The organism is Pelagimonas phthalicica (genome assembly GCF_004364805.1).
Taxonomy (GTDB): Bacteria; Pseudomonadota; Alphaproteobacteria; order Rhodobacterales; family Rhodobacteraceae; genus Pelagimonas; species Pelagimonas phthalicica.
The window spans coordinates 1,475,128-1,589,363 of sequence record NZ_SOAP01000002.1 but is presented as its reverse complement, the minus strand read 5'-3'; the positions used below and the strand labels follow the sequence as shown (position 1 = coordinate 1,589,363).

Here is a 114,236-nt window from a genome sequence, read left to right as displayed (position 1 = left end):
GCGAATTGCGCGATCTGAAACCAGATGCGGTTCGGGCTCGGGTGGCCGAGCGGCACCCAGAGAAGCTCGCTGCCTTTGACAAGGACGTTGAGGCCCTTGTCAGCGCCAACCAGACCGCACTAGACGCCACGCTTGACCTACCGGTGCTGTCCATGGGGGCGGACCAAGGTGCGCGCGGCAGTCTGCGTGACCTCGAGCAGTTCATCGTCGCCGAGCCCGTACTTTCAGAGGACGCGCCCCCCGAACGGCAGGCAGAGCTGGCCGGTCTGCACGAAGAGATGAAGGAAGGGATTGGCCGGCGCCTGCGTGAGTTGAAGCGCGAGATGCGGTTCAAGGTTGTGACGCTGACAGGTGAGCGCGACGTCTCTGTCGACGCGGCAGAGCGGGACATTCGAGACGTAACCGCTAGCAAGTCGGTCCAGACACAGCGCCTGCGCGACCTCATGGCCGAAGCAGAGTTAGAGCGCTACAATTCGCTCGCCACAAGCCAGGTGCGGTCCGAACCAGAACTGTTCCGCGAATGGGTCACTGCACTTTTGTCGAGCGAGAAAGCCGTGCGCGGCGCCGGCTTTCTGGGCAAGCTAGCGCGGGTTGCGGTGATCGTCGTGTTGATCACGGGCCTTGTCGGTGTCAGCGCAAAGGTGAACGGGCCCAACGCGGTGGCGCAGCTGCGCAACATCGAGCTGACGATGGCGGGCAGATTGTCGGACGCAGAGTTCGCCAAAACCATGGCTGGTGCCGCGGATGACAGCGTCGACGACGAAGTGGAACTCGCCTCGGACGCCGACACAGAGATTCAGTTGGCCAATGCGATGCGAGAAAGCGTGGCCCTGGCAATTCAAGCCGGGCATCTGGGCGCTGCCACCCGCACCATCACGCACCGGCAGCGCTTTGAACTCGGCGCCGTCGGCGCGCGGCAAGAGATCCTGCGCAGCTCGGCCAGGGTGGCACCAACTCGGGCTGTCATGTCCGCCGCTGTCACGGCGACCTTCCGGGCCAGCACGCCCTCGGTTCCCAAAGCCGCCGCGCAATTCGAAGGCATGCTGCAGCAAAGCATTGACCGGCGGATCGAGCGAATGCGCGCGCATGAACCGACCTGGCGTAAAATGCGCGCCGCTGCGGTGCGCCCGGCGTCGCGTGACCTAGTTTCGAAGCAGTTCTTCAAGGCCGTTTTCCCCGGTGACCGCCTGCCAGCGCCTGGGGCGATGCAGTTATGGGTCGACCGGGCAACAGTTGATGTGGCGCGGAACGCGGTGCGCTCCGGAAGCATCCCCAGCGGCTACACCGCTGCCGCGCGGGTGGACGCCATGCCGGGGATCATTTCGGATCGGGACAGGCGCGTGGTCCGGGACGCGAGCAACAAGATGCCACATAACGTTTCCAGCCATATCGACCGGGTTAACACCGGCCGCGTGGATGCTGGCTCGCTGCATCGTTCGGCTCCAAGCCCGATACGCGGCACGCCGGTCACCAGCACCTATGCGAGGACGTTCCCTACCAACACCTCTGCACGGGGCGGGGGCGGCGTCAACGCGCGCTCTTACTCCAGTATCCGCTTCAACCGCCGCGTCGGCGGGGTGGTTATCGGGCGCAATCCCTTTGCCTCCGAGATCGAGCTGTCAATTGTCGAATTCCGAGCCGAATTCCGGCGGACCCTGCGCGGTGAGGTGATCGAGATAATGCTTGTGCCGGAGGTGGGCTCGCCCATTTACATAGGGGCCTTCCACCCAGCCATCGCCCACCACGCCTTGGCCTACGCCGCAGATGGGCGGGTCGTGGCGGCGACCCTGCCGCAGATCCAGCAGGAAAGCGACGGCGGCCACCAGGTTGAGGTCCCCACCCGGCCCGTGGTAGTACACCCAGCGTTTGAAGACACCACCTTCGCGTGCGCCGCGATTGAGATCGACCGCTTCGTGGATGACAACATGTATGGCGGCCTGCACGCCCAGGCCGAAGCGATGATCGCCGCCCGCGATGCGGTCACGCGCTTCGGACGGGCGCTGGAAGTCGCGCCGTCTGGTCAGTTCACCGCGGCTTCGATCGGGGACTACTTGCAGGACGTGCAGGCTTACGTCCAAAGCTGTGGCGCGACTGGGACTTGTTTCCCGGTTGAAGACTACGCGAAGGCGGGGCTCAATTTTTCTGGCGCCCAAGAGTTGCTGTCATGCATGGCTCGCAATTCGGATGTGGCAGCCAGTTGCAGGAGCAACATTATACTCTTGAACAACTCTATGGCCTACTCCGTCGACAGTGGCGTTCGAGAACAGCCCTACACTCTTGACGCAGAGCTGCGCTTCCTACGGCTGGATGCGCATCGAGGCGACCCGCTTTGGCCGATGGACTTTATCGTGCAGGCTGTGCCCGTCAGCCTACATGAAGGCGAGGGCGACCTGCCCGATGACCTAGACCCCTGGGTCTTCCCTGTCTGGGGCGACGACCTGCGCGCCATGGTCGAGCTCTACGTCAAAGTGGACGTAGAGGCCGGGCAGGTGCTGAACCACATGCAGCAGTTCACCGTTCTGCAGCGGATGTTCCGGTTGGCCCTCGACGGTACATTAGGGGTAAACTTCCCCATTGAAAAGCTGATCGAGATGCACGAGGCCACCAAGCCCTTCGTCAACGAGCGGCGGCACGAGCATTGGAACTTCCCTCACGCATCACCTCCGAGCCAAATCCTCGATTTCTTCGATAAAGAGGCGTGGGGGCTGCGCAGCGCCCTGTCAGAGTTGACGAGGTCCCGCAGCGAAACCCTGTGCGGCGAGAAAGCCAGCGCCCTGCTCGACTTGTCATCGGGGCAGAGCCTGCCGGAAGACGCGGACCTGTGGTCCGGCGTGCTTGAGGTCGCAGCCGTGTGCGAGCCCGAGGACAATAAGTTCGCACCCTCCAACCTGACCCAGCGGGTAGAGGCTCTGCATCGGCTGAACCTGATCGAAGAGGCGCTTTCCGTCCACGCCGCCCATGGGATACCCAGCCCTCTTGGCTGCCCGCCGCTTTAGGGGAGCGAAGAAGATGGCCCAAGACGCAAACGGGGCGCTGTACAACGAACTGACTAACGCGAAGCTAGAGAGCTATGCACGGACGAGCGATGTCAAAGCAACGCTTGAGGAAAAGCTGGAAAGCTACACAAGACAAGACGAACTAGGCTCAGGACCCATTGATTTTCGGTCTGCTGCGTGATTCACGGCTGCAAAACAAGTGGTGAACATGTCGGATCTTTTCTAGCTAAGCGACGAGCAGATGGCGCGTCTAGAGCCCTTCCTCCCGAAGTCCCACGGCAAGCGCCGCGTTGATGACAGGCGCGTCTTGAGTGGTATTGTCTTCATCAATCGAAATGGCTTGCGGTGGCGGGTGCGCCCAAGGAATATGGCCCGCACAAGACACTATATAACCGTTGGAAACGGTGGAGCAACGAAGGCATCTTTGCCCAGATGATGGTCGGTTTGGCTGCCGAGCATGGTGAAGAAAAGACAGTCATGATCTACGCCACCTATCTCAAGGCACACCGCACGGCGTCCAGTTTGGGCGTAAAAAAAGGGGGCGCGGTCGCCTGATTGGGCGCACCAAGGGTGGCATGTACACGAAACTACATGCTGTCTGCAACAGCCTGGGGCGACAGATCAGCTTTTTCGTGCCTGCCGGACAAGTCAGCGACTACATTGGAGCAAGGGCACTTCTCAGCAACCTGCCGAATGTCGAATGGCTGCTCGGGGATCGCGGCTATGATGCAGACTGGTTCAGAGAGGCTTTGAAAGACAAGGGGATACGCGCCTGTATTTCGGGGCGGCGGCAACGCAAGGCAACGGTCAAATGCGTCAAGCGCCGTTACAAATTGCGCAACCGCATCGAAATAACGTTCGGTAGGCTCAAGGATTGGCGGCGTGTGGCGACCAGATACGACCGGTGCCCCCAAGTCTTCCTCTCCGCAATCGCCCTCGCGGCCCTTGTCATCTATTGGCTATGAGTACTGAACCTAAATCTATGATTTCTATAGCAAGGCACGTCAATTATGCGCAAAGCGCGGGCACCGACATCGACCAGATGGACAGTACCGTAAGACGATCAAAACGCACAACACGTTCTCAGCATTGCAAGCTGAGGTGTCCGTCAGATCAAGTCTGACGTTTTAAACCTATGTATCGACCCCGTGAAATTCTGCTCGTGCTACAAGGAGTAAAATGTAGTCATGAGTGATACGATGACAGCAGTCAAAAGATGGACAGCCAAGCGGAAGTCAGCGTTGGTTGTTGAGATAATTCAAGGCGAGACAACCTTTACCGAAGCCAGCCGGACCTATGACCTGGCCCCGTCAGAGATCGAAACTTGAGACGAGGACGTAAAGCGAGGAATGGAGAACGCCCTGAAGGCGAACCCACTGGATGTCCGTCAAGAATATGAGAAGCAGCTCAAGGGCCTGCAAGAGGCTTATGGGGAGGCCATGTTGGAGCTCAGAGCGCGAAAAAAGTTGCAGGCCCTCATGGTGCGGGAGGACGATCGATGATCCGGACGCTTCATGAGGGCCTGCGGCCGGATGGAGACGTGATCTCGATCAGCAAACTCTGTGCCTGGTTCGGCGTGCCCCGGCGGACTGTGTACTTCAAGCCAAGCAAGGCTGCCCCAAAACTGAACAGCACGTTTGTCGATCCCATCAAAGCGGTGATTGAGGAAAACCCTTCGTTTGGCTACCGTATCGTCACTTACCTTTAGGGGGGCAATAAAAATACGGTGCAGCGGGTCTTTCAGTTGAAGGACTGGCAGGTTCGGAAACGCCCGACGGGTGCTCGTCCCCGCATCCAAGCCCTACCATCTGTCGCGCAGGAACCTAATGAACGTTGGGCCACTGACCTTGCACGCGTGTGGGGTGGCAAGGACGGCTGGTGTACGGTTGCCTTGGTTGTGGACTGCCACCGCCTCGAACTGCTTGGATGGCACCTGTCTCGATCCGGAAAGGCGATTACTGCTGCATTCGCCTTTGAGCATGCTCTCATCGCGCGCTTTAGTACGCTGGGCAAAGTAGAGATGCCCTTTCTTCTGCGAAGTGACAAAGGGCTGGTTTGTATATCTCGCAAGTACACGGCTTTGATCAAAAGTTTTGGCCTCTAGCAGGAGTTCATAAACCCACACTGCCCACAGCAGAACGACACGATGGAACGATTGATCCGGTCGCTGAAAGAGCAATGTGTGCTTCGACAGCGATTTTTGGGCCTTGCACATGCCAGCCGCGCAATTGGTGCATGGATACAGTTCTATAACAACCGCCGCCCTCATCAGGCCCTTGCAATGCGCACGCCCGTCGAGGCATTCAAATTTGCAGCTTAACCTGAGCAGATTACGCTGGGTCAGTACGCCTAACTCATGATCAATCGCGCTTGCACCACTTTGATCTGTACCTGGGTAATAGGCAAGCGCTGCGAACTTGGCAGGTCAAACAAATTCCTTGCTCTTCATAGTACACCTGTTTTCTAGACGTCGCTGTCTTCGTTAAGTTCGTAGAGTCTTTTGAACTCTTCTTCCCTCATTGCCCATCCATCGGTCCTGTCTTCGTCATTAAAAACAACAAAGTCGCCGGCATGATAGTTGGTAAATCCCGAGGTTGAGCGGACCTTTCCTGCTTTTTGAGCTCTCTCGGCCCAAACAAGCCCGGTCTTCTCATAGACCCCGTCGCTAACTTGACTATAAGTCTTCTCGAAAATTTCACGGTCAATCGTATATGCGTTGCCGTTGTTGTTGACGAGCCAGTCTCCGGCTCGTGCAACCTGAACATCGCCCCATTTCTTGTAAGAAAAGCCTTCCGTATCCAAAGCGATTTGAACCGCTATGACGGTCGTCATCTCACGCCTACGGTATCGCTTTAGGGTCGGCATATTTCGTTCCTTTGCAAGCTGAAACTAGGTGAGATCGAAAGCCTCAGGAAAGAGCTGATCCAACACCTTGTTTTGCGCGTCTAGGGTAGCCAATTCGTAGAGGATTGACATGTTCTTGGGTTCATCCATTACCGTCAGGTTTTCCAAGAGCTCGATGGAGATCCCGGGTTTGAGTTTGTCGACCTGCTCGCGCAATAGCTGCAAATCAAACCGAGCATACCTAAATTGCGGTGCGCCACCAATATTGTCGCTGGCTAGGTCTCCGAGTTCGCGATCAATCTTTCGATGAGTTTCACCCGTTGATAGCCATTGCGCCATCGTCTCTACGAGTGCCCCGGCATCGTCCATCAGTGAAAGCAACGACTGCACAGCGCCCTTTGCGGAAATCCATGTAGGCTCTTTGCTTGGATCGCCCCTTCCCGTTCCGATCGACACGACCAGCATACGATCCGCTCCCGCTTGCCAGTTGACCCTGTAACCACTCAGCGTCGCATACATAAAGGCTTGCAGTGTCGGATTGTTGAAAGGGCTTACGCCACCATCGACAAACTCGCCGACAACCTGTTCTGGCCCGATGGCTTCGCTAATTCTGATTTGCTCCGGCTTGAAGAAACTTGGTGCCGCAGTGGAGGCGCGAACAACCCTCCACAAAGGATAGTTCTTGTTCGATCCCCATTGGTCTTCTGGCTGTGCTTCATAGTATGCGCCTTTGGGATTGTTACCGAGAGCCCAAGTGCTGCCTGTGTCCATACGCTTTGTCACAACCAGAAGCCCGGTTTGAAGCTCTTCGCTTCCCAAAGTAGTCTCTTCACCAAGAACTGCTTTGAGATGAGAGGTGAGTTTTTTGTGGCTATAGCGAGCCCGCAAAACACCGTGTCGCCACATGCTCTTATAGAAAACCTCGCGACCGAGCTTCATGTAGATGTCGGTGATTTCGCCGACTGTCATTCCTCTTGCTAATCCAGCAGCGATGATTGCTCCCGTCGATGTCCCAGCGATTAAATCGAAGTAGTGCGCAAGTCGGAAATTGTCGTTGTTACCAACTCTGGCGCGAAGAATTTCTTCGACGCGTTTAAGATATCCTAGGGTCACGATGCCTCGAAGGCCACCGCCATCTAGTGTCAAGATGCGTTTGCCCCCCGGCTTTTGGAAGTGTTCATCTCTAGTCAGGATTTTATAGGTCAATGCTTCACCCCCATTAAATCAATATTCCAAGAAACCCTAAGCTGGTTGAGACCTTCAGAGTAATTCGCCCAATTTCTCCAACTGATTTACCGTTGTATCAATCATCCAGCTCTCTATCCCGTCGTAAGATCTAAGTCTGCCGAGCAAAGCCGAAGCTTCAGCTTCTTCGCCCAAACCAAACATAGCTTCGACCTTGGTCGCTTCGATCCAATATCTATTTTGCACACGGTTCAGCTCACTTTCTCCCGCAACCTGTTCGCTGAGGAGCTTATCGGTGATTTCCTTCACTCTAACCCGAAGTCGTCGAGCCTGTACGCGATCGGCAACAGCTTCGTGTGCGTCCACGTTAAAACGACTTGCACGAAGGTCTAAGAGGAACGCTGCATTTATCCCGTTGTAGTAATCATTTAGCAGGTAAAAACCTCGATAGAGTGCGTCAATCGCGACATCAAGCGCATTCGTTCGTTCGTTTTCATCTAGGCTATCTAAGCCAGCAAGGCGTTTGTGAACTGCGCCCCACAGCCCAATTGTCTCCGCATCTAGCGATTGTTCAGGTTTCAGGTCTGCCAGTACGTCTTTTGCCTTTTCTAACGCGGCGCGCTTGTTCGGATGTTCAGACTTGTAGTGTGCAAGTGCTAATTGCTGTAGGATATAAGGGTCCACATCTTCGCCTTGGGAGATACGAATTGCTTCAAGGACTGCAGACATTTCTGCGAACTTTCCTTGAGACCGTAGAGACTTTGCTTGTTCGATAAGAGGGAAGTAGGCAGCTTCATCCACTGCTTCAGAAACCGAATCCTTATTGAAGTCCACATCCTCAACATTTCCAAGAAACTGGAAAACAGGGCTGTCGTCTTGATCGGCCTCATCTACTGCCTTTATTAACTCCGTCAACTCTGCTCTGAAACTTTCGACAACCTCAAAGTCCAAAACTAACCCATCATGTTGGTAGCGGCGAACTACAATGTGGTTTGTATCAAATGGATTCGCGAAGCCGTTTTCTGCAATAACGATGGTCTTTCGCCGCTTTAATGCATAGCGGACACCAAGCTCGAAAAATGCGTTAGGATTCAACGTTGACAAGTCTGCGATAACCAAATCTGCATCCTGCAAGAATTGGTACATTGGCACATCGATTACGCCAGAATGCTGTATTTCGTCAGCGCGAACACATTCAAATCCTGCCGCTTCGGCCGCGGGCTTGATTATGCCCTTGTATGTCTTATCAAGATCCAAAACCCGCGCAGTAATCGGATCTGTTTTCTGGTTGAAACCCATGACAACAAAGCACTTTTTGGTCATACTTAACTCCACCTGACCAGCATTGAGGCGTTCACCTGGCAAGCCCATTTTCTATGCTTTTCTACGAAGTAATCGCCGCGTAGAGTGATCGGTAATTCGCGTCGATTGAACTGCCAACTCTCTGAATGAGCCCCGTCGGCACGCGCAAAGTAGATCTTGAGCGAAGGGCAATCACGCGGTAACGCTTCGCAATCGCATAATCGATTTCCTTCAAAACCCAATCGCTATGATTGACGAACATCCGGGCCGGAACCAGAACAACTGAACTTTGGTCGATCCTTGTCTGAATAGCCTTAGCGAGAAGGCGAGGACCAGTCAGCAGAGCCCCCTTGGTACTTAGTATAGGGTTGTGATCGGGGATACTGTAGTCCACGTAGTCAAAATCAGAATAGGTGGCCGTAGCTTTGTCGAGCATTGCTCGGATTGACCAGTATGTTTCTCGATACGCCCAAGCATGACTGATGAAAATTCGATAGCGCACGATTACTCCTTGAGACTGGTTGCCAGTATAGCGGCAGAGGCCATGAGCCGCTTTCTTTGTCTGCTTATATCTTAAGTTCGGAAAACTGGGAAACAGGGTTTTCAAGTCAAGTGATTTTCGGTTGATAACCTGGTCTGCTAGTCGGGTTTCTAGAAACGCCAGGCGCGCAGAGAAGCATTTGCAACTTGGCAGTTGGGCCGGGCTTTTGGATTGCCTCAGCGTGTGCCAGGCAAACCAGTTGCCCTATCCGAAAGCACAGGTGCTTCGAGAAAATGCTGATAACGTTCGATATCGAGCGTCACTGATGGGGCTTGACTGGGATTGCTTGCTGTGCCCGAAACGTAGAATTTTGCCGCATCTAAGAGCTCACTCATCGCCATCTCCTTTTTTGAAGGCCGTCAGCCATCAACCTTTGGGTGCCACCACTTGGCACCCGACAAGACAACGATGTTGGAGGGCGATTTTGGCTTTCCTGAGCACCCTGTGAACAAAAGATTGGCTAGTTTTCCGGAAACCAAAGTCCGACCTCGAACTTTTTTAGGTGTTATGTGGGAACTGAACGGGGGGAAGTGAATCTTCATTCATGGCACCTTCGAGAGGGCCGCTCCAAGCAAGCGCTGTAATTTGCCCATCAAGGCCAATTACGCGAACTTGGATACGGTTCCGCTGAAAGCGCGCCTCGCGCTATTCTTTCACTCCAGTGCTCGGCGCTGCAGCTCTTCGTTCGAGGAGCTTCCCTGACTTGCAGTCGACGATGCCAATCGCACTGGGGTTAGCAGCTGAAGTTCGACGCCGGAATAATCAAGTTTTCCGGCTCAGAATTCAACTCCCAGATTTTCAGCCTGCACATGATCCAGTTTTACTTGAGGTTGTGCTGCCAATCGGTAGGTTAAAAAAGTTGTTCTTTTTCCGAGGTAATTATGACCACCCCTGAAAAAATCGCGCGGAAAAAAATAGACGAAGCTTTGAGCCTTGCTGGTTGGGAAATCCAGGACAACCAGGACTGCAATCGCAACGCAGCCCTTGGCGTAGCTGTTCGGGAATTTCAATTGAAGTCAGGGCCTTGCGACTATTTACTGTTCATCGGTGGCAAGGCGGCTGGTGTGATCGAGGCGAAAAAAGCCGGCGTAACCTTGAGCGGAGTAGCGGAACAGTCGGAAAAATACATGGCTGCGCTTCCTGAGCACTTGGCCAAATGGGACAGCATTCTTGTCTTCGATTACGAAAGCACGAGTGACGAGACTTTTTTCCGATTTTTGAGGGATCCCAAGCCCCGTTCGCGCCGCGTTTTTTCCTTCCACAAACCCGAAACGCTTCTCGAATGGGTACAGGACGATGGCACTTTGAGGGGCCGTTTGCAGTCGCTACCGCCGCTTGATTCGTCCGGCCTTCGAGACTGCCAGACTGACGCGATCCAAGGTTTGGAAAAATCCCTCGCGGAAGACCGCCCTCGGTCACTGATCCAACTCGCCACCGGGGCGGGCAAGACCTTTACCGCATGTTCCTTCAGCTACCGTCTGATCAAGCATGCAAAAGCCAAGCGGATTCTGTTTCTAGTCGATCGAAACAATCTCGGTGACCAGACCCTCAAAGAGTTTCAAAACTACCAGCCACCAGGTGCAGCAAACAGGTTCACAGATACATACATTGTGCAGCACCTCCACTCTCATCGGATCGACCCCGATGCAAAGGTCGTCATCACGACCATCCAGCGTCTTTATTCGATGCTTCGGGGTGAGGAAATCGAAGGCGATCAGGAAGAAACATCCGCCTTCGAGACTTGGGAGCAAGAAGAGGGGGAAATCCCCCCGATCAAATACAACCCTCAGATCCCAATCGAGACGTTTGATTTTATCGTTACAGATGAGTGTCACCGCTCCATCTATGGCCTTTGGCGACAGGTTCTTGAGTATTTCGATGCCTCCATTATCGGCCTGACCGCTACCCCATCAAAGCATACGCTTGGGTTCTTCAATCAGAACCTCGTGGCGGATTACCCGTATGAGCGTTCCGTGGCGGACGGGGTGAATGTGGGTTACGAAATCTATTCGATCCGCACCAAGGTGACTGAAGAAGGCAGCAAGGTGGAGGTGCAGGATAGTGACTTTCAGGTGCCGGTGCGTGACAAGCGCACACGCGCAGTCAGGTATCGCGAGCTGGATGCCGATCTCGATTACACAGCCAAGGAACTCGACCGCTCTGTCGTGGCTCCAAACCAAATCCGCACTGTGCTACAGACCTACAAGGATCGTGTGTTCAACGAACTTTTCCCTGATCGCACTGGCGAATGGCTGCCAAAGACGCTGATCTTCGCCAAGGATGACAACCACGCTGAAGAAATCGTGCACATTGCACGTGAGGTCTTTGGCGAGGGTAACGACTTTGCCAAGAAGATTACTTACCGCAATACGGGCGAGGACCCCAAGGCGATGATCAAGGCGTTCCGTGTGGATCCATTCCCGCGCATTGCGGTTACCGTCGACATGATCGCTACCGGCACGGATATCAAACCTGTCGAGGTTTTGATCTTCATGCGAGACGTGAAGTCAGAGGGCTATTACGAGCAGATGAAGGGTCGTGGCGTGCGCACCATCCCGGATGCTGACCTGAAACAGGTCACGCCAGATGCCCAGACCAAAACCCGTTTCATCCTGATCGACGCCGTCGGCGTGACCGAGACCAAGAAAAACGCCAGCCAGCCGCTGGAGCGCAAGAAGTCCGTCAGTTTCGACAAGCTGATCGACCAGATTGCCCAAGGCCGGCGTGACGAGGATGCGCTTTCGTCCCTGGCTGGACGTCTTGCGGTGCTGGACCGCAAGCTGGAGGATGAGGATAGAAAACGTATCGCTGATATGACCGGTGGTAAGACACCACGAGACCTGTCCAACGCGCTTCTTGATGCCATCGACCCGGACAAGCAGGCAGAGATCATTCAGACCAAGCATGGCCATGCACCCACACCGGAGCAGGAAGCTCAGGTGATCGAAGACCTCACCGATGCCGCCTGCGCGCCCTTTGATGATCCCAAGGTTCGCAACCTGATCAAGGACATCAAGCAGAAGACGGAAATGATCATCGACGAGGTCACGACCGACGAACTGCGAACAGCTGAATTTGACGTCAAACATGCCGAGGAGCGGATCAACTCGTTCAAAACGTTCCTGGACGAGAACAAGGATGAAATCACCGCGCTGCAAATCCTCTACAATCAGCCTGCAGGCAAGCGCCGTCTGACCTATGCGCAGATCAAAGAACTGACGCAGAAGATGAAGGATCCGCCACGCTATCTACAGACCGCTGATGTCTGGCAGGCCTATAAACGGGTGAATGCCGCCGTGGTCAAAGGGGCACCGGTGGACAAACAGTTGACCGAGGTCGTGGCGCTTATCCGCTTTGCTCTGGGGTATGACAAGGAACTCACCCCATATGGCGACAGCGTCAAACAACGCTTCAATCTTTGGGTCGGACGTGAGAAAAAGGCCGGGAGAGACTATACGGCGGAACAGATGGACTGGCTGCGGCTGATCGCAGAATTCATCGCCGCCAATGCAGAAATCACGCCACGCGATTTCATGGAAGTGCCGAGCCTGTCGGACAAGGGCGGCATTCTGAAAGCACGGGCGTTGTTCGGGGACGGGTTAAATAACATGCTGGATGAGCTGCAAGGGGCACTGGTCGCGTGACGGAGGAACTGCCAGAAGGCTGGTCCCTTCAATCTCTCGGCGAGGTGCTAAATGGCATTGTGGGCGGTGGAACCCCATCAAAAGGCGTGCCTGAGTATTTTCAGGGCTCTATTCCGCTCATGACCGTTAAGGATATGAAGGTCGCTCGACCAACAGAGACGGGCTTCAATATCACGCAAGAAGCGCTCGACAATAGCAGCTCGAAAATGATTCCAGCTGACACGGTAGTCATCGCTACTCGAATGGGCTTGGGCAAAGTCGTCCGGCCCAGGATGGATACCGCAATCAACCAGGACTTGAAGGCGCTGTTTCCCTCAGCAGCGCTTGACAAATCGTTTCTTGAACTATGGCTGATTTCGATCGCCTCTCGGATCGAAGCGATGGGGACGGGGACAACGGTTAAGGGGGTGCGCCTCAACCAGATCAAAGATTTGGAGATTCCAGTAGCACCGACCAACGAGCAGCAGCGGATCGTAGAGAAGATCGAGACCTTGTTTGCCCAGCTGGACAAGGGGGAAGAGGCGGTGCGGGAGGTGCAGAATCTCCTGAAGCGCTGCCGCGAATCCATCCTCAAATCCGCCGTCACTGGTGAGCTGACCGATTCAGAGCGCTCTGACTGGGTGGAGTTGAAAGTGGGTGAGCTACTTACCGATATCCGCTATGGAACAGCAAAAAAATGCAGCCCTGAGCCGCATGGAACGGCTGTGCTGAGGATTCCCAACGTTGTCGGCGGAGAAGTTGATCTTGGTAAGCTGAAATACATTGATTTGAATGAGCGGGAAAAGACAAAGCTTTCGCTCGAGCGTGGAGATATTTTGATTGTTCGCTCCAATGGTAGTGCCAATCTGGTTGCTCGTGGTGCCGTCGTCGATGAAAGAGGCGAAGGCATGGCGTTCGCCGGATACTTGATACGACTCCGCGTCGATCAGGATCGCATCCTTCCAGTATTTTTGAACATGTCATTGAGTTCACCTCAGACACGGCAGGTAATTGAGCGGCAAGCACGTTCCACAAGCGGTGTGCACAATATCAATAGTGGAGAAGTTAAATCCATCCCTGTGGCCTTGCCCCCGAAAGACCAACAAGCAGAGATCATTGAGGCCGTAAATGAAGCTTTTGCAAAAATCATCAACTTAGAGAAGTGGTGTGAAACCGAGCTCAAACGTTCCGCGGCGCTCCGCCAATCGATCCTGAAAGATGCGTTCTCAGGTCGCCTTGTCCCGCAGGATCCAGATGACGAACCCGCTTCAGCACTGCTGGAACGCATTCAATATTCTAAGAAATTGAGAAAGTAACATGGGCGCTCGTGTATTCATTTCCTATTCCCACAAGGACGAAGATCTTCGAGATCAGCTCGAAGTGCAGCTTTCGATGCTCAAGCGTCAGGGCCTGATCGAAGTCTGGCATGACCGCAGGCTCCTGGCCGGCGATCATCTGGATTGGACCATCAGCAAGGAGCTGGATAAGGCAGACGTCATCCTGCTGCTTGTCAGCCCGGATTTCCTGGCCTCTGACTATTGCTACAAGATCGAAAAGGGGCGTGCCCTGGAACGGCACCGCGAAGGTACTGCACGGCTTGTCTCCGTCATTCTGCGCCCCTGCGAATGGCAGCGAACTGATCTGGGCCAGTATCTGGTAACGCCCACCGATGGCGTCCCAATCACACGTTGGCCGGACCTTGATGAGGCCTTCCTAAACGTCAGCCAATCCATCAGGCGCACTATCGAAGAGTTGGGCGTCGGCGCGGAGGCAAAAGAAAATCACGACTTCATTGAAGTGGCAGAGCCCGCAGCCGAGGTGGTATTGCCACGGTCTTCGAATATGCGGCTGCGGAAGGAATTCACCAAGGCCGATGAGGATGGCTTCCTGCTTGATGCTTTTGAGTTCATGGATCGGTTCTTCCAAGGCTCGTTGCAGGAGCTTGGGTCACGCAATGGAGGGATCCAGGTGCGTCATCGACGGATTGACGGAAACTGCTTTACTGCAACGATTTACCAGAATGGCGACAAGGCTGCGTCCTGCACAGTCCGGCTGAACGGCGGGTTTGGTAATGGGATTACCTATGCGGACGGTGACGACGCTGGCTCAGGTGCCTACAACGAAAGCATTTCCGTCGAAAAAGACGATCAGAAACTCTTCCTGCGCCCCATGGGGATGCCTTTCATGGCTCATGGTGACGGCGACAAGGCGTTGAGCCACGAAGGTGCGGCTGAGTATTTCTGGGCACTCTTGATCAACCCTCTACAGGGAGCCTGAGGGCCGAGCGCGAAAAGCAAAACAAGAACAATTATCTTTTATCCGCAGGACTTTGGAAAAATGAACGACTTATCTCAACTCCGCATCGAAGCAGCCCACAAGAAGATTTCAGAAGTATTTTCCAAAGACTACGCTTTTACAATACCGGCTTATCAGCGGCCCTATGCCTGGGAGACTACGCAGGTTGAGGAGCTTCTGACCGATCTAACAGAGGCTATGGGGCCAGCTTCAAAATCCGACGGTTTCTATTTTTTGGGAAGCATTGTTCTGGTGAAAAAGCACGGCAGTCCAAACGCACGTGTTGTAGATGGACAGCAGCGTCTGACCACACTGACCATCCTGTTTAGCGTGATCCGAGATTTGACCGAAGATACTGTTAAAAGAGTCAGTCGCGAAAAATACATCAAACAAGTTGCCAACGAAGACGAGGGAATTCCAGAGGCGCTACGTCTACTGCTGAGGCAGAAGGATCAGGCCTATTTTGAGAAACATGTTCAGATGATTGGCGCAACAAATGACCTTCCAGTCAAGGATGGGCTGTCGGGCGCGAAAGCGCGTATCATTGAGAACGCAAGAACCATCAGAAACAAGCTGGAAGAGATGGGTGAGGAGAAGCGCAGCGAACTTCTGAAGTTCCTTTTACAAAATTGCTATCTGGTGGTTGTAGAAGTTCCCACTCCAACTGCTGCTCGTCGGATTTTTACGGTCCTGAACGCACGAGGCATGGATCTGTCTGCAACGGATATATTGAAGGCAGACCTGTTGGAGCGCGCGGGCGAGCACAAGGAAGACAACCTTTCGCAACGTTGGGAAGATATCGAAATCAGCCTTGAGCGTGGTAAGTTCAGCGATCTCTTTACCCATGTTCGAATGATATTTGAGCGCGACAAACCACGGACCTCGCTTGAAAACGGTTTTCCCGTCCAAGTTCCGGTTTTTCGGGATGACCCACTCAGTTTTATGGACACTGTTCTTGAGCCCTTCGCAGACGTATTCTTGCTGTCGATGGACGATGTAGAGTTGAGAAACCGCTTCGGTCACAAAACTGCGGATCTTGTGCGTTCATTAAACCGGCTTGATAACAAAGACTGGCTGCCACCGCTTCTCCTATGTCTACAGCAGAGTAACAAAGGTGATAATGTAGATGTCGCTGAATTCGTTTTTCAACTTGAGCGACTGGCATATTATCTATTCATGGTTCGTGCTGACGTAAATGTACGTATGAATCGTTATGCGGATGTTCTGGACGTGCTCGAACCGCCAGTTGACCGGAAGCCGCGGGCCGGTGCAAAAGAACGATCGACTGGCTTGGAATTGACCGAAACCGAAGTGTTTGCATTGTTCAATGCACTTGATGGTGATGTTTACCTGGCTACGAGGGTGGTCAAACCTCTTCTTCTTCGTTTGGAGCAGGCATCTCATGACGGGTCAGCGAATTATGATTTTCCGACCATTTCAGTTGAACACGTCTGCCCTCAGACCTTGGAGGAAGGGTCGCAATGGGCAGAGTGGTATTCTGATGCGGAAGATCACAGCTATTGGCTTCACAGCATCGGCAATCTTGTTCTATTGAATTTTCGAAAGAACTCAGCCGCAAGAAACTACGACTTTGAAAAGAAGAAGACAAAGTATTTTGCGCCAGGCGATACAAGTCCATTTACCCTGACCAATGAAGTTCGAGAGTTTGAATCTTGGACGCCAGAGGATATCGAAGGACGCCGGAAAGAACTATTAAAGCGGTTGGCCAAAGCCTGGGGTCTAAAAGATGCCTTCAAGAAGTGGTGGAAAAGCGAATGACCAATGAACAGCTTGTCTCCAAGGTTTGGAACTATGCTCATGTCTTGAGGGACCAAGGTGTGTCCTATGGCGATTACATCGAGCAGATCACATATCTTTTGTTTCTGAAGATGGATCAGGAACGCGTGGACTTGCTTGGTGAGCCTTCAGCAATTCCAACTGACTGGCAATGGTCTCAGCTGTCCGGCAAGACTGGTGACGAGCTGGAACTACACTATCGTCATACGCTCGAAGCTTTGGCCAAAGAAGGTGGGTTGATCGGCACGATCTTCCGCAAGGCTCAGAACAAACTGTCAGACCCCGCAAAACTCACCCGCGTCGTCAGCCTGATCGACAAGGAAGGTCCCTGGATCGGCATCGGCGTCGATGTGAAAGGGCAAATCTATGAGGGCTTGCTTGAAAAGAACGCTTCAGAAGTGCGTTCCGGAGCCGGGCAATACTTCACACCGCGTCCAGTAATTGATGCAGTTGTCGAGTGCGTCGCCCCGAAAATTGGTGAAACCGTCTGTGATCCTGCCTGTGGAACGGGTGGTTTTTTGCTTTCTGCCTACGATCACATGAAGGGCCAAACGCAAGATCGCGATAGGTTGCGTGACCTGCGACATACGTCTTTCACCGGCGTCGACATCGTGGACGAAGTCGTTCGACTGTGCGCGATGAACCTGTATCTGCACGGGGTGGGCGACGGCGGGAGCCCCGTCTACCAGGGAGACGCTCTATCTGGTGACAACGGTAAACGCTTTGATGTGGTTTTGACCAACCCACCATTTGGGAAGAAATCCAGCTACAAGGTAGTGGGCGAAGACGGGCAGGTTTCGACAGAGCGCGAGAATTACGAGCGTGAAGATTTCAAGTTCACGACATCGAACAAGCAGTTCAACTTTCTGCAGCACATCATGACGGTGATGGAAGCCAACGGGCGTGCAGGAGTTGTGTTGCCCGACAACGTGCTTTTCGAAGCTGGTCGTGCTGGAGAAGGGATCCGGAAACGTCTACTCGAAGGATTCAATTTCCATACCCTGCTGCGGCTTCCCACCGGCATCTGGTATAGCCCTGGCGTCAAGGCGAACGTCCTATTCTTTGACAAGAGACCTGCCTCGAAGGAAGCGCAAACAAAAGAGCTTTGGGTCTACGATTACAGGACAAATATCCATAAGACACTCAAAACCAAGCTACTGGTTCGCTCAGACTTGGATGATTTCGTGCGTTGCTACAAAGAGCGGAAGGAAACTGAGCGTTTTAAGCGATTTACCTATGATGAGATGGTCGGAAGGGACAAGCTCAACTTGGACATCTTCTGGCTCAAAGATGACAGCCTCGAAGACATTGATGCCCTTCCAACTCCCGATGTCTTGGCAGCAGAAATCGTGGAAAACTTGGAGGCTGCCTTGGGGCACTTTCGGTCAGTAGCTGAAGAACTCGGCGTAGAGGAAGAGTGATATGTTAGTAATACCGCAATGTATGCCGTTCACCAGGAACTTACGCTAAAATTGAAATAGGCATCGACTTGGTCCTTTGGCTTTGAATTCTCTGCCGCTGGGAAACAGGTCAAGTTTTGGGCCTCAACCTAAGCTCATGTTCTATGTCGTAGTCGCGCTCCCAGAGCATGAAGATGTGTTCAAGCTCCCCCTCGGCAAGGATCTCGGTTCCAGTCGTCCGTTCGAGGTGAAACAAGCCCAAGAGAATTTCTTCTCGCGCGGCTATTGAGAAAGGCCCCGGCCTCTCAACTCCATTGCGTCGAATTGGCCAGCGACGTTTTTCATCATTCCGGACTTCGGCGAGCCAGTTTCGAAACTCCAAAAAAGGCTGCAGCTCATAGTGGCCCGCATCTATCATTTTCGTTGCTGAATGGTCTTTGCGCAACACTGTGCATGTCCAGCATCCAAAGCGCCCGCTGCCGCAGGGGGAGAGTTGGGGGACTTAATCACAGGGCATTCTCCTGAGGCATCTATATAGATTCCTTCGATTTCACGAGCGTCTATCGAAGTCTGCATTCCCAGGCCAAATACGGCATCCCAAACGTCCGAAATTGACAAGTCCAGTATCGGCAAATAGATCGTTGCTGAAGATCCACCTTGCTTCTGCCAATAATCGTCGCCATTTTTTGGATTGACCGCTTCCGTTGCTGGCTCTCGTCGCGCCGACTGCCAAGGACCATGATGGTGTCATCGGAACCGAAGGATCGCATATACTTAGAAACGGGATTTATTCGTAGAGCTTTCGTGCACCAGTGAAAACTGTTGGTAGGCGTAGGGTAACCACGGCCCACGACCTTGACAAAAAACGATCCTGAACGGCCGCGCTTAGAATGTCCGCACTCAGGGGACCTTCGCGTCTTCAGCCTCTCGGCGGATGTTTTCAGAGTGCGTTTTACATAAGAGTCTATAATTGGATTTTCTACGCCAGTATCGCAATAAATAAGGGAAATTCGTGATGGTTTTCTCTATGCTTTCTGAAACACTGCCAAGAACCCCTTCAGGGTAGCTGTGGAATCCTTGCCTCCTGAGTATGCAATGTCCCAGTTTTTGTCTGGGTATTCTTCTATGGCCGATTTCGTGTGTCGGATGGCGGGCAATATCTGCTCACTCATTTCTAAAGAACTCTTTGACTTCGCTTGAGTGGAAGGGACGAATGATCTCTAATTGCTCGCCGCCAATTCTCTTGTGCATTTCCGTCAATGCCCACGAAATCGGCTACGTCACGGCGGCGATTGCAGCAAATACAAACACTCCCTCTAGAGCCCCCTGTGAATCCAAAACGAAGTGGTATGCGACAGATATGATCGTAAATAAGATCGAGATTGCTCGCGCGTCGGCTGACGTTGTCCACAACAAGCCATTGAACATTGCTTTTCTGGGCTGGATGGTGAGGCTGTCATCTGCATTGAATAATCTGTAGAACAGCGGCTTGATTAGCTGCCAACTTGACTTTCCGGTGTTCCCACTTTCGCTTCCAATTATTATCAGCGCCTGTGTAATGTTTGAGTTAACGATAGCTTCCGCCCATCCTGGCCACTTTCCTGTGTCTGACGTAAGCGCTTTTATGTCCAAATTGGGCTGTTTGCTAAGAGAGAGTTTGTTGCTCATCGTAACCGCCGAGGAGTGGACGATGAGAAAGGCAACGAAGAGGTGCGGCGAGAAGATCATCCAAAACATCGAGCGCGCGGCAGGTCCAAAAAGGCACCCTCAAACCGGAGAAACTCCACTCTGACGGTGCCAGATCATAAATTCGACTGGCTTCGGCAATAGTTGTCTTGCCTTGAACTATCTCAACAACCAGTGCAAATTTCTGCTTGGCCGCCGAGCTTTTGACTGCTGTTGTCGTTTCACTCAGGGCTGCATTTTATTCCTTGTGGCATGAGCCGAATATCACTGGGTCGGCATATGGGCGCGGTCATGCTTCAGGTTCTCACATAGACCGCTGACACGGGGGGCTGGAGAGGGCCACGACCCGTTCCCGTTCGGAGAGTGGCGTCGAACCTCACCGGGACCGAATTGTTGGGCGCTTGACCACATTGCATATCGCCTACGCATCCGCTGCATCGATTTGGCCGCGTTTGACATGGCCCTTGACGTGGGGCGGCTGCATCAGTTGCATGTTATGCTCGAACTTGACCAGCTCATGCGCAGCGTGCGCGATTCGGCACAGGCTTCCTGAGCTTAAGCGGTCAGTTGTCCGTGGTTTGCGTCAGAGCACCTGATTTCGACAACGTGAAGGCGTTGACAGCGCATGCTTTGTCAATTCATTGTAAGTCGAAAATTTTGACAGAAGAGCGAGCCTGATTAGGGAAATCAATAGAGTTTTACAGGACTGCCAAAATTGGGGGTGAAAAACCAAATCTGGTGGAGTTTGATGCGTAACACTTTGTAAGTGCTTTAAGTAAAATTGAGATTTGCAAATACATCAAGATATCCGTGGGGTGTGTAACTTGAATCACTGTATTAAAATGCGAAACGTTGGAACCGTTTTTGCGGCCGGCGGAAACGAAGATGAAAGACAGCTAAAAGGCATTTTCGTCGACAAGTTGGATATCCAAGGATCCGGCGTCGTTGCGATAATGGGGCCGTCAGGTTCAGGAAAGTCGACGTTATTTAGTCTGATGAGTGGGTTGAAGGGCATTAACCTCGTCTCTTCAAACCCCGAAGACTCTTGCTTGGAACTGTTTCGTGGCACGGATTCCGCCTGCGATCTTCTGGCTGGGCAAACGATACAACCAGGCACGCTCGGTTTTGTCTTTCAGGACGCGCATTTGATGAAGACGCTTTCGGTCTCTTTGAATGTGGATATGGCACGCGCGTTGACAAAACCTCGGCTGGATGAGGCGCGTTTTCAGGACCTGATGAACAGCTTTGGCTTGGGTTTCTCTGACACAAACAAAACCGATCAAAACCTGTCTCGGACCCGCCTGAGCAACCTGTCCGGTGGCCAGCAACAAAGGGTCGCAGTAGCCCGCGCGATTGCCGCCGAACCACAAGTCATTTTCTGTGATGAGCCGACGAGCAATCTTGATCCTGTGAATGCCAGACGTATCATGAAGCATCTGAGCGATTGGGCGGAGGCCAACGGAGCCCTTGTGCTCTGGGTGACGCATGATGAGACTTTGGCGCTCGAGATTGCCTCGTCGATTTTATACGTGAACAATGGTCAACTTGTCTCCGAAGACGGGCGGCCGCTTGTTCTTGAGCCGCTTGAGCCGGGTGACGACAGCAATCTTGAACCGCGACGTGCTCAGCTGGCGGCCTTGAAATTGCAGAATTCCGATGCGCCTCTTAGCGAAGATCATTGCAAGGCGCAAAACCTGATCATTGATCCCAACAAGACCGAAAGACGCAGATCCAATTCCAACAGGCTGAATAAACAGTCAAAGCCGCACATCACAAATTTCATGGGAACACTTGCCTTCCTTTGGCAATTTGTTCTGGCCGAATTGTTTCAGGGTAAGCCCGTATCTGGTGTCAGACGAGGACGTGCCGGGCGATTGGCGCATCGTTTCTGGCGCGGCCCGCTTGTGTTTACGCGTCCGACCTTTGCATTGATCGTCATGTTGGGGATCATGGCGTCATATGCGATGATCGTCGGCTTGAACGTTCTGTCTGCCAAGTTTGAACGCGATTTGCGCAAGCCAGAAGTGTCTCATTACACGCTGAACCTGTTTGGGGACGTAGACAGCGCTGCGGATGATCTGCTTTCAGACAAAAGCCTGCGCCGGATGCAGGCAGAATTGGGCAAGACCTTTGTCAGCGTGGAGGGCGTGCGAGAGCTGCAGATTTTTGGCCGCCGCCTTGAATTGAGCACGCGTGTCGCAGCTCTTGAGGCGGGCTGTGATGGTGCGCGGCAGCGCGCGCGCAGCGCCGTTCTGGTGGTTTTTGATCACAAAGAGCCACTCTTTCAAGAGACGGCAACAATATCGGGGCAACCCATTGGAAACTGGAAAAGAAAAGACTTGCGAGGCCAGGTATTTGTCACGCGCGACTTCCTGAACCGCGCTCTGGGCGTGGCCCCTGAAGATCCAACCCCGGAAGCCTTTTGTCTGGGCACCGAAAAGGCGCTTGCCCGGGTCGACGTTGCCGGGATCTTGCCTGATATTCCGGGATCAAAGGTCCTTTCCGGCGAGGTCGCAATGACAAATGAAGCCTATTTGCGGCTTTTGAATACCAAAGAAATGCGTCCGGCAAACTGGGGCAAAAACTGGCCACCTTATGAAAGCGCGGCCATGTATTTTGATGCGAATTATGCAGCAGACCTGTTTTGTATGATCGACGAATGCGAAGAGAAGCCCGAACTTTTTCATGCGAAATATGGGCCCAGCTTCAAATTGAACGACGACGCGCTTGGTCAGGTGAAAAGCCTGTTGGGAATCGCGTTGAACAGCAAGCTGCTTGTGGTCTCGGCGGTAGTTGCCATGGCCCTATCGATTGTGATTTCGGAAATCCTGTCCGTTCAGGCCTTTATCGTGTCGCATGAGCGATTTCTTTCCATTATGCGCGCGGTTGGCTATCGTTTTTTCCATGTCTCGTTTTTGGTCTTTCTGGAACTACTTGTCATTACGCTGGTGGCCGCTGTTGCCACGCTTTTCCTGCTTTATGCGTTCCATGTGCTTTGGGCCCCAACACTGGCGCTGCAATGGGAACTGCCTGCGGATTGGCTGGCCTGGTCGACCGCGCATTTCCTGCTATCGGTTTCCTTGGCATTTGGCCTGGTGATCGTGGTTGGCATCTGTGTCGTCGCCGTATGGTGGAGCAATCACAGATATGTGGGTAGCAAGTTGCAATCGGTTTGATGGGCTCAAAAAAGCTTTTTGAATAGAGGAGTTTGTTGCATTGAAACAGGTTTATCTTCCTTGGGCTCTGTTATTGGGGATGGTTATGCTCTCCGGGGCAGCCAATGCTCAGGATGTTTGTTCCCAAGCGCTTGCAGCGAGCCAACATGCCGCGATGAGTGACGCCGCGAGCCCGATGGGACTTATGCGGCGCGACGTTGATCCAAATCGCTTATTTGCGGCGGCTGACGATCTTGACTTCTATACCGATGGGGTCGTGCAGCATGACAGATGTGCAGAATTACAGGGGTATCTTTCGACAAAGCGAAAAGGTGGGATAGAAGTGATCCGGTATTCGGGCGAGCGTTTACCAGTGTCGCTTTTTGTCTTTGCAGATCCCAACTCGGTCTTTTTACAAAACCTCCTTCCCGACACTGAAACCGGGGGTGTTTCTGCAGCGGTGGAAGTTGATGCGTTTCTTCTGAGTGAACTAGATTACTATAAGGGCGCTTATGATCCTTTCGCTAAATTGAAGGTTCGCCCTTACCTGAAGTCCGGCGTGTTGAAGCAAAGCTCTTATGTCGACGGGGAAACGATCTGGTTCGCCCATGACTTTGCGTCCGGCGAGGGGCAACAGCTTGCGGCCGCGATCTGTGCGCCAGATTGTGCACAGTTTGAACAGTCAGCCGAAAAACCCGCCCTCCAAAGACCTGTTTCTGAATCGCCGGCCCCGGAGGTGAAACAGCCCGGCGTCATGCTCTCCAACAGTTTTGTCGGACAAACGCTGACTGTCTATGCGGTGTCCGGCCAGGATGAAGTCCTGACAAGCCGATTGGTCGATCTTGGGCAGGTAGTCGCGTCTAAAACCACAGGCCTGTCAGAAGGTGAAAGGCAGCGTTTTACGGAAAGTGTGGCGCTCGCGTTGACAGATTTGATGTCAGAGTATCCGGACGATCGCAAAACGGGCTTTCACACGCTTTGGCAGATGGGTGTGCTGAACGAAAATTTACAAGTCGACACAGCAGAGCCTCAAAAAGCCGCCTTTGGATATAGCCTGGTCCTCAAAGAAAGCGTGGATGTTACGGCGAGTGCCGTCAATGCACCGAAAACGATCGCTGAGGTGGATGAGGCTGTTGAAGAGGATAAGTTTCTCTGGGATCTGTTGATCGAATTTGATCAGGCCTATACGAGCCCGCTGATCAACAATTGCCTGCCGCAGATGGAAATCGGGCATGTGGACGGTCTCTTTGAACCCGTGGTGGTGGACTTTACTGGTGACTATGAGGATGGTGACTTCAGCAAGATCACCCGGATGAAACCGGTGAACAAAATCGCTGATATGCTCCACGCGGAGGTGCTGGGGCAGCCGATCAAAGATCTCACCATCAAGATTTCGGTTCCCCAGAAAATTGATGCAGGGGGGACTGGATTGCCCTCCCCGCGCAGCTGTATCTTGACCTGGTCAGACACATTTCCCGACAAGAGCTTTGACCTCAGGGAGCTTTCCAAAGACACGGAGTTGCCTGTCTCTTTATCCGACGAGGATATCGTCACCTTTTCCAATGTGAAACTGCGCAGCGCGATCCGCCCGGTGAATATCCTGCTCTATAATATGACCGGGATCACGGACTCCAACGGCGAGATAGTGTCACCAGAACTGTACCCGATCTGGAACGCGCGTAGAACCAAAGACCTCTCAGCGGTTTTGGCAACCCTGTTGGGCGATGCAACGCGCGCTTTCGGGAAAACAACCGAGGAGGTTTTCATTTCCGAGGGTGATGGCGGCAAAGGGTTTACCTATCCCGTTCTGTTGGAAGGAGATCCAACACTCTTTGCCCAGTCGCTAAAACCCGGGGAAATCGGGGCGGAAAACCTAGCGAGATCGGCAAATGTCATTGCTGCAGAGGCGCGTCTGCCCCCGCGTTTCGTAATCATTGGTCGTACGGGGCTGCCTTTAACGCATAACTATTGCCAGACGCCTCCGCGACTGCCCGCTGAAAGCATGGCAGGATCGGTAGTGGTTGACTTCATGCCAATTGAAGCGGTGAAGTTGCTACGCTCTGATTCAGTTCGCGCAACCCTGCAAACACCCCCTTTTGAAGATGAGGTTCTGGTGGATGCCGCCGAACGGTTTGCCGCCAAGTGCCCTGACACGGGGACGGGATTGACCCATTGGGTTTTGACCCCCGAACTCGCGGATACCTTCTTTTTGAACGACAAGATCCGGGTCATGTCGAAATTTATTTTTGGAGAGTTGCAATGAAGTCCTTGAAGCAGACGACCATCCTGATGAGTGCTCTGTTCTTCACTGGCGAAGCTTGGGCACAAGATGCCTCCAGCTTTGTTTCCCCAGAGGGGCAATGTCGTGGTGATTTGTATGAGACCATCGATTCCTTTGAGCGTAGCGGCAATTCGGTGACGGTGCGCAAGCAGCAGCTCAAATCCGGGCCGTTGGCACCTCAGCCAATGACAAATACGTTTCTGGAACCCTTTACCCCGGTGAAATGTTACGCTGCTGAAAATGGACTTGTTCTGGTTTTAGCGGAAGAGGGGGGCAACAATTGCGGCTGGGTTCCTCGCAACGCGTTATTGGGGGGGGGAAGCAACGCACAAGGGGGCGTGTTGAGCCGTGGCTTGGCTTGCCCGACCCTCAAACCACTTGCTGTGCAGCAATTTTGTGAGCGCGGAGATACGCTTGGCGCGGCTGACCCTCTATGTGACGGGTTTCGCACGCAGGATGGCAGTTTTGCGGAAAACCCGATTGAGACCAAGTTCTTGACCTGGAATTCCGAAGCCGAGTCCAATGACCGCATGTCGGTTCCTCTCTACGATGTTCCGTCCAAAGGCTCTCGGCTTGACCATGACTTGTCGGTTTTCTCGGTCTTCAAAGTTTGGGACATGATGCTGAATGATGAGGATGAGCTGTTTTATCTGATCGGTCCGGACCAAAAGACCGTCGAAGGCTGGGTGCGAGAGGATGCTGGCACAATCTGGTTTTCGCGGCTGACTACGTTTTTTGCAGAAAACTCGAAAGCCGCAATTCTGACTGCACCTCCGGGCACGTCCAACGCAGAACCTTTGGCAAAGGCACCTGCCACTCTTGCCGAGATGCTGAACGACAAACGTGATTTCGACAAATACCCGGTTCTGCTGGACAAACGGTCTGAGGACAAAAGGTTGGCCACGTCGCAAGACGCCCATGCCGAAGTGGCTTTTATTGGCTCTCGCTGCGGGTCAGGCCAACTTTGTGCCGAGTCGTCGGGGCAAAGTATCGGGGATCAGCTGTCTCTGCTTGATCAGGTGGATGTTCTGTTTGTTCTAGATGCGACCAAATCTATGGACACCTATTTTCCCATCATTGCCGAAGAGGTCAGTGCGATTGCGCTTGATCGCGCCTCAACGACAAATCGGTTTGGCGCGGTGATGTATGGGGACTTTTTGCGCCGTTCGGCGAAAGGGCTGGATGATCCGATGCAGATCAAGACAGCTGTCGACCTGACAGAGATCTATCTTGGCGATGAGTTTGAAGATCTGTTGAGCGAACCATTGTTCCTTGATGATCCATTGGATGACAAACCTGAGGCGGCCTTTGCTGCGGTTTATCAAGCGATCAAATCGGCGGATTGGCGCGATGGGAGCTTGCGGATTGTGATCCACTTGGCCGATCACAAGGATCGCGGAAATGCGCCGCAAGGTGTGATTGATCTGCTGAAAGACGAAAAGGTGCTTTATCTTCCCATTGCTGTGCGGGGCGAATTTCTGGGTGAAATCAATGAAGATTTCGTGAAGCAAAGCCAGGACTTGCTTGACCGGACGATGCAGGACGGTGTGCGGATGGGGTTGGAACAGACCTTGGTAACCTATGACCCGGCTTCCCCTCAATCCGGAGAGGAAGCGCAGGTCAGCATTCGTCAGTCCTTGCGTGGTGCGACAGAGATTCAGGATGTTATCTCTCAGCAAATCGCGAATATTCTTTTGACCGGTTCGCAGGGGACAGTGGCGGAATCTAACCGCTACCCCCCCGGCTATTCGGAATTGACCGATGCGGCCCGCAAGCTTTTTGGGATTGATCTAGATGATGTCAGCGCCTCTGCCGAGGCAAGGACATTGGCGGCAAAAGGCTTTGTTGCATTGCCAAGTTCCGGGGCAAGCGACAGCTGGGACTTCCACGCCGCGATTTCCCAACGCGAGGTTAAAAGACTGGCGGATCAATTCGATATTTTGTGCAAATCAATGCATGACACGACCGCACAATCAGATTTGTCCAATGCGCTGCGTGAGGTGATACAGATTTTGACGGGTGACTTCCTGACCAAGGATAATGAACGTTTCTTCGCTTACTTCGACAATCGCGACAATATCCCCTTGGTCAGCAGAACCATTTTGGGCGAAGGCATTCTGGATCTGGGGCAGGATCTGAACAGTTTTGCGAGTTCGGCCCGTCAAAAGGTTGAAAAATACCGTCTGGAAGCATGTCGGACAAAGAAGCTGCTCAATCTGATCGATTCCGACTTCAAGGTGGACCGCCCTTGGGAGAACGGCCCTGACGGAAAGGGTGACCTGTTTTGGGATGCCAGCCGCGACGAATATATTGACCTCAAGGCCCGCAAGTTTGTGTGGACGAATACAGGCATCGGCGGGGTGGTGACCATCTATCTGCCTCTGACCTATCTGCCGCGTCCTTACGATGAGATTATCCACTGATGACGGAAGCTTATACATTTCGCAGCAAGGCGCGTCTTGATCGCGCGCGAGCGGATCTTTTGGGCTGGTATCTGGCTCATGATGATCAGGACCTTAGCGCACCGTTCAATCGCAAGAGTTTTGAGGATTCGCTTGCCAAAGATAGCCCGCTTATTTGGGCTCTCAAAGAACATGGTGGCGGGTCTTACAAAGGCACTTTGGCCTATCTTCGAAACTGTATTCAAATCTCGGAACAGCAATGGAAACCTGCTGAAAGTTTTGAACAGATACTGGCCGCGGCCCTTGCCAACAACGCAGCGTTAGGCAAACCCCAATCACAGGCAAACCAAGGATTGCCTGAACCTGAAGGACGCGCCGCTCTGGAGAAGCCGCGCGTGCGCTTGTCTCAGATCACGCGCAGCCTGATTTTGCTGGCCTTGGCTTGGTGCTGTTTTCAGTTGATCATGGTGAGTGTCCTGCGTGTCAGCCTGTCCCGGGATCTTTCAACCCCCGTGTCTGCTGTTGAAAAATCGCTTTCTGAGCTGTCATTCTCTTTGCCGGCCGCCGTGGGGTTTTGTTTTGGAAGCGATGACAAGAACTGTGAAAAAGCGGATGATGCGGTCGCGATGAAACGACGGGCCTTGGAGGATATCGAACAAACGCGCGCTGAAATCGGCTTGATTTTGTCCAAGCTTGCGCGGCTTTCATCTGGTCCGCATCCGGGGTGGTCCATAACGCCATTGGGTGAAAACTGTGCGCCCTTGGCAGAAGAAAACCTCGAAGAAGATCAGGAACTTGTCCTGGGGTTTTGCCGATTGCGCGAACGGCTGAGCGAATATGGGTTATGCCTAAGCAATCATCCCGCCGTTCGGGGAAACCAATGTGAAGAAGTGCTGCGCCTGGCTTTGGTCGATACAATCTTTGATTGCCCGGATTGTGGTGATCGGCCCGTGAACATTTTCAATCAACGGCTGGAATTGCGTCAGGAAATGTTCAATGCGGCCGCACTTGCCACGAAGGCAAACCAACTTTCCTCGCTGCCCATGATTGCCAGATTCACCTATCGCAAGATTCATCAAGACCTGCGTTTTGCCCAATCCCGGTTAGAGCATTACCTTGCTGATTTCACCCGGTAAGAGCGCCACTGGATGAGGGCACCAGTAACGATCCAGGTCAAAATGATTGGGGCGATTATCCATGGAAAGAGCAAGAAAGGCGATGTAATTGGTGCCGTGCTGAGGATATGTACCAAGGCGATTTGCCAGGCCCCGGCCAGAGTAGCAATGAGTATGACCCGACGTGCGCCCCATAGGTAGAGCAGCGCGGAGATGACGCTGATAGGCAAGGTCACCCCAAGCAACATGAGCTCGGGCAGCGCAGGGGGCTCATGTGAAATAAGCGAAAAAATCACCCCCCCGAGCGAAACGGCAAGCCCCGCAGCAGGCAATGCGGTTGTGACAAGTTGCGGGTAAAGCACGCCCAACAAAAGCGACAAGGCGAAAAGGCTACCGATCCAAGTACCCGCTTCTGTCGCGGTCATTGGCGCGCCTGAGCGGATCCAAAGGCCAAGAAGAAACACCCAAAGCGCCCAGCCTAGCCATGTGAACCAAATCCTCATGGCTGTTTGTCCTCAGCCAGCAGGTCAAGAAACCTGTCCAGTTCAGCGCCGATTTCGGTGGCACATATTGGGCGTGGCGGCTGCATGAAACGATCAAAAGCGCTTTGTGCAAGATCCTTTCGTTTGGATAAAACTGCGAGGTAGGTTGCGATCGCATGCATGCCCGGCGCGTCTTCTGGAACAACGATTTGCCGGGAAAGGAAGAGCTCCAGATGAGCCGCCATGCTTTTGCAGGGCTCAAGATCGGCGATCAATGCCAATACGCGCAGCAGCTCGTGGAATTCCGACTGACAGCTGGCGGTTTGTGCAAAGGCGCTTGCAGGGCCGCGCAGGTGCTGACCGGTGGCGAGGCGAAGACGCAGATCCAAAGCCAAAGCGTTGAAAAACCGGGGCTCTTGTTCGATCGCCGCTTGCGTGTGGGTCAGCGCTGCTTCGACATCGCCTTGCGCCTCGGCCTGAAGCGCGCGTAGAAAGGCGAGATCACTCTTTGTAACCGTCTGCAACTCCAGTTCAGACATGCGGGACAACGCGTAAGAGGCACGCTGATCTGTGATACTCCCTGATCTGGCTGCCGAAAGCGCGATCTCAAGATATGCCGCATAGGCCACCAACGGATCAGAACTGGTCACTGTCTCGGACAGTTGTGCCGAGACTTCATCAACACTTTGCGCAAGCGCCGCAAGAGTGAGCGCGCGACGTGCGTCATCTGGGATCCTAGTTGTCAGATTTTGACGCAGAAAAATCGTATCTGCGTAGGGTTGGGTTCCATCTAACATGCACCCGCGTTCCATCTGCTCGCTCAACTTTTTACAAATCCCGTCACATCCAGGTGGGGGAACCGGCGCTGGCTGGACAATCAGGCAGGGGGCAAACCGAAAACCAGTGCATTTGTTCTCTTGGGCCTCGGATGCAGTTACAACACAAAGCGCAACAAGACCGGCCAGAACAACCTTTAACCGCACGCTGTACTGCCCTCGCTGCAGATTTTAGGGAAGCTTTGACATAGCAACGTTGTGGCCTTTTCGGACTCGAGATTGTTGGGCCAGACCTTTGAAAAAGTGGCGTCTATGCTTTCTCCGCCAGCCAATTCACTGATCAGGCGGGTCTGGCGGACTGGGGATAGATTGCTGAAGATGTCTTTGCGTTCTTCCAGCAAATTGCGCAATTCGACCTGTGTGGGCGTTTTGCAGGAAATCAGCGCGGTAGCTTCGTCTTTCGGAGCGGATTTGTCTTTGTCGGGTTGCGACATCGCGTCCAAGAATGCCGAATGTTCGCGCAAAATCGCGAGGTGATAGCGGCGCAGCTCTGCCATGGTGTCTTGGACACATTTGTCATGATCCATGGTCACAGTAATGTTCTTGAGCTGCTCCGCAAACCGTTCCTTCATTTTATTCTCAAGAGCGACACAAACATCTTTGACGGCAACCGTTTCATCGCCGCCGGGCGCTTCGTCTGGATCGAGTGCCAACACCTCAGGAACGACAGGGCTTTCTGCGGATTGGAATGCCGCGGCTTGTTGATCCAGTTGGTTCTGCAATTCTGTGATCTTCGCCCGGGCGTCTGCCAGGTCATGAGACAGTTTTGGGGCTGGCGTGGCTTGGGAGGGCGCTTGGGCCAGCAAATCGGTGAGGCGCTGAATTTCCAACTGTGCGGCGGCCAATTGATCAGAGTTCTCATTGACCTTTCCGAGCTCATCCAAAAGGCGAGTGATTTCTACTTGAGCTGCGGCGTAATTTTCTGCCAGTTCCGGATCGACCTTATCAGGGTTTTTAAGCGCCTCGATTTTTGCAACGGCGATTTTTCTTATGGTCTCGTTGTTGTCAACATAATACTTCAAACACTGTTCGATGCTCATATTTGCTTGGTGACAGTTTTCAGGCAGCGCGACTACGGGCTCTTTGGGGGCGGTTTCAAGCGCTGTCACGCGCTCCAACAGCGTGTCTCTTTGTTGCTCCAGAAGCGACACTTGGCTGCCGAGCAAGGTCAGACAGTCCCCGGATGAGAGGTTTTGCTCTTGGCACAGCTTGGGCAATGGGGGCTGTTCGAGGACAGGTTGGGTTTCCTGTGCCAACGCTGGTTTTGTGGCGAAAAAAAATAGTAAAAATAGAGAGTTAAGTGAAAGCACGGCTTTTCTGGGAACAGGTGTTACCCAATTGAAGTGTTGCAAATTGGGTTTCATTCGCTAGCCTTTCAACAAGAGAATCATACTCAAATCATAGAATAATTTGACCAAAGCTTAATGTGGGACTTGAACGATTGAAACACTTGATAGGCATGAAAACCCTCCTTAAACTCTGCGTCCTTTCTGCATCCTTGACGCTTCCAAAGGCGGCTTTAGCAGACGAGGCGAACCTGCCAAAGCTGCTTGCTCAATGTGGAGAAGGCTCGGTTCTTTCTGATTGCCCCAACAAATGCAAGCCGGCCTGCACGGATGTGGATTTTCTGATCAAGAATGCTGATGGGTGTGCCGCGGCGATTTCTGCCGCTCCGGGTGCCGATGCGGCCCAATGTGTCTCTCAGCCAGTGGTTGAGCTGACAACGCTGGGGAAATGTGTGGAACTTGCGCGCAGTACCAGCCGCGAAGCCAATGCCATCATCAAGTCTGATCCTGAATGGCTGAAGCTCTACAACGCCTTTTTTTCAGAACTGCCCGATTGCGCCGCATCCGATGAAGCCGTGTCGAAAATGTTTGAATGTCTGGCCGAAGAAACGGGCCTGGTGCAGCTCGAATATACTGAGCTGGGCACCATCGATACGGGCGAAGGAGAGTTGAACCCAGACCGCCTGAGAGAACTCGCCTGTACGATCCCCGAAGAACGCATGCTGACCATGGTTGTGGGTGCAAAGGGGCTTCGGGGGCGTGCCACTGTTCTGGACGGCAATCTGGGCGATATCTCGACCTGTCGCAAAAATTATACCCTGTGGCTCGATGAACGGGGGGATTTTTGTTCCAACGGAAATTTCCCGAACTGCGAGCTGGTGATCAACTTTTTTCAGGATGATCTGCGAAAATCCCTGGATGGTGCCGAAGCGCAAAGCAAGCAGATCAGCTCTATGCTGACGGATCTCAATCGTGATCTGGATGCGATCTTTACCCTGGGCTTTATCGGCCCTCAGAAATGCGAATGAATTTCAAATACCAAGTGATCAACTGAACTGGAGTACATGTTATGATCCACTCATTGCGGGGCTTTGCAGCGACGATTTGTGTTATCGTGGGCATGGGGGTCACCCCGCTTGCGGCACAAGAGACTGAACCGGGCGATCTGGCTAAAATCGTTGAAGATATTGCAGCAAGCCGAGAAGCAACACTGGCACGGATTCAGGAACTCTCGGACGGGATCGACGCGGCCGGGTTGAAGCTTGAAGAAGCGGACAAGACCTTTGACGAAATGATCGAAACCCTGAAGGCGCATGCGGCGATTGGTGCCGCGGACGGAACCTATATCACCCGTCTCGAAGCCTTTGAGCAAGCGGCCCTGGCGGACGCGGCGGATGCCAAGGTTGAGGGGTTTCTGGATTTCGAAGAGATCTTCCTGGAGGATGCGAAGGTATTCTCTGATCAGGGCGAAGTTCTGAAACGTGAATTCGAGGCTTTGGACCGCCGTATTCGTGCTGTCGAGGCTGAACGGACGCGGGTCAAGTTCCTGATCAAAGCCAAGCGCTATGACCAGATCCAGAAACTTTTTGATGATGCGACCGGGATCATCAAAGAAGGGACCGAACGTGTTGGTGAGGTCGAAAAGGCTCTGAGAGAGCGCGACCCGAACCTGGTCGAGAACTAAGTCGGTGTTGCGGGAATTGGTAACCAAGGCGCTTGCGATCAGCGCCTTGGCCTTTGTGTTGGCATCGCCTGCTGTCGCGCAAGACGTCGTGACAAACGAGCTGGACGAATTGTATAACAAGGTTAAGGATTTAGACGCGGTCCTCGCGACGTTCATCGCGGATCTTGACAAGGATATTGCTGAAGCCGAGGCCAATGCCGGGTTTGGTGCGTCAGCTGATCTGATTGACCAGATCGAAGTTCTCAAGGCGAAGCGCGCCGAGTTCGTCAGCCAACGCAAAGAGCTGCAATTGATCCTCTCGGACATCAAGGAAACCGACTAGATGACTGCTTCGGAAACCTCTGAGACACAACATCAAAAGCTGCGCGTGGTCAGACCTTGGCGCAGCTTTATTGTTTGCGCGGCGCTTATCTTTTTGCTGCTGATGATCCGGCGTGATCTGTTTTTGCAGGATGTGCCCGGTGAAGAAACCGCCGACAGCTTGCTGGCACGCATTGCGCTGGATCCTGTGCGACTTGCCTTTGCTGCGGCATGTCTGGTGCCGGTTCTCTACACGATTTTGCAGGTCAGTATGATGTTGATCGAGGCCGTCGAGGTCAATAAAGGCTCCGTTGATGGGCCTGCCGGAGGTCTTGGGCTGCTGCTCAGGCTTGTCACCGCCCGCCCGTTGCGCCTGCGGCAAAAGCAAGACCTGACCGAAGACGCCCTGATTGTAAGCCAGGATGGCGAAGAACTGGCGGTCCCGCTTTCATTTGGACTAAGCGCGTTTCCGATGCTGGGTTTCTTGGGAACCGTCGTCGGCCTGTCCGGGGCGATCGAGGCCTTGCCAGGGGCGATCGGCAATCCGGACGCCTTGCAACCGGTGCTGTCAAATTTGCACGTTGCCTTTGATACAACACTTATCGGCTTGGCAGGGGCGCTGGTTTGTCTTGTGGGAAGCAAGGTCATAGAGGCCACGTTTGACCACTTGGCACATAGTGCCGAGCGTTGATCCATGGCACGCGCGACAAGACAGGGGGCTGCGGGTATTCCGCTGCTAGCCATGGTTGACGCTTTTGTTGGCGGCACGGCTATCCTGCTGATTTTTCTGATCTTGTCATCAAAGCCATCTCCGACAGATGGTGCGCAACCGTATGCTGACGTGACACTGCGTTGTGCGGAGGGGAAGCTCAGCTTTGTGACCCTGCCCGAGTGGTGGGCGCTGTCGGACAGCGACAGCTACACTCCAAAAGAAGCGATGGCTCTTTTGGCAAATACACCCTCTCCGGACGCTCTTTTGTTGCGGGTGCGGCTTGAGGCGGATCCCAACCAAGGGCGCTGCGCACTGTCAGCGCTCAGAGAGGCGCGTTCTCAGAACAATGAAAGTGACGTTTGGGAGGAAAACAGCGCAAGGGCTTTACTGGCGGTCAGCATGGTGCTTGTCCCGCCACCGGAGGCCAATCCATGAGACGCCGTCAAACCGGCGGGGCCGATGAGAGCTATCAATTGGATGCCGTCGTTGCGTTATTTGCGATGATTCTGGTTATTCTGGTGGTGATGGCTGCATCATCCTCCATTGGCCCAACCTTCTTTTCCTACAAGAGCAAGGAACCAAAGACGGATCCCATCGCCGTCAGTTCTTTGGCGGCCCCATTTCCTAGGCTGGATACGTGGCTCTTGCGCGATGGTGTGCTGTTGCAGCTGGATTATGACGCGGCGGCGCGATTGCTGAGCACTACGCAAACCGCGCATCTGGCGGCCACGGATCCAGTCAGCGGTGCAGACATCACTTTGATCCCGGATCGAGAAAGCCTGGGCGGCTTTGAGGCTTTTGAGATCCTGTTGCCAGACACGGACCGGATCGAGACCGGCGGTGTCTTTTCGCAAAAACTTGATGCGCAAACAGAGCTTCAGACCTGGGCAGAAGAGACCGCCCCTGCGCGCGTGATAATTTTCGGCGCAGCGGCGAGTTTTTTACCTGAGTTGATGGACGTGGCCGAGAAATTGGGACGCCCGCTGACGGTGAATTTTGTCACTGGGAATAACAAGATGACAGAGCGCAGAACCCGCCAAAGTTTCTCTTTCCAGGGGGTGTTGCGCGCGTATTGACCTATTCTGACAATAGAATATTCTAAGTGCATTGCGCTAATTTTTTATTTTGAGGGCTCAATGACTGTTAAGTCCCTGCTGTTTGCTGCTGCTGTTCAAATTCATTTCGCGTCGATTGCAATCGCCGAAGTGACGAACCCGCTTGTCGATAACCTGGCCGATTTGATGATTGATGTGATCGAAAGGGAATATGCGCTGCAATCGCCTGATATTGTGCCTCAACCTTCTCCAAAATTGGACCCGGTTGCTGAAATGGGCCTCGCCCCCTTCTCGGAAAATGGCCGCACCGTCCAAGTCGCCGTCGCCAGAGAAATTTCACCAGAAACGCTGATTTTGCTTCCCGATGTTGCGGATTGCGACAAGCTGGGACCTTGGTTTGTGGGGTTGAGTTTTAAGCGAGACTACTCAGCTTTTTTTGCCCAAAGCGAGGGGCGATTGCGCTTGTGTAGCCAAGCAAACAGCGGCTGGGTGTCTGTAAGAACCAAGAAAGGGACCGTCGCGCATCTATTGCTGAAACTGCAAGAATAACTTTTATTCAGTTTGCGCTGCCTGTCACCCAATTTTTAGGAGCGCGCGGCGGGCTCACCTATAACCGTTTGAACAGATCATTCAGAGATGCTGCAACCGAATACGTCATTGCATAATGAAGGTCCTGGTTGGGGTGTATCCCTTCCTGAAAACCTGCTTCGTTTCTTTTCAGGTCGCCCTACGGCACAAAAACAAATCCATGCGCGTCACGAAATTCCCAAAGCGCGTGCCGAATGTGTTGAGGTGCAAGACCACGCCAGGCGATGGCTGTGGACATATAACACCAACCGACCACACTGCGCATTGAGATACCGCCCACCGGCCTCCGAAACCATCGTTCAGGTGGACCAAAGGCCAATCATGCAACTGGACCACTCAAGTGGGGCTTATCAGCTAGGTCTCGCCAGATCTTAATGCGCCATTTGCACACCTTCATTTGACCGACGGTCGCTGAAGTGACGAAAGCCAGCATGCGATCTTTACCGTCACCTCCTATGCTCTCAATTCCGCTTTGGACCGAACACCGCGTTTTTCTCGAAGGAATGACGGCCTAGGTCCGATTTCTGTATGCGGCGGCCTTGGCGCGATTGCCGCAGACCTCCATGCTGCACCAACGCCTTTTGTGGTTCTTGCTGACATCGTTGAAAAACAACGTGCATCCCGAACCTTCGCAGAGCCGAACATATCTGAGGTCGGCCTTGGCGATAAACTCGGCGCATGATGCGGCGATGCGCGGTAAGAGATCTTCGGGGCTGGCGATGTCATATTCGAGTTTGAGAGCAATCTGTTGGTCATCAGACCCGCTTGCGACCAGACGCAGCGATTGCTGACCTTGTGCCATCAGGTGATTGAGTTTTGCGATCAAGGCGTGATCCGGCGGCACCTGTTTCTCGGTAGTAATCAAGTGGACCAAGTCGCGAAACTCCTCCCGAAAGGTCCGCAAATCCGCTGCCGCCCGTTCTAATGCAGTTTCGTGTTTGGGTTGCGCCAGGGCGGACCGTTCCGTCTCGGACAACAGACCGGCCAAGTGTAACCAATCCAGGACATCGTCACCCGATGCGAGCCATTCAAACTCTGTTGATCTTGGCGCGGCGACGGAGTTGACAAAATCCAGAGCCGTGCTCTCGCCGATGAAAAATGCGGCTGGGCGAATTTCGTCCATGGCGATTGTGGCTCCTGGTGAAGTAGCGACTATTGGCAATCGCACGACATAACCTTCTAACGATAGCTTTGCAAGTTATATTTCCTTCGTTGTGGCGCAAAAAATCGTGATTTGTCAAAGCTACTGTCTGGCGGCATCAAGTAACCATCTAAACTTGATAACAATGGTTACTTAAGGATGCCGCCCCATGACGCCCTCACTTTTCACCTCAGGCGCTTTGCTCTTTTTCTCGTCGGCTTTGCCGGTCTTGGCCGCTGGTGCCACCGATCACCAAGTGACCTACAACACGGTCGAGATCGGCGAGGTCTCCCTTTTCTACCGCGAGGCCGGTCCCAAATCCGCGCCAACCCTCTTGCTCCTGCATGGTTTCCCATCATCGTCGCATATGTTCCGGAATTTGATCCCAGAACTGGCTGAAACCTATCATGTCATTGCGCCGGATTACCCTGGATTTGGTCAATCCTCCGCACCGGACGCCGAGGGTTACGATTATGATTTCGCGACACTGGCGGCGACAATAATAGAGTTCACTGAGACGCTTGAACTCTCAAATTACACGCTTTTCATGCAAGATTTCGGCGGCCCGGTCGGGTTTCGGATGGCACTGGCCAATCCAGACAGGGTTGACGGGATCATCATCCAAAATGCGACCATACATGCGCAGGGTTGGAACCCCGATATCGTGAGCCAATTTGCGCCATTTTGGGGCAACCGGACAGTTGAAACCGAGGCACCATTGCGCGGGTTCTTTGCGCCTGAAACAACTCGCTGGCAATATACCCAAGGCGCGACCTTGGCTGAGCGCATCAATCCCGATGCCTGGGTCCATGACCAGGCGGGATTGGACAGACCGGGCAATCACGACATCCAGCTCGAATACCTTTGGAACTATCAGGACAACGTTGCCCAGTACCCCGAATGGCAATCGTATCTGGCCGAACACCAGCCGGACACTTTGATTGTATGGGGGCGCAACGACCCTTTCTTTCTGACCGATGGGGTCTCAGCCATCCAGGAACTGGTGCCGGCTGCTGACGTGCATCTGTTTGATGCAGGCCACTTCGCACTGGAAACACATGTCGCTGAGATCAGCGCCGCCATTCATGACTTTATGTCCCGCTAACGACCGCTCCACCTATTTCCCCAAATCACGAGGATAAACCCATGACGAAAATTCTAAATATCGTAGCTTCTCCGCGAGGTGATGCGTCTCAATCCAGCAAATTGGCCCAGGCCTATCTTGAGGCTGCAACACGTAAAGACCCTTCTCTCATTGTCGACACCATCGAGCTTTGGAAGGAAGATTTGCCAGAGTTTGATGGGGACAAAGCCGCAGCGAAGATGACCTTTTTCGGTGTCGGGGAAATGGGCGCGTCCCAGCAGTCGGCCTGGGATCAAGTCGTTGCCATCACGTCGCGATTTATGGATGCCGACATCTACGTCCTTTCCGTACCCATGTGGAACGGAGGTGTTCCTTATAAGCTAAAGCAATATATCGATACTATCACGCAGCCCGGGCTGCTGTTCGGGTTTGATCCAGAGGCCGGATATTCCGGACTTCTTGAGGGCAAAAAGGCGGTGGTGTTCTATACTGCCGGAGTTTGGGCTCCGGGCGCTGACAAGAAATACGGCAGCGATTTCCAATCGGAATACCTTGCCTGGTGGCTGGATTTTGTCGGCGTCAAGGACGTGAAAGATGTCCGATTCCAACCCTCTCTTTTGACGGCAGATCCCGAACGCGACCAGGAGGCCGCCATTGCCAAGGCCATCGACCTCACGCGCGACATCACCTGATTGCGATTGTCTCATTCGTCCTCATCAGCCGCTCTTTGCCCGTCGGCTGACCGTTAGAAATGGAAAGTCAAAATGCGAAATTTGAAGAAAACCTATGATGGGTGGGCCCTGGTAACGGGAGCGTCCTCTGGCATTGGCAAGGAAATGGCCCGTGAACTTGCGGCCCAAAAGTTCGACCTCATCCTTGTGGCCAGGAACCAGGATGCCCTTGATCAACTGTCACATGAGTTGGTGTTGCAGCACGATATCCAAACACGTGTGATTGCTCTGGACCTGGTCCAGGAGGGGGCCGCAGCTGCGCTGCATGCGCAGGTTGAAGACCTTGACGTTGGTCTCCTGATTGCCAGTGCAGGTATCGACGAAATGGGGCCTTTCCTTGAGAAGGACTATACCGATCTCCGTCGAATGATCCGATTGAATGTGGATGCTCCAAGCGAACTTGCCCACCTGTTTGGTACGGCGATGGCTGCGGAGCAGACGCCTGGTAGGAAGCGGGCAGGCATTATTCTTGTATCAAGTCTGTTTGCTTATCAGGGCACGCCTAACTTTGCGGTTTATGCGGCGACAAAGGCTTATGTACTTACCCTGGGAGAAGCATTGACGGTGGAGATGAGCAAGCAGGGCATTGACGTTCTGACGCTGTCTCCGGGCCTGACCGCGACACCTTTCGCTGACGGGTTGAAGATGAACGCGGCCCTTTTGCCAATGGTCGCACAAAACCCAAGACGCGTCGCGCGCGTTGGGCTGAGAAATCTGGGCCGAAAAATGAGTGTCGTGTCCGGCATGCTGAACAAGGCCTATGCCTGGGAGAATCGTTTGATTCCAAGGTCATGGCCTGTCTATCTTTTTGGCTTTCTGATTGAGAATGCGATGAGGTCTTACCAAAAGCGCATTGACAAAACCCCGGCCAAAAAAGCGAGCGCATAGATCGCCCGACCTTAAACTTGCGACACGAATACCCTGCCACGCATTTGGCGCTCTCGGGACGTTCGTGTCGCTTGATGAGTCAGGTTAAAGGCCTGACCCTAGTCGTTTGAACCAACGCCCACCGAAATTGCGATCACGGCGATCAAGGTGGGCATCCCCACATTGGGAAGTCCAGACCAGAGGTGTCCGTCTGCTCTTTCACTTGTCCAGTGGTCAGTTTGATTGCACAATTTCCGCGGCTTCGTGCAAAACGGGTTGCAACACCGGGCGGTGGGGTTAACGGGCCGCTCGGTCGATCCGCAACGGGGCAATCTGTACAAAAGGCCTCGCGTTTGGGGGGATTGCCCCCGCTATTTCCCCCCGCAATCCGGGGCCCCGGATCAAGCCCGCCAGGCAATCTGTCCGATTCTGCCCGAGTTTCGGAGAGATTGGGTGGGGGAGGCTGGATTGCAGGCTCTTTGAGGTGGGGAAATGGGTAAGGTTTTGTTAGAGAGTGTTAAGCTTGTCCCTTAATCGGGGCGGAAGGTACGCTGTCGCCTATTTAAATTGGCTGATGTCGTTCTTTGACATTTCTGTCGACATAAATGTTGAACTCAAGAGTATGAGAGCCGAACGACAGGAAGATCAACTCCTGAATTTCGGTGAGATATTTGTTGAGGTCGACAAACTGAAGACCAGGCACATCGTCAACCCCATCAGGAAAAACGATCAGCAAGTGTTCATCTTGAACTGTGAATTCAAAGGTTAGATCGTCTTTGGGAAATGGGGCGAAAAGAGATATGCCTTGCCCCGCGTCGGGGGGCTGGGAAAAAAGTTCATCGAGTTCCTCGCTTGTGTGGTTGTTTGCCCGGAAATTGAAGTCTGAAAACGATAAAAGAACCCCTTGCTCTTGGTGATCACCGTCCTCGTGTATCCAGCCGTTCGAAAGTAGATTGCGCAACAGTAACCGTGAGATGTCGTAGGCGGTCATTCCCTTTAGTTTAACTGTTATTGAACCACGATCCCTAGACATTATTCAGTCAAGTCCTCTGCGCGTTTTGCCCCAATGCTATAAAAACTCCCTTGCGCGTTGCAGTTCTGTGTACAACTTTTCGGGTAAACTCTTTGCCTTCATCATTCGGTAGGTCGTTTACGTTTGTAATAACGTTTTGTCGCAATTGGGAGAAGTCAACGTTTTCTTGGAGACCGCTGACTTCTCCACCAAGCAAGAGTCGCCTCCGCTTGTGCCATCGCAGACAGCGTCAAATTCTCAGGCGAGTTCGCTGTGATTGGCACAAAGTCGTTGGTTTTGTGCCAGCGCCTTTAAATTGTTCTGTAGTGGAAACAAGGCAAAATAAACTATTGCCAAATGCTTGGAGCACGGCGACCAAAGCTGACCCCTCGATTGCGATCCAATGTAAAAACAATACCCGCTTCAATTGATGTTTCCAGATCGCGTGCGGAATATCTTGAGGTGGATTCGCTATAGATGTCTCTTTGAATTCGCGCAAATGACGTCAAGTTTCGGGCAAAATCATACTCAAAGCTCAGCCCAAACGAATCCTGGTTCGAACGAAAAGTGCCCTTTTCATGTTTGGTTTGGCTTGATGAATACGATGCGCCGATTTTCCCGTTTGAGTTAAGCTTAACAAAAACTTCTGCGCCGGCACTCTGAAGGTCAAAGTCAAAGTCGGTATTAGTTCCTGATTCCGCAAATAATTCAATCGAGGTCCTCGCAAAATCCTTTCGATACTCTAGGCCAGCGAAGCGCCCGTCTCCACGGCGGTCTTTATCTATTGATCCTAGATAAAAACCAGCTTTGGATGAAGGGCTTATATTGTAGATGAAGTGGACGGTGTGTTTAATGTCAACATCCGTTGTATTTATAATGAACCGCTTCGTGTCGGTTCTTTCCAATTCATATTGGATCGACAGGTCTTGTAAAACGCCCATTTCCGCTGCAAAGCTATATCGAGTAAAACTGTATTCATCGTCCTGTAGAGAGTCGTTGCCTTGGCTCAGGCTGAGTTCCACGGCGTTCAGGCCTTGAGCCTCGGCGTGGTCGACTTCGGATATCTCAAAAAGAACACTAAAGGTTGAAATAACAGAGAATTTCGCAAGTCGATAGGCTTTCAATTTATAACTCCAGATTCTTCATTATAACAAACAATACATCGACAGGGTGAAACCACTTTGGTTTTCGTGTCCCTTGGGCGCACTGTCCACCCTGGAATACTATCGTTTAGGGTGTTGTTTTGCAACCGAATTCTCGGATACCTTTGGGCAAGCTCTTTGCCCAAGACCTAATGTATACCGGTGTGAGGCCTATATAGTTTCGTTGCTAGGGCAGATGGACAGACTATTCGTGTCAAGAGGAGTAGGAGCCAAATCTACAGTGGCTCAGTCAACCTTCTGTTGTCACCGCAAAAGCCCCATATTTGCGCCACATCGAAGGTTTGGTAATTGTATTCATTTCGCCGAGGGTGTCGTAGCGCGGAGTTTCTTTCCTAGGTGGTAAAACCTTTTAATAGTCGTTGGTTCGTGGAATACTGTGACCTGCAGTCTCCTCGCTCGTCATATGACGTTGCAATGTCAGCTCCCTGCGCATCACAGACACTTCCCCTCAAACCCCCACCGCCTTGCGGGTCATGTTCCAGTAGATCTCGGAGACATCGGCGGGGGACAGGTATCCGTCGGGGCGGTACCAGGTGGTGATGCCTGTCAGCATGGCGATCAGGGCGCGGGTGGTGACTTTGGGGTCTGGCACGTCAAAGACGCCTTCGGTCAGCCCAGCCTCGAGAATGGCACCGAGCGTGTCTTCGTAGGCGCGGCGCAGGGCTTCGATGGTTTCGAAATTTTCGGGGCTGAGATTGCGCAGCTCCATATAGGCGATAAAGATCTCATCCGCCCGGCCCATATGGAACTGGATGTGGAAATCGACAAAATTGCGCAGCCGCGTGGTGGCATCGCCGCTGGTGACGTGGCTTGCACAGGCCGAGAGCAGCTCGTCCATATGGGCCTTCATCAGGGAAAACAGCAGGTCCTGTTTGTCAGGGGTGTAATTGTAGAGCGCCCCGGCCTGGAGCCCGACTTCGCGCGCGATCTGGCGCATGGAGACGGCAGCATAGCCATGGGCGGCAAACAGCTTGAGGGCGGCGGCGCGGATGCGCGGGCCGGTGATTTCGGAATGGGAACCTTGGGTACGTGCCATGGGGTATTTGTAACTGAACGGGTGTTCAGGGCAAGAGGATTGGGGGCCGGAATAGGCAGGTGGTTTGAGCAGGTTCTGGCAGGGCAGCGGGATAGGGTGTTGCGGGGGCAGCGCGCTTGCGGCAGAACGGGGATATGGGTTTGGTGAAACATATCGGTGGCATGGCGGGGCTGGTGATGCTTGCGCTGGCCGGGTGCGCGCAATTTCCAGAGCTGGAGGCGGGCGAGACGCCGGGCGTGGCTGAGGCGCAGTATCCGCGACTGGTGCCGCTGGAGCAGCTCTTGACCGGGCCAGAGCCGACGGCCACGGTTGAGGTGGTCGCGCGGGTCGAAGGGCGCACCAGCGGGTTGCGGGCACGGGCGGCACGGCTGCGGGCGGCGCGGGTTGGCCCGGGACCGGGGATTGAACGGCGTGTGGCGCGCTTGCGTCAGAAGGCGGCTGAGTTGCGGGCGCAATAGGCGATACCAGCCGTTTGATCTGGTAATTTGGGCCAGTGTGGCATGTGACCCGTTGCAGATGGGCGCGAGGAGGGCTAAGGCGGCAGAAGAGCCGTGCGCAGCCGCGCGACCACAGTCTTGAAGGAGCCTTTGACATGTCCGATCCGCAGCAAACCTCATTGCGTCTAGGGATTGCCGGTCTGGGGACCGTGGGCGCGGGTGTGATCAAGATTGTGCGCCAAAAGGCCAATGTGCTGGCGCAGCGCTCGGGGCGTAAGGTTGAGATCGTGGCGGTTTCGGCACGCAACCGGGACAAGGATCGCGGCGTGGCGCTGAGTGATTATGCCTGGGAAGATGATCCGGTGGCGCTGGCGACCCGCGATGATGTGGATGTGTTTGTCGAGCTGATGGGCGGCAGCGATGGTCCGGCCAAGGCGGCGACCGAAGCGGCGCTGAAGGCGGGCAAGGATGTGGTCACCGCCAATAAGGCGATGCTGGCCCATCATGGGCAGGAATTGGCGGAACTGGCCGAGGCCAATGGCGCTGTGCTGCGGTTTGAGGCGGCGGTGGCCGGAGGCATCCCGATCATCAAGAGCCTGACCGAGGGTCTGGCGGGCAATGATATTGAACGCATCATGGGCGTGATGAACGGCACCTGTAACTACATCCTGACCCGGATGGAGGATGCGGGGCTGAGCTATGAAGACGCCTTTGCCGAGGCGGATGGGCTCGGTTACCTTGAGGCAGACCCAAACCTGGATGTGGGCGGGATCGATGCGGGGCACAAACTGTCGCTGCTGAGCTCGATCGCCTTTGGCACTCAGGTGAATTTTGACGGGGTCGAGCTGGAAGGCATCGGCTGTGTCACCATCGAGGATATCACTCAGGCCGCCGATATGGGCTACCGTATCAAGCTGTTGGGTGTGACCCGGCTGACCGGGCGCGGGTTGGAGCAGACCATGACGCCGTGCCTTGTGCCTGCGACCTCGCCTTTGGGACAATTGCAAGGCGGCACCAATATGGTGGTGGTCGAAGGGGATCAGGTCGGCCAGGTTGTGCTGCGCGGCGCAGGTGCGGGCGAAGGCCCGACTGCCAGCGCGGTCATGGGGGACGTGATGGATATTGCGCGTGGCCTGCGGATGAGCACCTTTGGCCAGCCGGCCACCAGCCTGGTGGCGGCGAAACCGGCCAAGGCCACCGTGGCGGCCCCGTATTATCTGCGCATGTCGCTGGAGGATAAGCCGGGTGCCATGGCCAAGGTTGCCGCAGCGCTGGGCGAGGCGGGGGTCAGCATTGACCGCATGCGCCAATACAGCCATGATGATGCCACTGCGCCGGTGCTGATCGTCACGCATAAGACGACGCGCGCGGCGCTGGATGATGCGCTGGGGGCCTTGCCAGAGACCGGAGTCGTCAGTGGCGCACCCGTTGCGCTGCGCATCGAAGAAGTCTGAACATGTGTTAGGACCCGCAGCGCTGGCCGCGGGCGGGTCCAAATTCCATTGATGGAATTTGCAAATTCCGTGGACGGAATTTGGGGGCGCGTGCCGCGATGCAGCGGGCAAGAAACTGCTCACTTGGATCGCTGAGAGGGCGCGACAGGCGCTTCAGTCCTGAGATGTGGTATGGTGGGGTTGTGCACTTATTACGTGCGCTGATTTGACCAAACCATTTTCAGGAGGTCTTGCCATGAGCAAGTTGATCATTTTGAGGGATGAGAATTTTGGCCGCCCGCAGGGGGGCGACCCGTTCACCTTTGGCATGGGGCCAAGCGCGCCGATGTCGGGGCTTGGCGCAGGGGACCCGCCCGCGCCATCGCTCTCTATCGAGGATGTGTCCAAAGCCGATATGCGCGATCTGGGGCGTGACCCGGCGGTGCGCGCTGTGGCCGCGCCGATGCCGACCAAGCTGATCGAACCGATGGCAGGGCAAAGCGCCGATGCCGCGAATGCCACCTGGGGTGTGGCCGAAGTCGGGGCCGTTGACAGCCCCTTTGACGGGTCGGGGGTCAAGGTTGCGGTGTTGGATACCGGGATCGACCCAAATCACGAGGCCTTCGCCGGCGTCACTCTGGATATGAAGAATTTCACCGGCGGGCCGGACGATACGCCAGATGGGCAAGGGCATGGAACCCATTGCGCCGGAACGGTTTTTGGCCGTGATACCGGTGGAAAACGCATTGGGGTCGCCACCGGCGTGACTGATGCGATGATCGGCAAAGTGCTGGCCGATAGCGGTGGCGGCAGCTCTGAAATGCTGTTTGCGGGCATGCAATGGGCGCAGCAGGGCGGGGCCAAGGTGATCTCCATGTCGCTGGGCTTTGACTTTCCCGGCATGGTCGAACGGATGATCGATGCGGGCTGGCCCAAGGACCTCGCGGCCTCAGCCGGGCTTGAGGCCTATCGCGCCAATCTGCGCGCCTTTGATGCGCTGATGGATATGTTCCGCGCCATGGCGCAGTTTGATGGCGGCACGGTGGTTGTGGCGGCCTCGGGCAATGAATCCCGTCGCGACCAGAACCCGAATTTCGAGGTGAGCGCCTCGCTGCCCAGTGCGGCGGTGGGCGTGGTCTCGGTCGGGGCGTTGCAGCAGGGTGGCAATGGGCTGACGGTGGCGGGGTTCTCCAACACCAATCCGATCCTGTCCGCCCCCGGCGTCAATGTCGAATCGGCGGCGGTCGGTGGGGGCACGGTGGCCTTTAACGGCACGTCGATGGCCTGTCCGCATGTGGCCGGGGTTGCTGCTTTGTGGTGGCAGGCCTTGTCGGGCACCCCGGTTCCGCTGAGTGCGGACGGTGTCAAAGCACGGATGCGCGCCACGGCGGATCGCACGGTCTTTGCCGCTGGCGTGGATATTGCCGATCGCGGTGACGGGCTGGTCAAGGCCCCTGGCGCCAATATGATGTGAGCGGTCAAGCCGGGGGGCTGTCAGGCACCCCGGCTAATTGTTGACCGGCAAAGCGGGCAGGACCAAATTCTGCCCCAGGCTCGGAGTGCCGCGCGTGTCTTTGCTGATCTCTTGGGCAAAGCCATGTTCGTTTTCCAAGGTCAAAACGCATGTATGGGGGCCAGGTTGGGGCGCGGTGGCGTCGGGCTCCAGCAAAAAGAACGCGTCTGAGGGCGCGGCCATATAGGGTTTGTGCAACATCAGTTGCGGCGGCAGGGAGAGGGCAAACCTTGTCCCACTGGCATCGCTACAACTGGCCTCGGGCGCGATATAGAGCGCGTATTTCCCCATATTCTGAACAGTGAAATTCCAGGCGATGGAGCCGTTTGTGTTCTGGTGCAGGCTTTTGGAGCGGATCGAGACCTTGATCTGTTGCTTGTCCTGATAGGTGCTCAGCCGGTCGATAAAGGTGGTGCCGACGCTGATCCCGGCCACAACGAGGGCCAGCACCGAAGTGGAGAAGCCAATCCAGCGGCGGGGGAATTTTTGCCAGCTGTTGCAGGTGGTGCAAAGCTTTTGGCTGTGGGATGTCAGCGGGGTTTGGCAGGCCCAGCAATGAGGCGCGGAGGGCGGCATGGTGACCTCGGAAATGATCTGTTTGAAATGCAGGTAAACTAGCACGAAAAACAATTTCAGGCAAATTTTCGATGGCTCTTGTTCTTGCTCTGGTTGTTCGCTAGGCGGGGGCAATAGGTTATAGCAGGTGCCGATATGTGGACTATGCCGATTGATTTATATTGCGAACGTGTGGGTGTCGGGCTTTGGGCCGAGCCAGTTAACGCGCTGAGCAATCTGGCTTTTCTGGTGGCGGCGCTCTGGGCTTGGCGCGAGGCCGGGAAGCAGGGGCAAAGGCGACCCCTGATCGCGGTGCTGTGCCTGTTGGCGGCGCTGATCGGGATCGGGTCGGGGTTGTTTCACACCTTTGCCAATGGCTGGTCGGAATATGCCGATGTGGTGCCGATCTGGAGTTTTGTCGGGCTCTATGTGCTGAGCGCGATTGCGCTGGTCGGCGGCGCGGCCCCGGGGCGGGTTGTGCGGATCGGGGTGATTGCGGCGGTGATCACGGTGATCGTCGTACTGGCCACCAGCGGAGAGGGTGAGGCGCATGGGCATAGCCATGATCCGCTGAACGGCTCGCAACAATATGCGCCGGCGCTGATTGCCCTGGTGGGATTTGCCGCGATCACACTGTGGCGCGGCCATGCGATGCGGTTCTGGGCGCTGGGCGCGGCGCTGTGCTTTCTGGTCTCGCTGGGCTTTCGCACGGTGGATCTGCATCTATGTGACGCGGTGCCGCTGGGGACACATTTCCTGTGGCATGTGCTGAATGCGCTGATGGTTGGGCTTTTGCTGGTTGGATTGATCCGAAACAGCCCGAAACCGGAGGAAAACGACAGCGCAACGCAGCAATAATGCACCGCCGCGCCCCCTGTTAGCGAGACCAGCCTTGCCCCCAGCGGTGTGGCTGGGCTAAACGGCAGTCGGATTTACTTTGAGGACCTCTCCCATGTCGACGCCCATTGATTTCAACGACCGTATGCTATCTCTGGGCCTGGCCCGTGTTGCCGAACAAGCGGCGATTGCCTCAGCCGAATGGATTGGCCGCGGTGATGAAAAAGCCGCCGACCAGGCCGCGGTGAACGCCATGCGCGAACAGTTGAACCTGCTGGATATCAAGGGCGTTGTGGTCATCGGTGAGGGCGAGCGTGACGAGGCGCCGATGCTCTATATTGGCGAAGAGGTCGGCAATGGCGACGGCCCCGGTGTGGATATTGCGCTGGACCCGCTGGAAGGCACCACGCTGACCGCCAAGGATATGCCCAACGCTTTGACCGTGATCGCCATGGGACCGCGCGGCTCGATGCTTCACGCGCCGGACACTTATATGGACAAGCTGGCCATTGGTCCGGGCTATCCTGAGGGCATCGTGACCATGGACATGCCGCCCGCGACCCGCGTTTCGGCTTTGGCCACCGCCAAGGGCTGTGCGCCGTCTGACATCACCGTCTGCATTCTGGAGCGTCCGCGCCATGAGGCAATGATCGAAGAGGTGCGTTCAACCGGGGCGAGCATCCGTTTGATCACCGATGGCGATGTGGCCGGTGTCATGCATTGCGCCGAGCCGGATGTGACCGGGATCGACATGTATATGGGCCAGGGTGGCGCGCCTGAGGGTGTTCTGGCCGCCGCGGCGCTGAAATGTATGGGGGGGCAGATGCAGGGCCGCCTGGTCTTCCGCAATGATGACGAACGCGCCCGCGCCGCCAAGGCCGGGATCACCGATCTTGACAAGGTCTATACCCGTGACGAGATGGTGACGGCGGATGTGATCTTTGCCGCGACCGGTGTGACCAGCGGCTCGATCCTGCCGGGGATCAAGCGCGAGCCCGGTGCGATCACCACCGAGACGCTGCTGATGCGCTCGAAAACCGGCTCTGTGCGCCGCATGAATTACCGCAACCCGACCAAAGGGTGAGCGGTTACAAATTTTTGGAAAAAATTTGGGCGGCCTGCGATTGAGCGGGCCGTTTTTTGTCGAGGCTCTGCTGACAAAACCCAGCCATCACCGGCGCGTGTCAGATTTTGCTGCTGACAAGCTGATTTGACCGCAGCGATCTGGGTGATCGGAAGGGCAAATCAGAGCGGTCAGAAGCAAAATCTGCCGCGTCGCTTGCGATTTCGCCAAATTTTGCCAGCGCGTCGTTGTTTCCGTTTGCAAGGGGGCCACCCTGGCTGCACGAAAACGCCTAGCGCTGACAAAATTTGGACTGAAACCGGAGGTGGCTGGGTTTTGTCAACAGAGCCTAGGGGAAGGGGCGCTGCCCCGTCACAAGCAAGCTTGTGACTCCCCGGAGTATTTGTGCCAAGAAGAAGCACGGGCGAGAGCATAGGGGTGGGCATGGCATATCTGGGAATTGAGCGCAGTTTGAGCGGTCGGCGCTGGGTTGGCCCCGGGGTTGAGGTTGAGCGCCAGGCGGAGCTGTTGGTGCAGCAAAGCGGGCTGCCTTTGGCGCTGTGCGGTGTCCTGGCCCGGTTGGGCGTCGCGCCGGACGAGGTGGCGACGTATCTAGACCCCAAACTGCGTGATTTGCTGCCCGATCCGCGATCTTTGAAAGATATGGAACGCGCCGCAGAGCGGTTTTTGCAGGCGGTGCGTGAGCGGCAAAAGATTGCGATTTTTGCGGATTATGACGTGGATGGTGGGACCTCCGGGGCGTTGCTGGTGGATTGGCTGCGCCAGATGGGGCGGCAGGCCACGCTTTATGTGCCGGATCGCATTGACGAGGGCTATGGCCCCAATGAACCGGCCATGGCGGCGCTGGCGGCGGAGCATGATCTGATCATCTGCGTGGATTGCGGGACGCTGTCGCATGAGGCGATTGCCGCTGCCAAGGGCGCGGATGTGGTGATTTTGGATCACCATTTGGGGGGCGAGACGCTGCCTGATTGTGTGGCCTGTGTGAACCCGAACCGTCAGGATGAGAGCGGGGATCTCGCGCATCTTTGTGCGGCGGCGGTGGTGTTTTTGATGCTGGTTGAGGCCGGGCGGCAATTGCGCGAGGCGGGGGCGCGCGGCCCGGATCTGATGGCGATGCTGGATCTGGTGGCCCTGGCGACGGTGGCCGATGTGGCCCCCTTGAAGGGGGTGAACCGGGCGCTGGTGCGGCAGGGGCTGAAGGTTATGGCGGGGCGGGCACGGCCAGGCTTGGTGGCGCTGGCGGATGTGGCGCGGCTGGATTCGGCGCCGTCCTCTTACCATCTGGGTTTTGTATTGGGGCCGCGGGTCAATGCCGGGGGGCGGGTTGGTCAGGCGGATCTGGGCGCGCGGCTTTTGGCGACGGATAATCCGCATGAGGCCCAGGCCATGGCAGAGCGGCTGGAGGGGTTTAACGCCGAGCGGCGCGAGATTGAGGCGGCAGTGCGCGCAGCGGCATTGGCGCAGGCTGAAGAGCGCGGGCTGGACGGGCCCTTGGTCTGGGCGGCGGGCGAGGGCTGGCATCCGGGCGTGGTTGGCATTGTGGCCTCGCGCTTGAAAGAGCAGACCAATCGCCCGGCGGTGGTGATCGGGCTGGAAAAGGGCGAGGGCAAAGGCTCGGGCCGCTCGGTTGTTGGGGTCGATCTTGGCGCGTCGATCCAGCGGCTGGCCAGTGAGGGGCTGTTGATCAAGGGCGGCGGGCATAAGATGGCCGCCGGGTTGAGCGTGGCGCAGGATCAGCTGGAACCAGCAATGGCGCGGCTGGGCGTGCTGTTGGAGAAGCAGGGGGCCGGGCAGGGCGGTGCCGCGGATCTGCGGCTGGATGGCATGTTGATGCCGGGCGCGGCGACGGTGGAGTTGATCGAACAGTTGGAGCAGGCCGGGCCCTTTGGACAGGGTGCGCCGGGGCCGCGCTTTGCCATTGCCGATGCGCGCATCACTTTCACCAAGCAGGTGGGCAGTGGCCATTTGAAATTTGCCTGTGATGACGGGGTTGGCGGGCGGCTGGAAGGGATTGCCTTTGGCGCCTTTGACGGTGAGTTGGGCCAGGCGCTGGTCAATCATGGCGGGGCGCGATTCCATCTGGCGGGCAAGCTGGAGGTGAATGAATGGGGGGGGCGGCGCTCGGCGCAGTTACGGCTGGAGGATGCGGCCCCGGCCAATGCCTGATGGTGATTGAGGTTGGCCTGATTTGGGGCGCTGCCCCATCGCGGGCAAGCCCGCGATTCCCCGGGATATTTTCGGCCCAAAGAAACCTGGGGCAGGGATTTTGAGGCTTGGGGGCGGGAAATTGCGGCTAGGGTCAGGACCCATTAATTCACAATGCTCAGCATGGAAAAATACGTGTTATCAGTGGGTTGAATTTCGCAGACAAGGCTGGTTGCCTTGGCAAGAAAGTCGAGCCATTGAGAGCATGTATTTCTCCTTGCCCGTCCTCCCGAAGGGAGGCCAACTGGTATTAGCGCGCCTCTGGCGCGACGGGTTCACCGGATTTTGCCCCAGCCTGCGTTATATACCCTTGAAATAGAACCACTATTCCTGCGGGCATATGCCTGGTCTGGAACAAAATCCGGTGAACTGAGCGTTGTGAATTAGTGGGTCCTGACCCTAGGTTGGAATTTTTGGGCAAAAAGATTCAAGAATCCTCTTGCGCGCTCTGCGCCCACATTCTAAAAGCCGCTTCACGCCAAACGGCGCTCCGTTCGTCTATCGGTTAGGACGCCAGGTTTTCAACCTGGAAAGAGGGGTTCGATTCCCCTACGGAGTACCATTGGCGCGCTTTTCCGAGAGGTCCTGTTAGGGGTTCTTGGGCACCGGCGCTCCGTTCGTCTATCGGTTAGGACGCCAGGTTTTCAACCTGGAAAGAGGGGTTCGATTCCCCTACGGAGTACCACTTTCTTCTGACATTACCGGGATTTGCATCGTTACGGTGCAGAGTGCGTTTCAGCCCAGCCAGTCGCGGCGGATGATCGCGTCATGCAAAGCCAGCAGGTCGGTTTGCAGGTCGGCGCGGGTGATCGGGCCGCCAAGGCAGACGCGCAGGGCTTCGGGGGCGGGGTCGCGAGTGTTGAAGGCGTCCGAGGGCATGAGGCCCATTTGCAGCTGTGGCAGGCGCGAGAGGATTTCGGCGCGGCTGATGCCCTTGGGCAGGGTGAGCCAGAGGTTATAGGCGTTGGGATCGGCGGTGATGTCGATATCGGGCAGGCATTGTGCGGCGAGGCTTTGGCGGGCGGCGGCTTCGCAGCGCAGAAAGCTCTGGAGTGCCGTGGCGGTGCCGTCACTGATCCAGCGATGGGCCAGTGCCAAGGTGAGCGGCGAGGCCATGACATGCTGGGCGCGCAGGGCGGCGGCGAGTTCGGGCAGATGGGCGCGGCTGGGCGGCGTGACATAGGCCAGGCGCAGACCGGCCCCGAGCAGTTTTGAGAGGCCAATAATGTGCCAGGACAGGCCCGGGATCAGGGAAGAGATCGGCGCAGGTGTATCTGTCGCAGTGAAGGCATAGGCGTCATCTTCGAGCAGGGGCAGGTCATGTAATTGCAGCGTGGCGGCGATGGCTTTGCGCCTGGCGGCGGGCATGGTCCTGGTGGTCGGGTTTTGCAGGGTCGGGTTGAGGTAGAGCGCGACGGGGCGGTGTTTGGTGATGTGCTCGGACAGGGCGTCGGGCAGGATGCCCTGGTCGTCCGAGGGCAGGCCGACCAGCGTGAGGCCAAGTTGGGCCGCGATGGCGCGGATGCCGGGATAGGTGAGGTCTTCGCAGAGCAAGGTCAGGCCGGGATCGGCGAGCAGCGACAGAATGGCATGGATGGCCGCGTGGGAACCCGGCGCGATGGCCAGACGGGTCGGATCGGCGGGCAGGGCGTTTTGCGCCAGCCAAGTGGCGGCGATGTCGCGATCCGGGGCCAGGCCGGTGGTGGATTGATAGCGCAGCAGCGCCGGGAGTTGAGGGGCGAGCGCGGTATAGCCCGCCTGCATCCGGGCCAGCAGGTCGGGGTCAATTGGCTCGGGCGGCATATTCATGCGCGGGTCATCTTCGATCTGGCGCAGGGGGGGCTGGATCGGGGCGGCGGGCTGACTGGCAACAAAAGTGCCGCGCCCGACAAAGCTTTCGGTATAGCCGCGCCGCGTCGCCTCGGCATAGGCGCGCGAAATGGTTGAAAAATCCAAACCCAGCGCCAGGGCCAGCGCCCGTTGTGGCGGCAGGCGGTCACCGGGGCGCAGCGCTCCGCTGTGCATATCGGCCTGAATCGCCTCGGCAATTTCGATATAGAGCGGCGCGCCGGAGCCGGTCAGGCTGGGCGTCCAATGGGGGGCGGTTTGCGGAATGGCCTGCGTCATGGGGATGCTTTAGCGCGGGATGCGACAATATTGCAATCAATTTGTATGCATAATGATTGCAATCAATCTTTGGCAAAGATATCTGTGCGACACGGAATTCGGGCGCGTGTCAGGAGAATCGCCATGTCGGATGTGCAAAATCAGATGATCGAGGATGAGACCCGCGATGTGAAACGCGCGATCTGGCGCGGTTTGCGCCTGCGTTGCCCCAATTGCGGCGAAGGCAAGTTGCTGCATTCCTATCTGAAAGTGAATGAGAGCTGTGACTGCTGCGGGCTGGAATTGAAGCGGGCCAAGGCGGATGATGGGCCGGCCTATATGACTATTCTGATTGTCGGGCATATCCTGGGGTTTGGCATGCATTTTGCCTTTGTCGCCTGGCGTCCTGAGCCGCTGACCATGGTGATGATTGGCTTGGCGCTGACCATCAGCAGCAGTCTGATCATGCTGCCCCGGATGAAGGGGCTGATCATCGGGTTTCAATGGGCCAAGCGGATGTATGGGCTTTAGGTCTATGTCTAAGACCTGATTTCAGGATTTTTGACTCATGCGGTTTGCACCGCCTGCGCGTGCCGCGGGCGGGGCAGGGGCGCTGCCCCTCTTGCTCGCAGGCGAGCAATTCACCCCGGGATATTTTTGGCCCAAAGAAACGCGGAACGGGCGTGATTTGGCGTTCCGAATCTTTCGAATGCGAAGAAATGATTTGCGTTTTTGTTCGCTTTTTCTAAGCTGGTGGCGTGGGCGATCCTGGGGGTTTGGGTTTTTCTGACGTCTTAGGGTGCTGAAAAGGTTGAGAAAAACCGCGTGATACGACTCTACTAAAAAATTAGTTTGACAGGCCGCGCATCGATGTGACACCCATATGTCAGCCAAAGGGAACACCCGGTGGCATCACATTCAGGGAGGAGCAAAGATGCGGAAGTATCTTTTCTCCGCGGTTGCAGTATCGGCTGTGATTGCGGGAACAATGGGGCATGCGGATGAAGCCGCAGCCCAGAAATGGATCGACGAGGAATTCCAGCCGTCTGTCCTGAGCAAAGCGGAACAGCTGTCGGAAATGCAGTGGTTCATCAACGCGGCTGAACCTTACAAAGGCATGGAAATCAACGTGTTGTCCGAAGGTATTCCGACACACGGCTATGAATCCGAAGTGCTGACCAAAGCCTTTGAGGAAATCACCGGTATCAAGGTCAACCACCAGATCCTTGGTGAGGGTGAAGTGGTGCAGGCGGTGCAGACCCAGATGCAGACCAAGCGCAACCTTTATGATGGTTACGTGAATGACTCTGATCTGATCGGCACCCATTCGCGTCTTCAGCTGGCCTATAACCTGACCGACCAGATGGCCGGTGACTGGGCGGCGACCACTTCGCCGACGCTGGATCTGGATGACTTTATGGGCAGCCAGTTCACCACCGGTCCGGATGGCGATCTGTATCAGCTGCCAGACCAGCAATTCGCGAACCTCTACTGGTTCCGCAAAGACTGGTTTGACCGTGAAGATCTGCAGGCGGCGTTCAAAGAGAAATATGGCTATGATCTCGGCGTGCCGGTCAACTGGTCTGCCTATGAGGACATTGCCGAGTTTTTCTCGAAAGATGTCAAAGAGATCGACGGTACCGCGATCTATGGCCACATGGATTATGGTAAGCGCGCGCCCGACCTGGGCTGGCGCATGACCGATGCCTGGCTGTCCATGGCTGGTGCGGGTTCAAAGGGTGAGCCTAACGGTGTGCCGATCGACGAATGGGGCATCCGTATGGAAGCGGGGTCCTGTAACCCGGCGGGTGCGAGCGTGTCTCGTGGTGGTGCGGCCAACGGTCCGGCGGCGGTTTATGCGATCCGCAAATGGGATGAATGGCTGCGCAACTATGCGCCTCCCGGTGCGGCATCGTTTGACTTCTACCAGTCGCTGCCTGCGCTGTCTCAGGGCAATGTGGCTCAGCAGATCTTCTGGTACACCGCCTTTACCGCCGACATGGTCAAGCCGCAGTCCGAGGGCAACAACACCGTGGATGAAGCCGGCAAGCCACTGTGGCGCATGGCCCCATCCCCGCATGGCCCTTACTGGGAAGAAGGTCAGAAGGTTGGCTATCAGGATGTGGGGTCCTGGACCTTCCTGAAATCCACCCCATCCGATCGTGCACAAGCGGCCTGGCTCTATGCTCAGTTCGTGACCTCTAAAACGGTTGATGTGAAGAAATCCCATGTGGGTCTGACCTTTATCCGTGACAGCTCGGTCAACCATGAGAGCTTTACCGAGCGTGCCGAGAACCTGGGTGGTCTGGTGGAATTCTACCGCTCGCCGGATCGTGTGGCTTGGTCGCCAACCGGGATCAACGTGCCGGATTATCCAAAGCTGGCGCAGATCTGGTGGCAGCAGATTGGTGACGTGAACTCGGGTGCCTTTACCCCGCAGGAAGCGATGGACCGTCTGGCCGAGGAAATGGACATCACCATGGCCCGTATGCAGCGTGCAGACGAGCAGGCCAATGTCTATGGCGGCTGTGGCCCGCGCCTGAATGAGGAAAAAGACGCCGAGTTCTGGTATGCCAATGGCGGGGCCAAGGCGCCTCTGGACAACGAAAAGCCACAGGGCAAAACCGTCAACTATGACGAGCTGGTGGCGCGCTGGGCGTCTGAATAACGCCCAGACCTGACAGACCCGAGATCGGAACCTCCTCCTATTCGGGTCTGTTCACTCCCATAGGCCCCGGGGCGCGCACGCCACCGGGGCCACTTTCCCCAAGATTTCGAGCCTTGTTGCGGCCCCGCGTGGCCCTGGCAAGCAAAGGAGACGCCTTATGGCCCTCGAACTCAAACAGGTGACGAAACGTGTCGGCGGCGCGTTGCATATCAAGCCTGTCACCCTGACCCTTGAGACCGGTCATTTCAACGTGCTTCTGGGCGCGACCGGATCGGGCAAGACCTCGCTGATCAAGCTGATGGCTGGCCTTGATCCCATCGCTGAGGGCAGCGTGATCATGGATGGGCAGGATGTGACCCGTCTGAGCACGCAAAAGCGCAAGATCAGCCTGGTGCATCAGTTTTTCATCAACTACCCGCATATGACCGTGCGCGAAAACATCGCCTCGCCTTTAAAGGTGGCGGGCATGGCGAAATCCGAGCTTGAGGGCCGGGTGGAAGAGGCCGCAAGCCTGTTACAGCTGGGGCCGATGCTGGATCGCCGCCCGCATGAGCTGTCGGGTGGGCAACAGCAGCGCTGCGCCCTGGCGCGCGCCATTGCCAAGGAAAGCCGCGCAGTGTTTCTGGACGAACCGCTGGCAAACCTCGATTACAAGCTGCGCGAAGAGCTGCGCGCGCAATTGCCCGAACTGTTCGCCGGGCGGGGCGCGGTGGTGGTCTATGCGACCTCGGAACCCGAAGAGGCGTTGATGCTGGGCGGGGAAACCGCGCTGATGAATGACGGCTCGGTCACGCAATTTGGCAAGACGGCAGATATCTATCGCAACCCGGCCAATGTGCAGGCGGCGGCGGTGTTTTCCGATCCGCCAATCAACACGGCCCCCGTGGTGAAACAAGGCGATCAGGTCCGTCTGAATGCCGGTGTGAGCTGGTCCGCCAGCGGTGCCGCTGCGGGGCTTGCCGATGGCGATTACATCATCGCGATCCGTCCGCATCACGTGCTGCCAGTCAGCACTGAGGCGACCAGCGTCCACATGTCGGGCCGCGTGCAGGTGACCGAGCTGACAGGTTCGGAATCCAGCGCGCATTTCGAGATGGGGCAGGGATCCTGGGTCTCTCTCTCGCACGGTGTTCACCCCTATGAGGTGGGCGAGCTGCATGACTTTCATATGAACCCGTCTGAGTGCTATTTCTTTGCACCTGACGGCACACGGGTGGCGTAAATCATGGCGAAAATCACTCTCTCCAATCTGCGCCACAGCTATTATCCCAATCCGTCCAGCCCATCAGATTATGCGCTGAAAGAGATTGATCTGGATTGGTCTGATGGCGGGGCCTATGCGCTGCTTGGCCCATCTGGCTGTGGGAAATCCACGCTGCTCAATATCATCTCGGGGCTTTTGGTCCCGTCCGAGGGGCGCATTCTGTTTGACGGTCAGGACGTGACCGAACTGGCCCCGGACAAGCGCAATATTGCGCAGGTTTTTCAGTTCCCGGTGATCTACGACACGATGAGCGTTTACGACAACCTCGCCTTTCCGCTGCGCAATCGTGGCCGGGATGAGGACACTGTGCGCAGTCGCGTCATGGCGATTGCCGAGATGCTCGAAGTCACGGATATGCTGGATCAAAAGGCCGCTGGCCTGTCCCCGGATAACAAGCAAAAGATCTCGATGGGGCGCGGGTTGGTGCGCGAGGACGTCAACGTGGTGATGTTTGACGAACCGCTTACGGTGATTGACCCGCATCTGAAGTGGAAGCTGCGCTCCAAGCTCAAAGAGCTGCATCAGCGCGTCAAAGCCACGATGATCTATGTGACCCATGACCAGACCGAGGCGCTGACCTTTGCCGATCAGGTGGTGGTGATGCAGCTGGGCGAGGTGGTGCAGATCGGCACCCCGGTCGAGCTGTTCGAGCGCCCGGCGCATACCTTTGTCGGCCATTTCATCGGCTCGCCCGGTATGAATGTGCTGCCTTGCGAGGTTTCTGCTGGGCAAGCCATGTTAGGTGGTCAGCCCGTCGCATTGGAAGGTCCCATTCAGGGTGAGGCCAAAGGCCAGACCGAAATCGGCATACGCCCGGAATTCGTCTCGCTCGCCGAAACCGGCCTGCCTGCCACGGTTACCAAGGTCTCGGACCTGGGTCGCCACATGGTGGTCGAGGCGGATCTGAACGGCACAACTGTCAGCGCTGTGATCAACGGCACCCCGCCTGAGAAAGGGGCGCAGGTGCATCTGCAATTCCGCCCCGACCAGACCCGGCTGTATGTCGATGGCTGGATCGCAACCAACCCGCAGGAGGGCTGAGCCATGAAAACCGAAAATAACAAAGGTTGGTTCTTTGTCGCGCCGGTGCTGGTGCTGGTGGCGTTCAACGCCTTGATCCCGATGATGACGGTGGTCAATTACTCGGTCCAGGAAACCTTTGGCGACAACGTGTTTTTCTGGCAAGGTTTGGATTGGTTCCAGCAAATCCTGCGCTCGGACCGGTTCCATTCGGCTTTGGGTCGGCAGTTCCTCTTTACCTTCCTGATCTTGATCATCGAGATCCCGTTGGGCATTGCCATCGCTCTGTCCATGCCGCGCAAAGGCTTTTGGGTGCCGGTCTGCCTTGTGCTGATGGCGCTGCCCATGCTGATCCCGTGGAACGTGGTGGGCGCGATGTGGAACATCTTTACCCTGCCGGATATCGGCTTGCTTGGCTATTTCCTCAACCATGTTTTGGGCATCAATTATGACATGACCCAAGACCCGCTGGCCGCCTGGGTGACCATCATCACCATGGATGTCTGGCACTGGACCTCGCTTGTGGTTCTGCTGAGCTATGCCGGTCTGGTTTCGATCCCCGATGCCTATTACCAAGCGGCGAAAATTGACGGGGCCAGCAATTGGAGCGTGTTCCGCTATATCCAACTTCCCAAGATGAAAACCGTCCTGACCATCGCGATCCTTCTGCGCTTTATGGACAGTTTCAACATCTATACCGAGCCTTTCGTGCTCACCGGCGGTGGCCCCGGCAACTCGACGACCCTGCTGTCCATTGATCTGGTGAAAATCGCCCTTGGTCAGTTTGACCTCGGCCCGGCAGCCGCCATGAGCCTGATCTATTTCGCAATCACTTTGTTGGTCAGCTGGCTGTTCTACACGCTGATGACCAAAGACGACCTGAACTGAGGACCGATCCGATGCAAAAACGATCCATCGTCCCCATCGTCTATATCCTCTTCCTGCTCTTGCCGATCTATTGGCTGGTGGCGATGAGTTTCAAGACGACCAATGAAATTCTGGCCGGGTTTTCGCTGTTTCCGCAGACCTTTACGCTGGAGAACTACAAGACCATCTTTACCGATCCCAGCTGGTATTGGGGTTACATCAACTCGATCCTCTATGTGTCGATCAACACGGTGATCTCGGTGGTGGTGGCGCTGCCAGCGGCCTATGCCTTCAGCCGTTACCGCTTTCTCGGGGATAAGCAGCTGTTCTTCTGGCTGTTGACCAACCGCATGGCCCCGGCCGCTGTCTTTGCACTGCCCTTCTTTCAGCTCTATTCGGCTGTGGGTCTGTTCGACACGCATCTGGCTGTTGCTCTGGCGCATTGCCTGTTCAACATCCCACTGGCGGTGTGGATCCTCGAAGGCTTCATGGGCGGTGTCCCAAAAGAGCTGGATGAAACCGCCTTTGTCGATGGCTATTCCTTCCCGCGCTTTTTTGCGACGATCTTTGTGCCCTCGATCAAAGCCGGGGTCGGTGTGGCGGCGTTCTTTTGCTTCATGTTCTCATGGGTGGAGCTGCTGCTGGCCAAGACCCTGACAGCGGTCGCCGCCAAACCCATCGCCGCCACCATGACCAAGACCGCCTCAAGCGCGGGCTATGAACTGGGTCTGCTGGCGGCGGCGGGAACTTTGACAATCATTCCGGGCGCAATCGTGATCTACTTCGTCCGCAACTATATCGCGAAGGGTTTCGCGATGGGGAGGGTGTGATGCTTTCATGGATGGCTTGGACCTGGCCGACGGCCTTGGTTTTCATCGGAATTTTCAGCGCGATTGGCATCCTGATCGCCCTGGAAATCCGCCACCCCGGTGGGGATGAGCGCAAAGGCGTGCTTGGCCTCACCACCACCCGCGGTGACCGATTGTTCATCTCGCTCTTGGGCACCAGCTATATCTTTCTGGCCTGGCTGGGCTTGGTCGGGTTTCCTTTGTGGACGCCGTTGGGCCTGTCTATCGCTTGGGGCGTGTTCTGTTTCTGGAAAGTGTAAGAGGTTTCGCCGCGCCAAGGCGCGTCGACCGGCTGGGGGCTTTGCCCCCAGACCCCCAGAATATTTTGACCAAGAAGAAGATCAGAGCGCTATTGGCTTCTTCTTGGTGGCAAATACTCCGGGGGTGAGGCCGAAGGCCGAGGGGGCTGGCCCCCTTTGCCCAACTAAAGAAATAGTTTTGCCCTTGGGCAATGTTCGTATATGTTCGCTTGAAACCAGTTCTGAGTGGAATCCCCAGCTTATGCGCAAGAAACACGACAAATCCCTTCTGACCGAGGTCGAGCTCGAGTTCATGAACGTGATTTGGGACCTGGGCCAAGGCACGGTTCGCGAGATCCATGCCGCGGTCAATGCCCAGGGCGGCGAGGTTCAGGAACGCGCCTATACTTCTGTGGCGACCGTGCTCAAGATTATGGAACAGAAGGGGTTTTTGGCCAGTGACCGGGTGGAGCGGTCTTTGGTCTACAGGCCCACGACGCCGAAGGCAGATTATCAAAAGGCAAGCCTGAAGAACCTATCTAGCAAGCTTTTCAACGATGCCCCCGCAGCTCTGGTTGCGCGCCTTGTGGAGGACGAGGACGTGACCCAGGAGATGCTCAAGGAGATGCGGGCGCTGCTTGAGGAAAGGTTGGGGGAGGACAATGAACGCTGATGCTGTTCTGAACGTATATATCGACCTTAATCTGCTGCTGGTGGCAGGAATTGGGGTTTGGCTGGCGCTGCGATGGGTGTTGTCCAAATCCAAGCTGGGTCTGGAATTCATTCGCCAGCAAAAGGTGTTGACCTGGATGGTGGCGGGCCTGTTGCTGGCCCCGCTTCTGGCGGATTGGCTGAGCGGATCGCTGATCACCGGCGCACCAAACCTGAGCGATATGCTGGTGGCGCAATATCTGAACGGCAATGTCGGGATGAGCGCGCAGGATTTCCAGGGATGGCTGAGCGCGCGCGAAGGGTTTGAGCGCGACATGCTGCTGGGGCAATCCGGGCTGGCTCAGGTGATTTGGGCGGGGCTGGCGCTTGGGGCCCTGGTTTCCGTGCTGTTTACTTTGCGTGCGGCTTTGGCGCTGCGTGGGATTGTCAAACGCTCTTACCTGTTGCGCAAGATTGGTCAGGTTGAACTGCGTGTGTCCGACACGACCCGCGTCGCCTTTTCGACCCGGGGTTTGCGCAAACGCTATGTTGTTCTGCCCGCAGCCATGCTGGAGGCGGGGGAGGATCTGCACATGGTGGTGGCCCATGAGCTGCAGCATTTCCGCCATGGCGATGTTGAGGTGGAGTTCCTCTTTGAGGCTCTGCGCCCCTTACTGTTCTGGAACCCGGCCTTTTTCCTGTGGCGTCAGGAAATCCGCGCCATGCGGGAATATGCCTGTGACCAGGCGCTTGTGCGCCGTCATGGGTTTGACGCGCGGGCCTATTGCGAATGTCTGATCCGGGCCTGCGAGCGGGCCATGGCTGCGCAGCGCGGGGTGCAATTGTCAACGCCGACCGTTGGTCTGGTCGATCTGCGCGCCAAGCGGCGCGGGGCAACCCTGCGCCGCCGTATTGAGGCGGCGACTGTGGCGCGCAATTCGCGCGAAGCACGGATGGGTTGGATGATGCTGTCTTTGTCGCTGGTCTCGCTGACCTTTGCCACGGCGCTGCTGATCCAACGCCCGGCGGATTGGAGCCATGATCGCATCATGCTGTCGACCATCGTCAATCTTGAGCGCATGAAGGCGCGCAACGCGACGGCTGAGAGCACGACGATGCCCGAAGGGTTCGTGTTTTCCACCTACTGAAGTTGGATTTAGCCTGTGCTCCCCCCATGGGGATAGCCCTGTTTTGTCTGCGCAAACTGCTGTAAGGTGCAGACAAAAGGGGCATTGCCATGAGCTATCGTGACATCAAGGCGGATGTGCTGCGGCGCATCACCAGCGGCCAATGGCCGCCGGGCCATCTGATCCCAAGTGAGCTGGAGCTGTGCGACGAATATGGCAGCGCGCGGGCCACGGTGAACCGGGCCTTGCGGGAATTGGCGGATGAGGGCGTGCTGGATCGCAAGCGCAAATCCGGCACGCGGGTGCGCGCCGTGCCGCTGCGCCAGGCCCGGTTCGACATTCCCCTGACCCGGTTGGAGGTCGAAGGCAACGGGGCCAGCTATCGCTACGCTTTGGTCAAACGCGCGGTTGAGCCAGCCCCGGATTGGTTGCGGGCGCGGATGGGGCTGCAGGCAGGCGCGCAGGTGGTTCAGCTGACCTGCATGCATTTTGCCGATGGCACCCCGTTTCAGCATGAGGCGCGCTGGATCAATCTCGAGGCCTTGCCACAGGCGCGCGAGCAGCGCTTCGAAGAGGTCGGGCCCAATGAATGGCTGGTCGAAACCGTGCCCTTTTCCGATGTGGAGATCGGGTTTTCGGCGGTCTCTGCTTCAAAGGAATTGGCAGGTTTTCTGGGATGCCAGGCGGGTGAGGCGCTGTTTCAGATGGAACGCAGCACCTGGTTTGAGGGCAAGGCAGTGACCTATGTGCGCATGTGCTTTCAACCGGGCTACCGGATGAAAACAAGCTATTAGAGAGAGGCGGGTGCACCAAATTCCATGTATGGAATTTGCAAATTCCGTCGACGGAATTTGTCAGCGCGTGAGGGATGCGGAGCGCAAGGGCGCAACCGCGGTCGCATAGCTCTGACGGATCGTATCGCGTGCGATATGTCGCCCGTCGCGCACCAGATGACGCCCGCCGGACCAGACATCGCGCACCATCTCCTGCCCACCGGCAAAGACGAATGTATCCAGCGCCGTATCCGGGGCCAGCCCGGCCAGGTCCGGATGGGCGAGATCGAGGGCCAGCAGGTCGGCCCATGCGCCAATCTCCAACCGTCCTGATCCGCGCCCCGAGGCCTGCCCACCCCCTTGCGCGGCGGCCTGCATCAGCCGTCGACCGGTCGAAAGGGCGGGCGTTGCCAGAGCGGCGCGGGAATGGTCGCGCAGGCGTTGGGACGTGTCCAACTGGCGCAGCTCTTCGGCCAGTGAGATGCGGATATTGCTGTCGGACCCAATGGCGATGCGCCCGCCGCACGCCATCCAGCGCACCCCGTCGAAGATCCCATCCCCCAGCGAGGCTTCGGTAAGCGGACACAGGCCCGCCGAGGCCCCGCTGGCCGCCATGGCCTGGGTTTCGGCCGGGGTCATTTGGGTCAGGTGGATCAGGCTCCACCGGGCGTCGATGTCGAGATTGTCCAACGTCCAAGTCACCGGGCGCGCGCCCAAATGCGCCTCGACCTCGGCGACTTCGGGGAGTTGTTCGGCCAGATGCATGTGGATCGGTCCACCCTGCGCCATCTGCGCAACGGCCATCAGATCCTCCGGCGCAACCGCGCGCAGAGAATGCGGCGCAACCCCAAGCCGGGCATCCGGCGGCAGATGGGTGAGCGCGGCCTTTGCGCCCTCGAGCAAATTGGCATAGCGGTCCAGATCATTGCCAAAGCGGCGCTGCCCGCCCTGCAGGGCCCGCCCATCACAGCCGCCATATTGATACATGACCGGCAAGAGGGTCAGCCCGATGCCCGATATCTCGGCTGCTGCGGCCACACGTTCGCTCATCTCAGCGAGGTTGTCATAAGGTCGGCCATCCGCCTGATGATGCAGATAGTGAAACTCGACTGACGCGCCAAACCCGGCCTCCAGCATCTCCATCTGTACCATGGCGGTGATGGCTTCGACCTGATCCGGTGTCAGCAGGTCAAGAAAGCGATACATCAGGCTGCGCCAGGTCCAGAAACTGTCCGCCTCGGGGCCACGCGCCTCGGACAGGCCCGCCATGGCGCGCTGAAAAGCGTGGCTGTGGCCGTTGCAAGGGGCGGGCACCAGCAGGCCGACACGATGGCCCTGCGCCGGGGCACCTTCGGCAATCGCCGTGATCCGCCCCCCGTCAATCGTCAGTGCCACATCCTTGCGCCATTCATCCGCAATCAATGCCTGTTCCGCCCAGAGCGTTTCCATCTGCTGTCTCTCTGCTTGACTTGCAATATGTCTATACATAAACAAAATATAACTGCGTCAATCAAGGCGAATCTTATGCTTCTGACAAATTGCCATATCGCCACCATGGCCGGACCTGCGCCCTATGGCGCGCTCAGCGATGCTGCCCTTTGGATCAAAGAAGGCCGGGTGCAATGGCTTGGTGACGCGGGGGAGGTGCCGGAGGCAGCCCGTTCGGGGCCAAAAACGGATCTTGGCGGGCGCTGGGTGACCCCAGGCCTGATCGATTGCCACACGCATCTGATCTTTGGCGGTAACCGGGCGCAGGAATTCGAGCTGCGTCTCACCGGGGCCAGCTATGAAGAGATTGCGCGCGCCGGGGGCGGAATTCTGTCCACCCTCACCGCGACCAGAAAGGCCAGCGAGGCCGAGCTGCTGCAAGCGGCGCTGATTCGATTGGACGCCATGCTGGCCGAAGGGGTCACCACGGTTGAGATCAAATCCGGCTATGGTCTGGATCGCGAGACCGAGCTGCGCATGTTGCGCGCAGCCCGCCAGATCCCGGATCATCGCGATGTGGATGTGCAGGTCACGTACCTCGCCGCCCATGCCATCCCGCCGGAATTTGCCGGGCAGGGGGATGCCTATCTGGATCAAGTGGTTCTGCCCCTGATGGCCGAGGCCGCTGGTCTGGGGCTGATTGATACGGTGGATGGTTTTTGCGAAAACATCGCCTTTTCTGCAGTGCAAATGCGGCGGGTGTTTGAGGCTGCAAAGGCGCTGGGCCTGCCGGTGAAACTCCATGCAGAGCAGCTCAGCCATCAGGGCGGTACGGCTTTGGCGGCGGAGTTCGGGGCGCTGTCGGTGGATCATCTTGAATATGCCACCGCCGCTGATGCGCAGGCTATGGCGCAGGCGGGCTCGGTTGCGGTGCTGCTGCCCGGGGCCTTTTACACCCTGCGCGAAACGCAATTGCCGCCCCTGCAAGCCTTTCGCGCGGCTGGTGTGGATATGGCGCTGGCCACGGATTGCAATCCCGGTTCCTCGCCGCTCTGCTCGCTGCTGTTGACCATGAATATGGGCGCGACGCTGTTTCAGCTCACCCCCGAAGAGGCGCTGGCCGCGGTGACCCGCAATGCGGCTCGGGCGCTGGGCCTGTCGGATCGCGGCGTGATCGCGCCGGGGCAACGCGCGGATCTGGCGGTTTGGGATATCACCCAGCCGCGCGAGCTGGCCTATCGGATCGGCTTTAACCCCTTGTATAAACGTATCAAAAATGGAGTGCTCTGATGGAGGCGCTTGATCCGGGGCAAACGGTTTTGTCCCAATTGGAACATCTGTGGCGCAGCGAGGCCCCCGCGCAACTCAATCGCAGCGCCCGCCCCGGGGTTGAGGCTGCGGCTGAGCTGGTGCGCCAGGCGGCTGAGGGCGACACAGCGGTTTACGGCGTGAATACCGGCTTTGGCAAACTGGCCCATATCAAGATCGCGCCCGAGGATACCGCCACCCTGCAACGCAACCTGATCCTCAGCCATTGCTGCGGCGTGGGTGAACCGCTTGATCGCGCCACAACGCGGTTGATGATGGCGCTGAAACTGCTGTCGCTGGGGCGCGGGGCGTCGGGTGTGCCCTGGTCGACGGTTGAAATGATCGAAGCCCTGCTGGATCGCGGCGTGACCCCGGTGGTGCCGGGACAGGGGTCGGTTGGGGCGTCAGGTGATCTGGCTCCGCTGGCCCATATGGCGGCGGTGATGATTGGCGCCGGTGAGGCCGAGTTTGACGGGCAGGTCCTGCCCGCAGCCGAGGCGCTGGCTAGGGCCGGGCTGACCCCGATCACCCTTGGCCCGAAAGAGGGGCTGGCGCTGATCAATGGCACGCAGTTTTCCACCGCCTGCGCCCTGGTCGGGCTGTGGACCGCCTGGGACAATCTGCGCGCCGCTGTGGTGACCGGGGCGCTGTCGACCGATGCGATCATGGGCTCGACCGCGCCTTTGGTGGATGACATCCACACTCTGCGCGGCCATGCCGGACAGATTGAATTCGCCCGGGCACAGCGCGCGCTGCTGGCCGGGTCCGAGATCCGCGAAAGCCACCGCGAGGGCGATACCCGCGTGCAAGATCCTTATTGCATTCGCTGCCAGCCGCAGGTGGTTGGCGCGGCGATGGATCTGTTGCGCTTTGCCGGGCGCAGCCTTGAGATCGAGGCCAATGCCGTCACCGATAACCCGCTGGTTCTGGTGGCCGAAGGGCGCATCGTTTCGGGGGGCAATTTCCATGCGGAACCTGTCGGCTTTGCCGCTGATCAAATCGCCGTTGCCCTGTCCGAGATCGGCGCGATTGCGCAGCGCCGCATTGCGCTGATGGTCGATCCCAGCCTCAGCTTTGATCTGCCGCCGTTTCTGACGCCCGAACCGGGGCTCAATTCCGGTTTGATGATTGCCGAGGTCACAACAGCCGCTTTGATGAGCGAAAACAAACATTTGGCAAATCCCTGCACCACGGATTCCACCCCGACCTCGGCCAATCAAGAGGACCATGTCAGCATGGCCGCACATGCGGCGCGGCGGTTGGAGCGGATGAATGCCAACCTGTCGGTGATCCTTGGGGTCGAGGCGCTTTGTGCTGTGCAGGGTATCGAATTCCGCGCGCCTTTGGCGACCTCGCCGGATCTGCAACGGGTGGTGGCCCGCCTGCGCAGCGACTCCCCCAGCGTCAAAGAAGACCGCTATCTGGCCCCGGATCTGGCCATTGCCAGCCAGATGGTGGCGACAGGCACCTTGACCAAAGGGCTGGACCTGCCGCTGCTGGAGATCACCGCATGAGCCCGGTCAATGTCAAAGAGGGCGACGGGCCGGTCATTCTGGGCCTGCCCCATGCGGGCACTTTTGTGCCGCCCGAGGTCGCGCAGGCCCTGAATGAACGCGGGCGGGCGCTGGCAGATACGGACTGGCATGTGGATCAGCTCTATGACGGGCTGTTGCCCGGCGCGACCTATGTGCGGGCGAATTTCCACCGCTATGTGATCGACGCCAATCGCGATCCCGCTGGTGTCAGTCTTTATCCCGGTCAGAACACCACAACCCTGGTGCCGCTGACGGATTTTGACGGCGAACCAATCTGGAACCAGCCACCAAGCACACAGGATATTGCCGCGCAACAGGCCGCGTTCCACAGCGCCTATCACGCCGCTCTGGCCGAGCAGATTGCCCGGGTCAAGGCGCGGCATGGGGTGGCGATCTTGTTTGATTGCCATTCGATCCGCTCGCGGATTCCGTTTCTGTTTGACGGGGTGCTGCCGGACCTGAATATCGGCACCAATGGCGGCTTGACCTGTGCCGCCCTGGTGCAGGATGCGGTTTGGCAAGCCTGCGAAGGCTCGGAGTTCAGTGCGGTTCTGAATGGCCGTTTCAAAGGCGGCTGGACCACCCGCCATTACGGCCAACCCGAGGCGCATGTTCACGCGATCCAGCTGGAATTAGCGCAATCGACCTATCTGACGGCCGAGGAACCGCCCTGGAGTTATGACAGCGATAAGGCTCTGAAATTGCGGGGCTTATTGCGCGATATCCTGATATCCCTGGCCGACTTGGCCCCCTCCCTGAACACCAACCCGAAAGGCACATCATGAGCGATCCGCGTCACAACTCCCGCACCGTTATTGCCCCGACCGGCCCGGACATCAGCGCCAAAAGCTGGCTGACCGAGGCCCCGATGCGGATGCTGATGAACAACCTGCATCCGGATGTGGCAGAAAACCCGGCCGAGCTGGTGGTCTATGGCGGGATCGGGCGCGCGGCCCGCACCTGGAAGGATTTCGACCTGATCGTCGACACGCTCAAAGGGTTGGACGCGGATGAAACCCTGCTGGTGCAATCGGGCAAGCCGGTGGGCGTGTTTCGCACCCACAAGGATGCGCCGCGTGTGCTGATTGCCAATTCCAACCTTGTGCCGCATTGGGCCAATTGGGATCACTTCAACGAGCTCGATAAGAAAGGCCTGGCCATGTATGGCCAGATGACCGCCGGAAGCTGGATCTATATCGGCTCGCAAGGCATCGTGCAGGGCACCTATGAGACCTTTATGGAGGCCGGGCGTCAGCATTATGGCGGAGACCTCAAGGGGCGCTGGATCCTGACCGGCGGGCTTGGTGGTATGGGCGGCGCGCAACCTTTGGCCGCTGTCATGGCCGGGGCCTGCTGTCTGGCGGTGGAATGTGACGAGAAAAGCGCCGATTTCCGCCTGCGCACCCGCTATGTCGATGAAAAGACCCATTCGCTGGACGAAGCGCTGGCCATGATCGAGGCCTGGACCAAGGCGGGCGAGGCGAAATCGGTGGCTTTGATCGGCAATGCGGCGGATGTTTTCCCCGAGATTCTGGCGCGTGGCGTGCGCCCTGATATCGTCACCGACCAGACCAGCGCCCATGACCCGGTCAACGGCTATCTGCCACAGGGCTGGAGTGTGGCGGAATGGCGCGCCCAAGCCGAAACGGCCCCCAAAGAAGTAGAAGCCGCCGCCCGCGCCAGCATGAAGGTGCAGGTCGCCGCCATGGTCGGCTTTCACGAGGTTGGTGTGCCGACAGTGGATTACGGCAACAATATCAGGCAGATGGCGTTGGAAGAAGGGCTGGAAAACGCCTTTGCCTTTCCCGGCTTTGTGCCTGCCTATATCCGCCCGCTATTTTGCAAGGGGATTGGCCCGTTCCGCTGGTGCGCGCTATCGGGTGACCCCGAGGATATCTACAAGACCGACGCCAAGGTCAAAGAGCTGGTCGATGATCCGCATCTGCACAATTGGCTGGATATGGCGCGCGAGCGGATCAGCTTTCAGGGGCTGCCGGCGCGGATTTGCTGGGTCGGGCTGGGGGTGCGCCACAAGCTGGGGCTGGCCTTTAACGAGATGGTGCGCACTGGCGAGCTGAGCGCACCGGTGGTGATCGGTCGCGACCATTTGGATAGCGGCTCGGTGGCGTCCCCCAACCGCGAGACCGAGGCGATGCGCGATGGATCAGACGCGGTCAGCGATTGGCCGCTGTTGAATGCCTTGCTCAACACCGCATCAGGCGCGACCTGGGTGTCGCTGCACCATGGCGGCGGGGTTGGTATGGGCTTTAGCCAGCATTCCGGCATGGTGATCTGTTGCGATGGCAGCGAAGATGCGGATCGCCGCATCGCCAATGTGCTGTGGAACGACCCGGCAACCGGCGTGATGCGCCATGCGGATGCCGGTTACGAGATCGCCCAGGACTGCGCTCGTGAGCACGGGCTGACCCTGCCGGGGATTTTGTAAGAGCTAAGGGCCAAGGTCCTAGAACCGAATTCTGTCATAGCGTTAACGTCCCCGGATCGCTCGCAATCCGGTTCGCGCTCATGCCAGAGGCATGCCTTCAGCATGACCCCGCCCCCCAGGGCGGGCGCGAATTCGTTTCAATGTGTCAACCAGATGCTCAGTTACCTGATGCCACCAACCGTTCGCGAAGTTTAGACGCGCCCACCCTCGGTGTCGGGCGCGAACCTGTGTGGTTATTATATGTCTATGACAAGTATTTCGGTTCCGGGCGACTAAGGCCTGCCATCAGGCATTGGTATGTCCCTTGGCATGTGCCAATGCCTGTTCCAGAGCGCTGAGCAGCGCTTGCCGAGTGACCGGTTTCATCAGGCGAATATCCTCGGGGCGCAACCCATTGCCATGCACGGTCGCTTCGCTGGCATAGCCCGACATAAAGACCGCTGGCAGCTTTGGATCGATCTTGCGCAGAGCCTTGGACAGCGACGTGCCCTGAAGCGTCCCCGGCATCACGATATCGGTCAGCAGCAGGTCAATATGGGGAAAAGTCTTGAACTTGTTAAAAGCCTCGTCCCCCGAAGAGGCCGTAATGACATTATATCCGGCCTTGGTCAGGGTCGCCTCGAGCAGATGCAGCAATTCGTCCTCATCTTCGACAACCAACACGGTTTCACCGCTAAGCAACGGCTTTTTGCGCTCTGCCACGGTCGCCCCGGCGGCGGGGAGATCCTTGGCCGCACCGGCGCTGATCGGGAAATAGAGCTTAAACGTGGTGCCCTCATTGGGCTCGGAATAGACCCGGATGGTGCCGCCCGATTGGCGCATAAAGCCCAGAACCATGGACAGGCCCAACCCGGTGCCCTGGCCCGCAGGTTTGGTCGAGAAGAAGGGTTCGAAAATCCGCTCGACGATTTCAACGGGAATGCCCGCGCCGGTGTCAGAAATGGCCAGCATGACATAGCGCCCCGGCGGCACCTCTTCGCTGCGCTCAAAGATATAGTCATCATCAATGCGCAGATTGGCGGTTTCGATGGTCAGCTTGCCGCCTTCGGGCATGGCGTCGCGGGCATTGATCAACAGGTTGAGAATGGCGTTTTGCAGCGCGCTTGGATCGGCTTCGATGCTCCAAAGCCCTGCCAGCAGCGAGACCTCGACATCGACATTGGCGGGCAAGGTGCGCCCGGCCCAGTTTTCAATATTGCGCACCACATCGTTCAGCTTAACCTCTTGCGGTGTCAGACGGGCCTGACGGGCAAAACTGAGCATGTTCTGCGTCAGATCCGAGCCGCGCTGCACCGAATTGGCAATGGCATTCAGCATGGTGATATGTTCGGGATTGGTGGTCTCTTCGCGCAGGAATTCCACATTGCCCAGGATCACCGCGAGCAGATTGTTGAAATCATGCGCCACCCCGCCGCTCAATTTGCCCACCGCCTCAAGCCGTTGCGACTGCGCCAGTTGCGCCTCGAGCGATTGCCGCTCTAGTTCCGCAAATTTGCGCCGCGAGTTGTCGACGCTGGTCAGGCGCACCACATCGCGGTCCGGGATGGGCAAATGCGAAATCGTCAGATCCACCGACAGAGGCGGCCCTGAAAGCGGCAGCAACTCAGCCTCGACCAGATTGGTTTCCCCCTCATAGGCGGCCTGGACGTAATCCTTGAGGGTCATCGCCTTGGGGTCTGAATAATCCGACAGGTCCGAGAACAGATCATCATAGGTTTGCCCTTGCAAAAGCTCCTGTGGGTCAGCGCCAAATTGCTCTCCGGCGGTTGGATTGGCGCTGGTGAACTGTTCAAGGTTCAGATCGTAAATCAGGATGCCGCCGGGCGAATGATCAATCAGCGCCTGCACTTCTTCATGGCTTTGCTTGAGCTTTGTGTAGGATTCCGTCCAGTAGCTGCGCAGCATATGGGTCACATAAACAGCCGCATAGGCCGAAACCGAAAACAAGAAGGCAAAGAATAGCCAATGCCCCCAATGATTGTTGAACGCGCTGACATTCATCACGGGCACGATAATCTCGGTGGCGTGCAGAACCCCCAGGGCCAGAATAGTCACCGCAATGGCAATCAGCGACCAAATCGCCGCGCGAAACGAGATCAACGCCACCAGGAACATCGGGATCACAAACAGCACAAGGAAAGAGCCCGCAGCCAGCCCCAACCGTGCCAGCCCGATGACGCTCATCAGATAGATCAAGGCGAGTATGATCGGGGTCAGGACCTTGAGCCGGAACCGGTGATGGTTCAGCAAAAGCCCGATCGTCACCACGATCATGAGCGACTGCGCCAACCAATAAAAGGAGAACCCCAAGGCGTGAATGCGGTGAAAGCTGATCAAGAGCCCAATTGTAAAAGCCGCGATAAGGACTTTGAAAAAGGGCTCGAAATGCTTGCGGATGTTTTTGCGAAGGAGATTATTGGGCTCAGTGCCGCGTCTATTGGGCATCAAAAAGTTCTCTTTGAAAGGCGTTGCTCGTGACCTTAGCCCAAGCCCTTCACGATCCAAAGGAAAATGTCCCGGTTACTCAGCGCTCACTTTATCGATCTCGCTCTGCGCATTCATGCACCAAATGTGAATCTTATTTGCATCATTTGGCAATTCGACAGCCAAGCCACCGGCAAAACTGTCAAAGGCCGCGCGGTTGGCGGGGCTGACGCCGACCAGAACCGGGATATCCAGCTCAAGCGCTTTGCTGATGGCCGAAACAAATCCGCGTCCCTCGGCCTCTTCGGGGCCAAATTTGTTCAGCAGGAAAAAATCTGATTTGGCCATGTCACTGGCTTCGACACGGGCAACGGCCTCGGCAATGGCGGTGGGGTTCAAGCGGCAGGCATTTGACCCGCTTCCCAGATCCTGGGTGATCTGGATGATGCTGTGATCAGAAAGCACCCGCACCTTCATGTCACAGCCATTCTCAAAGCGGCTGTCATGAGACATATCCTTGACGATCCCGCTCGGCGCCAAACCGCGCGCCTCAAGCGCTTGGGCGGCCTGGGTCAGGAGCCTGTCGGTCTCGCCTTTTCCCGGCGCGCTGACAAAGGCGATTTTCATGGCAACTCTCCTATCTTGCATCCTGACCTTAGCTGCGATGGCCGACCCCTTCATTGAGGAATGTCAAACTTGCAGCCGGTTTGAAAAGGGGGAGGGCGTGCAATAGTGGTTAAGCATGGCGATCCGCAAGCCGGCTCACCGATGGTATCAAATGACTGAATCGGGGCCCCGGTCACTGGGACTCGCGATTTGGGCACTCTCAGCGCTACCACAATCATCACGCGAAATTTAACTTGAAACTACCTCGTATTCACATATCGTGATTTTGCGCCAAAAGCGGCCAAAATCGCCGGATAGATGAATTTTTGTTAGGTATACTTCATATTTTATGCGGTTCTGCGCGTTATTCTTGCAAAAAACAGGAAACAAGTGCCTGATCCAACATGACGCAGATGCTTCACTATGGCGCTGCTGAAAATTTGTTGCAATTGAAACGTTCTTGTCTCAGACTGCGTTTGAGCATCGCGATTGCGACAGCGTGACGGTCCCCGATCCGGGGCCGTGAGACAATCCAGAGGGCGCATCAGACATGCGCCATCTGATCCGAAAAAGGTCATAAGGGAGGATAATATGACCCAAGTTCGCAGGACCTTTCTGAAATCGGTTGCCTTGGCAGCCATCACAACCGGGGCTCTGGCCACCAGCGCTTTTGCCGCCGATGTGACACTGCGTTTGCACCAGTTCCTGCCCGCGCAGGCCAATGTGCCAAAGAACATTCTGGATGTCTGGGCTGACAAGATCGAAGCCGAAAGCGACGGTCGTATCGAGATCCAGCGTTTCCCGGCCATGCAGCTGGGCGGCAAGCCACCAGAGCTGTTTGACCAGGTTGTTGACGGCGTTGCCGATATCACCTGGACCGTTGCCGGTTACACACCGGGCCGTTTCCCGCGCGCCGAGGTGTTTGAACTGCCCTTCACCATGACCAATGCCGAGGCCGTGTCCAAAGCCTATTGGGAACTGGCCGAAGAATCCATGATGGATCAAGACTTTAAGCAGGTCAAAGTGCTGGGTCTCTGGGTGCATGGTCCGGGTCTTATTCACTCCAAAGAGCCGATCACCAGCGTCAGCGACCTGAATGGTGTCAAACTGCGCGCGCCAACCCGCGTGACCAACAAGATGTTCAGCAATCTGGGCGCAACCCCGGTCGGCATGCCTGTTCCTGCCGTGCCAGAGGCGCTGTCCAAAGGCGTGATCGACGCAACCGTGATCCCTTGGGAAGTCACCGGCGCGCTGAAGGTCAATGAAATGGTGGGCAACCACACCACTTTTGGCGATGACACGCTTTACACAACCACCTTTGTCTTTGCGATGAACAAAGACCGCTACAACGCCCTGCCTGATGATCTGAAGGCGGTGATTGATGCGAATTCCGGTCTGGAATTCAGCGGCTTTGCCGGCAAACAGATGCAGATGGATGATGCCGGCCCGGCCAAAGCGGCCATGGAGCGTGGCAACAATATCATCACCCTGAACGCCGATCAGGTTGCCGAATGGAAAGCGGCCGCTGAAGCCACCACAGCCGATTGGGTGGCGGAAATGGACGAAAAAGGTCTGGACGGGACCGCGCTCAAAGCGCGTGCCGCCGAACTGATCGCCAAGCACAGCCAGTAAACGGCTGACACAAGCGAAACAAAAGATGCCCCTGCCTGACCGGGCGGGGGCATGTTTTATCCGGAGAACCTCTGATGCTGAAATGGATGGAGCGTTTGGCGCGGGTTATGGCAATCTTGGGCGGGATCGTATTGACCGCCCTGGTGATCCTGACTTGCATCAGCGTGTTGGGGCGTGGGCTGAACACGCTGGGTCATGCCGGCTGGATGCCCGAAGCCCTGGGCAAGACCTTGATCAATACGGGTGTCGGCCCGATCACTGGCGATTTCGAACTGGTCGAAGCCGGAGTGGCCTTTGCCATCTTTGCCTTCCTGCCGGTTGCGCAACTCTATAGCGGCCATGCGACGGTGGATGTGTTCACCTCGTTTCTGTCGCAAAAACTGAACAAAATCATTCAAGCCTTCTGGGAAGTGATCTTTGCCATTGTGCTGATCCTGATCACCTGGCGGCTGTATGAAGGCATGCAAAGCAAGATGTCATATGGGGAAACCACCTTCTTGCTGCAATTCCCGATCTGGTGGGCCTATGCGGCCAGCTTTGTTGCGGCCTTTGTGGCGACGATCACCGCGATTTATACCGCCATAGGGCGGATCGCTGAAACCCTGACCAAGCGCCACTTCTTGCCTTATTCCGAAGGAGCCTCCCATTGAGCATGTTAGAAATGGGCTATCTGTCCTTCCCGATCCTGTTGGGCATGATCTTTTTGCGCGCGCCAATTGGCCTTGCGATGATGCTATGCGGGATGGGCGGGCTGTATTTTGCCATGGGCGGCAGCACGATGGTGCTGGCCAAGCTCAAGAACGAGACCTATTCGACCTTTTCCAGCTACTCGCTGACCATCATCCCGATGTTCCTGCTGATGGGGCAGTTTGCGACCCTGTCGGGCATGTCTTCGGCGCTGTTCAAAGCGGCTGAAAGCTGGCTGGGGCATCGTCGCGGCGGGGTGGCCATGGCCGCGGTCGGGGCCTGTGCAGGCTTTGGCGCGATCTGTGGCAGCTCGTTGGCGACTGCCGCCACCATGAGCCGCGTTGCCCTGCCAGAGCTGCGCCAATACGGCTATGCGGGCGGGTTTTCCACCGCGACTCTGGCGGCGGGCGGCACGCTTGGCATTTTGATCCCGCCTAGTGTCATTTTGGTGATCTATGCGATCCTGACCGAGCAGAACATCGCCAAGCTGTTTCTTGCGGCCTTTGTGCCGGGCATTCTGGCGGCGATTGGCTATATGATCACCATCTCGCTCTATGTGCGCGTGAACCCCAAAAGCGCGGGCACACGTCCGCCTGTGCCGATGGCGGAACGCATCAAGGCGATGATGGATGTCTGGCCGGTGGTTCTGGTCTTTGGCCTGGTTGTCGGTGGCATCTATCTCGGCTGGTTCACCCCGACCGAAGGCGCGGCTGTTGGCGCTGCGGGGACGGGCGTGATTGCGCTGGTCTCGGGCAATCTCAACTGGCAGGTGTTCAAGGAAAGCATCATTGCCACAGCCACCAGCACCGCGATGATCTTTTTCATCGTGCTTGGGGCCGGGTTCTATAACAGTTTCCTTGCGCTCACACAGGTGCCGCAAGAGCTGTCATCCTGGGTTGTGGGGCAGGGGTTCAGCAGCTGGACCGTGCTGATCCTGATCCTGGCCTTTTACCTGGTGTTCGGCTGCCTGATGGATTCCCTGTCGATGATCCTGCTGACCATCCCGATCTTCTTCCCGGTGATCCAGGCGCTTGATTTCGGCATGAGCCCTGAACATGTGGCGATCTGGTTTGGCATCCTGGTGCTGATCGTGGTCGAGGTCGGGTTGATTACGCCGCCGGTGGGGATGAATCTGTTCATTATCAACGCGATGGACCGCTCAACCCCCATGGTTGAGACCTACAAAGCGGTGATGTGGTTCGTCAGCTCCGACCTGATCCGTGTGGTCATCCTGGTGCTCTTCCCGGCGATCACGCTGTTTTTGATACCTTAGTGAGGTTTGCAGAGACTGCTTTGAACACCAACAGAGGTTTGCGCCCGACACCGTGGGTGGGCGCATTGGAACTTGGAGACCGGGTTAAGGGTTAGTGAACGTTGACGTTTGCCGAGACCTGCCAGTCAATTCGCGCCCGCCCAGGGGGGCGTGGTCGGGCGCGAACCGGATTGCAAGCAATCCGGAGGTGAGTTCCAGCATAAACCGACACGAAAAATCAGGCGGGCCTTGCCCGCCTGATTTGCTTCACGACCTTACTGCGGGGCATAGGGCAGGGAGGAGTGGTGCAGGTTGATCTTCAACGCACCATCGTCGCCGCGCACATAGCCAAAGCTGTATTCCACCTTGGTTTCAGAGCCATCCGGGCCGGTGAAGTAATAGTTGCCCATGGCGGTTGCCGCATCGCCCGAGGTAAAGATGCCGTTGCTTTCAAACCGCACCTTGGTCCAGCCCTTGATGGCAAAACCCTTGTCTTCGCTGCCCTCTGTGCCGATGAAATAGCTCAGCGCTTCGTCAAAGGTTTCGCGGAACTGATCCTCTGCCGCCAAAGTCGGCTTGAACATCACCTTTTCGCTGTCATAGGCATAGAGCACATCCAGATGCTCCTTGGCTCGTCCCGCAAAGTCACCGCCATCGCTGTGCAGCTTGGCAATATCCACAATCCCCTGGCCCCAGGCGGCCTGCGCATCAATAACATCTTGTTCAGTAATACCTTCGGCCAGCGCGACAGAGGCGGAGGCGATCATAATGGTGGCAGCGGAGAGGCTCTTGATCAGAGTCATTACGGTTTCCCTTTCAAATAGAGGCATCCGCGCAGCACAAATACAACCCCCATGGTTACAATGCCGCGCGTGAAAACATCTTAAAGATGTGTAACCTATGGTCAACATGCACCTTTGATTGACTGCAAAGTTTCCGGCTTGAAATCGTGGAAACGGCGGAGATTTGCCGGATCAATCTGGCAGTTTTACAGGCCTCGGCGAGAATATGTTTCTTTGAATCCATCCCCGCGCCGGGTTTTGCCGGTTTTCAAGGTGCACGGAAAGGGGGAGTTGATTGGCGCAAGGTCACCCATAAGCTGCTTGATATTGAAGCAACCAATTTGGAGAAACCCCATGCGTCGTATTTCGACCCTTTTGACCTGTCTTGCTCTGAGCATTTCCATGTCACCGGCCACCGCCCAAACGCTGAAAATCGAACAAGCCCCGGATAAGCCCGGATTTACCGCAGATATCCCCGACCAGACTCACATCAATTGTAACCCAAGCGATTTAACCGGGAAATGGACCTGCAAATGTGACACTGACGGGGGCTGCACTCTTTTGGGGATTCTCTGTACCCATGTCGATGGCAAATATTACACCTGTGAAAACGATGAAACGACCAGTGACAGCGAAAAGCTGCGTAAACGGCTGAAGAAGAAATAAGAAACCGCCCCAAGCAGGTAAAACTCGCTTGGGGTTCGCCACAAAGGGACGCTGGTTCGCAGGATGACGTTCGCCAAAGGGCTCAGGTCGTGCTGGCTTTTCTCTGGATTAGGTGGCATTGCGATGCCACCGACACGTCTTCGCAAGAAAGCCCGCCAAAATATGGCAGACCTCACGCTCAGCCCCTTTGTGGCCACCTTGATTTTTGTGATTGCCTGCCTGGCAGGCTTTCAATACCGCCGCGTCTGGAAGGCCGAAGGCCCAAAGTATCAATACTGGGTCTTCGGGATCATTGCGGCGGCGGGGCTGATCATCCTTGGCTTTGTACCAATGGAGACCGCCGGGTAAATCTACCCGATAATCAACTGCTTAAGGTGCAGCGCTTCGTGTTCCAGCTGGGTCAATCGGTGCTGAATCACGTCGCCAATGGTGACCATGCCAACCAGCTGGCCATCGGTGACCACGGGCATATGGCGAAAGCGGCCTTCGGTCATTTGCTTGAGCACCCCGACCAACGGCGCGCTTGACCCGCAGGTCTGCACCTCTTTGGTCATGACATCGCCGACCTGCTGGGGCAGGGTCTGGCCCGGTGTATCCGCCAGTTTGCGCACGATATCGCGCTCGGACAAAATCCCGACCAAGGCACCGGCATCATCGGTGACAACCAGCGCGCCGATCCGACGATCGCGCAGCTCTTGTACAGCGGTGCCTAGCGTTTCATTGGGTTTGATCGAAAACACCTCGCCCCCTTTGCCCGCAAGGACATCCGCGACGGTGGCATTCTGATCGGACACATTGACGGTCTGACTCTTTGAGCCAGCGGCGGCATCCTGATCTTGTCGCATGGGGGACTGGTAAGATGATGGCATAGGCAATTCCTCCTTACGGATCAGCCTACGCGATCATTCTCCATTTGCTCAAGCATTTTGCGTGCCCGTGGGCAGGCCAGCCGCTCGCGTAGGGGGCTGTTGGGATCGATTTCCTTGTTACAGACAAGGCATTGATCCGCATCGGCAATCGCATTCAGCCCCCCGCAGCTGCCCTTGATCCGCTTGTTCATCAGGATCACGCCAAGCGACATGCCCAGCATGATGATCAACAACGCGGCAAAGGTCAGAAAGAAGGTGGCCATGGACTGCCTTTCAACCGAGGGTTAGGCGAGCTGCGATGCAAAGGCAGCGCTTTGATGAGTCACATAGGACCCATCGGCGTTGCGGTCCACAAAATGCACGGCAATGTGATGCTGCTCGGCAACCTCAAGACCACGTTCACGGCCCAGGATCAGCATCGCGGTCGACCAGGCATCGGCCAGCATGGCGTTATCCGCCAGAACGGTGGCCGAGGCGGTGTTGTGATCCACAGGACGGCCAGTCACAGGGTCGATCAGATGCGAGAAACGCTGCCCATCCGCCTCGAAATAGTTGCGATAATCCCCGGAAGAGGCGAGGCCCATGCCGGACACGCCCACAACACCCATGACGCCACGCGCCAGCGGATCAGGAGATTCAATGCCGATCTGCCAGGCCATGCCTTCGGGGTTGCGGCCCGAGGCGTAAAGATCACCACCGATCTCAACCATGTAATCGCTCAGGCCCAGATCTTCGAGTGCGCGACCCACATGGTCGGCACCGTAGCCTTTGCCGATACCCGCCAGATAAACCTGTGCGTCTTCGCGGGTCTTTTCGACGTTCTGACCGGTCAGCAGCAGCGAGTTTGCGTGACCGGATTTGGCTTGTGCCGCCGCAATGGCAGCCTCGCTTGGCAGCGCGGTTTGACCCGGCGCGCCAAAGCCCCAAAGCTCGATCAGCGGGCCCATTGTGGTGTCGAATCGACCCTGGCTGGCGGCGTTCACGTCGGCAGCGGCATTCATGACCTGCGCCAATTCCTGCGACATATCGGCCCGCGCACCGGCGGGCGCGGCGTTGATCCGCGAGATTTCCGACGAATCGTCCCAGTTCGACATGGCTTTGTTCACATCCGCAAGCGCTGCCGAAATGCGCATTTCGACCTCTGCCTTGTCGACGGCGTTCTTGTGATCAACGGCCACAACCTTGTAGGTCGTTCCCATGGTTTGACCAACAAGCTCAATAACCTGTGTGCGATTGTAGCAAGCGGCCAATGCAAATGGCATTACCAGAAACGCGCGGCGGGAGAACGTGGTCAAGCTGCTCACAATGTGATCCTTGTCTGAAGTTTCGACACGCTTTTGACGAAATCGCGGAAAATCTTCAAGTCCAATATGGCAATTTCCGGCCAAAGGCACTAGCACGCACCCCAGAGCGCGGTTTCGCCATTTTGGCGGTATCTGCACGCTCGTCGAAGACACACCGGTTGGGGTTAGAGAAACTTGAAGCACTTCAAGCTGCGAAAAGGCCTAGACTTGCCGATCACCGGGGCAGCCCGCCCCGAAATCGGTTCTGCGCCAGATCTGAGCACCGTCGGGATCTTGGGGGAGGACTATGTCGGACTAAAGCCACGTATCCTCGTGGCCGAAGGAGACGCGGTCGTTCCAGGAACCCCGGTACTGTTTGACAAAGACATGCCAGAGGCCCAGGTGGTCTCGCCCGTTGCGGGTAAGGTCAAGGCGATCAATCGCGGCGCACGGCGCAAGCTGATCAGCATTGAGATTGATGTTGATCCAGCGGGAGGTGAAGGCGTTGATTTTTCCGATACCGGTGATGCGACCACGCGCGCCGGCCTGGTTGAGAAACTCTGCGCTGCTGGTTTGTGGACCTCATTCCGCACGCGCCCCTATTCCAAGGTGCCAAGCCCCGACAGCGCGCCCGCCGCGATCCTGATCACCGCCATGGATACAGAGCCTTTGGCGGCCGATCCAACCGTGGCGATCCAGGAAGATGCCGACGCCTTTGCCAAAGGCGTCGCCGCCATCGCCTCGCTGACAGAGGGCACCACATATCTCTGTCAGGGCCAGGGCCAACCGCTGCCCGGACATGACGCGCAAGGTGTCGAAGCGGTCAGCTTTAGCGGTCCGCACCCTGCTGGTCTGGCGGGCACACATCTGCATTTCCTGACCCCGATTGCCGGGGACAAGGTGGTTTGGACCATCGGCTATCAGGATGTGATCACCATTGGCCGTCTGCTTTTGACCGGTAAGTATGATGCCTCTTGCGTGATCGCCCTGACCGGGCCGGTTTGCAAAGACCCCCGTCTGGTGCGCACTGTTGCCGGTGCCTCGATGGCGGATCTGACAGCGAATGACCTGCCCGGCGATCTGCCCGTGCGCATGATCTCGGGCTCGGTCCTCAGCGGTCGTGGCGGCGAAGGTCCGGCGGCCTATCTCGGGCGCTATGCACGCCAGATCACCCTGATCGAAGAAGATCACAAGCAGATCCCCATGGGTTGGATCCGCCCGATGTTTTCGAAATTCGCGGTGCAGCCGGTTTTGGGCTCGGCGATCAGCAAAAAGCTTTATCCGCTGACCTCGAACCTCAATGGCGGTCGCCGTGCGATGGTGCCTCTGGGCACATTCGAAGAATTGATGCCACAGGACTTCCTGCCGACACAGCTGTTGCGCGCTTTGTTGGTCATGGACACCGACCAGGCCCAATTGCTGGGCGCGTTGGAGTTGGACGAGGAAGATCTGGGTCTGGTGGGCTTTGCCTGCCCGGCAAAATATGAATACGGGATGGCATTGCGTGACTGCCTGACCAAGATCGAGAAAGAGGGCTAAAGCAATGGGTCTTCGGAATTTCTTTGATCGGATCGAACCGCATTTCATGAATGGCGGCAAATGGGAACGCTACTTCCCCATCTATGAGATGGTGGAAAGCTTCCTTTATACGCCTAAAACCGTGACGACAGCCGCGCCGCATGCGCGCAGCTATATCGATATGAAGCGGATCATGACCTATGTGGTCATCGCGACGATCCCTTGTATCCTGATGGCGCTGTATAATACGGGCTATCAAACCAATATGGCCATCGCCGAACATGGCGCAAGCGGCTGGCGCGCAGCCATTATCGAAGGGCTGGGCATCGGTTTCAACGCCGCCAACCCGGTGGCCAACGCGCTGCACGGGCTGCTGTACTTCCTGCCGATCTATATTGTGACGCTGGTGGCCGGTGGTATCTTTGAGGTGATCTTTGCCACCGTGCGCAAGCATGAGGTCAACGAGGGTTTCCTTGTCACCTCGATGCTTTACACCCTGATCGTTCCCGCCACGACGCCGCTATGGCAGGTGGCACTGGGCATCATCTTTGGTGTGGTGATCGGCAAAGAAGTCTTTGGCGGCACGGGCAAAAACTTCCTCAACCCGGCGCTGACCGGTCGTGCTTTCCTCTATTTCGCCTATCCGGCGCAAATGTCGGGGGATTCAGTCTGGGTGCCGGTTGATGGTTTCACCGGGGCGACTGCGCTGGCCGTAACCGCGTCTGACGGGTTCCAGGAACTGGCTGCACGCGGCATGACCTGGTGGGACAGCTTTGTCGGGGTGATCCCCGGCTCGATGGGCGAGACCTCGGCCATTGCCTGCTTTATCGGCCTGGCCTTCCTGCTGGCCACCAAGATTGCGAACTACCGCATGGTGGTGGGCTGTCTGGTCGGCATGATCGGCTTTTCGACCCTGCTGAACTGGGTCGGGTCCGACACCAACCCGATGTTCGCACTGCCATGGTACTGGCATCTGGTGCTGGGCGGCTATGCGTTCGGGCTGGTCTTCATGGTCACCGAACCTGTTTCCGGCGCGCATACCAATATGGGCCGCTACATCTACGGGGCGCTGATCGGCTTTATGGTCGTGATGATCCGCGTGGTGAACCCGGCCTTCCCCGAAGGCATGATGCTCGCCATCCTATTTGGTAACGTATTCGCGCCATTGATCGACTACTTTGTCGTGCAGGCAAATATCCGGCGGAGGGCCAAGCGCAATGTCTGAGCAGGATCAACAACCCCAAGGGGCGCTGCGCCGCTTTCTGGCTCTGCCCGCAGATTCCGTGCCCAAGACGATCTTTGTCGCCGTGGCGGTCTGCCTTGTTGCTTCGATGATCGTGTCTGCAGCGGCTGTGGCCCTGCGTCCGATCCAGGCGGTGAACGCGCTGAAAGACAAACAGATCAACATTCTGCAAGTCGCCGGCATCTATGACCCGAACACCGATGTTCTGGAGGCGTTTGCCGCCTTTGAACCGCAGGTGCTGGAACTGGCCAGTGGTGAGTTCACCGATCAGTTCGTCGCGGCCGAGTTTGACGACCGCGCCGCAGCCGAAGATCCGGCAACTTCGGTTGCCTTGGCTGACGACCCGGCGGGCATCGTGCGTCAGGGCCAATTCGTGACTGTCTATATTCTGCGTGACGAGGCTGGTGCCATCGACAAGGTTATCCTGCCGCTGCATGGCTATGGCCTGTGGTCGACGCTCTATGGCTTTATCGCGCTTGAAGAGAACGGCAACGACATCTTTGGTCTGCAATTCTATGAACATGCGGAAACACCGGGTCTGGGTGCCGAGGTGGATAACCCACGCTGGAAAGCGCTGTGGAAGGGCAAGAAGCTGGCTGACGAATCCGGCGAATTGCAGATCAGCGTAACCAAGGCCGCACCTGCGGCGGGGGCTGATTACCACGTTGACGCGCTGGCCGGTGCCACGCTGACCTCTGCCGGTGTCCACAATCTTGTGAATTTCTGGATGGGCGAGGCTGGCTATGCTCCGTTCCTGACCAACCTGAAAGCGGGGAAGATCTAGATGGCACATAAACGCAGAGAAATGCTGGTCGATCCGCTGGTCGATAACAACCCGATCACCTTGCAGGTGCTGGGCATTTGTTCGGCGCTGGCGGTGACATCCTCCTTGCAGGTGTCATTCGTGATGGCGCTGGCGGTGACGCTGGTGACGGCGTTTTCGTCGATGTTCATCTCGATGATCCGCAACCACATCCCCGGCAGCATCCGGATCATCGTGCAGATGGTGATCATCGCCTCGCTGGTGATCCTGGTCGATCAGGTGCTCAAGGCCTATGCCTTTGAAATCTCCAAGACCCTGTCGGTCTTTGTCGGCCTGATCATCACCAACTGTATCGTCATGGGCCGCGCCGAAGCCTTTGCCATGAAAAACCCGCCGCTCGACAGCTTTATCGACGGGGTGGGCAATGGTCTGGGCTATGGCCTGATCCTGATGCTGGTTGGCGTGATCCGCGAGCTGTTCGGCTCGGGCAGCCTGTTCGGGATCACTATCCTTGAGACGGTTAACAACGGTGGCTGGTATGTGCCCAACGGCCTGCTGCTGCTGCCCCCATCGGCGTTCTTTATCATTGGCTTGATCATCTGGGCTTTCCGCACCTGGAAGCCGGGCCAAGTCGAAGAGCGTGAATACAAAATCCAAGTGGTCGAGGCACACTGATGGAAGAACTCCTTTCCCTCGCGGTCAAGGCGATCTTTGTTGAGAACCTGGCGCTGTCCTTTTTCCTGGGTATGTGTACCTTTATCGCGGTCTCCAAAAAGATCTCGACAGCGATTGGTCTGGGTATCTCGGTGATGATCGTGCAAACAATCACCGTGCCCGCCAACAACCTGATCTTGACCTATCTTCTGGCCCCGGGCGCATTGGCCTGGGCGGGTTTCTCGGATGTGGATCTGACCTTTCTCGGTCTGATCTCTTATATCGGGGTTATCGCGGCGCTGGTGCAGATCCTTGAGATGGTCTTGGATAAATACTTCCCGCCGCTCTACAACGCGCTTGGCGTGTTCCTGCCGCTGATCACCGTGAACTGCGCCATCCTGGGTGGTTCGCTGTTTATGGTGGAACGCAGCTATGATCTGGCCGAAAGCGTCACTTATGGTGTCTCCTCCGGCTTTGGCTGGGCCCTGGCGATCACCGCCATGGCCGGTGTGCGCGAAAAGCTGAAATACTCTGACATTCCGGATGGTTTGCAGGGGCTTGGCATCACCTTCATCACCGCAGGTCTGATGGCTTTGGCCTTCATGTCCTTCTCTGGTGTCAAGCTGTAAGGGGCCGCGATCATGACAACTTTTGCTCTTGGCATCCTGCTGTTCACCCTGATCGTTCTGGCCCTGGTCACGATCATTCTGCTGGCGCGCTCGCGCCTTGTGTCCAGCGGCAATGTCAACATCACCATCAACGGCGAAAAAACCATTTCCGTTCCTGCGGGTGGCAAACTGTTGCAGACTTTGGCGGAACAGAAACTGTTCGTGCCCTCGGCCTGTGGCGGTGGCGGCACCTGCGCGCAATGCCGGGTGAAAATCCATTCCGGCGGCGGCTCGATCCTGCCCACCGAAGAAAGCCACATCACCAAGCGTGAAGCGGCCTGTGGCGATCGTCTGTCCTGTCAGGTGGCGGTCAAGCAGGACATGGAAGTCGAAGTTCCCGAAGAGGTGTTCGGCGTCAAGAAATGGGAATGCACCGTGCGTTCGAATGAGAACGTCGCGACCTTCATCAAGAACCTGGTTCTGGAACTGCCCGAAGGCGAGGATGTGAACTTCCGCGCCGGTGGTTATATCCAGATCGAAGCGCCCAAGCACACGCTGGAATATACCCAGTTCGACATTCAGGACGAGTATCGCGAAGATTGGGACAAGTTCAATCTGTGGCAGTACAAATCCAGCGTTGATGAGCCGATCGAGCGCGCCTATTCCATGGCGAACTACCCCGATGAAAAGGGGCTGATCATGCTCAACGTGCGCGTAGCCTCGCCGCCTCCGGGGCAGGACGTGCCTCCGGGTCAGATGTCGTCTTACATCTTCAACCTGAAGCCCGGCGACAAGGTCACGATCTCTGGTCCCTTCGGCGAATTCTTTGCCCGCGAGACCGAAAAAGAGATGGTGTTTATCGGCGGTGGTGCCGGTATGGCCCCGATGCGCAGCCACATCTTTGACCAGCTCAAGCGCCTCAAGAACCGCGATCGCAAGATCACCTTCTGGTATGGTGCGCGCTCCAAGAAAGAGATGTTCTTTGTCGAAGATTTCGACCAACTGGCTGAAGAGTTCGACAACTTTGAATGGCATGTCGCGCTTTCGGATGCGCTGCCCGAGGATGAATGGAAAGGCCTGACCGGCTTTATCCATAACGTGCTGTTCGAAGAGTATCTCAAGGACCACCCGAACCCAGAAGATTGCGAATATTACATGTGTGGCCCGCCTATCATGAACCAATCCGTGATCAACATGCTGCTGGAACTGGGCGTGGATCGCGAAGACATCATGCTGGACGATTTCGGTGGCTAAGCTGCGGATTTCAACGCAACCGAAAAGAAAAGGCGGAAGGGATCACCTTCCGCCTTTTTCGTTTGGGGGCAGGGGACGAACCTGCGCAGTAGCGCCTCAAACGAGGCTGTCCATATCGTCGTCCAACGCAGCGCGTATAAACGTGCTCGGGTCGTCGGTGAAGGCGCTATACAGCTTGAAGTGATCGGTTTCGGACAGTGTTGTCTGCACCAACCCACGATGATTCAAGCGCCACAGGTCTGCACCGGGAACTGCCATGAGAATGGGCGAATGCGTCGCCATGATCACCTGCGCGCGCGCCGATGATTGCACATCCGCCAGCAAGCGCAGCAATTCGATCTGGCGACGCGGTGACAAAGCACTTTCGGGTTCGTCTAACAGGTACACGCCTTGCCCCGACATGCGCTCTGAAAACAGGCGCAAGAATCCCTCGCCATGTGAATGAGACAGGAAATCGGCAAACGGACTGCCTGAGGCGTCCAGATAACGCGCCACGTCAAAGAACGTTTCGGCGCGAAAAAACCAACCGCGATTGACTTTGGGCAGCCAAGCCCCCCGTAGCGCGTTGCCAAGCGTCGCCCCGCTAACCTCGCGCCCTTCATCGCGTTGCAGGCTGTGGCCACCACTGCCCCCAAGCTGGCTGAACCCACAAAGCTGGGCCAGGGCCTCAATCAGGGTGGATTTCCCGGTCCCATTTTCACCGCTGATGATGGTGACGGGTTGCTCAAAGCTGATTTCGAAACCGTCGCCGAGAAAGGGCAGGTCCAGCGGATAGTTCGGGTTCTTGGGCAAAGGGTCTTTGAGGCTGATCCGCTTTAGAAACGGGGCGGGGAGCGTTGTGTCTTTGGTACGGCGGGCCATAATCAACTTTCAACAAAACAAAAAAGGCGGGGTAAATCCCCGCCTTTTTTAACTCAGTCTACTTAGATCAGCCAAGCGCGTCGTTGCAGCGTTGGCAGGTGCCCGCATGGGCAAAGCGGCCCACGTCTGGCAGGATCTTCCAGCAGCGTTGGCATTTGGCCCCGTCGGCCTTTTCGAACACCACGCCGACCCCTTCAACCTCGGGCAGGCGGAAGGCTTCGGCGGGCTGGGGATCACCGGTCAGCGAGATGGCCGAGGTGATGCAGACATCCTCGAACTCCACCGATTTCAGCGAGGCCAGCACCTCGGCGTCGCGCACATGCACCACCGGCGCGGCTTCAAGCGAGGCACCGATGACCTTGTCGGTGCGCTGCACCTCCAAAGCGGCGGTCACAACGCGGCGCACCTTGCGGATTTGCTCCCACTTGGCGGCCAGCGGCTCATCCAGCCAATCCTTGGGCGTGTCGGGCATATCCACCAGATGGACCGAGCTGTCATCCCCCGGGAAGCGCTCAAGCCAGACCTCTTCCATGGTGAAAACCAGGATCGGGGCCAGCCATGTGGTCAAGCGGTGGAACAGGATGTCGAGCACCGTGCGGCAGGCATTGGCGCGCAGGCTGTCACCGTCACAATACAGCGCATCCTTGCGGATATCGAAGTAAAAGCTCGACAGATCCACGGTGGCAAAGTTGAACACGGTGGAGAACACACCCTGGAAATCAAACTCGGCATAGCCCTTGCGGACCTGATGATCGAGCTCGGCCAGACGGTGCAAAACCCAGCGCTCCAGTTCCGGCATGTCTTCGACCGCAACGCGCTGATCCTCGCTGAAATCGCCCAAAGCGCCCAGCATATAACGCATGGTGTTGCGCAACCGGCGATAGCTGTCAGCCACACCTTTCAGGATCTCAGGCCCGATGCGCTGGTCGACCATGTAATCGGTCTGCGCCACCCAAAGGCGCAGGATATCCGCGCCATATTGCTGGACGACCTTTTCGGGCACGATGGTATTGCCGAGAGATTTGGACATCTTGTTGCCCTTCTCATCCAGCGTAAAGCCATGCGTCACCACATTACGATAAGGCGCGCGGCCTAGCGTGCCACAGGCTTGCAGCAGCGAGGAATGGAACCAACCGCGATGCTGGTCGGTGCCTTCCATATAGACATCGGCGATGCCGTCCTCGGTACCGTCTTCGCGGTCGCGCAGTACAAAGGCATGGGTGGAGCCGGAATCAAACCACACATCGAGCACGTCAAAGACCTGATCATACTCATCCGCGTTCACATCCGAGCCAAGGAAGCGCTCTTTGGCACCCTCGGCATACCAGCAATCCGCGCCCTCAGCCTCAAAGGCCTCAGAGATGCGGGCATTCACCGCCTCGTTGCGCAGCAAGAAGTCCGGATCGGTGGGCAGAGTGTCCTTCTTGGTGAAACAGGTCAACGGCACACCCCAGGCGCGCTGGCGCGACAGAACCCAGTCAGGGCGGGCTTCGATCATGCTATACAGACGGTTGCGCCCGGTCTGCGGCCACCATTTGACCAGCGCGTCAATCGAGGTCAGCGCGCGTTCGCGGATGGTCTTGCCATGGGTGTCCTGGCCGTCGCCAACCTCGCGATCTACCGACGCAAACCATTGCGGCGTGTTGCGGTAGATGATCGGCGCCTTGGAGCGCCAGCTATGCGGATAGCTATGGGTCATGCGCCCACGCGCGATGATCCCGCCCGCTTCGACCAGCTTGGCGATGACGGCATTGTTGGCTTTGCCTTCCTTGCCCTTTTTGTCGATGATCTGCAGGCCAGCAAAGAACGGCACATGGGAGAGGAATTCGGATTCCTCACCGACATTGTGGGTCATGCGATCCAGCCAGTTGCGCGCGACAAAACACTCATAGTCTTCCTGACCATGGCTTGGCGCGGTGTGGACAAAGCCGGTGCCGGCCTCATCGGTGACGTGATCACCATCAATCATCGGCACGTCGTAATCCCAAAAGCCGTCTGCGCCTTCCATGCCGCGGAACGGGTGGGCAAGCGTCAGCCCATCAAGCTCCTCAGCCGACACATCGCGCACGCGCTTGAACATACCGTCCTCAAGGCGTGCACTGCTCAGCACGCTCTCGGCCAGCGCATCGGCCAGCACATAGGTATCGCCCACGGCGCACCAGCATTCCTCCGGCGTGCCGGTCACCTCATAAAGGCCATAGGCAATCTTGCGACCAAAGGCGACGGCCTTGTTCGACGGGATCGTCCAGGGGGTGGTGGTCCAGATAACGACGCGGGCCTTTTCCAGCTCATCCGCATTGGTCGCAGCAATGGCAGCCTCTTCGGCACCAACTGCGCCCTCGGGATCAGCTTTGGTAACCTTGAAAGGCACCCAGATCGTGTGGCTCTTGTGGTCGTGGTATTCCACCTCGGCCTCGGCCAGGGCCGTCTTTTCGACGGGGGACCACATGACGGGTTTGGAGCCCTGATAGAGCGTGCCGTTCATCAGGAATTTCATGAATTCTTCGGCGATCACCCGTTCAGCGTGGAAATCCATCGTCAGATACGGGTCAGCCCAATTGCCGGTGATGCCCAGGCGCTTGAACTCCTCGCGCTGCACATCCACCCAGCCCTCAGCGAACTTGCGGCATTCCTGGCGGAAGTCGACAACGTTCACATCGTCCTTGTTCTTGCCCTTTTTGCGGTATTGCTCTTCGATTTTCCACTCGATGGGTAGACCGTGGCAATCCCATCCCGGCACGTAACGCGCGTCATAGCCCATCATCTGATGGGAGCGCACGATCATATCCTTGATGGTCTTGTTCAGCGCGTGACCGATATGCAGGTGGCCATTGGCGTAGGGCGGGCCGTCATGCAGCGTGAACGGCTCACGGCCCTCTTTCTCACGCAGGCGGTCATAGACCCCGATCTTGGCCCAGCGTTCCAGCCATTGCGGCTCGCGCTTGGGCAGGCCCGCGCGCATGGGAAAATCGGTCTTGGGCAGGTTCAGAGTGTGTTTGTATTCAGGTGTTTCAGGTGTGTCGGCGCACATTTGGAGCGTCCTGTACTTCGGGCATATGGGAAGAATGTGGGGCGGCGCGGTGTTCCATACGCCTTGTCCCGGCGGCTCAAGCTTGGAGCGCCGGGTATATAATTCGAATGATGATCGCGACTGGGTACATCATGAGGGCGTTATAGGCCCGTGTTTGGCTGGGGTCCAGAGCCTTGGACCTCGCCGGATGCGGCAAAGATTCCTACTCTGCCGCTAGGCGCGCAACTGGTGCCGGGAATTGAAGGTAGGGATATGAAAAAATTAAGTTTTGCCATGGTTGCAATATTGGTTTCTTCGCAGGTAGCAATCGCGGATACGGCCCTATCCGGGACAGAAATCCGCAAATTCCTCTCCGGTGCCACCATTGTCTTCGAGGATGGCGAACAGAAATGGCAATCAAACGGGAAAACCGTAGCCATTTTCTTTTCGAGTCAGGGGCGCGAAGTGGTCAACGGAACCTGGAAGGTTGAGGGCAACAAACTATGCGAGAGTTTCCCCAATACGGGGCGGCAATGCATGAATGTTGTCGTCCTGACTGGCGGGGATGTGCGTTTTATTCCTGGCAATGGCAATCATTACACGGGATCTAAGATCAAATAGATGTCGCCGGGGCGGTTAACTTGCGCCGCAAGTGGCGCAGCGCTATGTGATGGCCGCCGTAAATAGGAAACCACAATGCCCAGGATCCCGCCGCGTTTTGACATCACCCGAGCAGAGATCGCTCAGGTTGTTGCCGCCTTTTACGAGGCCGTGCGCGCCCATCCCGGGTTGGGGCCGGTCTTTGCGGTGCATGTCAAGGATTGGGACAGGCATGAGGCCAAGATCGTCGATTTCTGGGCCAATGCGATCCTGCATGAGCGCAGCTATGACAGAAACCCTTTGGCGGTGCATCGCGACGCTGGAAACGTGCGGCCGGGCATGTTTGACGCCTGGCTCGGCCTCTTTGACAGCGTGCTGAGACGGGAGTTACGCCCCGACCAAGCGGCCGCCTGGTCTGCTCTCGCGCATCGCATCGGGCGTTCCTTGCGGGCCGGTGTGGTGGAAAAGCAAACCGGCGCTGATGGGGTGCCGATCTTGCGTTAGGCTCTGTTGACCAAACCCCAGCCATCACCGGCGCGTGTCGGATTTTGCTGCTGACAAGCTGATTTGACCGCAGCGATCTGGGGGATCGGAAGGGAAAATCAGAGCAGGCAGAAGCAAAATCCGCCGCGTCGCTTGCGATTTCGCCTAATTTTGCCAGCGCGTCGTTGTTTCCACTTGCAAGGGGGCCACCCTAGCTGCGCGAAAACGCCTAGCGCTGGCAAAATTTGGACTGAAACCGGTGGCGGCTGGGGTTTGTCAACAGAGCCTTAGCCGCGTGCCGCGGGCGCGGAAGGGGGCTCTGCCCCCTCTTGGCCCAAGGGCCAATTCACCCCCGGAGTATTTTCACCAAGAAGAAGCCAAAGCACCGCCCCCAGGTTTCTTTGGGCCAAAAAAATCCCAGGGAGTCCCGAGCCTGCTCGGGGCGGGGCAGCGCCCCAGCGACGTTGCTGCCAAACCAGACCTAAAAGAAGTCTATCTCCGGTCGCGCCAGCATCAGCCAGAAGATCGTTGCAACCGCGAAGAAGGCTGGGAAACCACACACAAACCAGATGCGGAACAGTGTGAAGTAGCGCGCGGGCAGGGCGGTGCCTTTGTCCACGCACTCACGCGCAATATTGCGCAATTGGATCTGGATCCAGACGACCGGCAGCCAAAACGCCCCAGTGAGAACATACAGCAGCAGCGATAGCAGGATCCATCCCTCGCTCAGCGCCCAGCCCAACTCTTGCGCCAGCAGAATCCCGGTGAGGGGTTGCAGCACCACCGCCGTCGCAGTGAAAACCGTATCGGCCAGCACGACCGTCCCCGCCACATGGGCGATCAGGCGGGCGTCGCGGGTCAGATGCGCCATCAGCATGAAAAACGCGATGCCCGCACCGGTGCCAAACAACACCGTAGCGCCAACGATATGCGCCCATCGCAAGGCCAGCTCGTATAGCATCAGCGCTCCTCCAGCAGGGCCCAAGTGATCAGGGACAGCATCAGTGCAGGCAGGATCTTGGCCAAGGGGCCCAGCGGGTCAAGCCAAAGCGCGGGCGTGACCAAGGTGCCAAGGCTGAGATAGATCAGGCAGACCACCGCCATGCCAAGACAGGCGCGCCGCGCCCAGGGGCGAAAAAGCAGTGCAGCGGCGAGGCCAATATCGACAAGCGACCAAAAGACCACCGAGGCCCGCGCCAGCCCCGATGACCACCCTTGCGCAGTCAGTTGCGAGGCAGCCTGATCAAGGCTGATGAGGCCGATCCCGCCGGAAAACAGCCAGAAGAGCGCCAGCACCGCCACGCAGATCGGCATCATAAGAAACATACGCGCCTGCAAACGGTGTTCCGGGCCAAGATGCAGCTCTTGCAGGGTTTTCTCCATGCTTTGCACTGGCTTTCCCACGCGCTTCCATGGGCCAGGATCGCCCACAATGTTCTGTCGCAAAACCTCGGTCGCGGTGCGGCGCAAGGGGCTGCGCCAGCCCAGACGCCCCAGCTGGTCTGCCATCCATGTGCTGGTGCCAAGACCCCAATTGGGGGCGCTCAGCTCTATTCGGGCCGGTGCAAAGCCCAGTGCGGCGCGATGGGCGCGGATGATCTCGGGCAGGGCGTGCGGGGTGTCTTCGACCAGATCATAGCTGCGCCCCAGCGGCACCTGACCGGCCACGGTCCGGCAAACAGCCTGTGCCACATCTACTGCCCCAACGGTTTGCATCTTAGCCTCGGGGAGGGCAGAGGCCTGTAGCAATGGCAGTGCCGCCAGCATGCGGATCAGGCCTGTGCCACCATAGGCCCCACGCGCCAGCACCAGCCCAGGGCGCAAGACCACCGCCCGCGCGCCCGATCCCAGCAACGCCGCATCCCCGCGCGCCTTTGATGACAGGAACAGGATCTCACTGTCCAAGTGTGCCCCAATGGCCGAGATCTGGATCACCAGACTGTCGCGCTCTTTCGCGGCCTCGGCCAGGGCGGCCAAAGCATGGTGATGCAGCGCTTCGAGATGGTCCCGCCCGCCATCCTGCAACGCTCCGGCGCAGTTCACCACCACATCTATGCCCTGCAGATCGGCCTGCCACGCCTCGGCCGTCAAGCGCCGTGCCATATCAATGTGATGAAACGCCAAACCGGGCAACCGCCGCGCTGCGGCTTGGGCATTGCGCCCCGCGACGATCACCTTATGGCCGGCCTGATCCAAGGCCTCACAAATCTCGGCCCCGATCAACCCATAGCCCCCTAGAACCAGAACCCGCTGCCCCATCAGATCACCCCACCCAGAGCCGTGCCATATGTCAAAACCTGCCTTGGCATAGGCCCCGAAAACCGACCTATCTTGTCACCAAGCATAACAGGCCATGCCCAATCAAAGGTCAAGCGATGTCATATCTGCGCGACATCTGCGCCCCTGCGTCAGCACGTCGCTTGCTATATCGCGCAGGGGCGGCATTCATGGCGCGGTTATGTGTGCGCAACGTTCAAAAGATCTGGCCATTATTGGCGCGGGTGTCGGCGGGTTGGCCCTGGGCCTGGCCATGAGGCGGGCCGGTTGGCGCGTGCGCGTCTTTGATCGCTTTGACACGCCCGCGCCGGTTGGCTCCGGGCTGGTCATTCAGCCGGTGGGGCAGGCTGTCTTGCACGGTCTGGGCATTGGGGAACGGGCTGAGGCTTTGGGCAACAAGATCTATCGCATGGCCGGGCAAGAGATCCGCCATGGGATCAAGGTTTTGGACGTGACCTATGACGCGCCGGGCAAGCCGCGCTTTGGTCTGGCCATTCACCGCGCTGCCCTGTTTGATTGCCTGTTTCAGGCCGCCTTGGACGCGGGTGTCGATATTCAATCCGGGCAAGAGGTCATTGCGGCAGACAAACACCATGTCGAAACCGCCGCAAGGCGCCATGGCCCCTTTGATCTGGTGGTCGATGCCTCTGGGGCCGGGTCGCGCCTCTCGCCGCTTTCGGCGCGCCAATTGCCGTTTGGAGCGCTATGGGCGACGGTGGATTGGCCCGACCAGGCACCGACACCTCTGGATGAGCTGCGGCAGTGTTATGACAAGGCCAATCATATGGTTGGCGTGCTGCCCATTGGTCAGATGACCGAGCGCGACAGCCAGCGTAAAACCGCGATTTTTTGGTCCCTGCCCACCGCCCATTACCGGGCCTGGCGCGCCAAGGGGATCGACGCCTGGCGCGCTGAGGCCAAGGCGCTCTGGCCCGAGTTCAGCCCCTTTGCCGATCAGGTGCAAAGCGCGGATCAGATGACCATGGCCTGCTATTCCCACGGCACATTGCGCCGTCCCTATACACGCGACCTGATCCTGATCGGGGATGCCGCGCACCGGGCCAGCCCACAGCTGGGGCAGGGGGCCAATATGGCCCTGCTCGACGCGGCCATTCTGGCCCGCGCCCTGCAAACCCATCCCGATGCCCTGACGCGCGCCGCCGAGCTTTATGCCAGTCAAAGGCGCTGGCATGTGCGGGCCTATCAGGCGATAAGTTGGGCCTTTACCCCTATGTATCAATCAGATAGTCGCGCTTTGCCCCTGATCCGAGACCGCGTCCTTGCACCGCTGGCCATGCGCCCAATGATGCGCCGCATCCTGACCCGGCTGGTCTGCGGCGATCTCCTCCCGCCGCATATCTAAGCTCGTCTAAGAAGACGTCCCAAGGTTTCTTTGGGCCAAAAATATCCCGGGGAATCGCGGGCTTGCCCGCGATGGGGCAGCGCCCCGCAAACCCGGCTACATATGAAACAGCGACCCAACCACAAAGGCGATCCCCGCCGCCATCGATCCAATCGCCAGGGTCTCCAGGCCTGAGCGCCACCAGCTGCTCAGCGACCAACGGCTTTTCAGCGTGCCAATGGCAAAGAAGCCCAGCAGGGTCAGCCCGACCGAGGCGGAAAACGCCTCGCCCCAGCCGATTAGAAATGGTAAAAGCGGGATCAGCCCGGCGATCAGGAAAGCGGCGAATGTCACCAGCGCGGCGCGCAGCGGATGGGGATCAACCGAGGCAAGGCCATATTCACCCTCGAGCATGGTGGCGATCCACCTCTCGCGCTGGGCGCTGAGCTGCGCCACCGCGCCCTCCAAAACTTCGCCCGACAACCCTTTTTGCGCCAGAATGGTGCGCAGCTCGCGTCTCTCGCCCTCAGGGTTCAGCGCGATGTGACGCTCTTCGACCTTGCGCAACCGGTTGATATTGTCGAGCTCGGCCTTGGTGGCGGAATAATTGCCCGCCGCCATGGAAAACCCGTCTGCCAGCACATTGGCCACCCCCAGCGCGACGATCACAAAAGGCGACAAACCGGCCCCGGCCACCCCGGCGACAATGGCAAAAGTGGTGATGGAGCCGTCAATCGCCCCATAGACAATGTCGCGCAGGTCGCCTCGGCCCGGAGGCTGCGACAGGCGCGCGTCGATTTCCTGTTGGCTATGCCCATGTTCCAAAGCGGTGGGGGCGGAGTGGCTATCTGGCATGCGGTGTCCTTTGCCTTGGCTGATCCAACCTCAGGATGGAACAGCGGCGGCCAAGGCACCATGCGCTGGATCAAACCCGGTCTGGTTCCGGGACGGGTTCTGGGGCTGTATCTGGCTCTGAAGGCGGCTGTTGTGGTGGGCCCGAGCGCAGCTGAACCCAGCGATTGAGCCAGGCCAGCCCAGCCAGAGACAGGCCGAGGAACATAAAGGAAAACACCCGCACCAGCCCCTGCAATCCGGAGATATCAATCAGGAACACCTTGGCCACCGCCAGCGCAATCAGCGCAACCCCGGCGCGGCGCAGGTGGTCGGAATTGCACGCCAACGCCTGATAGAACAGCGCCGCCCCGGCCAGCAAAAGCGCCAGCGTATAGGAGTATAGCTCGGGCTGGGTGGTGCCATATTGCCAAAGCATCTGGTCACTGCCGCGAAACCCATGCCGCAGGCTCAGCCCAATCCAGATCACCAATGTTGCGCCCCCCAGCACCGCCAGAACCAACCGGATCCAGAGCGGTTGCGTCTTGAGGAAATACGCCCCGGCCCCCAGCGCCAAAGCAGGCAGCAGATAGGCCGGGATCAGGGTGTTGAACAGGGCGATGCCGGCGATGTTTTGAAAGTCGATCAGCGGGTTGGCCAGGATCAGGCCCGAGCCAAGCGCCCCAAGCCCAAACAGCGCATAGAGCGCCGCCAGAGCGATGCGCAACCAGGCCATGGCCCCGCCCAATTGCAGGCGGATCAGCTGGGTCAGGGTCAGGCCAATCCAGATCGTGGCATGCAGGCCAAATTCCCAATGCAGGCTGTCCACCCCGCGCCCAACCAGCGTGTCAAAGATCTGGTACAGCGTCAGGCTGAGCGTCATGCCGCCCACCGACAGGATCGCGCTTTCGACAAAGACCTTGGAGCGCGGGCGCTCGATCGGTTCCAGCAGCCAATAGGCTCCGATCAGCGCCAGAAGCGTGCCGCCATAGCCCGCCAGCATTTGCAGGATCGGAGCCGAGACCGCCCAGTCAAGACCGGGGTCAAAGACCAGCCGAACGCCCAAGGCGATGATCCCGGCCGAGATATAGCCGCCCATCAAGGGCAGATCAAAACGCCGATCCAGCGCCGCTGCGGCGGCGACGGTGGCAGCCAGCGCCAGGGTTAGCGCGGCGTCAAACAGAACCACCGACAGGGCAAAAGCCAGGCAGGCCAGTGCAGAGATCGCGGCGATGGCAGGGCGGGTCTTATCCTTGGCGTCCGCGGCTGCGTAGCACGTGGCAAGCCAGGTCATCAGCGCCGCCAAAGCCAGCGCGTGAAAGGCCCAGGGCCAGGCTCCGATCAGGCTGACCGGTCGCCAGCTCAGCTCAAGCGCCAGCCCGGCCAAGGGCGGCACCAGCACCGCGCCCCCGGCCCAGAACCCGTTGAATTCCGGGGCACGCAGGCTGTGCCAGGCCGCGCCGATCCCGACCAGGGTGGCGGCACACAGGATCAGGCTGATATCCCAAAGCATCCGGACCTCGGTCTGCCCCTCTTGCGCGGCAAGCGTGGCGTTCATGGCAATGCGCACCGCCGCGCCTGCATCGGGCAGGGCGATCAGCACCAGCAGAGCCAGCGCGGAAAACAGCGCGTGATCCTGCAGGGCCGGGGCGGGCTTGGCCCAATAGGTAAAGAGCAGGGTCAGACCGGATAGCAGCGATAGGGAAATCCAGAAATGCAGGGCGCTTTGCGAGGCGGTCAACACCAGCATCACGCAGGCAAATAGCAGGGTGGGCAAAGACAGGCGCGCCGGGAAAATCGGCCAGCTGCGCCCTTTGACCCGCAGGACCGACTGGGTGATCGCCTCGATGGTGTTGGGGCCTTGATGGTCTGGCACCAGCGCGCGCGCCGGGATCAGCACCGCGAGCACGACCAGCCCGGCGACATAGGCGGCAAAAGCGGCAACACTGCCATCACTGGGCAGCAGCAACGCCAGGGTCAGGCCCGACGCCGCTCCGCCAATCAGCGCCAGCGCACTGATCCAGGCCCAGCGGCGCAAGCTGTCAATGCCAAGACCAAGCGCCGTGAGCAGGGCAAAATAGGCATAAAGCCATTCCGGCGTGTCGCTTTGCCCGCCGACAAGGAAGGGCGCGGCGAACCCTCCAATCAGCCCGATTGCGGCCAAAAGCGCGCCATGCATCCAGCCCAGAACCAGCCCCAACAGCGTGATGGCAAAGAGCGCGGCAAAGGCCGGGCCGGGGGCGATGAGATCGTAGAGCAGCCGCGCCGACAGGATCGCGCCCATCAGCGAAACCAACCCCGCGCCGCTGAGCACCGAGGGTAGATAGGCCGTGGCGCTGGCCGCATCATCGCCAAAGCGGCGGCGGATCCATTCGCCAGCCCCGATCAGCAGGAGGCCAAAACCCAGGGCGGCACCGATACGGGCGCGCGGGGTCAACAGCCCGGTTTCAATGCCATATTGCACAAGGAAGATGCCCGACAGGGCGAGCGAAAAGGCGGCGACCACATAGAACCAATTCTCGCGCAGCCAGGTGCCAAGCGCTTTGAACCGCTGAGAGTTGAACACCACCGATTGCGGTTCGGGCTTGGGCGGTTTGATCACGCGCGGGCCGTCCCAGACCGGTTGCGGTGCTTCGGTCTTGGCCTCGGCTTTGGGCGCGGGGCTGAGCGCGACGACATTTTCGGCTGCCAGCGCTTCGGGGCTGGGCTGTGCGGGGGCGATGGGGCGTTCAGGTGGGGTTTGCAAAGTCATCCGGTGGCGCAGTTCGGCCACAGATGCGCGCAACTCTTTGGTTTCACGGCGCAATGTCAGATGTGAGACGATCAGGGCGATCACGGCAATCGGCAAGGCCAGAACAGCAAGACCCAACAGAACAAACAAGGCTTCCATGAACGCGTTTCCCTTTTGCTGTCAAAAGGCTACCGCTTTGCGCCCCTGCTGAACAGGTGCGGGATACCCGACCTCACGGCGCGCGGCTCCAAATTCCATGCATGGAATTTGCAAATTCAGTCGACGGAATTTGGATCACCCAGCCGCGAGGGTCAGGTTTTTTCGGAGGAAAACAGCCCGCCGAGAGCCTGGCGGATCAGCCGGCGGACCGAGGGTTTTTCAGCAGTTGTAAACGGCAGGGGGCGGCAGACTTCGATGGCGGCCACGCCGACGCGGGCGGTGAGAGAGCCGTTGACCAGCCCTTCGCCAAAGCGGCGCGAGAGTTTGCCAAGCAGGCCACCACCCAGGATCGGCTCAAGCATATCATCCCCCACGGCCACGGCTCCGGTGGCGACCAGATGGGTCATCACCGCGCGGGTCAGCCGCCAGCTGCCCAAGGTGCCCGAACGCCCACCATAGATTTCGGCAATGCGGCGGATCATGCGCAGATTGGCGGTCAGCGCGGCAAAGACATCGGCCAGCGCCAGTGGCACCAGCGCGGTCACCGTGGCCACCTGACGCGCTGCCGCCTCGACCTCACGCTCGGCGGCCATGTCCAGCGGGGCGAGCAGCTCGGTTTCGGCCAGGCCCAGCAGGCCCGAGGCGTCAAAGATCTCGCCCTTGCGGTCTTGCAATCGGGCACGACCCCAACGGGTGTCATCGCGGCCGCGATAGAGGGTCAGCAATTGCTCGGTCACCCGGCGCGCGCCCTCAAGGTCTTCATCCGCCAGCGCGTTGTCAGCGGCGCGATGCAGCGAGTCTATGCGTGACAGGCGGTGAAAGGCGGCCAATTCCTTGATCGCGATCAGCGCACAGACCCCGACGAACAGCCCGATCAACCCGGTCACCGCCCAACCCAGCAGCGGATTGGCGGCGATCAAACCGGTGGCATAGTTCCACGCTGCAATCGAAATCACCGTGCCCAGCAAGGTCAGCAAGAGCCGCCAGAACCAGCGCGCCAGGGTCGAGGGCTGGCGGGCGGCCAGGGTGGCGACGGTGGTCATGGCCTGACCGCGTGGTGACAGATCCGTCGCTGTATCGGGCACTGGCGGGGCCTCAGCCGGTGAAGGGGCTGCAGTGCCTTGATCTTCCAACTCGATCAGAACCGGGCCTGACTTGCTGTCCTTGGGCGCGCTCATTGCGGCACCTCCTCGGAGTGATGGGATTGTGTGTTCAGGACGGGCCCAGCGGCAGGGGATTTGACGCCAAGCGCGTGCCATTCAAAGCGGATATCTGGCAGGCGCTCATCATTGGTGGAGCCATCGGTGCGCTCCACCTCGACAAAACCCTCGCGCTTGTAAAACCGCCGCGCGCCATGATTTGCGACAAAGGTCCAAAGCTCGAGCCGGGCATTGCAAGCTTTGGCGTGATTGAGCAGCGCCAGACCCACGCCATGGCCCTGCGCCGCCTGGGTCACAAAGAGCGAATGCACCATTTCCCCCTCGCGGGCGAGAAAGCCCAGAACCCGGTGTTCGGCGTCTTCGGCCACGGTGACCCAGCCGCGATCAATCAACATGCCCGCATGGGCCACGTCCTGCGCCGCCGTCCACAGCACCGGTTTCCAATCGCGCGCCTGAACCGCGTCTGTGATCATCGCACCAAGTTTGCCCGCATCGGTGGGTTTTGCCGGGCGCAGGAAAACGCCGCTCATAGCTTGTCCCCCAGCAGGAACTGCGCGGCGCGGTCGAGACGGATATGGGGCGGGCCGTCCCCGGGTTTGATGCTGAGCTGCGCGGGGGCGAAATTCATGATCTTGTAATCCTGTTCCAGCCAGCCCGTCGCCCCGTCGCGGGCTGGGCCTAGCAGATGGCTGGGGTCTTCGGGCAGGTTGCCGGGGAAAAACGCCGCCTGTTTGCCGGTCTCAAGCAAAGTGCCGCGCACGCAATCCAGCTCTTTGCCGCCATGGGTGATGGTCTGCTCGGTCGTGGCCCGCAAGGAGGCCAGCGCCAGCGCCTGTGTTTCGGCCCCGGCAAAGCGCGCGCGGTCACGCGCCTCGCGGGTCAGGGCCTCCATGATGGCGGTGAGGCGACCATGCTGGCTGTGATGCAGATGGTCGGATTTGGTGGCGGCAAAGAGGATCTTTTCCACCCGTTTGCCCAGCAAAAGCCGGGTGAGAAAGGCGTTGGCACCGGGGCGATAGGCGGTCAGGATATCGGCCATGGTCTGGCGCAGATCATCCAGCGCCCGTGGCCCGGCATGGATCGCGCCAAGCGCATCCACCAGCACAATCTGGCGATCAATCCGAGAAAAATGATCGCGAAAAAACGGTTTCACCACGCGGGATTTATAGGCCTCAAAGCGGCGCTCCATCTCGCGCCACAGTGATTTTCGCGGCACGGTGCCTTTGGGGGACAGGGGCGCAAAGGTCAGCACCGGTGAGCCAGCCAATTCGCCCGGAAGCAAAAAGCGACCGGGCAAGCAATCAGAGAAGCCAGCGGCGCGGGCGGTCTGCAGCGCCTTTGTATAGGCCTCGGCCAAGGCGCGGGCGCGGGTCTCGTCCAGCGGCTCTGTGCTGTCCTCGGCCTGAGCCATTTCAACAAATTCCGGGCCATCGGGGCGCAGGGCCATGCGGGTCAGCATCTCAGACGACCAATCCGCATAAGATTTGTCGAGCAAAGACAGATCCAGCAGCCATTCGCCGGGGTAATCGACGATATCCAGATGAATGGTACGCGGCCCCTGAAAGCCCGACAACATGCCGCTCGGCTGCACCTTGAGCGACAGGCGCAGCTCGGACACAGCGCGGGTCGAGTCTGGCCAGTGGGGCGTGCGCGAGGTCAGCGCGCCAAGGTGGTTTTCATAGTCAAAGCGCGGGATCGTGTCATCGGGTTGCGGTTGCAGATAGGCCGACAGGATGCGGCCCTCGTTTTGGGCAACCAGCTGCGACATGCGTCCGCGATCCAGCAGATTGGCCACAAGCGAGGTGATGAACACGGTCTTGCCCGCCCGCGCCAACCCGGTGACGCCCAGGCGAATGGTCGTATCGGTAAAGGGCGAGGTCAGGGTCTCGGTCACATCGCTGACAGAGCGGGTCAATGTGTCTGTTAATGCGCCGATAACCATTTAAGTTGCCCAAGTCTATTTGTTCATCGGCAACTTAGTCATCCCGGACCGGAACCACCAGAGGGGAGGGCAGGGGGAATTTTCGCGATTGGGGAGGCCCTGACCTTTGGAGGGGCAGGGCTTTGAGGCTAGTCACATGGAACTGATACGCGACATAGACAATTTGTAACCACACAGGTTCGCGCCCGGCACCGTGGGTGGGCGCTTCTATCCTTGGCAGCCGAGTGGTGGCATCGGATGACTGTGCATCTCGTTGAAACGTTAAGACGAATTCGCGCCCGCCCTGGGGGCGGGGTCGGGCGCGCCCCGGATCGCAAGCGATCTGGGGCGTTATCTCGATGATGAGAATTTCCTTTCCAGACCCTATGCAGACAGGTTCCACAGCGTCAGACCGGCAAAGCCGACGATCGGCATCAGTGTCATCAGCATGGAAACCGCCCGCGCATTGCCCCATCCGCGCACGCGGATGATATAGTAATGCAACAGCCGCCCCGCGACGATCACCAGCCCGCCGGTGATGATCCAGCGCGCGGGCGTGCCCGAAGTTTCCGCCGCCGCCATGGTGATCAACGCCATGGGGATGTTTTCGCAGAAATTGGCATGGGCACGTTGGTTGCGGCGCAGGTTCAGGTCACCTTCGTCATAGAAATGGACCTGATTGGGCACCCGGGCCGCCCCAACCAGCATGGTGATCACCACATGCATCAGCGCGAATCCAGCGACAAAATAGAGCGTTATCAAGGGCGTCATGCTGCGTTCCGCTTCCAGATTGCCAGCACGGCGCCGCCCGGATCGCGCAGGAAGGTGGCCGTGCCTGCCGGTCCTTCCAGCGCCTCGGCCAGGATGTCAGCACCGTTATCACGGGCCTTTTGGGTTTCGGCGCTCAGATCCTGGACCTCGATATAAGGCACCCAGCCGCTGACGCCCTCCATCGCGTCACACGTGGCGGCAAAGGGCATCTCGCCTCCATTGGTGAGAAAGGTCATCGGCCCGATATCCTGCGTGGTCCAGCCAAAAGTTTGCGCCAGAAAATCGGTGGTTTTGCCGCGGGCGGGGCCGATATTGTCGAACCAGACAAAGGGGGAAGTCATCTTGTTTCTCCTGTTGGAATATTGCTTGCAAATTGCAAGTGAGATGCTTGCGCGATTCACTTTTGATTTGCAAGCAAAGTTTTTAGCGCTAAGTCAGGCTCATGACAAAAGCTGACACTGCCGGGTCTGCTGGCCCCTCAAAACCCAAAGGCTGGAACAAAGAATGGAACGGTTGCCCGGTGCGCTACGCGGCGGGGGTGTTTGGCGATAAGTGGAGCTTTGTGCTGCTGCGCGACGTGCTGTTGCACGGCAAGCGTTATTATGGCGAATTTCAACGCTCAGAAGAGCGGATCTCGACCAATATTCTGGCCAATCGTCTGGCGCATCTGGTCGAGACCGGGATGCTGACCCGGCATATCGACAGCACCTCGCGCAATAAGGTGTTTTACCGCCCCACCGCCAAATCCCGCGCGCTGATTCCAGCCTTTTTGGGGGTCATGGTCTGGTCGACGGAATATGACAGCTGCACCGAGGCCCCCGACAGCTTTGCCAAGGCGTTTCGCAGTGACCCCAAAGGCACAATTGCCTGGTATGAGGCGGAAATCGACAAGGTGGATGCGGCTTTGCCTGATCCAGAGCCTTGATGTCCTGCGCTGTGGGCGCAGATTACAGGCATGAGTATTTTTGATCTGACTATTTTCAAGCGAAATCCGGGCTATGGCCGTTTGCTGGCCGCCTCGTCTATTACCAATCTGGGCGACGGGGTGTCGGCGCTGGCCTTTCCCTGGCTGGCCACCCTGATCACCCGTGACCCACTGCTGATCGCCATGGTGGGCGCGGCGGTGCGCCTGCCTTGGCTGCTATTTTCCATCCCCGCCGGGGTGATCACCGACCGCCATGACCGCAAACGGTTGATTGTCGGCAGTGATACGGTGCGCTTTGTCCTGACTCTGGCGGTGGTCGCGCTGATCCTGTCGGTGGTTGAGTTTCCTCCGGCGCGTGAGGGGCTGTATATTGCGGGCCTTACCGGCTTGGGCTTTGCTTTGGGGCTGGCCGAGGTGCTGCGGGACAATGCGGCGCAAACCCTGCTGCCGTCGATTGTGCAAAAGGACGATCTGGAGGCGGCCAATGGCACTCTCTGGACCGTCGAGAACATCATGGGCCATTTCATTGGCCCGCCTTTGGCCGGGGTGCTGATCGCGCTGGCCTTGCCTTTGCCCTTTCTGCTGGATGCGGTGAGCTTTGCCATCGCGGCGCTTTTGGTGGCGGGCATCGCCATCAAGCCCCGCGCTGCCCGCCCGTTGCGCAAGCCAAGGGATGAGATGCGCGAGGCCTGGGCCTGGATGCGCGCGCATCCGGTGATCTTGCGGCTGGCGGTGATGCTGGGGCTGCTCAATGGGCTGTCGATCATGGGCATGACGCTGATCATTCTGGTCAGCCAAGAGATATTGCAACTGGACGCGTTCTGGCACGGGGTGCTGATGACCTCCGCCGCGGCCGGGGGCGTGGCGGGGGGCGTCTTTGGCCCGCGCCTGATCAAGCGGATCGGGCAGGAACGCGCGGTCTGGCTGGCGCTGGCCCTGTTTCCGCTGCCGATGCTGGCGATTGCGGTGACATCCTCGGTCTGGGTTGTGGCGGTGGCTTTGTTTGTAGAAAGCGTCGCGGCGCTGGTCTGGAACATTGTCACGGTCAGCTATCGGCAACGGGTGATCCCGGACGAGCTGCTGGGCCGTGTGAACAGCGTCTATCGCTTTTTCGGCTGGGGCGGCATTCCGATTGGCGCGCTGTTGGGAGGATTGCTGGTCTCGCTGTTCGAAACCGGGCTGGGGCGCGAGCTGGCCTTGCGCCTGCCTTATCTTTTGGCGGCGGCGGGCATGGCCGGTCTGGCGCTATATGGCTGGCGAAAACTGCGGATTTCCTGACTGGATTTGAGCGCCGGGCCATGTGAGTTTTGGCGCTAGATAACGGGGGACGCAGATGAGTTTGACCCGAGGACAATTGATTGCGCTGGCCACGGCCCCTTTGCTGATCGGGTTCGCCCTGCGTCTGCCACTGGCCGTACTGCCCGATGCCGAGGCCAGCGCGGTGTCCGAGCATGTTCTGGTTGGCAGTCGCGCCGAGAATGCCCTGCATTTTGCCACGCAGAACCGGTTTGATTTACGCAGCTATCAAGACGGCAAATGGCAGGCCGAGACTGGCGCGCGCAGCTATCCCAACCCCGCTGTGGCCGAGGCGCTGGTGAGCAGTGCCGCCTGCGCGGATGCCGATTGCCAGTTTTTCTGGGCGGAAAGGGCCGATTATGACGGGTTGGTCGCGCAGGCTGTGGGGCGCAGCTATCGCTATTTATGGGCTGAGGCCGAGGGCAAGGTGGTTGCACTGATCGAGGATCATAAACTCTGGTGAGGCACTTGCTCTGAGTGGCCGCATCGCGCTATGGCGCGGACATGCCCAGATATGCTCTTCTTGTTGAATATGATGGCCGCCCCTTTGCCGGGTGGCAGCGCCAAGCGGATCAACCCTCGGTTCAGGGGGCGATTGAGGCGGCCTTGGCACGTCTTGAACCGCGCGAGCACACCATCGCCGCCGCCGGGCGCACCGATGCCGGGGTGCATGGGCGCGGGCAGGTGGCCCATTGCGACATGGACAAGGAGTGGGATCCGTTCCGGCTGGGCGAGGCGCTGAACTATCATTTGAAACCCGCCCCGGTGGCGATCCGCGCCTGTGCGGCGGTGGATGATGAATGGCATGCGCGGTTTTCAGCGGTCGAGCGGCGCTATCTGTTCCGCCTGCTGACCCGCCGCGCGCCCTGCACGCTAGAGGCCGGGCAAGTCTGGCGGGTCAATCATGAATTGGACGTCGAGGCGATGCGCGAAGGGGGCAAGCATCTGATCGGGTTGCATGATTTTACAACGTTTCGCAGCGTGATGTGTCAGTCGAAATCGCCGGTCAAGACTTTGGATGAGATCAAGATCGACCTTGTGGACGGGCTGGCTGGGCCTGAGATCCAGTTCCGCCTGCGCGCCCGCAGCTTTTTGCACAACCAAGTGCGCAGCATTGTCGGTTCCTTGGAACGCGTTGGGGCAGGGGCCTGGGAGCCGATCCGCATGAAAGAGGCGCTTGAGGCCTGCGACCGCTCTGCCTGCGGCCCGGTCTGTCCGGGGGATGGGCTGTACCTGACCGGAGTGGGCTATCCGGATGATCCGTTTGCAGGGATGTGATTTAGCATGGGGCCGAACGTAGCTCTTTTGATGGTTACCGCCCGGCTTTAGGCCGGGCAGCCCCCGACCGCCCCCACGGGCGGGGGCTTCACCCCCACCCGCGGTCGGGGGCTGCCCTTTGCGATTTTCTTCCATGCTGCGGGACGGCGATGCCGCGGCCCACGCACTTCTACCCGCCATCAGCCAAAGCGCTGGGCGGGTGGTCTCGTTCAATTCTCTAAGCCGTAAGGAAAACGGCGGCCGCCGAATGCGGATCGATTGCAGACCTTGCCAGGGCCTGCCCCTAGGGCGGGTTTCCCCGCCGCATTACAAGAATCGCGATTCCCGTGTTGCGGGATGATCCTGTTTTCGTGGAACCGGCATCGGTTTTGCCGCAGCCGGGTGAGCAAACCCTTACAGCACCGAACGCTGCCTTGGGGCGCCGCGCCCTACGCGCCGCCCCTAAGCAAAACCAAGAAAACCGCAATTTTGCCTTGGCGAGGCTCACTTCCTGACGAAAAGATGGGGCAAATAACCCCGGTGGTCAGCGGTATGAGGATGTCTTGATGCGCAATTTTCTGAACGCGATCTTTGGAGCTGAGAGCATTCGCAAAAGATCCAAGGCGCAAGGCGGCACGCAAGGGACCGGCGACGGGGCCAAACGCTTTGCCGGGCCGCATTCCAAAACGGCCAAGGGCACATCAGATCCGCGCCCTGCGCAATCCGGTGCAGACGTGGCTGAGGCGTTTCTGGCGCGCGCTGGCAATGAAAGCCGCGCCAAGGAAATCCCCGCCTGGGCTTTGCTCTTGCACTCGCCCTTTGATCCGCCCGAAAATCCCCAGTCCTGGATCGGTGGCGTGCCCAAGGCCCCCCCAGGTTTCGACTGGCCCCGCCATCCCGATGGAACGCGCCAGCATTTCCTGGCCCAGATTGACCTTGCAGCTTTGGGGGAGGGCGCTGGGTTGCCCAAATCGGGCGCTTTGCTGATCTTTCTGGCCTATTCCTGGTCGGATAATGCGCCAGATCACGGATATTGCTGCAAAATCCTGTCCGAGGAAGAGATGCAAGTCGCCGTGGAACAACCGATCCCAGATGATCTAGCGCCGCTGGATGAGCGCATGGCGTTCTTTACTGCCGCGCCTTGCTTTCCAAAACGGGGCGTGGATCTGGTTGCCTTTCTGGATGACGGACAGCGCCCGCCCAAGGGCGTGCCCTATGCGATGAACAAACCCGATCAATGGCTGCGAAATTGGGGGCTGGCCGCCGAGGAAGCGGCGGAAACCATGCGCCATTTCGATTCCTATCTGCGCGGATGGCTGGGCGCAGGCGGCAAGCTGAAGCTTGATGAGTTGCAAGACCGCATGACCAAGATGCCGCAAATTGGGGCCTATCGCACCCAATTTGACGAGGCTCTGGCCTTTCGCGATCACGGCCCGGAGCTGCTTGAGGCGCTGGCGGCCTGGCGGGATCATGCGGCAGCGCAACCGCCCCTAGCCCCCGTGGACCCCGAAGCCCTGCGCGCCCATTTCGTGCAACGGGCAGGTTTCGCCAGCAATCTGAAACCCAGTTCGGATGAGGTCTTCGGGCAAAACCTGCGATCCTGCTTGCTCGAAGGGTCCCATCTGGCGCTGTGGGAGGGGATCGATCACATGGTTTCAGACCCAGAGAAACTTGGGCAGATCAATGAAATCTATCGCGATTTTGCCGAAACCTATGCCACCGGTTGGCGCAATCACCGCCTGTTCGGGATCGAACCGGAATTTCCCAACAACAGCGAAGACAGGCGCGGACAAGACAGCGTCATCAGCATCGCCAGTGACGCCTTGCTTGGCACGCAATGCGAACATTTCTACGGCGTCTCGATCTGGTGCCGCAGCGAAGACATCGCCCAAGGCGCGCTGGGCAGCGGCCAGGTGATCCGCCATTGCGCCGTATAAGGGGGCAGCGGGCCAGCAACGCCCACCGCCACGCAAATTGCGCAGCCCAATCACACAATTTCGCTTGCTTTTACCCGCGCGCGTCCCTAAACGGCTGCGCATGATGATCAAAGCGACCCTCCGACGAGCCTGAGCTCCTCTCCCAGCGTGCCTTTCTGGGCGCGCAGCATCGCTTTGCGTCTTCTCACTCTCATCTCAACTTGACAGGCCCTTGCGCCCTTGCCACCAATCGGGCTTCTCCACGTGGCATTTGCAGGCCTCAGACTAAGGACAAGGACATGATCTCTTCCGTCTTGCCGACCTATAACCGCGCCCCTTTGCAATTCAACAAGGGTGAAGGCAGCTGGCTATATACCGAGGACGGGCGACGTCTGTTGGATCTGGGCTCGGGCATTGCGGTGAATGTGCTGGGGCATGCGCATCCGGCGCTGGTCGCCGCGCTGACCCATCAGGCGCAAAATCTGTGGCATGTCTCCAACCTCTATGACATCCCGCAACAGCAGGCGCTGGCGGATAAGCTGGTCGATCACAGCTTTGCCGATACGGTGTTCTTTACCAATTCCGGCACCGAAGCCTGTGAATTGGCGGTCAAGATGGCGCGCAAATACTGGCATGACAAAGGTCAGCCTGAGAAAACCGACATCATCACCTTTGGCGGTGCGTTTCATGGCCGGTCTTCTGCGGCGATTGCGGCGGTGAACACGCCCAAAATGGTCGAAGGCTTTGGCCCGCTGCTGCCCGGTTTTGCCCAGGTGCCCTGGCGCGATTGGGAGGCGCTGAACGAAACCATCACCGAAACCACCGGCGCGATCATGATCGAACCAGTGCAGGGCGAGGGCGGGATCAACGCGCTGCCCGATGCCGAGCTCAAGGCGCTGCGCGCGCTTTGCGACGACAAGGGCATCCTGCTGGTGCTGGATGAGGTGCAATGTGGCGTCGGCCGCACGGGCAAGCTCTTTGCCCATGAATGGGCCGGGATCACACCGGATATCATGATGGTGGCCAAGGGGATCGGCGGCGGCTTCCCGCTGGGCGCGGTTCTGGCCACCGAAGAGGCGGCCTCGGGCATGGTTGCGGGCACCCATGGCTCCACCTATGGCGGCAACCCGCTGGGCTGCGCCGTGGGCAAGGCCGTGCTGGACATCGTCGCCGAACCGGCCTTCCTCGACGAGGTCAACGCCAAGGCAGGCCTCTTGCGTCAAAAGCTCGAAGGGCTGGTGGCCAGCCATCCCGACATCTTTGAAGAGGTGCGTGGATCGGGCCTGATGCTGGGCCTGCGCTGCAAGGTCCCTGCAGGCGATGTGGTCCAGGCGGGCTATGATCAGGACGTGATCACCGTGCCCGCCGCCGATAACGTGATCCGCCTGCTGCCCGCGCTCAACATCACATCCGAGGATATCGACGCCGCCTTTGCCCGCCTCGATGCTGCGGCGACCTCTCTCGAAACGGAACACGCCTAAGGTTTCTTTGGGCCTCAAATATCCCGGGGAGTCCCGCGCCCGGCGCGGGGCGGGGCAGCGCCCCACTCCCCCCTTACCAAAAAGCAAAACCGATGAACCATTTCCTCGACATTCACAAAACTGAAAAAGCTGACCTGCGTTCGATCATTGATCAAGCGGGTGCAATGAAACAGGCCCGCCTGGGCCGCCCCAAGGCCATGCCCGATGATGACACCCCGCTGGACGGGCGCATGGTGGCGCTGATCTTTGAAAAACCCTCAACCCGGACCCGCGTGTCCTTTGACGTGGGCGTGCGCCAGATGGGCGGTCAGACCATGGTCCTGTCGGGCAATGACATGCAGCTTGGCCATGGCGAAACCATCGCCGATACCGCCCGCGTGCTCAGCCGCTATGTGGATATGATCATGATCCGCACCTTTGACGAGGCGGTGCTCGAGGAAATGGCGGAATATGCCTCGGTCCCGGTGATCAACGGTCTCACCGACCGCACCCATCCCTGCCAGATCATGGCCGATATTCTGACCTTTGAGGAACATCGCGGTTCGATCAAAGGCAAAAAGGTCGTCTGGTGTGGCGATGGCAACAATGTCTGCGCGTCCTTCCTGCATGCGGCGGGGCAATTCGGTTTTGACCTGACCTTTACCGGCCCGGTGCAGTTGGATCCGGAAATGGAATTTGTCGGCTTTGCCCGCAACGAAGGCTCGAGCATCACCATCGAACGGGACCCGTTCAAAGCGGTTGAGGGCGCGGATCTGATCGTCGCCGACACCTGGGTGTCTATGCATGACGCGCAATCGGCCAAGGAACGCCGCCACAATATGCTGCGCCCCTTCCAGGTGAACAAACGCCTGATGGAGGCCGCCAAGCCCGACGCGCTCTTTATGCATTGCCTGCCCGCCCATCGCGAGGAGGAGGTGACATCCGAAGTCATGGATGGCCCGAACTCGGTGATCTGGGACGAGGCCGAAAACCGCCTGCACGCGCAAAAGGCGGTGATGCGCTGGTGTCTCGAGGTTTGATCCAAACGGGCGCGACGCCCAAATTCCGTGCACGGAATTTGCAAAATCCTTGCAAGGATTTTGGTGCGCCCTACTTCTCAGTTTGAGAGCAGTTTCGGAGTTTAGAGCATGGGACAGAGCGCGCTTTTATTGATCGATCTTCAGGAAGAAATGAACAACCGCATCGCCGCCGGGCGCTCGGTTGTTTATCCTGATTTTGCCACGCAGGTTGCCGATTTGACCGCCGCGTTTCGGGCAAAATCCTTGCCGGTGCTGCATGTGCTACATCACGAGGAAAGCGCGCCGGATATTCCCTTTCGCCGAGATCAACCCGGCGGGCAGCCCATGGCATGCGCTGAGCCCCATGAGGGCGAAGCGGTGTTCTGGAAGCCGGGGTCATCCGGCTTTATCGGCACCGGGCTTGAACAGCATCTTCGCGACCATAATATCACCGATCTTGTGGTCGCAGGCGGCGTAGCGGCGTTTTGCGTGGCCTCAACCGTGCGCCAAGCGGCCAATCTTGGCTTTCGCGTGACCGTCGCCGAAGACGCGCTGATCGCCTTTCCCCTGCCGGATCGCGACGGCACAGACATTGCGCCAGAGGTGGCTTTGAAGGTCACTCTGGCCACTTTGGCGGCGGATTTCGCCAAGGTTGCGACAACCTCTGACGTGATCGCTGCGCTCTAAAACACCACGCGGGCAAACCAGGCGATCATCACCAGCCAGAACAGCGGCACAAAGATCAACACCGCGGCCCAGATCAGTGGTTGCGCCGGGTGGCGCAGGCGCGGGCGGCGGGCGATATGGGTTCCGTATTGATAAGGGGCCATGGCATAGCGCAATGGCGGGAGGCCGGGTTTGGCAGTCGTATTTGTCATGATGGCACCAGTGTTCCTGCAGAAGGGCAGAGGCCATTCTGGGCCTCGCCACGAGTCATCTTTGCAGGCTCCAAACTAGGTCATCAGGGTTAACGATCCGCTACTTGCCCCGTGGTTTCGCGCGCAGTGTCGGGTCCGCCTGGGTGGGGTCCTCGGGCCAGGGATGTTTGGGGTAGCGGGCGCGCATATCCTTGCGCACATCCGCATAGGACCCGGCCCAAAACCCTGGCAGATCCATGGTCGTCTGCACCGGGCGGCGGGCCGGGGAGAGCAGGGTCACGCGCAGCGGCGTCTTGCCCACATGAGGATGGGTGGTCTGGCCAAACAACTCTTGCAGGCGCAGCTGAATTTCCGGGTGCTCACCGGAATAATCAATCGGAATGTCGTGGCCCAGAGGGGTGGTGAACTTGCCCGGGATCGCCGCATCCAGCGCCTGCATCTGGCCCCAATCCAGGCGCGCGCGCAGGGCGGGAAGCAGGTCAAACCGCTTCCAATCCTCGGCGGTTTTCACGCCGCCAAGATAGGGCAGCAGCCAGGTGTCGATCTCTGCCATCAATGTGTCGAGCGTCATATCCGGCAGGTCGTGACCGCTGTCTCGGGCCAGGGCGACGCGGGCGCAAAAGCGCTTTGCCGCGTCTGACAGGGTGATGCCCAGGTCACGCACCCCGTCCAGCATGGCGCTGGCAATGGCCTCGTCCGGGGCGTCTTTCCAGATGCGATCTTCGAGCGCAATGGCGCGGAACATCTCCTGACGACGCGAGATCACGCGGCGTTCACGCTTGCTCCAAGAACAGGTTTCAACCCATTGAATTTGATCAGAGAACAGCGCGCGCAACTCGCTTTGAGAAATCGCGATTGCTTGTCGAATACGCGCCTCGCGCGGGTTGCCATCGGTATCGGTGACCACGATCAAACGCTGCCCGGCCAGCGGGTCGCCATCCTCCATGATCGCGCCTTTGCCGCCGGAAAGTTGAAATCTTGGCACATCTCCCTTGCGGCGCAGCCCAATGCGGTCGGGATAGGCCAAAGCCGCCATTTCTGACGCATTAACAGAATGTTGAGGAGTGTTGTTTACAAGTTGTTTTAATCTTTTGCTTTCCATTTTGACGCGCTCATAGCTGGCGCGGTGGATCTGGAAAGGTCGTGAATCTACAAATCTGCGGCGCTCCTGAAGCGCTTCGAGGCGCAGCGCCAAATCTGTGGGTGCTCCTGTGATAATGTCGCGATCAGACAAGATTGCGGCCAAATTCGCCGCTTGGTCCCCTGAAATTGTCAGCATATGTGCGATGCGCGGATGCAAGGGGAGCTTGGCAACCTTGCGACCATGCTCTGTGATGCGATTGTCTTTGTCCAAACAGGTCAGCATTTGCAGCAAAGCGCAGGATTCCGCGTAAGTTCCCTCTGGTGGGGCTGTGAGGAACGGCAACTGATCGGGAGATGCGCCCCAAATCGCCAGCTCCAGCGCCAGGCCAGCCAGATCCGCAGCCTCAATTTCCCCCGGAGGATAAGCACTTAGCGAGCCTTCTTCACCTTTGGTCCAGAGCTTGTACGCCACGCCCGGCGCGACGCGCCCGGCGCGACCGGCGCGCTGGGTGGCTTCGGCGCGGGTGACTTTTTCGGTCACCAGCCGCGACATGCCCGATCCGGGATCAAAGCGCGCGCGTCGCGCCTTGCCGCCATCCACCACGACGCGGATGTCTTCGATGGTCAGGGAGGTTTCGGCGATGGAGGTTGCCAGCACCAGCTTGCGCCCGGAGGTTTCAGGGCGGATGGCGGCGCGTTGCGCGCTGAGTTCCATCGCGCCAAAGAGCGGGCGCAGGTGAACATCCGCGGGAAGGTTGCTTTTCAACAAAGCTTCGACACGGCGGATTTCGCCTTCACCGGGAAGGAAGGCCAGCAGCCCACCCTCGGTCTCGGCCAGAGCGGTTTGGATGAGATCGGCCATGGCCTGTTCAAAGCGCGCACGCTTGGGCAGGGGCGTGGGCAGGTGGCGGGTCGTGACCGGGAAACTGCGCCCCTCGGAGGTGACGATGGGGGCGGACATGAGGTCGGCCACCGGGGCGGCATCCAGGGTCGCGGACATGGCCAATAGAATGAGATCGTCGCGCAGCGCCTCGGCGATCTCAAGGCAGAGCGCCAGGCCGAGATCGGCATTCAAAGAGCGTTCGTGAAATTCGTCAAAGATCACCGCGCCGATGCCCGACAGCTCGGGATCGGATTGGATCATCCGGGTCAGGATGCCTTCGGTGACAACCTCGATCCGGGTGTTTTTGCTGGTCTTGTTTTCGCCGCGCATCCGGTAGCCGACGGTCTGTCCGGGGCCTTCGCCGAAATGTTCTGCGAGCCGGGTCGCGGCGGCGCGAGCAGCGAGGCGGCGGGGTTCCAGCATCAGGATCTTGCCCCGGGTCAGCCCGGCCTCAAACAGCGCGATGGGCACGCGCGTCGTCTTACCCGCCCCCGGCGGCGCCTGCAGCACGGCGCGCCCCTTGTCGCGCAAAGCAGCGATGAGGTCGGGCAGGGCGTCGTCAATAGGGAGAGGGGTAGGCTGGGGCATAGCGGGCTTATGGGAGAGTTTGCGCGTTTTGGGAAGGGGGAGGAGGGGGCTGTCTGCCCCCTCTTGGCCCTCTCGATTTACGCTTAGCAAAATAAGGACCTGCAACCGGGCTTTGAGGCAGCGTTTGTTTGCATATCGCGTTCGAAGGCCGGTTGCGGGCCCTTTTTGCGCAATGCGAGCTGCGGCCAATTCACCCCCGAGGATATTTTTGGCCCAAAGAAGACAGGGCGGGCTGGACTTTTGCAGGCGGGGTTGGAACAAAACCGCCATGGATACGGACGATCTTTCGACACGAATACTGGCAGGCGAGCGGCGCGCGCTTGCGCGGGCGATCACCTTGGTGGAGAGCGGGCGGGCGGATCATCGCGCGCAAAGCCTTGAGCTGCTGGAAAAGCTGCGCGGGCATGAGCGCGCTGCGATGCGCATCGGTCTGTCGGGTACACCGGGGGTGGGCAAATCCACCTTTATCGAGGCTTTTGGCATGATGCTGACCGGCCTGGGGCTGCGCGTGGCGGTGCTGGCGGTGGATCCAAGCTCGGCGCGCTCGGGGGGCTCGATCCTGGGGGATAAGACGCGGATGGAGCGGCTGAGCCGTGATCGCAACGCTTTTATCCGCCCCAGCCCGAGCCAGAGCCAGCTGGGTGGCGTGGCCCGACGGACGCGTGAGGCGATTGATCTTTGCGAGGCCTCCGGGTTTGACGTGATCCTTATTGAGACCGTCGGGGTTGGCCAATCCGAGACCATGGTTGCGGAAATGTCTGATCTGTTCCTGTTGCTGCTCGCCCCGGCGGGCGGGGATGAGCTGCAGGGGGTCAAACGCGGCATTATGGAGATGGCCGACATCCTGCTGATCAACAAGGCGGATGGTGATCTCAAAGCGACCGCGACGCGCACCTGTGCGGATTATGCCGGGGCGCTGCGCCTGCTGCGCAAACGCCCACAGGATCCCGAAGGCTATCCCAAGGCGCTGACGGTTTCGGCGGTTGAGGAAAACGGGCTGGATACGGCCTGGGAGGCGATGTGCGAGTTGAATGACTGGCGCCGGGCCAATGGGCATTTTGACGCCCGCCGGGCCGCCCAGGCGCGTCATTGGTTTGAGGCCGAAGTGCGCGAACGCCTGTTGGAACGGCTGACCCGCGACCCGGTGCGCGGGGTCATGGGAGAGCTGGCAGCCCAGGTGGAAAATGGCGCTTTGACCCCTTCGGCGGCGGCGCAGGTTTTGCTTGAGGGCGCTCTTTCTGCCGAATAGGCAAGAATGGGCGCAGGATGGCCTTGACGCGGGGGGGCTGTGAGTCTATGCCACCCCGACCAGATTCCGGGTGCTACTCGGGCCTTTGCGAAAAGGGAATCACGTGGGCAGGACCCCGGATCCTGAGAAGCCAAGGACCGAACGGCACCCTTTGACATTGGCAAGGCCGCATCCTTGCCCGAAACGATGAGGATGAACCCATGTCGCGCGTATGCGAATTGACCGGTAAGGGCCCGATGTCGGGCAACAACGTAAGCCACGCCAACAACAAGACCAAGCGTCGCTTTTTGCCGAACCTGAATGATGTGACCCTGCAGTCCGAGACTTTGGGCCGTGGCATCAAGTTCCG

At 57.8% G+C, this 114,236-nt stretch carries 104 protein-coding genes, 2 tRNA genes and 1 pseudogene (2 of these 107 only partly in view); 71 read left to right on the top strand and 36 right to left on the bottom strand.

From position 1 onward, the window contains the following. The 5 genes and pseudogenes from CLV87_RS17820 to CLV87_RS24375 form a co-directional block, all read left to right on the top strand. On the top strand, positions 1-2,996 hold the 3' portion of the coding sequence (locus CLV87_RS17820; protein ID WP_133840837.1) for a hypothetical protein. The gene continues 484 nt to the left of window position 1, outside the view; only the last 2,996 of its 3,480 coding nucleotides appear in the window; its start codon lies off the left edge, out of view; its stop codon occupies positions 2,994-2,996. Positions 2,997-3,237: 241 nt separating this feature from the next. After that, positions 3,238-3,961 (top strand): annotated as a pseudogene (locus CLV87_RS17815) (IS5 family transposase). A gap of 222 nt (positions 3,962-4,183) precedes the next feature. Further along, positions 4,184-4,324 carry a DUF1153 domain-containing protein gene (locus CLV87_RS24200; protein ID WP_235871971.1) on the top strand — a complete coding sequence of 47 codons (141 nt, stop codon included), beginning with the start codon at positions 4,184-4,186 and terminating at the stop codon, positions 4,322-4,324. A 170-nt stretch (positions 4,325-4,494) separates the two neighbouring features. Further along, on the top strand, positions 4,495-4,704 hold the full coding sequence (locus CLV87_RS24070) for a hypothetical protein (RefSeq protein ID WP_208293353.1): 210 nt from the start codon (positions 4,495-4,497) through the stop codon (positions 4,702-4,704). Positions 4,705-5,109: 405 nt separating this feature from the next. After that, positions 5,110-5,316: an integrase core domain-containing protein gene (locus CLV87_RS24375; RefSeq protein WP_370739648.1), complete on the top strand. Its 207-nt coding sequence runs from the start codon at positions 5,110-5,112 to the stop codon at positions 5,314-5,316. Between the two features lie 143 nt (positions 5,317-5,459). Here CLV87_RS24375 and CLV87_RS17795 read toward each other — a convergent pair whose 3' ends face one another. The 5 genes from CLV87_RS17795 to CLV87_RS23945 form a co-directional block, all read right to left on the bottom strand. Beyond that, positions 5,460-5,828, bottom strand: a complete 369-nt coding sequence (locus CLV87_RS17795; protein WP_208293352.1) for a hypothetical protein — start codon at positions 5,826-5,828, stop codon at positions 5,460-5,462. Positions 5,829-5,885: 57 nt separating this feature from the next. Continuing rightward, positions 5,886-7,046 (bottom strand): patatin-like phospholipase family protein, encoded by a 1,161-nt coding sequence (locus CLV87_RS17790; protein ID WP_099247571.1) that lies wholly within the window; start codon positions 7,044-7,046, stop codon positions 5,886-5,888. Between the two features lie 54 nt (positions 7,047-7,100). Continuing rightward, positions 7,101-8,390, bottom strand: coding sequence for a tetratricopeptide repeat-containing protein (locus tag CLV87_RS17785; protein WP_133840835.1), 1,290 nt, complete (start codon positions 8,388-8,390; stop codon positions 7,101-7,103). 19 nt (positions 8,391-8,409) lie between these two features. After that, positions 8,410-8,829 (bottom strand): TIR domain-containing protein, encoded by a 420-nt coding sequence (locus CLV87_RS17780; protein WP_176556043.1) that lies wholly within the window; start codon positions 8,827-8,829, stop codon positions 8,410-8,412. Positions 8,830-9,044: 215 nt separating this feature from the next. After that, a complete protein-coding gene (locus CLV87_RS23945; protein WP_166652785.1) occupies positions 9,045-9,203 on the bottom strand; it encodes a hypothetical protein in 159 nt (52 codons plus the stop codon). Positions 9,204-9,749: 546 nt separating this feature from the next. Here CLV87_RS23945 and CLV87_RS17775 point away from each other — a divergent pair. The 5 genes from CLV87_RS17775 to CLV87_RS17755 are packed head-to-tail and all read left to right on the top strand — an operon-like array spanning position 9,750 to position 18,004. Next, entirely contained in the window at positions 9,750-12,512 is a 2,763-nt protein-coding gene (locus CLV87_RS17775; RefSeq protein ID WP_099247565.1) for a type I restriction endonuclease subunit R, read from the top strand. After that, positions 12,509-13,807 carry a restriction endonuclease subunit S gene (locus CLV87_RS17770; protein ID WP_099247563.1) on the top strand — a complete coding sequence of 433 codons (1,299 nt, stop codon included), beginning with the start codon at positions 12,509-12,511 and terminating at the stop codon, positions 13,805-13,807. Before CLV87_RS17775 ends, CLV87_RS17770 begins: the two co-directional genes overlap by 4 nt. 1 nt (position 13,808) lies before the next feature. Beyond that, positions 13,809-14,768, top strand: coding sequence for a toll/interleukin-1 receptor domain-containing protein (locus tag CLV87_RS17765; protein ID WP_099247561.1), 960 nt, complete (start codon positions 13,809-13,811; stop codon positions 14,766-14,768). A gap of 60 nt (positions 14,769-14,828) precedes the next feature. Then, positions 14,829-16,565 (top strand): DUF262 domain-containing protein, encoded by a 1,737-nt coding sequence (locus tag CLV87_RS17760; RefSeq protein WP_099247559.1) that lies wholly within the window; start codon positions 14,829-14,831, stop codon positions 16,563-16,565. Continuing rightward, a complete protein-coding gene (locus CLV87_RS17755) occupies positions 16,562-18,004 on the top strand; it encodes a type I restriction-modification system subunit M (protein WP_099247557.1) in 1,443 nt (480 codons plus the stop codon). Before CLV87_RS17760 ends, CLV87_RS17755 begins: the two co-directional genes overlap by 4 nt. A 109-nt stretch (positions 18,005-18,113) precedes the next feature. Here CLV87_RS17755 and CLV87_RS24055 read toward each other — a convergent pair whose 3' ends face one another. Both CLV87_RS24055 and CLV87_RS17745 read right to left on the bottom strand, forming a co-directional pair. After that, on the bottom strand, positions 18,114-18,431 hold the full coding sequence (locus tag CLV87_RS24055) for a hypothetical protein (RefSeq protein WP_133840834.1): 318 nt from the start codon (positions 18,429-18,431) through the stop codon (positions 18,114-18,116). A gap of 827 nt (positions 18,432-19,258) precedes the next feature. Beyond that, positions 19,259-19,651 carry a hypothetical protein gene (locus CLV87_RS17745; protein ID WP_133840833.1) on the bottom strand — a complete coding sequence of 131 codons (393 nt, stop codon included), beginning with the start codon at positions 19,649-19,651 and terminating at the stop codon, positions 19,259-19,261. Between the two features lie 860 nt (positions 19,652-20,511). On the opposite strand from CLV87_RS17745, the gene CLV87_RS17740 reads away from it, so the two are divergent. The 4 genes from CLV87_RS17740 to CLV87_RS17725 are packed head-to-tail and all read left to right on the top strand — an operon-like array spanning position 20,512 to position 28,643. Further along, complete coding sequence (locus tag CLV87_RS17740) at positions 20,512-22,845, top strand: ATP-binding cassette domain-containing protein (protein WP_099247551.1); 2,334 nt, start codon at positions 20,512-20,514, stop codon at positions 22,843-22,845. Positions 22,846-22,885: 40 nt separating this feature from the next. After that, positions 22,886-25,087: a hypothetical protein gene (locus CLV87_RS17735; RefSeq protein ID WP_133840832.1), complete on the top strand. Its 2,202-nt coding sequence runs from the start codon at positions 22,886-22,888 to the stop codon at positions 25,085-25,087. Beyond that, positions 25,084-27,528, top strand: coding sequence for a vWA domain-containing protein (locus CLV87_RS17730; RefSeq protein WP_099247547.1), 2,445 nt, complete (start codon positions 25,084-25,086; stop codon positions 27,526-27,528). The genes CLV87_RS17735 and CLV87_RS17730 overlap by 4 nt, the downstream gene beginning before the upstream one ends. After that, positions 27,528-28,643: a hypothetical protein gene (locus tag CLV87_RS17725; RefSeq protein ID WP_099247545.1), complete on the top strand. Its 1,116-nt coding sequence runs from the start codon at positions 27,528-27,530 to the stop codon at positions 28,641-28,643. Before CLV87_RS17730 ends, CLV87_RS17725 begins: the two co-directional genes overlap by 1 nt. Here the strand turns inward: CLV87_RS17725 and CLV87_RS17720 are convergent. The 3 genes from CLV87_RS17720 to CLV87_RS17710 form a co-directional block, all read right to left on the bottom strand. Further along, positions 28,619-29,047, bottom strand: coding sequence for a glycosyltransferase family protein (locus tag CLV87_RS17720; protein WP_133840831.1), 429 nt, complete (start codon positions 29,045-29,047; stop codon positions 28,619-28,621). The two genes, CLV87_RS17725 and CLV87_RS17720, sit on opposite strands and share 25 nt — an antisense overlap. 74 nt (positions 29,048-29,121) lie before the next feature. After that, on the bottom strand, positions 29,122-29,901 hold the full coding sequence (locus CLV87_RS17715) for a hypothetical protein (RefSeq protein WP_133840830.1): 780 nt from the start codon (positions 29,899-29,901) through the stop codon (positions 29,122-29,124). Between the two features lie 176 nt (positions 29,902-30,077). Further along, positions 30,078-31,304 (bottom strand): hypothetical protein, encoded by a 1,227-nt coding sequence (locus CLV87_RS17710; RefSeq protein ID WP_133840829.1) that lies wholly within the window; start codon positions 31,302-31,304, stop codon positions 30,078-30,080. A gap of 254 nt (positions 31,305-31,558) precedes the next feature. Between CLV87_RS17710 and CLV87_RS17705 the strand changes: the two genes are divergently transcribed. The 8 genes from CLV87_RS17705 to CLV87_RS24285 all read left to right on the top strand — a co-directional run bounded on the left by CLV87_RS17705 (position 31,559) and on the right by CLV87_RS24285 (position 35,940). Next, entirely contained in the window at positions 31,559-32,254 is a 696-nt protein-coding gene (locus CLV87_RS17705) for a hypothetical protein (protein ID WP_133840828.1), read from the top strand. Positions 32,255-32,295: 41 nt separating this feature from the next. After that, positions 32,296-32,910: a hypothetical protein gene (locus tag CLV87_RS17700; RefSeq protein ID WP_133840827.1), complete on the top strand. Its 615-nt coding sequence runs from the start codon at positions 32,296-32,298 to the stop codon at positions 32,908-32,910. 4 nt (positions 32,911-32,914) lie between these two features. Then, entirely contained in the window at positions 32,915-33,232 is a 318-nt protein-coding gene (locus CLV87_RS17695; protein WP_099247533.1) for a hypothetical protein, read from the top strand. Further along, positions 33,233-33,901 (top strand): MotA/TolQ/ExbB proton channel family protein, encoded by a 669-nt coding sequence (locus tag CLV87_RS17690; RefSeq protein ID WP_099247531.1) that lies wholly within the window; start codon positions 33,233-33,235, stop codon positions 33,899-33,901. 3 nt (positions 33,902-33,904) lie between these two features. Then, positions 33,905-34,357, top strand: coding sequence for a hypothetical protein (locus CLV87_RS17685; RefSeq protein ID WP_133840826.1), 453 nt, complete (start codon positions 33,905-33,907; stop codon positions 34,355-34,357). Further along, on the top strand, positions 34,354-34,998 hold the full coding sequence (locus CLV87_RS17680) for a hypothetical protein (protein ID WP_099247527.1): 645 nt from the start codon (positions 34,354-34,356) through the stop codon (positions 34,996-34,998). Before CLV87_RS17685 ends, CLV87_RS17680 begins: the two co-directional genes overlap by 4 nt. A gap of 60 nt (positions 34,999-35,058) precedes the next feature. After that, on the top strand, positions 35,059-35,526 hold the full coding sequence (locus CLV87_RS17675) for a hypothetical protein (protein ID WP_099247525.1): 468 nt from the start codon (positions 35,059-35,061) through the stop codon (positions 35,524-35,526). 87 nt (positions 35,527-35,613) lie between these two features. Next, positions 35,614-35,940, top strand: a complete 327-nt coding sequence (locus tag CLV87_RS24285) for an integrase core domain-containing protein (RefSeq protein ID WP_099247523.1) — start codon at positions 35,614-35,616, stop codon at positions 35,938-35,940. 136 nt (positions 35,941-36,076) lie between these two features. Here the strand turns inward: CLV87_RS24285 and CLV87_RS17665 are convergent, their stop codons facing one another. Then, entirely contained in the window at positions 36,077-36,688 is a 612-nt protein-coding gene (locus CLV87_RS17665) for a CGNR zinc finger domain-containing protein (RefSeq protein ID WP_099247521.1), read from the bottom strand. A 187-nt stretch (positions 36,689-36,875) separates the two neighbouring features. On the opposite strand from CLV87_RS17665, the gene CLV87_RS17660 reads away from it, so the two are divergent. The 3 genes from CLV87_RS17660 to CLV87_RS17650 all read left to right on the top strand — a co-directional run bounded on the left by CLV87_RS17660 (position 36,876) and on the right by CLV87_RS17650 (position 39,409). Then, a complete protein-coding gene (locus tag CLV87_RS17660; RefSeq protein WP_099247519.1) occupies positions 36,876-37,811 on the top strand; it encodes an alpha/beta fold hydrolase in 936 nt (311 codons plus the stop codon). A 41-nt stretch (positions 37,812-37,852) separates the two neighbouring features. Continuing rightward, the gene (locus CLV87_RS17655) at positions 37,853-38,482 is read left to right on the top strand and encodes an FMN-dependent NADH-azoreductase (RefSeq protein ID WP_099247517.1); all 630 of its coding nucleotides are present in this window, start codon (positions 37,853-37,855) and stop codon (positions 38,480-38,482) included. 72 nt (positions 38,483-38,554) lie between these two features. After that, positions 38,555-39,409, top strand: a complete 855-nt coding sequence (locus tag CLV87_RS17650; protein ID WP_099247515.1) for an SDR family NAD(P)-dependent oxidoreductase — start codon at positions 38,555-38,557, stop codon at positions 39,407-39,409. A 541-nt stretch (positions 39,410-39,950) separates the two neighbouring features. On the opposite strand, the gene CLV87_RS17645 is transcribed toward CLV87_RS17650, so the two are convergent. The 3 genes from CLV87_RS17645 to CLV87_RS17635 form a co-directional block, all read right to left on the bottom strand. Further along, positions 39,951-40,379, bottom strand: coding sequence for a hypothetical protein (locus tag CLV87_RS17645; RefSeq protein WP_133840825.1), 429 nt, complete (start codon positions 40,377-40,379; stop codon positions 39,951-39,953). 368 nt (positions 40,380-40,747) lie between these two features. Further along, positions 40,748-41,524 carry a hypothetical protein gene (locus CLV87_RS17640; RefSeq protein ID WP_099247511.1) on the bottom strand — a complete coding sequence of 259 codons (777 nt, stop codon included), beginning with the start codon at positions 41,522-41,524 and terminating at the stop codon, positions 40,748-40,750. 487 nt (positions 41,525-42,011) lie between these two features. Beyond that, complete coding sequence (locus CLV87_RS17635; RefSeq protein ID WP_099247509.1) at positions 42,012-42,599, bottom strand: TetR/AcrR family transcriptional regulator; 588 nt, start codon at positions 42,597-42,599, stop codon at positions 42,012-42,014. A gap of 134 nt (positions 42,600-42,733) precedes the next feature. Between CLV87_RS17635 and CLV87_RS17630 the strand changes: the two genes are divergently transcribed. From CLV87_RS17630 to CLV87_RS17620, 3 genes are all read left to right on the top strand, one after another. Continuing rightward, positions 42,734-43,057, top strand: a complete 324-nt coding sequence (locus CLV87_RS17630; RefSeq protein ID WP_176556041.1) for a hypothetical protein — start codon at positions 42,734-42,736, stop codon at positions 43,055-43,057. A 134-nt stretch (positions 43,058-43,191) separates the two neighbouring features. Continuing rightward, positions 43,192-44,490, top strand: coding sequence for a homoserine dehydrogenase (locus CLV87_RS17625; RefSeq protein ID WP_099247507.1), 1,299 nt, complete (start codon positions 43,192-43,194; stop codon positions 44,488-44,490). A 235-nt stretch (positions 44,491-44,725) separates the two neighbouring features. Continuing rightward, positions 44,726-45,943, top strand: a complete 1,218-nt coding sequence (locus tag CLV87_RS17620) for a S8 family peptidase (RefSeq protein ID WP_099247505.1) — start codon at positions 44,726-44,728, stop codon at positions 45,941-45,943. A gap of 33 nt (positions 45,944-45,976) precedes the next feature. Here CLV87_RS17620 and CLV87_RS17615 read toward each other — a convergent pair whose 3' ends face one another. Beyond that, positions 45,977-46,603 (bottom strand): hypothetical protein, encoded by a 627-nt coding sequence (locus CLV87_RS17615; protein WP_133840824.1) that lies wholly within the window; start codon positions 46,601-46,603, stop codon positions 45,977-45,979. 99 nt (positions 46,604-46,702) lie between these two features. On the opposite strand from CLV87_RS17615, the gene CLV87_RS17610 reads away from it, so the two are divergent. The 5 genes from CLV87_RS17610 (at position 46,703) to CLV87_RS17590 (ending at position 51,351) form a co-directional block, all read left to right on the top strand. Next, the gene (locus CLV87_RS17610; RefSeq protein WP_208293351.1) at positions 46,703-47,395 is read left to right on the top strand and encodes a ceramidase domain-containing protein; all 693 of its coding nucleotides are present in this window, start codon (positions 46,703-46,705) and stop codon (positions 47,393-47,395) included. 94 nt (positions 47,396-47,489) lie between these two features. Further along, entirely contained in the window at positions 47,490-48,458 is a 969-nt protein-coding gene (gene glpX, locus CLV87_RS17605; RefSeq protein WP_099247499.1) for a class II fructose-bisphosphatase, read from the top strand. Positions 48,459-48,881: 423 nt separating this feature from the next. After that, the gene (recJ, locus tag CLV87_RS17600) at positions 48,882-50,627 is read left to right on the top strand and encodes a single-stranded-DNA-specific exonuclease RecJ (RefSeq protein ID WP_099247943.1); all 1,746 of its coding nucleotides are present in this window, start codon (positions 48,882-48,884) and stop codon (positions 50,625-50,627) included. A gap of 526 nt (positions 50,628-51,153) precedes the next feature. Continuing rightward, a tRNA-Glu gene (locus CLV87_RS17595) sits at positions 51,154-51,228 on the top strand. Between the two features lie 48 nt (positions 51,229-51,276). Further along, a tRNA-Glu gene (locus tag CLV87_RS17590) sits at positions 51,277-51,351 on the top strand. Between the two features lie 50 nt (positions 51,352-51,401). On the opposite strand, the gene CLV87_RS17585 is transcribed toward CLV87_RS17590, so the two are convergent. Continuing rightward, a complete protein-coding gene (locus CLV87_RS17585; RefSeq protein ID WP_099247497.1) occupies positions 51,402-52,793 on the bottom strand; it encodes an aminotransferase-like domain-containing protein in 1,392 nt (463 codons plus the stop codon). 123 nt (positions 52,794-52,916) lie between these two features. On the opposite strand from CLV87_RS17585, the gene CLV87_RS17580 reads away from it, so the two are divergent. From CLV87_RS17580 to CLV87_RS17535, 10 genes are all read left to right on the top strand, one after another. Next, complete coding sequence (locus tag CLV87_RS17580) at positions 52,917-53,303, top strand: DUF983 domain-containing protein (protein WP_099247495.1); 387 nt, start codon at positions 52,917-52,919, stop codon at positions 53,301-53,303. Positions 53,304-53,706: 403 nt separating this feature from the next. Next, complete coding sequence (locus tag CLV87_RS17575; RefSeq protein ID WP_099247493.1) at positions 53,707-55,440, top strand: ABC transporter substrate-binding protein; 1,734 nt, start codon at positions 53,707-53,709, stop codon at positions 55,438-55,440. Between the two features lie 157 nt (positions 55,441-55,597). After that, positions 55,598-56,662 carry an ABC transporter ATP-binding protein gene (locus CLV87_RS17570; protein ID WP_099247491.1) on the top strand — a complete coding sequence of 355 codons (1,065 nt, stop codon included), beginning with the start codon at positions 55,598-55,600 and terminating at the stop codon, positions 56,660-56,662. Between the two features lie 3 nt (positions 56,663-56,665). Beyond that, positions 56,666-57,745, top strand: coding sequence for an ABC transporter ATP-binding protein (locus CLV87_RS17565; RefSeq protein ID WP_099247489.1), 1,080 nt, complete (start codon positions 56,666-56,668; stop codon positions 57,743-57,745). A 3-nt stretch (positions 57,746-57,748) separates the two neighbouring features. Continuing rightward, positions 57,749-58,612: a carbohydrate ABC transporter permease gene (locus CLV87_RS17560; RefSeq protein WP_099247487.1), complete on the top strand. Its 864-nt coding sequence runs from the start codon at positions 57,749-57,751 to the stop codon at positions 58,610-58,612. Between the two features lie 11 nt (positions 58,613-58,623). Next, entirely contained in the window at positions 58,624-59,421 is a 798-nt protein-coding gene (locus CLV87_RS17555; protein ID WP_099247485.1) for a carbohydrate ABC transporter permease, read from the top strand. Beyond that, on the top strand, positions 59,421-59,699 hold the full coding sequence (locus tag CLV87_RS17550; RefSeq protein ID WP_099247483.1) for a DUF2160 domain-containing protein: 279 nt from the start codon (positions 59,421-59,423) through the stop codon (positions 59,697-59,699). The genes CLV87_RS17555 and CLV87_RS17550 overlap by 1 nt, the downstream gene beginning before the upstream one ends. A 241-nt stretch (positions 59,700-59,940) precedes the next feature. Beyond that, positions 59,941-60,351: a BlaI/MecI/CopY family transcriptional regulator gene (locus tag CLV87_RS17545; RefSeq protein WP_099247481.1), complete on the top strand. Its 411-nt coding sequence runs from the start codon at positions 59,941-59,943 to the stop codon at positions 60,349-60,351. Continuing rightward, a complete protein-coding gene (locus CLV87_RS17540) occupies positions 60,341-61,477 on the top strand; it encodes a M56 family metallopeptidase (protein ID WP_099247479.1) in 1,137 nt (378 codons plus the stop codon). The genes CLV87_RS17545 and CLV87_RS17540 overlap by 11 nt, the downstream gene beginning before the upstream one ends. A gap of 89 nt (positions 61,478-61,566) precedes the next feature. Continuing rightward, on the top strand, positions 61,567-62,250 hold the full coding sequence (locus tag CLV87_RS17535) for a UTRA domain-containing protein (protein WP_099247477.1): 684 nt from the start codon (positions 61,567-61,569) through the stop codon (positions 62,248-62,250). Between the two features lie 60 nt (positions 62,251-62,310). On the opposite strand, the gene CLV87_RS17530 is transcribed toward CLV87_RS17535, so the two are convergent. Beyond that, a complete protein-coding gene (locus CLV87_RS17530) occupies positions 62,311-63,678 on the bottom strand; it encodes a formimidoylglutamate deiminase (RefSeq protein WP_099247475.1) in 1,368 nt (455 codons plus the stop codon). 75 nt (positions 63,679-63,753) lie between these two features. Between CLV87_RS17530 and hutI the strand changes: the two genes are divergently transcribed. The 4 genes from hutI to hutU are packed head-to-tail and all read left to right on the top strand — an operon-like array spanning position 63,754 to position 68,946. Beyond that, complete coding sequence (gene hutI / locus CLV87_RS17525) at positions 63,754-64,947, top strand: imidazolonepropionase (RefSeq protein ID WP_099247473.1); 1,194 nt, start codon at positions 63,754-63,756, stop codon at positions 64,945-64,947. Continuing rightward, entirely contained in the window at positions 64,947-66,479 is a 1,533-nt protein-coding gene (hutH, locus tag CLV87_RS17520; protein ID WP_099247471.1) for a histidine ammonia-lyase, read from the top strand. The genes hutI and hutH overlap by 1 nt, the downstream gene beginning before the upstream one ends. Beyond that, positions 66,476-67,285 (top strand): N-formylglutamate deformylase, encoded by an 810-nt coding sequence (hutG, locus tag CLV87_RS17515; RefSeq protein WP_099247469.1) that lies wholly within the window; start codon positions 66,476-66,478, stop codon positions 67,283-67,285. The genes hutH and hutG overlap by 4 nt, the downstream gene beginning before the upstream one ends. Next, positions 67,282-68,946, top strand: coding sequence for a urocanate hydratase (gene hutU / locus CLV87_RS17510; RefSeq protein WP_099247467.1), 1,665 nt, complete (start codon positions 67,282-67,284; stop codon positions 68,944-68,946). The genes hutG and hutU overlap by 4 nt, the downstream gene beginning before the upstream one ends. A gap of 285 nt (positions 68,947-69,231) precedes the next feature. On the opposite strand, the gene CLV87_RS17505 is transcribed toward hutU, so the two are convergent. Both CLV87_RS17505 and CLV87_RS17500 read right to left on the bottom strand, forming a co-directional pair. Then, a complete protein-coding gene (locus tag CLV87_RS17505; protein WP_099247465.1) occupies positions 69,232-71,391 on the bottom strand; it encodes an ATP-binding protein in 2,160 nt (719 codons plus the stop codon). 75 nt (positions 71,392-71,466) lie between these two features. Next, positions 71,467-71,997 (bottom strand): DUF2478 domain-containing protein, encoded by a 531-nt coding sequence (locus CLV87_RS17500; RefSeq protein ID WP_166652781.1) that lies wholly within the window; start codon positions 71,995-71,997, stop codon positions 71,467-71,469. Between the two features lie 570 nt (positions 71,998-72,567). On the opposite strand from CLV87_RS17500, the gene CLV87_RS17495 reads away from it, so the two are divergent. The 3 genes from CLV87_RS17495 (at position 72,568) to CLV87_RS17485 (ending at position 75,568) form a co-directional block, all read left to right on the top strand. Beyond that, positions 72,568-73,608 carry a TRAP transporter substrate-binding protein gene (locus tag CLV87_RS17495; protein WP_099247462.1) on the top strand — a complete coding sequence of 347 codons (1,041 nt, stop codon included), beginning with the start codon at positions 72,568-72,570 and terminating at the stop codon, positions 73,606-73,608. A 74-nt stretch (positions 73,609-73,682) separates the two neighbouring features. Further along, positions 73,683-74,258, top strand: a complete 576-nt coding sequence (locus CLV87_RS17490; protein WP_099247460.1) for a TRAP transporter small permease — start codon at positions 73,683-73,685, stop codon at positions 74,256-74,258. After that, positions 74,255-75,568 carry a TRAP transporter large permease gene (locus CLV87_RS17485; RefSeq protein WP_099247458.1) on the top strand — a complete coding sequence of 438 codons (1,314 nt, stop codon included), beginning with the start codon at positions 74,255-74,257 and terminating at the stop codon, positions 75,566-75,568. Before CLV87_RS17490 ends, CLV87_RS17485 begins: the two co-directional genes overlap by 4 nt. A gap of 254 nt (positions 75,569-75,822) precedes the next feature. Here CLV87_RS17485 and CLV87_RS17480 read toward each other — a convergent pair whose 3' ends face one another. Further along, positions 75,823-76,350, bottom strand: coding sequence for a phosphoribosyl-AMP cyclohydrolase (locus CLV87_RS17480; protein WP_099247456.1), 528 nt, complete (start codon positions 76,348-76,350; stop codon positions 75,823-75,825). A gap of 333 nt (positions 76,351-76,683) precedes the next feature. On the opposite strand from CLV87_RS17480, the gene CLV87_RS17475 reads away from it, so the two are divergent. Then, positions 76,684-76,995, top strand: coding sequence for a hypothetical protein (locus CLV87_RS17475; RefSeq protein WP_133840823.1), 312 nt, complete (start codon positions 76,684-76,686; stop codon positions 76,993-76,995). A 162-nt stretch (positions 76,996-77,157) separates the two neighbouring features. Then, positions 77,158-77,343, top strand: a complete 186-nt coding sequence (locus CLV87_RS17470) for a hypothetical protein (protein WP_099247941.1) — start codon at positions 77,158-77,160, stop codon at positions 77,341-77,343. A 2-nt stretch (positions 77,344-77,345) separates the two neighbouring features. On the opposite strand, the gene CLV87_RS17465 is transcribed toward CLV87_RS17470, so the two are convergent. Genes CLV87_RS17465 through CLV87_RS17455 form a run of 3 tightly spaced genes read right to left on the bottom strand, consistent with a single transcriptional unit; the run spans position 77,346 to position 79,168 of the window. Further along, positions 77,346-77,864, bottom strand: a complete 519-nt coding sequence (locus CLV87_RS17465; protein ID WP_099247450.1) for a CBS domain-containing protein — start codon at positions 77,862-77,864, stop codon at positions 77,346-77,348. A 20-nt stretch (positions 77,865-77,884) separates the two neighbouring features. Next, the gene (gene nqrM, locus CLV87_RS17460; RefSeq protein ID WP_099247448.1) at positions 77,885-78,127 is read right to left on the bottom strand and encodes a (Na+)-NQR maturation NqrM; all 243 of its coding nucleotides are present in this window, start codon (positions 78,125-78,127) and stop codon (positions 77,885-77,887) included. A 21-nt stretch (positions 78,128-78,148) separates the two neighbouring features. After that, complete coding sequence (locus tag CLV87_RS17455) at positions 78,149-79,168, bottom strand: FAD:protein FMN transferase (RefSeq protein WP_235871968.1); 1,020 nt, start codon at positions 79,166-79,168, stop codon at positions 78,149-78,151. A gap of 174 nt (positions 79,169-79,342) precedes the next feature. Here CLV87_RS17455 and CLV87_RS17450 point away from each other — a divergent pair, with 174 nt between their 5' ends. From CLV87_RS17450 to nqrF, 6 genes are read left to right on the top strand one after another with little or no spacing between them, the layout of a single operon-like run. Next, positions 79,343-80,686 (top strand): Na(+)-translocating NADH-quinone reductase subunit A, encoded by a 1,344-nt coding sequence (locus CLV87_RS17450; RefSeq protein ID WP_099247446.1) that lies wholly within the window; start codon positions 79,343-79,345, stop codon positions 80,684-80,686. A 4-nt stretch (positions 80,687-80,690) separates the two neighbouring features. Beyond that, the gene (locus CLV87_RS17445; RefSeq protein WP_099247444.1) at positions 80,691-81,890 is read left to right on the top strand and encodes an NADH:ubiquinone reductase (Na(+)-transporting) subunit B; all 1,200 of its coding nucleotides are present in this window, start codon (positions 80,691-80,693) and stop codon (positions 81,888-81,890) included. Further along, entirely contained in the window at positions 81,883-82,692 is an 810-nt protein-coding gene (locus CLV87_RS17440) for a Na(+)-translocating NADH-quinone reductase subunit C (RefSeq protein ID WP_099247442.1), read from the top strand. The genes CLV87_RS17445 and CLV87_RS17440 overlap by 8 nt, the downstream gene beginning before the upstream one ends. Further along, positions 82,693-83,346, top strand: a complete 654-nt coding sequence (locus CLV87_RS17435) for an NADH:ubiquinone reductase (Na(+)-transporting) subunit D (RefSeq protein ID WP_099247440.1) — start codon at positions 82,693-82,695, stop codon at positions 83,344-83,346. It begins immediately after the preceding gene. Further along, complete coding sequence (nqrE, locus tag CLV87_RS17430) at positions 83,346-83,954, top strand: NADH:ubiquinone reductase (Na(+)-transporting) subunit E (protein WP_099247439.1); 609 nt, start codon at positions 83,346-83,348, stop codon at positions 83,952-83,954. The genes CLV87_RS17435 and nqrE overlap by 1 nt, the downstream gene beginning before the upstream one ends. Positions 83,955-83,966: 12 nt before the next feature. Beyond that, positions 83,967-85,187, top strand: a complete 1,221-nt coding sequence (nqrF, locus tag CLV87_RS17425) for an NADH:ubiquinone reductase (Na(+)-transporting) subunit F (protein WP_099247437.1) — start codon at positions 83,967-83,969, stop codon at positions 85,185-85,187. A gap of 96 nt (positions 85,188-85,283) precedes the next feature. Here the strand turns inward: nqrF and CLV87_RS17420 are convergent, their stop codons facing one another. Further along, on the bottom strand, positions 85,284-86,048 hold the full coding sequence (locus tag CLV87_RS17420) for an AAA family ATPase (RefSeq protein ID WP_099247435.1): 765 nt from the start codon (positions 86,046-86,048) through the stop codon (positions 85,284-85,286). A gap of 67 nt (positions 86,049-86,115) precedes the next feature. After that, positions 86,116-89,079 (bottom strand): isoleucine--tRNA ligase, encoded by a 2,964-nt coding sequence (ileS, locus tag CLV87_RS17415; protein ID WP_099247433.1) that lies wholly within the window; start codon positions 89,077-89,079, stop codon positions 86,116-86,118. Positions 89,080-89,229: 150 nt separating this feature from the next. Between ileS and CLV87_RS17410 the strand changes: the two genes are divergently transcribed. Together CLV87_RS17410 and CLV87_RS17405 are read left to right on the top strand one after the other, a co-directional pair. Continuing rightward, on the top strand, positions 89,230-89,679 hold the full coding sequence (locus CLV87_RS17410) for a hypothetical protein (RefSeq protein WP_133840822.1): 450 nt from the start codon (positions 89,230-89,232) through the stop codon (positions 89,677-89,679). 75 nt (positions 89,680-89,754) lie between these two features. Next, complete coding sequence (locus CLV87_RS17405) at positions 89,755-90,162, top strand: group III truncated hemoglobin (RefSeq protein ID WP_099247429.1); 408 nt, start codon at positions 89,755-89,757, stop codon at positions 90,160-90,162. Positions 90,163-90,622: 460 nt separating this feature from the next. On the opposite strand, the gene CLV87_RS17400 is transcribed toward CLV87_RS17405, so the two are convergent. Continuing rightward, on the bottom strand, positions 90,623-91,102 hold the full coding sequence (locus CLV87_RS17400; protein ID WP_099247427.1) for a DUF2269 family protein: 480 nt from the start codon (positions 91,100-91,102) through the stop codon (positions 90,623-90,625). Continuing rightward, positions 91,102-92,400 carry an SDR family oxidoreductase gene (locus CLV87_RS17395; RefSeq protein WP_099247425.1) on the bottom strand — a complete coding sequence of 433 codons (1,299 nt, stop codon included), beginning with the start codon at positions 92,398-92,400 and terminating at the stop codon, positions 91,102-91,104. Before CLV87_RS17395 ends, CLV87_RS17400 begins: the two co-directional genes overlap by 1 nt. Before the next feature lie 199 nt (positions 92,401-92,599). Between CLV87_RS17395 and CLV87_RS17390 the strand changes: the two genes are divergently transcribed. Beyond that, entirely contained in the window at positions 92,600-93,781 is a 1,182-nt protein-coding gene (locus CLV87_RS17390) for an FAD-dependent oxidoreductase (protein ID WP_099247423.1), read from the top strand. Positions 93,782-93,877: 96 nt separating this feature from the next. Here CLV87_RS17390 and CLV87_RS17385 read toward each other — a convergent pair whose 3' ends face one another. The 7 genes from CLV87_RS17385 to CLV87_RS17355 all read right to left on the bottom strand — a co-directional run bounded on the left by CLV87_RS17385 (position 93,878) and on the right by CLV87_RS17355 (position 101,674). Continuing rightward, positions 93,878-94,615, bottom strand: coding sequence for a VIT1/CCC1 transporter family protein (locus CLV87_RS17385; protein WP_099247421.1), 738 nt, complete (start codon positions 94,613-94,615; stop codon positions 93,878-93,880). A gap of 70 nt (positions 94,616-94,685) precedes the next feature. Further along, positions 94,686-97,481, bottom strand: coding sequence for a DUF2339 domain-containing protein (locus CLV87_RS17380; RefSeq protein ID WP_099247419.1), 2,796 nt, complete (start codon positions 97,479-97,481; stop codon positions 94,686-94,688). 152 nt (positions 97,482-97,633) lie between these two features. After that, positions 97,634-98,659 carry a YcjF family protein gene (locus CLV87_RS17375; protein WP_099247417.1) on the bottom strand — a complete coding sequence of 342 codons (1,026 nt, stop codon included), beginning with the start codon at positions 98,657-98,659 and terminating at the stop codon, positions 97,634-97,636. Next, positions 98,656-99,171 carry a GNAT family N-acetyltransferase gene (locus CLV87_RS17370; protein ID WP_099247415.1) on the bottom strand — a complete coding sequence of 172 codons (516 nt, stop codon included), beginning with the start codon at positions 99,169-99,171 and terminating at the stop codon, positions 98,656-98,658. Before CLV87_RS17370 ends, CLV87_RS17375 begins: the two co-directional genes overlap by 4 nt. Then, the gene (locus CLV87_RS17365; protein WP_099247413.1) at positions 99,168-100,583 is read right to left on the bottom strand and encodes a YcjX family GTP-binding protein; all 1,416 of its coding nucleotides are present in this window, start codon (positions 100,581-100,583) and stop codon (positions 99,168-99,170) included. The genes CLV87_RS17370 and CLV87_RS17365 overlap by 4 nt, the downstream gene beginning before the upstream one ends. 363 nt (positions 100,584-100,946) lie before the next feature. Next, a complete protein-coding gene (locus tag CLV87_RS17360; RefSeq protein ID WP_099247411.1) occupies positions 100,947-101,333 on the bottom strand; it encodes an MAPEG family protein in 387 nt (128 codons plus the stop codon). After that, positions 101,330-101,674: a VOC family protein gene (locus tag CLV87_RS17355; RefSeq protein ID WP_099247409.1), complete on the bottom strand. Its 345-nt coding sequence runs from the start codon at positions 101,672-101,674 to the stop codon at positions 101,330-101,332. The genes CLV87_RS17360 and CLV87_RS17355 overlap by 4 nt, the downstream gene beginning before the upstream one ends. A gap of 101 nt (positions 101,675-101,775) precedes the next feature. Between CLV87_RS17355 and CLV87_RS17350 the strand changes: the two genes are divergently transcribed. The 8 genes from CLV87_RS17350 to CLV87_RS17315 all read left to right on the top strand — a co-directional run bounded on the left by CLV87_RS17350 (position 101,776) and on the right by CLV87_RS17315 (position 109,893). Beyond that, on the top strand, positions 101,776-102,258 hold the full coding sequence (locus CLV87_RS17350) for a winged helix-turn-helix transcriptional regulator (protein WP_099247407.1): 483 nt from the start codon (positions 101,776-101,778) through the stop codon (positions 102,256-102,258). 30 nt (positions 102,259-102,288) lie between these two features. Then, positions 102,289-103,536, top strand: a complete 1,248-nt coding sequence (locus tag CLV87_RS17345) for an MFS transporter (RefSeq protein ID WP_099247405.1) — start codon at positions 102,289-102,291, stop codon at positions 103,534-103,536. A gap of 55 nt (positions 103,537-103,591) precedes the next feature. After that, on the top strand, positions 103,592-104,017 hold the full coding sequence (locus CLV87_RS17340; protein WP_099247403.1) for a hypothetical protein: 426 nt from the start codon (positions 103,592-103,594) through the stop codon (positions 104,015-104,017). Between the two features lie 41 nt (positions 104,018-104,058). Further along, entirely contained in the window at positions 104,059-104,832 is a 774-nt protein-coding gene (truA, locus tag CLV87_RS17335) for a tRNA pseudouridine(38-40) synthase TruA (protein WP_099247937.1), read from the top strand. 545 nt (positions 104,833-105,377) lie between these two features. Continuing rightward, positions 105,378-106,748, top strand: coding sequence for a DUF1963 domain-containing protein (locus CLV87_RS17330; protein ID WP_099247401.1), 1,371 nt, complete (start codon positions 105,378-105,380; stop codon positions 106,746-106,748). A 278-nt stretch (positions 106,749-107,026) separates the two neighbouring features. Further along, positions 107,027-108,208 carry an aspartate aminotransferase family protein gene (locus CLV87_RS17325; protein ID WP_099247399.1) on the top strand — a complete coding sequence of 394 codons (1,182 nt, stop codon included), beginning with the start codon at positions 107,027-107,029 and terminating at the stop codon, positions 108,206-108,208. Between the two features lie 92 nt (positions 108,209-108,300). Further along, complete coding sequence (gene argF / locus CLV87_RS17320; RefSeq protein WP_099247397.1) at positions 108,301-109,227, top strand: ornithine carbamoyltransferase; 927 nt, start codon at positions 108,301-108,303, stop codon at positions 109,225-109,227. Positions 109,228-109,335: 108 nt separating this feature from the next. Then, on the top strand, positions 109,336-109,893 hold the full coding sequence (locus CLV87_RS17315; protein WP_099247395.1) for an isochorismatase family protein: 558 nt from the start codon (positions 109,336-109,338) through the stop codon (positions 109,891-109,893). On the opposite strand, the gene CLV87_RS17310 is transcribed toward CLV87_RS17315, so the two are convergent. Together CLV87_RS17310 and hrpB are read right to left on the bottom strand one after the other, a co-directional pair. Then, positions 109,890-110,084 (bottom strand): hypothetical protein, encoded by a 195-nt coding sequence (locus tag CLV87_RS17310; RefSeq protein ID WP_099247393.1) that lies wholly within the window; start codon positions 110,082-110,084, stop codon positions 109,890-109,892. The genes CLV87_RS17315 and CLV87_RS17310 overlap by 4 nt on opposite strands. A gap of 100 nt (positions 110,085-110,184) precedes the next feature. Continuing rightward, positions 110,185-112,638: an ATP-dependent helicase HrpB gene (gene hrpB / locus CLV87_RS17305; protein ID WP_099247935.1), complete on the bottom strand. Its 2,454-nt coding sequence runs from the start codon at positions 112,636-112,638 to the stop codon at positions 110,185-110,187. Between the two features lie 268 nt (positions 112,639-112,906). Here hrpB and meaB point away from each other — a divergent pair, with 268 nt between their 5' ends. Together meaB and rpmB are read left to right on the top strand one after the other, a co-directional pair. Next, positions 112,907-113,887, top strand: a complete 981-nt coding sequence (gene meaB, locus CLV87_RS17300; RefSeq protein WP_099247391.1) for a methylmalonyl Co-A mutase-associated GTPase MeaB — start codon at positions 112,907-112,909, stop codon at positions 113,885-113,887. Between the two features lie 200 nt (positions 113,888-114,087). After that, positions 114,088-114,236, top strand: the 5' portion of a protein-coding gene (rpmB, locus tag CLV87_RS17295) for a 50S ribosomal protein L28 (protein WP_099247389.1). It continues 142 nt past the right edge of the window; the window shows 149 of its 291 coding nt (coding positions 1-149); its start codon is at positions 114,088-114,090; its stop codon lies off the right edge, out of view.

Excerpts from the sequence above, each read along its gene's own strand:
- CLV87_RS24200 (WP_235871971.1), top strand. The coding sequence starts at position 4,184 with ATGAGTGATACGATGACAGCAGTCAAAAGATGGACAGCCAAGCGGAAG.
- CLV87_RS24070 (WP_208293353.1), top strand. The coding sequence starts at position 4,495 with ATGATCCGGACGCTTCATGAGGGCCTGCGGCCGGATGGAGACGTGATC.
- CLV87_RS17795 (WP_208293352.1), bottom strand. The coding sequence starts at position 5,828 with ATGACGACCGTCATAGCGGTTCAAATCGCTTTGGATACGGAAGGCTTT.
- CLV87_RS23945 (WP_166652785.1), bottom strand. The coding sequence starts at position 9,203 with ATGAGTGAGCTCTTAGATGCGGCAAAATTCTACGTTTCGGGCACAGCA.
- CLV87_RS17775 (WP_099247565.1), top strand. The coding sequence starts at position 9,750 with ATGACCACCCCTGAAAAAATCGCGCGGAAAAAAATAGACGAAGCTTTG.
- CLV87_RS17765 (WP_099247561.1), top strand. The coding sequence starts at position 13,809 with ATGGGCGCTCGTGTATTCATTTCCTATTCCCACAAGGACGAAGATCTT.
- CLV87_RS17760 (WP_099247559.1), top strand. The coding sequence starts at position 14,829 with ATGAACGACTTATCTCAACTCCGCATCGAAGCAGCCCACAAGAAGATT.
- CLV87_RS17755 (WP_099247557.1), top strand. The coding sequence starts at position 16,562 with ATGACCAATGAACAGCTTGTCTCCAAGGTTTGGAACTATGCTCATGTC.
- CLV87_RS17745 (WP_133840833.1), bottom strand. The coding sequence starts at position 19,651 with ATGAGCAACAAACTCTCTCTTAGCAAACAGCCCAATTTGGACATAAAA.
- CLV87_RS17740 (WP_099247551.1), top strand. The coding sequence starts at position 20,512 with ATGCGAAACGTTGGAACCGTTTTTGCGGCCGGCGGAAACGAAGATGAA.
- CLV87_RS17730 (WP_099247547.1), top strand. The coding sequence starts at position 25,084 with ATGAAGTCCTTGAAGCAGACGACCATCCTGATGAGTGCTCTGTTCTTC.
- CLV87_RS17725 (WP_099247545.1), top strand. The coding sequence starts at position 27,528 with ATGACGGAAGCTTATACATTTCGCAGCAAGGCGCGTCTTGATCGCGCG.
- CLV87_RS17720 (WP_133840831.1), bottom strand. The coding sequence starts at position 29,047 with ATGACCGCGACAGAAGCGGGTACTTGGATCGGTAGCCTTTTCGCCTTG.
- CLV87_RS17715 (WP_133840830.1), bottom strand. The coding sequence starts at position 29,901 with ATGTTAGATGGAACCCAACCCTACGCAGATACGATTTTTCTGCGTCAA.
- CLV87_RS17710 (WP_133840829.1), bottom strand. The coding sequence starts at position 31,304 with ATGAAACCCAATTTGCAACACTTCAATTGGGTAACACCTGTTCCCAGA.
- CLV87_RS17700 (WP_133840827.1), top strand. The coding sequence starts at position 32,296 with ATGATCCACTCATTGCGGGGCTTTGCAGCGACGATTTGTGTTATCGTG.
- CLV87_RS17690 (WP_099247531.1), top strand. The coding sequence starts at position 33,233 with ATGACTGCTTCGGAAACCTCTGAGACACAACATCAAAAGCTGCGCGTG.
- CLV87_RS17685 (WP_133840826.1), top strand. The coding sequence starts at position 33,905 with ATGGCACGCGCGACAAGACAGGGGGCTGCGGGTATTCCGCTGCTAGCC.
- CLV87_RS17680 (WP_099247527.1), top strand. The coding sequence starts at position 34,354 with ATGAGACGCCGTCAAACCGGCGGGGCCGATGAGAGCTATCAATTGGAT.
- CLV87_RS17675 (WP_099247525.1), top strand. The coding sequence starts at position 35,059 with ATGACTGTTAAGTCCCTGCTGTTTGCTGCTGCTGTTCAAATTCATTTC.
- CLV87_RS24285 (WP_099247523.1), top strand. The coding sequence starts at position 35,614 with ATGCTGCAACCGAATACGTCATTGCATAATGAAGGTCCTGGTTGGGGT.
- CLV87_RS17665 (WP_099247521.1), bottom strand. The coding sequence starts at position 36,688 with ATGGACGAAATTCGCCCAGCCGCATTTTTCATCGGCGAGAGCACGGCT.
- CLV87_RS17660 (WP_099247519.1), top strand. The coding sequence starts at position 36,876 with ATGACGCCCTCACTTTTCACCTCAGGCGCTTTGCTCTTTTTCTCGTCG.
- CLV87_RS17655 (WP_099247517.1), top strand. The coding sequence starts at position 37,853 with ATGACGAAAATTCTAAATATCGTAGCTTCTCCGCGAGGTGATGCGTCT.
- CLV87_RS17650 (WP_099247515.1), top strand. The coding sequence starts at position 38,555 with ATGCGAAATTTGAAGAAAACCTATGATGGGTGGGCCCTGGTAACGGGA.
- CLV87_RS17645 (WP_133840825.1), bottom strand. The coding sequence starts at position 40,379 with ATGACCGCCTACGACATCTCACGGTTACTGTTGCGCAATCTACTTTCG.
- CLV87_RS17635 (WP_099247509.1), bottom strand. The coding sequence starts at position 42,599 with ATGGCACGTACCCAAGGTTCCCATTCCGAAATCACCGGCCCGCGCATC.
- CLV87_RS17630 (WP_176556041.1), top strand. The coding sequence starts at position 42,734 with ATGGGTTTGGTGAAACATATCGGTGGCATGGCGGGGCTGGTGATGCTT.
- CLV87_RS17625 (WP_099247507.1), top strand. The coding sequence starts at position 43,192 with ATGTCCGATCCGCAGCAAACCTCATTGCGTCTAGGGATTGCCGGTCTG.
- CLV87_RS17620 (WP_099247505.1), top strand. The coding sequence starts at position 44,726 with ATGAGCAAGTTGATCATTTTGAGGGATGAGAATTTTGGCCGCCCGCAG.
- CLV87_RS17610 (WP_208293351.1), top strand. The coding sequence starts at position 46,703 with ATGCCGATTGATTTATATTGCGAACGTGTGGGTGTCGGGCTTTGGGCC.
- glpX (WP_099247499.1), top strand. The coding sequence starts at position 47,490 with ATGTCGACGCCCATTGATTTCAACGACCGTATGCTATCTCTGGGCCTG.
- recJ (WP_099247943.1), top strand. The coding sequence starts at position 48,882 with ATGGCATATCTGGGAATTGAGCGCAGTTTGAGCGGTCGGCGCTGGGTT.
- CLV87_RS17585 (WP_099247497.1), bottom strand. The coding sequence starts at position 52,793 with ATGACGCAGGCCATTCCGCAAACCGCCCCCCATTGGACGCCCAGCCTG.
- CLV87_RS17580 (WP_099247495.1), top strand. The coding sequence starts at position 52,917 with ATGTCGGATGTGCAAAATCAGATGATCGAGGATGAGACCCGCGATGTG.
- CLV87_RS17575 (WP_099247493.1), top strand. The coding sequence starts at position 53,707 with ATGCGGAAGTATCTTTTCTCCGCGGTTGCAGTATCGGCTGTGATTGCG.
- CLV87_RS17570 (WP_099247491.1), top strand. The coding sequence starts at position 55,598 with ATGGCCCTCGAACTCAAACAGGTGACGAAACGTGTCGGCGGCGCGTTG.
- CLV87_RS17565 (WP_099247489.1), top strand. The coding sequence starts at position 56,666 with ATGGCGAAAATCACTCTCTCCAATCTGCGCCACAGCTATTATCCCAAT.
- CLV87_RS17560 (WP_099247487.1), top strand. The coding sequence starts at position 57,749 with ATGAAAACCGAAAATAACAAAGGTTGGTTCTTTGTCGCGCCGGTGCTG.
- CLV87_RS17555 (WP_099247485.1), top strand. The coding sequence starts at position 58,624 with ATGCAAAAACGATCCATCGTCCCCATCGTCTATATCCTCTTCCTGCTC.
- CLV87_RS17550 (WP_099247483.1), top strand. The coding sequence starts at position 59,421 with ATGCTTTCATGGATGGCTTGGACCTGGCCGACGGCCTTGGTTTTCATC.
- CLV87_RS17545 (WP_099247481.1), top strand. The coding sequence starts at position 59,941 with ATGCGCAAGAAACACGACAAATCCCTTCTGACCGAGGTCGAGCTCGAG.
- CLV87_RS17540 (WP_099247479.1), top strand. The coding sequence starts at position 60,341 with ATGAACGCTGATGCTGTTCTGAACGTATATATCGACCTTAATCTGCTG.
- CLV87_RS17535 (WP_099247477.1), top strand. The coding sequence starts at position 61,567 with ATGAGCTATCGTGACATCAAGGCGGATGTGCTGCGGCGCATCACCAGC.
- CLV87_RS17530 (WP_099247475.1), bottom strand. The coding sequence starts at position 63,678 with ATGGAAACGCTCTGGGCGGAACAGGCATTGATTGCGGATGAATGGCGC.
- hutI (WP_099247473.1), top strand. The coding sequence starts at position 63,754 with ATGCTTCTGACAAATTGCCATATCGCCACCATGGCCGGACCTGCGCCC.
- hutH (WP_099247471.1), top strand. The coding sequence starts at position 64,947 with ATGGAGGCGCTTGATCCGGGGCAAACGGTTTTGTCCCAATTGGAACAT.
- hutG (WP_099247469.1), top strand. The coding sequence starts at position 66,476 with ATGAGCCCGGTCAATGTCAAAGAGGGCGACGGGCCGGTCATTCTGGGC.
- hutU (WP_099247467.1), top strand. The coding sequence starts at position 67,282 with ATGAGCGATCCGCGTCACAACTCCCGCACCGTTATTGCCCCGACCGGC.
- CLV87_RS17505 (WP_099247465.1), bottom strand. The coding sequence starts at position 71,391 with ATGCCCAATAGACGCGGCACTGAGCCCAATAATCTCCTTCGCAAAAAC.
- CLV87_RS17500 (WP_166652781.1), bottom strand. The coding sequence starts at position 71,997 with ATGAAAATCGCCTTTGTCAGCGCGCCGGGAAAAGGCGAGACCGACAGG.
- CLV87_RS17495 (WP_099247462.1), top strand. The coding sequence starts at position 72,568 with ATGACCCAAGTTCGCAGGACCTTTCTGAAATCGGTTGCCTTGGCAGCC.
- CLV87_RS17490 (WP_099247460.1), top strand. The coding sequence starts at position 73,683 with ATGCTGAAATGGATGGAGCGTTTGGCGCGGGTTATGGCAATCTTGGGC.
- CLV87_RS17480 (WP_099247456.1), bottom strand. The coding sequence starts at position 76,350 with ATGACTCTGATCAAGAGCCTCTCCGCTGCCACCATTATGATCGCCTCC.
- CLV87_RS17475 (WP_133840823.1), top strand. The coding sequence starts at position 76,684 with ATGCGTCGTATTTCGACCCTTTTGACCTGTCTTGCTCTGAGCATTTCC.
- CLV87_RS17470 (WP_099247941.1), top strand. The coding sequence starts at position 77,158 with ATGGCAGACCTCACGCTCAGCCCCTTTGTGGCCACCTTGATTTTTGTG.
- CLV87_RS17465 (WP_099247450.1), bottom strand. The coding sequence starts at position 77,864 with ATGCCATCATCTTACCAGTCCCCCATGCGACAAGATCAGGATGCCGCC.
- nqrM (WP_099247448.1), bottom strand. The coding sequence starts at position 78,127 with ATGGCCACCTTCTTTCTGACCTTTGCCGCGTTGTTGATCATCATGCTG.
- CLV87_RS17445 (WP_099247444.1), top strand. The coding sequence starts at position 80,691 with ATGGGTCTTCGGAATTTCTTTGATCGGATCGAACCGCATTTCATGAAT.
- CLV87_RS17440 (WP_099247442.1), top strand. The coding sequence starts at position 81,883 with ATGTCTGAGCAGGATCAACAACCCCAAGGGGCGCTGCGCCGCTTTCTG.
- CLV87_RS17435 (WP_099247440.1), top strand. The coding sequence starts at position 82,693 with ATGGCACATAAACGCAGAGAAATGCTGGTCGATCCGCTGGTCGATAAC.
- nqrE (WP_099247439.1), top strand. The coding sequence starts at position 83,346 with ATGGAAGAACTCCTTTCCCTCGCGGTCAAGGCGATCTTTGTTGAGAAC.
- nqrF (WP_099247437.1), top strand. The coding sequence starts at position 83,967 with ATGACAACTTTTGCTCTTGGCATCCTGCTGTTCACCCTGATCGTTCTG.
- CLV87_RS17420 (WP_099247435.1), bottom strand. The coding sequence starts at position 86,048 with ATGGCCCGCCGTACCAAAGACACAACGCTCCCCGCCCCGTTTCTAAAG.
- ileS (WP_099247433.1), bottom strand. The coding sequence starts at position 89,079 with ATGTGCGCCGACACACCTGAAACACCTGAATACAAACACACTCTGAAC.
- CLV87_RS17405 (WP_099247429.1), top strand. The coding sequence starts at position 89,755 with ATGCCCAGGATCCCGCCGCGTTTTGACATCACCCGAGCAGAGATCGCT.
- CLV87_RS17400 (WP_099247427.1), bottom strand. The coding sequence starts at position 91,102 with ATGCTATACGAGCTGGCCTTGCGATGGGCGCATATCGTTGGCGCTACG.
- CLV87_RS17395 (WP_099247425.1), bottom strand. The coding sequence starts at position 92,400 with ATGGGGCAGCGGGTTCTGGTTCTAGGGGGCTATGGGTTGATCGGGGCC.
- CLV87_RS17390 (WP_099247423.1), top strand. The coding sequence starts at position 92,600 with ATGTGTGCGCAACGTTCAAAAGATCTGGCCATTATTGGCGCGGGTGTC.
- CLV87_RS17385 (WP_099247421.1), bottom strand. The coding sequence starts at position 94,615 with ATGCCAGATAGCCACTCCGCCCCCACCGCTTTGGAACATGGGCATAGC.
- CLV87_RS17380 (WP_099247419.1), bottom strand. The coding sequence starts at position 97,481 with ATGGAAGCCTTGTTTGTTCTGTTGGGTCTTGCTGTTCTGGCCTTGCCG.
- CLV87_RS17375 (WP_099247417.1), bottom strand. The coding sequence starts at position 98,659 with ATGAGCGCGCCCAAGGACAGCAAGTCAGGCCCGGTTCTGATCGAGTTG.
- CLV87_RS17370 (WP_099247415.1), bottom strand. The coding sequence starts at position 99,171 with ATGAGCGGCGTTTTCCTGCGCCCGGCAAAACCCACCGATGCGGGCAAA.
- CLV87_RS17365 (WP_099247413.1), bottom strand. The coding sequence starts at position 100,583 with ATGGTTATCGGCGCATTAACAGACACATTGACCCGCTCTGTCAGCGAT.
- CLV87_RS17360 (WP_099247411.1), bottom strand. The coding sequence starts at position 101,333 with ATGACGCCCTTGATAACGCTCTATTTTGTCGCTGGATTCGCGCTGATG.
- CLV87_RS17355 (WP_099247409.1), bottom strand. The coding sequence starts at position 101,674 with ATGACTTCCCCCTTTGTCTGGTTCGACAATATCGGCCCCGCCCGCGGC.
- CLV87_RS17350 (WP_099247407.1), top strand. The coding sequence starts at position 101,776 with ATGACAAAAGCTGACACTGCCGGGTCTGCTGGCCCCTCAAAACCCAAA.
- CLV87_RS17345 (WP_099247405.1), top strand. The coding sequence starts at position 102,289 with ATGAGTATTTTTGATCTGACTATTTTCAAGCGAAATCCGGGCTATGGC.
- CLV87_RS17340 (WP_099247403.1), top strand. The coding sequence starts at position 103,592 with ATGAGTTTGACCCGAGGACAATTGATTGCGCTGGCCACGGCCCCTTTG.
- truA (WP_099247937.1), top strand. The coding sequence starts at position 104,059 with ATGCCCAGATATGCTCTTCTTGTTGAATATGATGGCCGCCCCTTTGCC.
- CLV87_RS17330 (WP_099247401.1), top strand. The coding sequence starts at position 105,378 with ATGCGCAATTTTCTGAACGCGATCTTTGGAGCTGAGAGCATTCGCAAA.
- CLV87_RS17325 (WP_099247399.1), top strand. The coding sequence starts at position 107,027 with ATGATCTCTTCCGTCTTGCCGACCTATAACCGCGCCCCTTTGCAATTC.
- argF (WP_099247397.1), top strand. The coding sequence starts at position 108,301 with ATGAACCATTTCCTCGACATTCACAAAACTGAAAAAGCTGACCTGCGT.
- CLV87_RS17315 (WP_099247395.1), top strand. The coding sequence starts at position 109,336 with ATGGGACAGAGCGCGCTTTTATTGATCGATCTTCAGGAAGAAATGAAC.
- CLV87_RS17310 (WP_099247393.1), bottom strand. The coding sequence starts at position 110,084 with ATGACAAATACGACTGCCAAACCCGGCCTCCCGCCATTGCGCTATGCC.
- hrpB (WP_099247935.1), bottom strand. The coding sequence starts at position 112,638 with ATGCCCCAGCCTACCCCTCTCCCTATTGACGACGCCCTGCCCGACCTC.
- meaB (WP_099247391.1), top strand. The coding sequence starts at position 112,907 with ATGGATACGGACGATCTTTCGACACGAATACTGGCAGGCGAGCGGCGC.